Origin of the sequence: Asticcacaulis solisilvae, assembly GCF_017875235.1 — a bacterium.
GTDB lineage: Bacteria > Pseudomonadota > Alphaproteobacteria > Caulobacterales > Caulobacteraceae > Asticcacaulis > Asticcacaulis solisilvae_A.
Genome location: NZ_JAGGMI010000006.1, coordinates 230,687 through 321,921, shown reverse-complemented (window position 1 = coordinate 321,921; position 91,235 = coordinate 230,687). Strand labels below are relative to the sequence as shown.

Genomic DNA, 91,235 nt, shown 5'->3' with positions numbered 1-91,235 from the left:
CTGATCGACGAGAATACGCCGGTCGTGGTCATCGCACCCGACGACGAGCTGTTCGAAAAGACGGCGTCCAATGTCCAGGAAGTCGCGGCGCGCGGTGGTCGCGTCGTCATGATCACCGATGCGCCGGACAAGGTCCCGGCCCTGTCCGGGGATGCCGCTAAAGCGTTGAAGGTCATCCGCAATCCGGCCTGCGATCCCTTTATCGCCCCGCTGATCTATTCGGTGCCGATCCAGCTTCTGGCCTACCACACTGCCGTCCATAAGGGCACCGACGTCGACCAGCCGCGCAATCTGGCCAAGTCGGTGACGGTGGAATAGGCTTTAAAGCCAGCGCCGGACCGCGCGGCAATAGTCCCCGTACGCTTCGCCGAACACCCTTTGCATCGCCTGTTCCTCAAAGCGGATATACCAACGATCCGCGACAACCACGAACAGCACCGCCAGGATCAGCGGAACCAGTGCGCCGGTGCCGATCGCGATACCTGTCAGGAACAGCGCAAAGCCGAGATACATCGGGTTACGGCTTATCTTGAACCAGCCGTCGGTCACCAGCACGTCCGGGTCGGAAAACGGGTTAAGATTTGTATGGGCATGACGGAACTGGCTGGCCGCTGACAGGGTGATGTAGAGACCGCCGAAAATCCCGAGAAGGCCGACATTGACCCATGGCGGTCCAAACAGGACGACGCCAGGGAACCAGACCCGGCTGGCGATCATGGCGACGGCGAGTATGCCAACAAGCACGGGCGGCAGCAGTTTCATATCAGGTGCGAATCTCATTGGCGAACATCGCGACAGCATATGCGGTTCGCCTGCTATTTCATAGCGGCACATTTTAGCAACTTTTTAGTTGCCAAAATTACCCTTGTAAAACATCATGCAACTCGGAGGTTGCCATGACTGATACACCTGATGCAATTATCAAAACCATACAGCTCAAGGCTTCGCAGGATCGCGTCTGGTGCGCTATCACGGATTCTTCGGAGTTCGGCCAGTGGTTCGGCTGCCGTTTCGACGGTCCTTTTATTGCAGGCCAGGCGATGGCCGGCAGGATGACACCGACCGTCGTCAATGACGAAATCGCCGAAATGCAGAAGCCTTATGACGGGCACCCGTTCAACATCGTTATCGACCGGATCGAACCGCAGACCGTCTTCGCGTTTCGCTGGCATCCTTATGCCGTTGACGAAGGCAAGGATTATTCGGGCGAGGCAGAGACCCTCGTTACATTTTTACTGATGCCGGCCGATGGCGGCACGCATCTGACGATCACCGAGTCCGGATTCCACCAACTGCCGCCGGAACGCCGCGCCCAGGCCTTTGCCTCCAACGAAGGCGGCTGGGAGGCTCAGATCCATATGGTGGAGGCCTGGCTTGCCCGCTGAACCCGCCGAAGTCTTCGCCGCACTTGGGGATGAGACAAGGCTGGCGCTGATTGCGCGCCTGATCGCCGAAGGTCCGTCGCCCGTGGTGCGCCTGAGCACGGGCACGGCCATGACACGCCAGGCCGTGACCAAGCACCTTCACGTCCTGGAAAAGGCAGGCCTGGCCAGGCGCCAGCGCATCGGCCGGTCGACGGTATGGCAATTGGAAGCGTCCGCTATCGATCGCGCCCGGCGCAGCCTCGACGCCCTGTCGCGCCACTGGGACGCCCGGTTGGCGCGGTTGCGCGACCATGTCGAAGGCTGACGGGCAAGATTTAGCAATTTTTACCGATTGACGCAAAAATTTCCGAAAAAAATAAATTTCACGGGATGACAAACGACAAAACATAGGCAATATGGCGGCAACTCCTGTTTTGTTCATCATTTCCAGACAGCCATCCCATGCGCGACTTCTACCGTATCCGCCGCCTGCCCCCGTACGTTTTCGAGGAGGTCAACAAGGTCAAGGCGCGCCTGCGTGGCGAAGGCGTCGACGTCATCGACTTCGGCATGGGCAATCCGGACATGGCGACGGCGCCGCACATCGTCGACAAGCTGATCGAGACGGTCAAAAAGCCCAAGACCCACGGCTATTCGGTCTCAAAGGGCGTCCAGGGCCTGCGCAAGGCCATGGCCGGCTATTACGACCGCCGCTATGGCGTGAAGCTCAACCCCGACACCGAAGTCGTCGCCACGCTTGGCTCGAAGGAAGGCTTTGCCAACCTGGCCATGGCGATCACCGCGCCCGGCGATACGGTCATCTGCCCCAATCCGGCCTATCCGATCCATGCCTTCGGCTTCCTGATGGCCGGCGGGGTCATCCGCCACGTCCCGGCCCTGTCACCGGAACAGTACCTGTCGGGCATCGACAAGGCTGTGAAGCACTCGGTGCCGACGCCGTCGATCATGATCGTCTCCTATCCGTCGAACCCGACGGCGCAGTGGGTCGATCTCGACTTCTACAAGGAGGTCATCAAGCTGGCGAAGAAGCACGATCTTCTTGTGCTCTCCGACATCGCCTATTCGGAAATCTATTTCGACGACAACCCGCCGCCGTCCCTGCTACAGGTCGAAGGCGCCATCGAACGCTCGGTCGAGATCAATTCCCTGTCCAAGACCTACGCCATGGCCGGCTGGCGCATCGGCATGGTTGTCGGCAATGCCCAGATCTGCGCTGCCCTGGCGCGGGTGAAGTCCTATCTCGACTATGGTGGTTTCGCGCCGATCCAGGTGGCGGCCGCCGCTGCGCTCAACGGCCCGCAGGACAATGTCGACGAAATCCGCGCGACCTACAAGGCGCGCCGCGACGTCCTCATCGAATCGATGAGGCGCGCCGGCTGGGATATCCCGCCACCACCGGCGTCGATGTTCGCCTGGGCCAGAATCCCGCCAAAGTTCGAGCATATGGGCTCGATCGAATTCGCCAAGCTGCTGATTGAAGAGGCGCACGTCGCTGTCGCACCGGGTCTCGGTTTCGGCGAATATGGCGAAGGTTATGTCCGTATCGGCCTCGTAGAGAACGAGCATCGTATCCGCCAGGCGGCCCGCAACATCAAAAAGCTGTTACAGCCGGACGCCAAAATCGAACCCAAAAGTCCGGTAAAGGTCGCCTAGATCGCATCGACTGGCGCGATTCGGCTGTGGCACGCGGACTAAGGGCCTGTTTCATAATGGCTAAAAAAGTTCCCGCCGTTACGAAACTGTGGATGATTTTTGCTTTTTTGCGACTATCACGTCACACCCGTCCAGATGGAATCTTAGAAAATCGTTTAATGTTTTGACTCGCGCCCGCATTTGCGCTTCACTTCTTATGGTGCAGTGCACACTTTTGTCGAAACTTGACATTATTGACGCGGGCTTCACATCGACCGCGAGGGCTATCGGGCCTTAAGGTCGCTGGGAAATTAAGAGGTGTAGCGTGGTCAGTGTAGAATTCAACGTAAACTCGGCGTCGGAGCAGGAAGCTTTTTTCGGCGCTTTCTTTAAATTCGTTGAAGCCGCTGCGTTAAGCGAAGCCGACGCCATCTCCGTTCGCGCCGATACGCGCGGCGCCGATCAGGTCAAGGTCGTGACATTCGAGAACGACATCCAGGCCGACCGTTTCCAGTCCTATTGGACGCAGCGCCGCAAGTGGCTGGGGCTCTGAGGCTGGAATCTTTCGGCTATTACTATAGGTTCGGCATAAACTGACCCGGACCCCGCATGAGCCTCAGGCGACTTCCCCTTCGCATCCGATTGCCCCTCATCCACGGCGCCCTTGAGCGCCTGGCCAGATGGCGCAGCCGATCATGGATCAGGGCAGGCGACGCGTCCCTCAAGCCGGGCGATTTCATTGTCTCCGGCTTTCTCAACGAAAACCTGGGTATAGGGCGCGCCGGACGTCTGTCCGCCGCCGCGCTGAAGGCCGCCGGCTATACGTTCACTGAACACGACCTTCGACCTGCGTTCAAACGCTTTGTCCAGGGCGGCACGACGCTCCCGGGTCAGGGCGGCGTCTGGTATATTCACGCCAATCCCGCCGAAGCCCTTGTCGCCTTCCTGGCGCATGATCCGAAAAGCTGGGCCGACCGCTACCGCATCGGCTTTTGGGCCTGGGAAACGCCGAAAGCACCGAAAAGCTGGGTGTTCGCGGCCAATTACCTCCACGAAATCTGGGTGCCCAGCCGTTTCGTCCACGATGCCGTGGCCCGGACCTTCGCCAACGCCGGGCGCAATGACCTGATCCCGCGCCTGCGCGTCATGCCGCATCCCGTGCCGCTACCCGCACCACACGGCCACGCCGAAATCAACGCCATCCGCCAGACCTTCGGCCTCCAGCCCGAACTGTGCGAGGTGTTGAGCCTGTTCGACGTCAAATCCTCGAACGTGCGCAAGAACCCGTGGGGCAGCATCGACGCCTGGACGCGTGCTTTTCCGATCCCGGCTGAAACGGCGCGTCTGACGCTGAAGGTCAGCGACCTGAACATGGATCGCGCCACCGAACAGCGGTTGAACGCCGTCCTGTCCGAACGGGCAGATATCCAGCTGATCAGTGAAGCGCTGAATGACGCCGACATGGACACCTTCATTGCTTCGTTCGACGCCGTCCTGTCCCTGCACCGTTCGGAGGGTTTCGGCCTGCCGCTGGCTGAAGCCATGGCCGCCGGCGTGCCGGTCATCGCCACCGGATGGTCCGGCAATATCGATTTCATGACCAGGGACAATGCCTGGCTGGTCCCCGTCGCAATGATCCGGATCGATGACCGCGAAGGCCCTTATACAGGTCTGGAAAACGATCCCGAACAGATCTGGGCCGAGCCCGATCTCGACGCCGCGGCGGCGTCCATCCGCGAGGTGGTCGAGACCCGCGCCACCCGCCGCCACATGAGCGAGGCCGGCCGGCGCGCCATAGCGGCCCTGCACGCACCCTGGCAGGCCCTAGCCGCGCTTCCCTTCAATCAGTGGCTTTAAGAGGCGCGTCAGGAAGCGATCCGGCCCTGAATGGAATTTCGCCAGGTACGGCACGGCGCGGTCGCGCACCAGGTCGACGATGTCCCGCCGCAGTGGCGACGCGCCGTCGAGCGCCTCATAAGGCAGCATGTCGAGGCGATTGGCCTCCGCGACATCGTCAAGAAGCTGGCTTAGCCGTTGCGACGTGCCGTCCCGGAACGATGGCATGACGCCTGTGTAATTGCCCGGTTCGTGACCAATATTGATGAAGCAGGCGGTCCCGTACATGCTTTTCTGGATGTGCACATAGGTCTGCGCCGCCAGGGTCCGCCGTATCCAGACATCGCCTCGCCCGGCCTTCTCACGGACATAGTCCAGCGGCTTGAGCACGTCATCGATTTCGTTGACCAGCAGACGCAGGCTGCGTTTCCGCACCTCTGGCAGGACAAGGGCAGCGGCGGCCTCTTCGGACGTTGAGGTCATTTGTGCGGTCTCCGGGGAGGGAAAACGACGGTGTATTGTCACTGTTGCATCCCCTGATGGCGAACCGATGACCATTTCGACGGAAATGCACCGGTGTTTACGGTAAGATCAGCGGAAACAGGGCTAAGCCGGCGGCAGTGTCTCAGTTTGAATTAAGGGGTGGTTGACATTTTCACCGCCGACCTCATTTCGTGCTATGCTTAGCGAATAGCATGGGAGGTTTTATGGCGAACGCATTGTGGATTGGGCGCAACAATATATTGCCGGAATAGACAAGCGATTACCTTGGCTTGAAAGCCGTACAATCACGATGTCGGAGATGCGGGACGGAAATCGTGTGGATACCACTCAGGAACAAATAGAAGAATTGCGTCGACAGAAGGCTGAACTTATGGGGCTTATCGAGTTGCACGAGAATTCTAATGCCTAAAGGTCCTAACGGACAAAAGCTCCCCGCCGATGCAAACCAGCTTGCCGCCCATATCATCGGCATTGCTACCGGTGAAGTTTCAGACACACCACCGGACGACGGAAAAGACCCTAACGCCAAAGCGCTAGGGTCTAAAGGTGGTGCGTCTACGGCCGCAAAGATGACGCCGGAACAGCGCTCCGAGATCGCCAGGAAGGCGGCGGCGAAGCGTTGGGCTAAATAGCTACTTTTCCCGGCGAGCCGTCAAAGGCAATTCGATTGTCTCACCGAATCTAGGATAAACGCGGTCTAGGCTCCGCTTGAACGCATCCCAGTTATCTGCGGCGCGCAGTAAGGCAATGACACCGGCTAGGTGTTCTTTCAACTTCGGGTGGCCTCGGTCGGTGTTGAACCACTGGTGATGCTTGTGCGACCGGCGTCCAGATTCGGCGATTGGATTTTTTGCACGCAGCTCCTCGGTGATGCCCGGAGCCAACCTATCGTACACAAAATCATCAGTCCAAGCGGCGATCACGCTTGGCCGCTTTGTGTTCCACGGCTCAAACTTCCAACCACGGAGTCGATATATTTCTTTATAAAATTCAATGGGAAAAGTTTTTGTCCACTTCTGGCGTTCGTTGGCAAGAAATTCTGTAAATATCTTGGCGAGAGCATCCTTCGCCCGAACGTCCTGGTACCCCGTCGCTTCATCAACCAGAGCAATGATTCCAGTATGCGCCAAAGCACGCATGAGAAGCTTCGCCTTAGCGGCAATTTTTTTCTGACGTGGCCCCAAAGTCGTCGCCTCGTCGGCATCCAACCATACATCGCATATTTTAGGGATAATCTCGGCCTTAATGCCGCGCGCGATATTGCCGCGACGCGTGCGATAATCGACAGTGATAGACTGCAGGTCTCCCAAATGCTTGTCCACAAAGGGTTTCAGCGTCTTAAACGCCAAAAATTGCGGTGTATCTGCAGCAACGTCCTCGTCTGAGCGATTCTTTGAAATCCAACCGCTGTAGTACATGTGCATGGCTTCCATGAAATCGGTCTGCGTAATGACCCGTGTGCCATCGGACAGAACGTCGCATTCCAAAGTCATGTCACCGATCGTGAGTTGCCCCGGGTGCTCTGACTGCAGGACATCCCTTGATTTGTCCCACCTTGCTGCAGCGGCCCTGCGTCCAATCTCCGCCCGCTGCTCCGGGGTCAAGGCAACCGCACGCGCCTTAGCTGCAGCCACCTTCTTTTCGTCTTTCGCGTACACTTGAAACTCCATGCTTGCGACTCGATATGCAAGCATATTGTGCTAGCACAAATAATTTGCAAGCATAAAACGTTCGCTTACATCGCAACCTTGAACTAAGCTAAAGGCCCCGACGACAAATCGAGGCCTTTTTCGCTTCGTGCAATTAATTGCGTGCCGACAAATTCAAACTGAGACACTGCCAAGCCGGCTTAAGGCTTGACTCTTGAGCCCGTTTGGCGCATTGCACCCGCCACATCCGCGCAAGCCTTTTGCGCCCTTGTTACAAACCCTTCGCGATCACGACCCTGCACATAGCTGCAATGAGGATCGGAAGGCTCCCCGACAGCGCGTGGCGCCCTCGGGGATTTTCTGTTTGCGGCAATGGCGCCATCGGCCAGAGGAATAACGAGCATGTTTGACAGTTTGAACGAGCGCCTGTCCGGTCTATTCGACCGCCTGTCGGGTCGCGGCGTCCTTTCGGAAAAGGACGTCGACGAAGCCCTGCGCGAAGTCCGCGTCGCCCTGCTCGAAGCCGACGTCGCCCTGCCGGTCGTGCGCCAGTTCATGACGCGTGCCCGCGAACTGGCCACCGGCGAAGAGATCATCAAGGCCGTCCGCCCCGCCGACCAGGTCGTCAAGATCGTCTATGACGGCCTGATCGAAATGCTGGGCGGCGAAGAGGCCGAACCGCTCAACCTGAACGCCGTGCCGCCGGTCGTCATCCTGATGGCGGGCCTGCAAGGTTCGGGCAAGACGACCACGACCGCCAAGCTAGCCCTGCGCCTGTCCAAGTTCGACCGCAAGAAGGTCATGCTGGCCTCGCTCGACACCCGCCGTCCGGCCGCCATGGAGCAGCTGAAGATCCTGGCCGAACAGGTCGGCGTCGACTTCCTGCCGATCGTTGCGGGCCAGAGCGCACTCGACATTACCCGCCGCGCGCTTCAGGCTGCCAAGATCCAGGGCTTCGACGTCCTGATCCTCGACACCGCCGGCCGCACGACGCTCGACGAAGCGCTGATGACCGAAGCGGCGGATATCGCCAGGATTTCCAACCCGACCGAGACTTTCCTGGTCGCCGACAGCCTGACCGGTCAGGACGCCGTGCGCACGGCCGCGGCCTTCCATGAGCGGCTGCCGCTGACCGGCCTGATCCTGACGCGCGCCGATGGTGACGCCCGTGGCGGCGCCATGCTGTCGATGCGTGCCACAACCGGCCTGCCGATCAAGTTTCTGGGCGCCGGCGAAAAGATCGACGCGCTTGATGTCTTCGACGCCCGCCGGATCGCCGGCCGTATCCTGGGCCAGGGCGACGTCGTGGCCCTGGTCGAAAAGGCGGCGCAGGAGCTCGACGCCGCCAAGGCTGCCGCCGCCGCCAAGAAGATGGCCAAGGGCCAGTTCGACCTCGACGACCTGGCGACCCAGCTGCAGCAGATGAAGCGCATGGGCGGCCTCGGCGGCATCATGGGGCTTCTGCCGGGCGTGCAGAAGGTCAAGAAGCAGATCGAAGAATCGAACATTACGGACAAGACCTTCGACCGCCAAGTGGCGATCATCTCGTCCATGACCAAGATCGAGCGCAAGAAGCCGGACCTGCTGAACGCGTCGCGTAAGCGACGTATCGCCGCCGGCGCCGGTGTCGAGGTGCAGGAAATCAACCGCCTGCTGAAACAGCACCGCCAGATGGCCGACACGTTCAAGGCGATGGCGCGTTCCAACGGCCGTGGCATGATGGGCCAGATGGCCAAGATGTTCGGCATGGGCGCCGGCGGACAGCCCCCCAATGTCGAAGAGATGGCCAAGCAACTGGGCATGGACCCCAACGCTCTGGGCGGGCCCGGTGGGCCTGATCTCGAACAACTGAAAAAGCTTGGGGCCGGTGGTTTGCCGGGCGGGCTTCCAGGCCAACTGCCGGGTCTCGGCGGTGGCAAACCTTCTTCGGGCCTGTTCGGTGGCCTGCCGGGTCTCCCCGGCGCAAAGCCGTTCGACCCAACCAAGAAATAGCAAGTTAGGAATATACAATGCTTAAGATTCGTCTGTCCCGCGGTGGCTCCAAGAAGCGCCCTTACTACACGATCGTCATCGCTGACGCCGGCGCTCCGCGCGACGGCAAGTTCATCGAGAAGGTCGGCACCTACAACCCGATGCTGCCGAAGGACGCCCAGCGCGTCACGCTGAAGGTCGAGCGCATCCAGGAATGGCTCAAGAAGGGCGCCCAGCCGACCGACCGCGTCGCGCGCTTCCTGTCGCAAGAAGGCCTGGTGAAGTGGGAACACGGCAACAACCCGCAAAAGGGTACGCCGGGCAAGAAGGCTCAGGAACGTGCTGCCGAGCGCGCCCAGCGCGAGCAGGACCGTCTGGACGCCGAAGCCGCCGCCAAGGCCGAAGCCGAAGAAGCCAAGAACGCTCCGGCCGCCGAAGAGGCGCCCGCCGCTGAAGAGACTCCGGCTGAAGAAGCCTAAGGCTTTCAGGATCGATTATGAAAAGGCCGGAGCATGTGCTCCGGCCTCAGGCTGCTGACAAAGTCTGTGGACAATTTTCATGCGGTATATTGCCACCTGATTCACGGAACGTCTCGGAATCAAGCGGTGAACATATCGGAATCAAATTGTGGCAATTGGCCCTTCTCAAAAAAGATAGGGGGTTTGTCAGTAGCCTGAGGCCGGAGCATGTGCTCCGGCCTTTTTGTTTTAGCCGCCGTAACTTGCTTTGCGCGCACCTTTTGATTATGCGCAGGCCATGAGCACTTCCCAATTCATCTTTGTCGCGCAGGTCGGCGCCGCCCATGGTGTCCAGGGCGAATTCAAGCTGATCAGCCATATGGACGATCCGGCGAGCATCCTGGAATACGATCCGCTGCTGAACGAAAAGGGCGAGCCGGTCCTGTCGATCACGGCGGCGCGCGAGCATAAGGGCGCACTTCTGGTTCGTGCCAAGGAAGCGCCGGACCGCACGGCCGTGGAAAAGCTCAAAGGGTTGAAGCTCTATATCGATCGTGCCGATTTCCCGGAGCCTGAGGAAGACGAGTACTACGTCACCGACCTGATTGGCATGAGCGTGGTCGATACGGCCGGTCAACCGGTCGGCAAGGTCGCCAATGTCGACAATTTCGGGGCCGGCGACCTGCTGGATATCAAGCCGCTCGAAGGCGCGAACTTCTACCTGCTGTTCTCGCTCGACAACGTGCCGGAAGTGCGTCTGGCGGAGCGGGTGATCGTGGTCGATCTCAGCGGAATCTGACAAGAGTTTGGAGGGAGGTCCACAACCCCACAAATCTTGCCTTTTCATTGAAGGGTAAAGGCTTGGGGCCACAGGCCCCAAACCCCGAAACTGTACCAGGTGCTACACGTGAATGCCGCCCGCGACCTCGATCCTCTGGCCGTTCAGCCATCCGGCCTCGTCCGACAGCAGGACCGAGACAATCCCACCGATATCGTCCGGCAGGCCAACACGGCCCAGCGGCGTGCGGCTGGCGAGCATGGCGTTAAGATCGGCATTGTCGCGCACACGTCCGCCGCCAAAGTCCGTCTCGACAGCGCCCGGCGCGACTGAATTCACCCGGATACGGCGCGGACCCAGTTCCAGCGCCAGATAGCGCGTCAGCACATCGACTGCCCCCTTCATTGATCCGTAAGCGGACGATCCCGGATAGCTGAAGCGCGCCAGGCCCGACGACAGATTCAAAATGGCCCCGCCGTCATTCATCATCGGCAAAAGAGTCTGGGTCAGGAAGAACACACCCTTGAAGTGGATGTTGACCATGTCATCCAGCTGCGCCTCGGTCGTTTCCATAAACGGCGCATAGAGCCCCGTTCCGGCATTGTTGATCAGGAAATCAAAGCGTTCGGAATTCCATGTCGCTTTCAGCGCCGTCCTGACCTGCTCGGCAAAAGCGGCGAACGTCGAAACCTTGCCCGTATCAAGCTGCAAAGCCACCGCCTTGCGGTTCATCTGGCTCAGTTCGGCGACCAGGCTTTCCGCCTGCTCGCGGTTGGAATGGTAGGTAAAAATAATATCGACGCCTTTGGCGGCCAGATGATGCGCCATGTTGCGGCCCAGGCCGCGGCTGCCGCCGGTGATCAGTGCAATGGTCATGAGACCCTCCTGTCAGTTAATGCGCCGACATTTACATGATCGCATATTCTGGATAAATTTTGCAAAAGTGACCTCACTGTTCGGAATTTTAGTACAATGAATCAGCTCGATGCCATCACTGCCTTTGTCCGCGTTGCCGAGCTGTCAAGTTTTACGCAAGCCGCCCTTTCGCTTGGCTTGCCGAAATCGAGCATATCGGCGGCCGTGCTCCAGCTCGAAACCCACCTCCGCGTCCAGCTCCTTTACCGCACCACCCGCCGCGTCCAGTTGACCCACGACGGCCAGGCTTACCTCGACCGGGCGCGCGACATGCTGGCTGACCTTGAAGACATGGACAGCATGTTCCTGCACGCACCGGGGGAACTGACCGGGACTCTGCGCGTTGACATGCCGGTGGCTATGGCGCGCAACCACATCATCCCCAAGCTGCCGCAGTTTCTCGATCGCCATCCCGGCCTCGAGATCGAATTGAGCTGCACGGACCGAAGGGTCGATGTCGTGGCCGAAGGCTTCGATTGCGTGATCCGCGCCGGCGCCATGGGTGATTCCGGCCTGATGGCGCGACAGTTGGGCGCCATGCCGATGCTGAATGTCGCCAGCCCTGGCTATATCGCGAAATATGGTATGCCAATGACACTCGATGACCTCGACCACCATCGGCTAGTCCACTACGTCATGCAGCTGGGCAGCAAACCGTTCGGCTTTGAATACTGGGACGGTCAGGCCTACCAGAGCCGGCCAGTCAGGGGCGTGGTCAGCGTCAACAATACGGTTGCCTATAACAGTGCCGCCCTGGCCGGCCTCGGCATCACCCAGGCGCCGAAGGCAGGCGTCAAGGACAGCCTGGCGGATGGTTCGCTGGTCGAAGTTCTGCCCCAGTATCGCGCCGAGCCGCTACCGATTGCCATTGTCTACCCACGCCGCCGCCATCAGGCCCGACGAGTCCGCGCCTTCATGGACTGGGTGGCCGAGGTCATAGCGCCCTACCTTGATTGAGGACAATTGGCCCCACCACCACGCCAGCAAGCTAGCGCGGTGGTGGGGGCCAATCGACCTCTCCCTTGAGCCCCCGAACAGATCATGTCATGCTCAATTGAATAACAACAAAGATGCCATGAAGCGCCCCACCTCCTTCGACATCGCAGCCCTGGCCGGCGTCTCACAGGCGACGGTATCGCGCGCCCTGTCGAACACCTATCCGGTCAGCGAAGACGTCCGCCGGCGCGTCTATGAAGCCGCTGCCAAGCTCAATTACACGGTCGATATCAACGCCCGCAAACTACGCTCGAAGAAGATCAACACCATTGCTGTCCTGGTCTCCGAAGACCTCGACAGCGAAGACAGCCGCATCAATCCGTTCTTCCTGCCGCTGATCGGTTCGATCCTCGACTATGCCGGCGACAAGGGCGTCGACGTGCTGGTGAGCTTGCAGAAGCAGAGTGCCAACTGGGGCGCCGACTACGGTTTTGCGCGCCGTGCCGACGGCATCATCTTCCTCGGATATCGCGACTTCGAGACCTACAAGCAAAAGGTCGATGTGCTGCGTGAGATCGGCGAGCCTTGGGTCGTCTTTGGCCCGGTCATGCAGGGCGAACCCGACCTGTTCGTCGGCTCGGATAACGAAACCGGCGCTTACGAAGCCGTCGCACACCTGATCCGGCTGGGCCGCAAGCGGATCGTGTTTCTCGGCGAAGCCTCCGAGCGCCATTCCGAGTTTTTCGAGCGCTTCAAAGGTTATCAGCGCGCCCATGCCGAAGCTGGCCTGAGCGTCAATCCGGCGCTGGCCATCGACTGTTTTATCTCACGCGAAGAAGGCGCGGCGGCGATCCAGCGCCTGCTCGATCAGGGCACAGGATTCGACGGCGTCTTTGCGGTGACGGACCTGCTGGCCATCGGCGCCATCCAGACCCTGCAGAAACGCGGCCTGAACGTTCCGAAGGACGTATCGGTCATGGGCTTCGACGATCTGTGGGTGTGCACCTGCATCAATCCGGAGCTGTCGACCGTGCGCCAGGACACGACAACCGCTGCCCGTGTGCTGGTCGACACCCTGGCCAAGCTGATCGATGGCGAAAAAGTCAACATGACCCGTATCCCGACTCGGCTGGTTATCCGCGAGTCGTGCGGCGGCTAATCCCTACTTCCACGCCTTGTTGACCGTCTTGGTCCATTCGCGCGCCATCAGACCGTGGCCAGCATAGGTCGGGTGGACGCCATCCCACGACCAGTGTTCCGCCGGCGCCCGCTTCATCGCTTCGTCGAAGGCGCGCTGATACGCGACCAGAGGCAGCTTGTACTTGGCCGCCAACTTGCGCGCTATGGCCTGGCGCGGGGCGAGCGCGGCACGTTTGGCTTCGTAATCGGCCTTGTAGCCACCGGAAGGCAGCAGGAACGACTCCCCCAGGACGATCTTCACATTGGGCAGCGCCTTCAACGTCTCGGCAATCAACGTGTCGTAGGTCTGTTCATAGGTCTCGAGCGACTGGCCGTTCGCGTAGAAGGTGTCGTTGACGCCAACCATGATGCTCAGCACGTCGGGCTTGAGCGCGATCGTATCGGCCTGCCAGCGGGCGGCAAGATCGACGACCGTGTTGCCGCTGACACCGCGATTAACGAAGAGCAGCCGGCGTTCGGGATAGTCGAGGCCGATCTGCGCCGCGACGATATAGGCATAGTCCTGGCCCATAATGTGGTTCTGGTCGTCACCGGCCCAGCGCCCGCCTTCGGTGATGGAATCGCCCTGGAACAGGATGGTCGCGCCGGGCGTCAGGGCCTTCAGCGCCGGTTTGGCGTAGGCCGGTATGGCCATGGCGGCCAGCATCAGAACAATCCCGAACAGTTTGCGCATTTTCGTCCCCGCGTTGCTACCCGGTATTTGACCGGATGTGGCTGGACGGTCAATCGCTCTCTTTAAACGATCGGTGTTTGGGGCCTGCGGCCCCAAGACCTTCAATTAAAAAAGAAAAGCCTGGCCTTTAGGGGGCCAGGCTTTTCTTTTTTAATCAAAGGCTTTGTGGGGTCACGGACCCCACGCCCCGATATTTTACAGGATCGACTGGCCCGTCTTCGCCCAGTCCGCCATGAAGGTTTCCAGGCCCTTGTCCGTCAGCGGGTGCTTGACCATGTCCTTGAACAGCGACGGCGGCAGGGTCGCGCAGTCGGCGCCAGCCAGGGCAGCCTGTTCGACGTGCTTGGTGTTGCGCAAGCTCGCCGCCAGGATTTCGGTATCGAAGTCGTAGTTGTCGTACAGCGCGCGGATGTCGTGGATCAGTTGCATGCCATCGGCGCCCTGGTCGTCCAGACGGCCGACGAACGGCGACACGAAGGTCGCGCCGGCCTTGGCGGCCAGCAGCGCCTGGTTGACCGAGAAGCACAGGGTCACATTGGTCATCAGACCCTGCGACGAAAACTCGCGCGTCGCCTTCAGGCCGTCGATCGTCAGCGGTACCTTGATGACCACGTTCGACGCGATCTGGGCCAGCTTTTCGCCTTCCTTGATCATGGTCGCGGCATCGACGGCAGCAACTTCCGCCGAGATCGGACCTTCGATCAGTTCGCAGATTTCCTTGATGACTTCGGCGATATTGCGGCCCGACTTGGCGATGATGGTCGGGTTGGTGGTCACGCCGTCGACCAGACCGGCTTCGTTGAGCTCGGCCAGGATGGCAGTGTCGGCGGTGTCGGCGAAAAGTAGCATTTGAAACCCTCTTGGATCTGGCAGCCGGAAGGTTCCTGACTATCTAGGTCGGGAATTGGCTTTCAACCGGCGGGAATTTTCGGTATTGGGGGCCATAAAGACTGTTCCCCAGACAAACTCAAGTACTTTTTTGTAATGAATGATACCGCTAACATTGCCGCGCCCAAGGTGGGCTTCGTGTCGCTGGGCTGCCCCAAGGCCCTGGTCGATTCCGAACGTATCCTGACCCGTCTGCGCGGCGAAGGCTATAGCACCGCGGCCGATTACGACGGCGCCGATGTCGTTGTCGTCAACACCTGCGGTTTCCTTGACTCGGCCAAGGAAGAGAGCCTGAACGCCATCGGCGAGGCCATGGCCAAGAACGGCAAGGTCGTTGTCACCGGCTGCATGGGCGGCGAGGAAGAGCTGATCCGTTCGCGCTTTCCGAACGTCGCCGCCGTTACCGGCGCGCACCAGTACGAAGCCGTCATGGACGCGGTCCACAACATTGTCCCGCCCAAGCCCGATCCTTTCCGCTCGCTGGTTCCCGAAGAGGGCCCCGGCGTCCGCCTGACACCAAAACACTACGCCTATCTCAAGATTTCCGAAGGCTGCGACCACCGCTGCTCCTTCTGTATCATCCCGTCCCTGCGCGGCGACCTGGCTTCGCGCCCGATCGCCGAAGTCCTGCGCGAGGCCGAAACCCTGGCCAAGTCCGGCGTCAAGGAGCTGCTGGTCGTCAGCCAGGATACCTCGGCCTATGGGCTCGACATCAAGTACGCTCAAAGCGAATGGCGCGGCCAGAACTGGGATGCCTCGTTCGAGGACCTGGCGCGTGGCCTGGGCGAACTGGGTGTGTGGGCGCGGATGCACTATGTCTATCCGTATCCGCACGTGAACGCGGTCATCCCCCTGATGGCCGAAGGTAAGATCCTGCCGTACCTGGACATTCCGTTCCAGCATGCCAGCCCGAAAATCCTCAAACTGATGAAGCGGCCCGGCAACCAGGACAAGACGCTGCAACGCATTGAGAGCTGGCGCGAAGTCTGTCCGGATCTGACCTTGCGCTCGACCTTCGTCGTCGGTTTCCCGGGCGAGACCGAGGCCGATTTCAACCTGCTGCTTGACTGGCTGGAAGCGGCGCAGATCGATCGCGTCGGCGCCTTTGCCTACGAAAATGTCGAAGGCGCGGCGGCCAAGCTGCTGCCCGATCATGTACCGGAAGAGGTCAAACAGGACCGCCTGGCGCGCTTCATGGCCGTCGCTTCGCGCATTTCGGCGCAGAAGCTGGCCAACAAGGTCGGCCGCATCGAAGACGCCATCGTCGATGACATCCGCAATGACGGCACCGCCATCGCCCGCACCAAGGGGGACGCGCCGGAAATCGACGGCCATATCTTCCTGAAGGGCTTTACGGGTCTCAAGGCCGGCGACATCGTCAAGGCCAAGGTGACCAAGGCCGATGCCTACGACCTGTGGGGCGAGCCGGAAGGCTTGATCAAGCTCAACCGCGTGCCAGGTGCGGTGACCAACCGCCGGATGCACAATCTGATTTCGCGGCGTTAGTCGAAAGACAGCAAGAGGCCCCACCACCACGCCGTTTCACGGCGTGGTCCCCCTCCCCATCGCTTCGCGACAGGGAGGAGATACAGAGCGCGATCACTCCTCCCTGTCGCGAAGCGATGGGGAGGGGGACCGCACGAGTGAGACATTGCGTAAGCAATCGCGAATGAGATGTGGTGGTGGGGTTTCTTACTTAAGCGATCACCACCAACTTGCCATCAGTATAGCCGTAGCTGACCGTCTCACCCGCCTTCAACGCGATATCCAGCGCCTGTTCCCCATGAACCAACCGCGTCTTGATAGCTGATTTGGCACGTAAGGTCAGCCGCTCGGGCGCGCCATCGCGCCACGCTAGATCGACCCCCACACCCCCACGCGCTTTCAATCCCTTGACCGCACCCTTCGGCCAGGCCTTCGGCAAGGCCGGCAGGATCAGGATCTCGTCATTATAGGACTGCAACACCATCTCGGTCATGCCCGACGTCCCACCGAAATTGCCGTCGATCTGGAACGGCGGGTGGGCGTCAAACATGTTGGGATAGGTCCGGTCCGGCCCCAATAATAACTTCAGAATGCTGTGCGCGCGATCGCCTTCACCGAGACGCGCCCACAGGTTGATCCGCCAGGCGATCGCCCAGCCGGTCGACAGGTCGCCGCGCATGTCCAAGGACTTTTTTGCCGCATTGGCCAGGTCCGGCGTGTGCCGGGCGGTGATCTGCGACGATGGAAAGGCGCCATAGAGGTGTGAGACGTGGCGGTGGTGCATATCATGCGCCTCCATGTCCCAATCGTCCTTCCATTCCTGAAGCTGGCCGGCCTTGCCGATTTGGTTCGGCACCAGCTGATCGCGCAGGGCCATAACCTCCTTGCGGAAAGTCTTGTCGGTTTTCAGAATCTCGGCGGCCTTGAGCGTATTGTTGAACAGGTCGCGGATGATCTGCATGTCCATTGTCGGGCCGGCGCAGATCGAGGTGCCGAACTTGTGGCGGTTTTCCGGTGAAATCGACGGCGCCGTGACCATGTAGCCGGACACCGGGTCCTTCACCAGCGCATCAACAAAGAACTGCGACGCGCCTTTCAGCAGCGGATAGATATCTTTCAGATAGGCGGTATCTCGGCCGTAGTCGTAACGGTCCCACAGGTGCAGGCACAGCCAGGCGCCGCCCGTCGGCCAGGTGCCGTAAAAGGCCGCGTCGATCGGGCCGGTGGCGCGCCACAGGTCGGTATTGTGGTGGGTCACCCAGCCGCGCGCGCCATACATAATCTTCGCCGTCTCAGAACCGGTGATGGCTATGTCCTTCACCATGGCGACCAAAGGGTCGACGCATTCGGCCAGGTCGGTCGGTTCCGCCGGCCAGTAGTTCATTTCGGTATTGATGTTGATCGTGTACTTGCCGCCCCAGGGCGCGTTCAGCTTTTCATTCCACAGTCCCTGCAGGTTGGCCGGTTGCGTGCCCGGCCGCGAACAGCAGATCAGCAGGTAGCGGCCGTACTGGAAATAGAGGGCCGCCAGTGCCGGATCATCCTGGGTCTGCGACTTGGCGATGCGTTCATTGGTGGCCAGGTCGGCAAAGGCCGTGCGGCCGAAATCGACCGACACGCGGTTGAACAGACGTTGGTGCTCGGCCAGATGAACAGCATAGAGCTGATCCCAGCTCTTGCTGGCCGCCTTATCGATCTGCGCCTTGGTGATCGCTGTCGGATCGCCCGAAACATCACGGAAGGATTTGTAGTTGGTGGCGGCCGCCATGAAGATCATGACGCTGTCGGCAGTCTTGACGACCAGTTCGTCGGTGCCCGAGGTCTGCACGCCGCCTTCAGCCACCACACGGACGCGGCTTTCAAAGCGCAGCGCGCCGTCCTTGCCGGCATGCGGACCATTGCGGCCGGAAAGCACGATATCTCGCACGCCATCGATGACGACATTGCCGACCTGTGGCGTTTCAAAGCCGAGCTGAAAGTCGATGCTACCGGGTGTGTCAGCGGTCAGGCGCATGACCAGCACCTGGTCTACCGGCGAAATGAAGGTCTCGCGTTTGAAATTCACACCGTTCTGACGATAGGTCACGGTCGACAGGGCGCGCGTCAGGTCCAGCTCGCGGCGATATCCCGAAGCATTGGACGATACGCCAAAGGTCAGCCACATCTCGCCGATCGTCTGGTACGACACCTGGCGGATCGGATCGGCCATCATCTGCGCCTGGATCAGTTCCTGGGCTTCGAGATACTTGCCGGCGAAGATCAGCTTGCGCACTTCCGGCAGCGCCGTCAGCGCCGTCGGATTGGCGGGCTGATAGGGCGCGCCGGCATAGAGGGTGTCTTCATTCAGTTGCAGGCGTTCGCGCGCCACGCCGCCGAAAACCATGGCGCCCAGCCGGCCATTGCCGAGCGGCAGGGCGTCGGTCCATTCGATGGCAGGTCCCTTGTACCACAGCGTCAGGTCATTTAGCGTGGACACCGGTGTCACAGCTAGGCCGATATTGGGCACAAAAGCCAGTCCACTCAAGGCGGCGGCAGAGGTCATCGCCGTACGGCGTGTAATTCGCGGAGCCTTCATTATCGTCATCCCTGCTTTATCTAGCATTTGCGCCAGTTTCTGATTGTTGGTTAGCCCGGCACCTCACAGGCTACCACGTCATGGCTTTTCGGCAATAAAATTATTTTCAAATATAGCAATCGCTCCCGCTAATGGCAGCGGGAGCGATCTCGTTTTAGCGATTGCCGAAACGGCGTTGCAAACTGGCCTTGATACGGGCATGTGCCGCTTCCGAAACCGGCCGGACGAAATCGTAGCCGATGTCGCGCCAGTCGGGATGGTCAGCTTCAAAGCCCAGCCGTCCTAGCATGGCCTGCGAACTGACGAAGAAGTGGTGGCGGTACGGCAGCAGCACACCGCCATTGGCGGAATGAAAATGCCCGCGCCTCCTCGTAGTTGTTGAACCACGGATTGAGGCTATCTCTAAAAGACGGACCGGCGAAGAACTCGGAAAAATCGAGACCCGACTGCGCCTGCTTCAGCTCGGTCCAGCTGTCGAAACCTGCCTCATCGGCCACGACGGCCAGGGCGTGCTTCAGTTGCAGGGTCTCAGGCGGACTGCGCAGGGATGTAAAGCGTTTGAGCGCGGCGTCATCACCGGCACGGGCCTGTTTCAGCAGGCGCGCGGCATCGCGTTTCAGGGAATCGATGGAAAGGGTTGCCTGTTCAGGCATGGGGAAACTCCTTTGCTACCGGCCTTTTCCCCATCCCGTGAAGACCGCAAAAGAGCAGATTGTCGTATTGGATATCATCCGTCAGGAGGGCACGCGCCTTTCGTGGGGCCGGGCCGTCCTGAGCGGCCCGATGGCGCGTCATAGCCACAGTGCCCGCGAAAAGCAAGTCGGGGTTCGCCGCGCGCTTCGATCATGCATTTTTTACGCGCAAAATGAGGGAATTGCTGTAAAGAATCATCAATCAGGGTTAACTTTTCCCCAATCAGGTGGCCTCTTGCTCAGTCTGAAACCGTCTTCGCACCGTCAACCGGATCATGAGGCGGGTGAAATGCACCATTCCGATCGCGGTCTCTTGTTGCGGAAGCCGCCGGCCTATCAGGACCGGTGGTGGTCGACCGATGATGGTTTAAGGCTCTATGCGCGCGACTATCCGGCCAGCCCCGGCCGCGTGCGTCTCCCGGTCATCTGCCTGCATGGCCTGACGCGCAACTCCGCCGATTTCGAAGACGTCGCGCCTTATATCGCCGCGCTTGACCGCCGCGTCATCGTGCCGGACATCCGCGGCCGCGGCCTGTCGGAAAAAGATCAGGACCCGATGAACTACCACATCTGGACCTACGCCCGCGACATCCTGGATCTGTGCGACAGCATGGGCATCGGCCAGGCGATCTTTGTCGGCACGTCGATGGGCGGACTGATCACCATGGTGCTGTCGACCCTGCGTCCGACCCTGATCAAGGCCGCCGTGCTCAATGATGTCGGCCCGGTCCTGTCGTCCAAGGGGCTGGCGCGCATCTCTTCCTACGCCTCGCAGGCGCATCAGGTTTTCAAGAACTGGCACGACGCCGCCGTCTATATCGCCGAAGCCAACCGCGTCGCCTTCCCCAACTATTCGCCGTCGGACTGGCAGAAGTTCGCCAAGCGCGTCTTCATCAAGGGCCGCGATGGCTTGCTGCGCCTGGCGTATGATCCGCGCATCACCGAGGCCTTCAAGAGCGTGACCGTGACGTCCAGCACTTATGACATGGCGCCGTGCTATATGAGCCTGGCGACCGGCCGCCGTATCCTGCTGGTCCGTGGCGCCCTGTCGGACCTGCTGGAAGACACCGAAGCCCAGGCGATGGAGGCCATGTCGAGCGACTTCAGCCGCGTCGATATCGACTATGTCGGTCACGCCCCCATGCTGACCGAACCGACGGCGCGGGCGGCGATTACCGACTTCCTGGAGAGCCAAGGCTAACCTTATGTCTCGCACAGTCGTCTTCGACAGCCCGTTCCTACTCGGCTTCGACGACATGCGCCTGATGATCGAGCGCGTCGGCCGCAGCCACGACAACTACCCGCCCTACAATGTCGAGCAGGTCACCAGCGACCATATCCGTATCAGCATCGCGGTGGCGGGCTTTACGCAGGACCAGCTGCGCGTCGAGGTCAAGGGCCGCCAGCTAATGGTCGTTGCCACCCGGGAACGCGCCGGCGAACCCGAGGCGCGGGAGTTCCTGCATCGTGGCATTGGCCTGCGCGCCTTCAATCGCGGCTTCGTGCTCAGTGATGGTTTCGAGGTGAAGGGGGCGGAGCTGGCCTATGGCCTGCTGCACATCGACCTGATTCGGCCGGAACTGCCCGATGAGTTCCAGATCATACCGATCAGCGTGATCTGACTTACGGTTGTTGTCCACAGATTGCACAGCTTAGATCGGTATGATTTTAAGTGGAAACATCATACCGATCTAAGTTTTTGTTTTGTCGCGATATTTAAGGCGAAAACCCCAAAAAACGCATCTTGGCACTTTTCGCCATATCGCTCTAGCACAGCTGATCCGTGCGTGGGGAAGCTGAGGCGCGCGATACTTTAATGAAATGAAGGCGCTTTGCGCCGTCGGGATCAGATTTGATAAGACACAGGCCGCCCACCTGCACGGATCATCCGTGCTAATCTGTGCAATCTGTGGACAAACCTACATCAGCAATTCAGCGCTAAGCCGCGTTGGAATCCGCGATATCCGTCAGCAGCGCATAGATCGCATCGTTGCTCTCGACGGCCCGCAGCTGATCGCGCAGGTCCTTCTGACGCAGCACGCGCGACACCTTGGCCAGGGCGCGCAGGTGCTCGGTGCCGGCGTCTTCCGGCGCCAGCAGCGCGAAGATCAGGTCCACGGGACGATCATCAATGGCTTCGTAATCGACGGCGGCTTCGAGGCGCAGGAATACGCCGTGCATCCGGTTCAAGCCCGCCAGCGCCGCGTGGGGAACGGCAACACCCATGCCAACACCGGTCGAACCCAGCTTCTCACGCTCCAGAAGGGCGTGGTGGATCGTCGCGGAATCGAGGCCGAGCTGTCGCGCAGCTATATCTGCGATGACCTGAAGGGCCTGGCGCTTCGAATTCACGCTGACATTGCCATTGATACCGTGGCGATCCAGCAAACTCGTCAAAAACATAACAAATCCAGTATGCGCGGCGTTATTGTGCTTCAGCCCCCCGGCTTGCCGGGCAGGCATTAGCCGGGCGCGCTGTCCGCGTCAACCCGCCCGGCCGTGAAGTCTTTATTACATGACCGCCGCGGACTGCGCCGGCGCGGACGTGTCGGCCTTGCCATTGGCCTTGCCGTGACTCTTGCCGTTGACGGTGCGCTCGGGGTCGATCCAGCCGATATTGCCATCGGGGCGGCGATACAGCACCGACAGACCGCCGTGAGCGGCGTTACGGAACATGATGAGCGGATAGTTGGACAGTTCCAGCTCCGCCACCGCCGCCGGCACCGACATGGTGCGCAGCGCCTGTTCGGTTTCGGCAATGATCATGGCCTGAGGCGGGGACTCGTGGTCCATGCCGTCGTCCAGCTCCTCCTCGGCTTCGATATCGGCGGGGGCGCTGCGCAGGACGGTGACATTGGCCACTTCTTCCTTCACGGGCGTGCCATGATGGTGCTGCTTCAGGCGGTTCTTATAGCGGCGGACGCGCTTTTCCATGTGGTCCAGCGTGCCGGTGAAGGCGGAATGGGCGTCACCGCCGAACGCATGCGAAACAAGTACCTGGCCGGACGCGAGGCGGACGAAACAGTCCGCTCTGAACATATATCCTTCCTTGGAAATGGTGACTTCCGCCGTGGTGCCGCCACGGTCAAAATACTTGGCGATGCCGGCATTCAGTTCGTCCTGAATGCGCTGGGTGAGGGCTTCGCCGACTTCACACTGTTTTCCACTGACTTGAATTTGCATAGCGTGACACGCTCCGTTCTTCATAAGAACCGCGGCCTGCAACCGGAGAAGTCCGGTTCCTGCATGGATAAGCAGGCCGCCCTGAACCCCCGGGGAAGTGCCCGAAGGCCCTTTTACTCTACGCCGTTCTGACCATTTAAAAAGGGCCGAGTGCTGAACATCACTCGTTTGTGTTCATGTAAAAACGGCGACATAAAGATGCCATGCCGAAAGCGCTTTGTTTTTATTATTCAGTCGCTTGCGAGGCGGTATCAGCGAGTCTGGCGCTTGCGTTCGACGGACGACGGAATGCGCAAGGCCTCGCGATATTTTGCCACGGTGCGGCGCGCGATATCGACGCCAGCCTCTTTCAGGATCTCGACGATGCGGTCGTCGCTGAGGACTTCGCCCGTCGCCTTTTCGCCGTCGATCAGGCTCTTGATCTTGTGACGGACGCTTTCGGCCGAGTGCGCCGCCGTGCCGTCCGAAGAGGCGATCGATGAGGTGAAGAAGAACTTCAGTTCAAACACGCCGCGCGGCGTCGAGATGTATTTGTTCGAGGTGACGCGGCTGATGGTCGATTCGTGCATGCCGACCGCCTCGGCAACCGTCTTTAGGTTCAGCGGGCGCAGATATTCGACGCCGTGGACAAAGAAGCTGTCCTGCTGGCGGACGATTTCCGCCGACACCTTGAGGATGGTGCGCGCGCGCTGGTCCAGGCTCTTGATCAGCCAATTGGCCTGGCTCAGGCATTCGTTGAGATAGCTCTTGTCCGCATCGCTGCGGGCCGCCGAAGACACCTTGGCCTGGTACTTCTGGTCGATCAGGATGCGCGGCAGAGTGTCGGAGTTGAGATCGATGCGCCAGCCGCCGGCGGCGTCCGAACGGACGAAGACATCGGGCACGACGGCGTGCGACGGCTCGGTGTCGAACTGGGCGCCGGGACGCGGATTGAGCGATTTCAGTTCCGAAATCATCTCGGCCAGGTCTTCGTCATCGACGCCGCACGCCTTACGCAGGGCGCTGAGGTCGCGGCGCGCCAGCATTTCGAGGTTGTCGAGCAGGACCGCCATGGCCGGATCGAAGCGGTTGCGTTCGACCAGTTGCAGCTTCAGGCATTCCGGTACCGAAGTCGCCATGATGCCCGTCGGCTCGAAGCCCTGGCAGGCGGTCAGGACCTTCTGGACCAGTTCAAGCTCACAGCCCAGGCGGTCGGCGATTTCCTCCAGCGAGGCGCGCATATAGCCGGCCTCGTCGACGGCATCGATCAGTATCTGGGCAATGGCCATTTCGGGCGCCGAGAAATGGGCGATCAGCGCCTGGTCGGTCAGGTGTTCGTTGAGGGTCTTTTCACGCGTCAGCGAGCGTTCCAGGCTGTCGTCGTCGCCATCGAAGCCTCCGCCGCCCTTGCCCGTCTTGGACCAGTCGACCATGGGGCCTTCGCTGGTGTCGGCGGCCGCGGATTCGCGTTCGCGCACCGGCGGTTCGTCGTCGCCATAGACGTCGGACGCCGAGGCGTCGATGTCGTTATTGGCGATGGCTGTGTCGCGGTCGGACAGTTCCAGTTCGCGCGACTCGTAGTCCTTGTCGCTGTCGGCGGGGGCGTCGATTTCGTGGGTGGTATCGACCGGCCCGTCGCCGTCCTCGCGCTGCAGCAGCGGGTTGCGCTCCAGCTCGGCCTCGATGACGGCCTCGAGTTCAAGATTCGACAATTGCAGCAGCTTGATCGCCTGCTGCAGCTGGGGCGTGATAACCAGCCCCTGTCCCTGCCTGATTTCGAGCCTTTGTCCGAGCGCCATTCCGTAATCCCGATCAATTGCCGGCACTATGACCGAAATTAATCACTAAAGTCTTGCCGGTAGCCAAGTTTTGGCACGTTGCGGCAAAGGGATGAACACCGGGTAAATATGGTTAACGAAGCTGGGGATGATATGCGGGTGGAGGGTAATTGCCCCCACCACCGCATCTCGCTCGCCAGAGGCTCGCTCGTGCGGTCCCCTCCCCATGAGCGGCGCAGGCGTTGCCACGCAAAGGTGCGAGTGGGGAGGGGGACCGCACGAAGCGGAGCTGAGATGCGGTGGTGGGGGCCGATAACCCTGATTTAGTGGAACGACTCGCCGAGATAAACGCGGCGGACTTCCGGGTCGTGCGTGATGGCATCCGCCGAGCCTTCGAACAGCACTTCGCCCGAATGGATGATCGAGGCGCGATCGACGATTTCCAGCGTCTCGCGAACATTGTGGTCGGTGATCAGGATACCGATGCCCCGGCTCTTCAGGTAGCCGATGACGTCGCGGATATCGCTGATGGCCAGCGGGTCGATACCGGCGAAGGGCTCGTCGAGCAGCATGAAGGACGGCTTGCCGGCCAGCGCCCGGGCGATTTCGACACGGCGGCGTTCACCGCCCGACAGGGCCGAGGCCGGTGAGTTGCGGATATGGGTGATGTGCAGGTCTTCGAGCAGGCGGACGCAGTCTTCCTTGACCTTGGCCGGGTTCTTCTCGCGCAGCTCCAGAACGGCGGTGATGTTCTGCTCGACATTCATGCCGCGGAAGATCGACGCTTCCTGCGGCAGGTAGCCGATGCCGAGGCGCGCGCGCTGATACATCGGCTGGTGCGTGATGTCCTGGCCGTCGAGCGTGATCGAACCATAGTCGGCCTCTACCAGGCCGGTGATCATGTAGAAGCAGGTCGTCTTGCCGGCGCCGTTGGGACCCAGAAGACCCACGACTTCGCCGCGGCCAAGCTTGAGCGACACGCTCTTGACGACAGCGCGGTCCTTGTAGGTCTTGCCGATGCCTTCGACCACGATGCCATCGCCCGTGGCGATCCGGTCAGCCGTGGCCTTCGAAGAGGCTGAAAATGCGTCCGCGCTCACTTGGATATGTCTCCGCTTACTGCGCGGGCCTGTTGTTGTTGGGATAAAGGACACTGCGCACCCGGCCCTTGGTCTGGCCGCCGGGATTGGCGGTGAAGGTCGTGATGCCCTTCGACACCTGCGACACCAGCCGGTTGCCGGTCGAGACGTTCTGGCCTTGCTGCAGGATGACGTTGCCGGTCACCACCATGGTGTCGTCCGCCTTGGTGTAGACGGCGTTGTCACCCTTCATGATGGTCTGCTGGCCCTGGGCATCAACCGTGACGTAGAAGATGTTCCCGGTCGCCTCAATACGATTGATGTCGCCACCCGGTTCGGCGTAGGTAATCGTCGCGTGATCGGTACGCAGACGTGCCTTATCCTGCAAAATCTCGACACGACCATCCAAGTACATGGCGTTGGCTTGCTGCTCGATACGCTGGGAATCCGCGCCGATCTGAACCGGTCCGCCTTGCCCCGACACCTGTGCCGTCGCCCCGCCCGCTGTCAAAGCCAGAACCGTCAGAGCCGCTCCAATGCGAATATTCATCGTCCGTCCGTTTCTCATGCCTTACGCGCCTATTTCCTGTTGAGCGTCGTCCAGACCTTGCTGTCGCCCCGTCCCCGGAAAACGACGTCGGCGCCGTTTTTCGAAATCATGAAGGACTCGCCCACAATATGGCCCATGCTTCCGGTTCCTTCAATGCGTTTGTCGCCGGAGATCGTCAAGTCCTTAAGGTTAATCACGGCCGCCTCGGTGCGGAAGGTCATGTCCGAGCCGCCCGAGCGCATGACGACATTGCCCGTAAGATGGAACAGGCCCCGATTGGCGTCATAGACGCCGTTGGCCGACGAAATGTGGGTTGATTTGTCGCCTTCGCCCTTGAAGTCGATGGCCGGCCCCTTGAGATTAACCCGCGTCAGGTCGTTGCCCTGCTGGATCGCCTCGAGCCCGCTGATGGTGAACGGCGAGCCCGAGCCGCTCAAACCCGAATAGCGCGGATTGATGGCGCGAATTTCCCGGCCTTGCGGAACAAAGGGATTGAGCGAACCCAGGATACCCGTCACGGCGATCCAGCCGACATTCAGAAGCGCGATGCCGATGATCAATGCCGGCAGAACCGTGCGCAGCGTCTTGATGCGGCGCGACCGGCGGCGGACCGCGGCGACCTGCTGCGCCAGGTGCGTCCGGCGCTGGGCGGCCTCGGTCTCGGCATCGACGGCCGGCTCGAAGCGCGCAGTAATATCCGTCAGTGGCGTGGCCATGAAAATTGCGTTCCTACCAGGCGCCTATGCCCAGCTATGCGCGAAAATATCGCAATCTTCCCATCCTGCCAAATCCAGTTTGACGCGGTGCGGCAAAAAGTCAAAGCAGCCCTGGGCCAGCTCCACCCGCCCTTCCCGCGCCAGCATGGTGTTGAGGCGGTCGCGCAGTGCGTGCAAGTGCAGCACATCCGATGCCGCATAGGCCAATTGTTCGGGGCTCAGCGTCTCATTGCCCCAGTCCGAGCTTTGCTGCTGCTTGGACATATCGACATTCAGCAGTTCGCGCACCAGGTCCTTGAGGCCGTGACGGTCGGTGTAGGTGCGCGCCAGTTTCGACGCGATCTTGGTGCAGTAGACCGGCGCCGTGACGACATCGAGGTGCAGCATGAACATGCCGATATCGAAGCGCCCGTAATGGAATAGCTTCAGGACATTGCCGTCCGTGAGCAGGCGCTTCAGGTTCGGGCAGTGATAGGTCTGGCGGTCGAGGCGCACGACATGGGCATTGCCGTCACCGCCCGACAGCTGGACGACGCACAGGCCATCGCGGCGGAACCGCAGGCCCATGGTCTCGGAGTCGATGGCAACGATGGCGCCAAGGTCGAGGCCGTCGGGCAAGTCGCCTTCGTGGTAGAATACGGTCAAGGAGTACGCCCTTTACGGAGGTCTGAAGAAGCGTAACGGCCTAAGCCCAAATGGTTAAAAGGTCAATGACGCGAGGTTAGACGTGCGTTTTCAGGAACCGGATCGTCCGCTGCCACGCAGCTTCGGCGGCTTCGGCGTCATAGACTTCCGGACGGGTCTTGTTGAAGAAGGCATGGTCGGCCTCATAGGAATAGAATTCCGGCGGATTGCCCGCAGCCTTCATGGCTGCTTCCATGTCGGCGACGACGGCGGGTGTCACCCAATCGTCCTTGCTGCCGAAATGGCCCTGGAGCGGAATGACGATATCCTTGGGGTCGGCAAAGGACTTCGGCGGCACGCCATAGAAACAGACCCCGGCGGACAACCCTTTCAGGCGCGCGGCCGAAGCAATGGCCAGTGCTCCACCCATGCAGAAGCCCATCACCGCGACCGACGCCGAGCGTTCACGCAACCAGTCTTTCGCGGCGGCGATGTCCTCGTGCACCGCACCCGGAAAGTCGAGCCCGTTCATCATGTGCGACGCTTCGTTGGCGTCCTTGGTGACGCGGCCCTGGAACAGGTCAGGCGCCAGGGCATTGAACCCCTCGCCCTCGAAACGGTCGGCTATCGCCTTGATATGGTCGTTGAGCCCCCACCACTCCTGTAGGACAATGACACCCGGCCGCGCCGGATCTTCACCAGCGGAATAGGCAGCGATCTGGCCGCCGTCCGGACGTGTAAGCGTAATCATCTGGCTCATGGGATCCTCCGTTGTGGCGCCTTATATGGGCGGTTTCACAGCCCCGGCAACCCGCCGGACGCCCAAAGCGTGAGTTCATCGCGGATATTGCGCTGGGCGGCCGCTTCACGCGGCGCGAAGACCTCCGTCAGGAAGACGCGCCGGTTCTGCACGGGTTTGAGAAACATCTCGCAGCGCCCTGCCTTATAGGCTTCGGCGCCATAGACCGGCAGGTATTCACGCGCCACATTCTCGGCATAGCGCAGATAGTCCTGCCACGGCGCGGCCAGGATCGCCATGTCGATATCGACGACCAGCGCGGCATCGGGTGTGCTGGCCTCGTGCTTTTTCGTGGCAAGGATATGCGCGCAGGCGCGATCGGCTGTTTCACTCGTCAACAGGTCACGTACCGCTTCGGCGCTGCGCTCTTCGTTGTCGGAACGCGCCGGGTCATAGACGATGTCGTGGAAGAACAGGGCCAGGAGCGCCGCATCGGTATCATCAAACCGGTCCTGCATCGGCAGAAAGTCCGCTACCACGGCGGCGATATGATCGAGCGTATGATAGCGCCGCTGCGGTTCGCTGTAGGCCGCTACGATCCTGGGCCAGACTTCCGGCCCAAGCCCCAGCCTTTCCGCCAGCTCATCCCATACACGTTCCAGCTCTTGTGCGGTCATCGCGAAGGCCACTCCCAGGGCGGCGGGTCATTATCAGCGATCTCGGTTTCGCCGAGCACCTTTTCAAGCACGATACGGTTCGTGGCCTTCGCCGCCGTCAGGGCGTCGACCAGTTCGTGGGAATGCGACACGACCAGTATCTGGCTGCGCTCCGAAGCTTTCGCGATCAACCGCCCCAGCGCCGGCAAAAGATCCGGATGCAGGCTCATTTCAGGTTCGTTCAGCACCATGAAAGCCGGCGGGCGGGGCGACAGCAAGGCCGCCATCAGCAGCAGATAACGCAAGGTGCCATCGGACAGTTCGGCCGCCTTCAGCGGCCGCAGCAATCCCTTTTGCTGCATCTCCAGCTCGAAGTAACCGCTGTCGCCCGTCACGAAGATTTTCGATCCAGGAAAAGCATCGTCGACGGCGCTGGACAGATCTTCGACAAAGCCGATTTCGATAATGGTCTGGATGGCCGCGGCCAGGTCGCTGCCGTCGCTGGCCAGGACGGGCGTATAGGTGCCTATCTGCAGATGACGCGCCGGCGCGTCGCGATCAGTCCGGAAGTGGTCATAGAACCGCCAGTTGCGCATCATTTCGCGCAGGCGCAGCAATTCGACCGCCTTGCCCGGATCGGCGGCGTGGGTCATCATGCTGTCGAACGGCGACAGGTCGGTAAAGGTCTGCGACCAAGCGCCGTCCTCACCACGAATGCGAACCCCCGGACCCTTGCGGCTGGCGATCTCGTTGCGGGCACGCAAAACCTGGCCAACCCAAAGGCTTTCGACCTTGATCTGGGGGTCGGCGTTAAACATTGAACCATCGGGCACCGGCCGCCCCAGGTCGATGGCATAACCATACGCGTCAGTCGAAAAACCAAGCTTGAGGGAAATCGGCTTCTTACGCACCAGACCCTGCACACGTTGAGTGCCGGCCTTCATTTCGCGCGAGAACTGTTCCGGCCCTGCCCACAGGGTAAAGACCAGACCGCCTTCGCTCGCCAATGCCCGGATGATACGGCCCTGGGCGATATCGGCCAAAAGGCGCAGGGCGCGATACAGGCTCGATTTGCCGGCGCCGTTGGCGCCGGTCACCACATTCAACGGCTCCAGCGCGACCCGAACGTCACGCAATGAACGGTAGCCGGAAATAGCGAGGGTGGTGATCATCCCTCAGGTGTAACCCGTGTTAGCGCAGCAGGGAATGATATTCCTTGTGGCGGCGCAGCCAGGCGGCGGCATAGCCGCAAATCGGCACGATGCGCCAGCCATTGTCCTTGGCAATCCGCGCCACGCCGTCCATCAGGCGGCCGGCGGCCCCGGTGCCGCGCAGTTCCGGCGGTGCTTCGACATAGTGGATGTGCAGGGTATCGCCGTTCAAGCTATAGTCGGCGAAAACGGTCTTGCCATCGACAACCAGCTCATAGCGCTTTTCGTCGACATTGTCGGTGATGGGATCAGTCATAGTGTCAGGCATGGGGTACGCTCCTTGGACAGGAGAGATAGGCCCTCACGCATAAAATCGGAATGCCTTTGTCCGGGCGAAAGGCTTAGCCGGCCGCGATCTGGTCGACGGAAACCGGGCGCGCGGCAAAGCGCGGACGCGGCGCTAGGGTCGCGCTGCGGGCCTGATACGGCACATAAATCGCGGGAGACACGGAACGGGCCGCGGAAATCCAGTTCAAACCGTCTACTTTTTTCATCACCATCACCATGGCTACCGTTAAGTCTGCTCACCCAACGGCGGCAGATCGTTTCTAGAGGCACATCATATCAAGATTCGATAAGGAATGTGTGAATCCCCGACCGGAAAAATAACGGTGTTGCCTGGACGCATCGGCGGATCGACAAACCGGGGAAAAATGCCACATGAAAAAAAAGCGGAAAATCTTTGAAAAAGAGCTTGCGCGGCGTGCGGCCTTGAAATAGTAGTCGCCGCCTCGGACGGGGGCACCCTGATCCGGCCATCGAGAAGATGGGGCTTTAGCTCAGTTGGTAGAGCGCTTCAATGGCATTGAAGAGGTCAGCGGTTCGACTCCGCTAAGCTCCACCATTTCTAAATTTTCTCCGAAATCTGAGAATTTTCTGCTTGGCGCGCAGCCTGCGCTCCCGCTTGGTCGCTAGTCGCTCCGCTTGGTTTTTTGTCTGGCGCTCAGGGCCAAAGGGCCCTTGGCGGCGCGCAGCCTGCGCTCCCGCTTGGTCGCTAGTCGCTCCGCTCTAAATCCTATTGGGCTGTGGTTTTCGAGAGCGGCGTATTCGACACTGGCATGGCCAGGGTGATGTCACCGGCCTTCTCAAAGGTGAGCTTCACCTTGACCGTCGATCCATCCTGCGGACGGACCTTCAGGCCCAGTAGCATGATGTGATTGCCACCGGGCTTCAGCACCAGGGTTTCACCAGGCGCGACGACAAAGCCGTCCTTCATCTCGGCCATGTCCATGACGCCATCCTTGGTCGTCATGCTGTGCAGTTCCGTCGATGCCGCGCATTCACACGATGCCGAGATTAGCCGGTCGGCTTCCGTTCCCGTGTTACGGACCGTCACATAGGCCGCCGTGTTCGGATTGTTGCCCAGCGCGGCGCGCATCGCGTAGTCGGTCATCGAAATCGTGCTGGAGGTAACGACGCCGTTGATGTTGCTCGACTTCGAAACGGTTGTGGTGGACTTGCCGTCACAGGCTGCGAGCGCCAGGGCGGCGAGAGTAAGAGCGGCAAGGTGCTTCATGGACGGCTCCGGGTGTAAGTGTTCGCAGGGGTCACAGACCCTGCACCCCAATACGCGGTAGTGATTACGTGCTCTATAATAAAAGCCGGATCTTCAGGCCCGGCTTTTATTATAGAAATATCTAAACACCGTCGAGTATCGGGGTGCAGGGGGCCTGTCCCCTGCAAGCCTCATCCCCAAAGCCCCACGATCCGTTTGGTCTCCTCAACCACCGGCGCCGACACCTCCCGTGCCCGCTCCGCACCAAGCTTCAGGACGCGATCAATCTCACCCGTATCGTTCAGCAGGCGCCGCAGGGTTTCGGAAATCGGCGCCATTTTGCCGACCACGACGTCCGCTAGGGCCGGCTTGAACGCACCGAACCCTTTGCCGCCAAACTCGTTGAGCACGTCCTGCGCCGAGATCCCGGCCAGCGCTGCATAGATGCCGACCAGGTTCTTGGCCTCCGGACGTTCCGCCAGGCCGTCTTCGGCCTCCGGCAGGACGTCGGCGTCCGACTTGGCCTTCTTGACCTTGGAGGCGATCGTGTCGGCATCGTCCGTCAGGTTGATGCGCGAATTGTCGGAAGGATCGGACTTCGACATCTTGGCCAGGCCGTCACGCAAGCTCATGATCCGCGCGCCCGGTCCCTGATAAAGCGTCTCCGGTAGCGGGAAGAAGTCGGTGCCATAGTCGTGGTTGAACTTCTTGGCGACGTCGCGCGTCAGCTCCAGGTGCTGGCGTTGATCCTCGCCGACCGGCACGTGGGTCGCCTTGTAGATCAGGATGTCGGCGGCCTGCAGCACCGGATAGGTGTAAAGCCCGATCGAGGCGCGTTCCTTGTCCTTGCCGGCCTTGTCCTTGAACTGCGTCATGCGGTCGAGCCAGCCCAGGCGCGCCACGCAGTTGAACAGCCACGCCATCTCAGTATGCGCCGGCACGGCCGATTGCGGGAAGATCGCCGACTTGTCCGGATCTACTCCGGCCGCCAGGTAACAGGCAGCGATTTCGCGCGTCTGCGACAGAAGCTTGCCCGGGTCCTGCCACACCGTGATCGCGTGCAGGTCGGCGATCATGTAGAAGCGCTCGGCCTCAAGCGATTGCATGTCGGCGAACTTCTTGAGCGCGCCGAGATAGTTGCCGAGATGAAGCGAGCCGGATGCCTGGATGCCGGACAGGATGCGCATAGGTTTTGTCATTGTTTACCCGCGCCGAAGCGCCGCCTTCAGTTCTGCCGGACGCACGGCGCCGGTCACAAAGAGACAGGCGATATAAAGGAACAGGCCGGCAAAACAAACCCCCACTACGGCGATTTCCTTGACGCCGCCGGCCAGGATGGCGGCAATCGGCGCTTCCACCACTGGCCGGTAGAAGGAGCAGGCCGCCAGAAACGCGCCCATAACACCGCCGCACAAAACTATCTTGGCCAGGGCCGCACCGCTGCGGTTCGACAGGTGCCACAGCTTGCGCCGATAAAGGGCAATGACCATCAGTGTGACATTGGCCCATGCGCCTGCGGACGTGCCGATCGCCAGGCCCGGCACGCCGATCAGGTGAAACATGCTGACGCCGACGATCAGGTTGACGACGACATTCACCAGGGCAAAGCGCATCGGCCCCCAGGTGTCCTTGCGGGCATAGAAGGCCGGGCTCAATATCCGCGTCAGCACGAAGGCCGGCACACCCCAGCCATAGTGCAGGAGAGCCGAGGCCGTCTGTTGAGCGTCATAGATATGGAAGGCTCCGCGGGTGAACAGGCCGTCGATCAGGAAGAAGGGAATGGCCACCAGGGCGGCGGCCGCCGGCAGGGTGAAGACCATTGAATAGATCAGCGCATTATCAAGCGTCTTTTGCGCGCCGTCATGGTCGCCCGCCTGCACGGCGCGCGACAGGGCGGGCAGCAGGGCAACACCGATGGCGACACCGACCATGCCAAGCGGCAATTGATAAAGCCGGTCAGCGACCTGAAGCCAGGACACGGCGCCATCGACGGCCGAAGCGAAGAAGCCCGAGACCAGCACATTGATTTGAGTGGCTGAGGCGGCGAGGGCGCCCGGTATGGCCAGCCAGAGAAGTTTCCGCACCTCAGGCGAAAAGCGTGGGATAACACTGAGCCCGATGCGCGCGCCGACGCGGCGCACGCCCCAGACCAGCAGGGCCGCCTGGCCGATGCCGGCCACCAGAATACCGGCCGCGCCCCACCAGGCGCCCGAGATCGGGTCCCGCTGCGGCCAGACCATGATCAGCATGACTATGTTGAGGATAGTAGGCACGGCAGCAGAAACGATAAAGCGGCCGCGTGCGTTCAGCACCCCCGACAGAAGCGCGACTATGGCCATGCACGGCAGATAGGGCATAGCGATCTGGGTGAGCACGACAGTCAGCTTGAACTTGTCCGGCGTGTCCACAAAGCCTGGACGAATGATATACTGCATCAGCCACGGCATGGTCAGCTGGGCCAGGACCGTGACAACCAGGGTCATGCAGCACAGGGTCGCCAGGGCATCGCGCGCCAGCTTGTCGGCCGCTTCGGGCCCTTCCTGCTCCAGCACCGCCGAATAGGACGGCACGAAGGCAGCCGTAAACGCGCCTTCGGCGAAGATGCGACGGAAGACATTGGGGAAGCTGAGGGCCGTATTGTAGGCGTCGGCAGCGATGTTGCCGGACGCCCCAAGCACCGCGGTAATGACCAGGTCCCGGCCCATGCCCAGAAAGCGGCTGATGAGCGTAAAGCCGCTGTTGATCAGCGAATTCTTGATGAGACCCGAAGACTTTTTGGGCACTGGAGCGGGTTCAGGGCCGGACGCCGGAGGCTGTGACACGTAATGCTGCCTATCGAAGGAGGGACATTGTTTAGGCGTCCCTCACTTCGCGCACAAGAGCCTGCTACTTATTTTGCTTCTTGAGCTCGGCCAGGATGCCGGCCAGCAGCTCTTCCTGGCTGGGGGTATTGGCGGGCGGCGGCGGAGGGGGTGGTGGCATCAGCTTGTTGATCGCCTTGACGACCATGAAAATCGCCGTGCCGATGATCAGGAACTGGATCAGGGTGTTGATGAAGATGCCATAGGAGATGGCGGCTTCCGCGGTCTTGGTCACCGGATCGGCCGGCACCAGAACGAACTTCAGGTCGGAGAAATCGACCCCGCCGGTAATCACGCCGATCGGCGGCATGATGATGTTTTCGACCAGCGACGTAACGATCTTGCCGAACGCGCCGCCGATGACAACACCGACCGCCAGGTCGATGACGTTGCCACGCATCAGGAAGGTCTTGAATTCGGACACAATGCTCATGGACGGTTCCTTCCGGCCGGAGATAAATCAGAAGACGATTCATCAAGAATCGTCATCGATCTAACCATTGTTCGCTGGATTATTTAAGAGAAAAGGTTGCGCGTTTTCAGCCCATGCCCGGCTGCGCCTTGCGCAAACTTAATCGGCGGCGTTGTCGTCGCCGCTGAGGTTCAGGCGTTCGCGCAATTCCTTGCCGCTCTTGAAAAAGGGCACATGCTTGGCCGGTACCTTGACCGATTCACCGGTGCGCGGATTGCGGCCGGCGCGCGCGGGCCTGGAGCGGACCGACAAGGCGCCAAAACCCCGCAATTCGACGCGACCACCTTTTTCCAGCGTGCCGATCATCGATTCAAAAATAAGGTTTACAGCGCGCTCGACGTCTTTTTGCGTCAGGTGCGGATACTCAGATGCCAGGCGTTCGATCAGTTCAGATTTCAGCATTGCTGTGTCCCCCAACAAGTGAATCTCCAGACGGAGCGACATTGATCGAAAAATGAATAGGGATCAAGGGGTTGGATAAAAATTAAAGCGTGATAACGATATCACGTTTAAAAAACGCACGGATAACGGCGTGCGGCGCACAATAAACCTCCGACAGGACAAGGCTTTGACGCAAAAGTCTTTCCCGCCGGAGGGAATTGAAGCCCCTGTTTTTATAGGGCCGCACCGCATGAACAACCCTGGGTAAGGCTTACTTCGCCTTGGCGGGCTCGTTGACGCCCCACATGACGCCGTAAGGGTCGCGCAGCGTGCCGAACCGGTCACCCCAGAATTCGACCTTCAGTTCGGAAATGACTTCGCAGCCCGCGGCGACAGCGCGTTCCCACCACGGATCAGCCTCTTCGACGACCAGCATCATGGTAAAGCTGTGCGAGGGCTGATGGTCATAACCCCATTCCGGGAAGACATCCGACAGCATGAGTGATCCGTCGTGGATCTTGAGATGGCAATGCATCAGCCGCTTACCATCGTCCGCCGGCATACGGGTGATTTCTTCTGCGGCAAACGCCTTCTTATAGAAGTCAGCGGCTTCGGCGGCGCCGATGACGTTGAGATAGGGAATGACGCCCCGGTAAAGATCATCGCTCATGTCTTGCTCCTCTCTTGCTTTTGGCCGGACGGGCCGGCTTCTCCCTAGCGGATTGAAAACATCTTTCTGTCAGCAGCGCATGACAGTCATGACACACGCTGATCGGGAATGAAGGCCATCATCGGCCGCACCTCGAAACAGCCGGCGGACCCCGACGCCCCTGCCAACTCACGAGCGATATCGACGGCCTCGTCGAGCGTGTCGCATTCTACCGTGTAAAACCCGAGAAGCTGCTCCTTGGTTTCGGCGAACGGACCGTCGATAACGGTCGTGTCGCGGCCCTTGCGCAGGGTGACGGCCGCGGTCGTCGGCATCAGGCGCGCCACCGGGCCCATCTTGCCTTCGCCGCTCAGGCGCGCGTTCACCAGGCCAAGATTGCGCATGACTTCGGCATCCTTTTCCTCGGACCAGGCGCTGATGACGTCTTCGGAGTCGTAGCAAAGAATGGCGTAGTGCATGGCGAAATCCCCTTCATGCTGGATCAACGAATGGCGGCGGCCGGAATCGACAACGCTCGTGAACCATTACATGAAAAATATCCTTGGTCCGCTTTCTTTTAGTCCCCTCTCCCCGCTTGCTGGGAGAGGTTTAGGGTGAGGCAGTTGGAAAAATAATGTGCGAAGATACAGTTTCTGCCCTCATCCGGTCGAGCAAGCTCGACCACCTTCTCCCCGCACGCGGAGAGAAGAGAATAGCGAAACCTGTCGTTAGGACAACTTTGTTATCGGTGGGAAACCGGAACAAGGGGGAACCAATGCTCAGCAAGCTGCGTCTGGCCATTCGCAACGACCTCGAAGCCGAAGCCGAACAGCGGACATTCGGATCGGGCTGGCTGAGCGGCGTGCTGGCCCTTGTTCTTGGCGGGTCGGCGCTGTTGATGCTGCTGGCCCATCATTATCCCGCATGGTTCTCGGTCGAGGACCTCAAGCGCGTCCACGACAGCCCATTCTATATGGTTGGCGTCCAGGCCATGGCTTTTGTCGCGTTCGGCCTGGCCTGCCTCAACCTGACTTTACGCCGCAACAAGATCCTGGGCTTCAGCGCCATTGCTCTGGTGTTGTTGACGATGACGCTTGGCGCCATCGGCGCGCAGACCATCCCCGGCGAAGGCATCGGGTTCGGCGTCGACTGGTTCGTGCTGAACCTGCTGATGAAGGGCCTGCTCTTCGTGCCGCTCGAAAAGCTGTTCAGCGGGAATAAGCCCCAGCCCCTGTTTCGCTATGAATGGCGCGAGGACCTGCTCTATTTCCTGATCTCGAGCCTGCTGATCCAGATCATGGCCTTCATTTCGCTGGCGCCATCGCTGGCCGTGCTGGAACACGCCGCCCTGTGGCAGCCCTTACGCGACGCGGTGGCGTCCCAGCCCTATGTCGTGCAGTTCATCGAGCTGATGCTGATCGCCGACCTGATGCAGTACGGCTTTCACCGCCTGTTCCACAGCGTGCCCTTTCTTTGGCGCTTCCACGCCGTCCACCATTCGGCCCAGGCCATGGACTGGATGGCCGGGTCACGCATGCACCTGTTTGAAATCCTGGCCCTGCGCGGTGTCACCATTATCCCGCTCTATGCGCTGGGCTTCGAAGAAAACGCGCTCTACGGCTATATCTTCTTCATCTATCTCGTGTCGGCCTTCGTCCACGCCAATATCCGCTTCGACGACCGCTGGATCGCACCGTTTATCGTCACGCCGCGCTTCCACCACTGGCACCACGGCATCGAGAAGGAAGCGATCGATGTCAATTTCGCCGTCCACTTCCCGTGGATCGACCGCCTGTTCGGTACGTATTACTTGCCTGACGACAAATGGCCGTCGGGCTACGGCATCGGCGGCCACCCGGTGCCCAAGGGCTGGCTGGAGCAGTTCGCCTACCCTTTCCGTCGCGGCAAGCCGAACCCTCCCGCTTCGTAACAACAAAAAAGCCGGCGCTGTCGCCAGCGCCGGCTTCTTTTCACTCCAACCTTAAACCGCTACGCGCGCCTAAACACCGTAGCGAATCCGGGTTAAGGGTCCTTCGGACCCTTATTCCTTGACCTTGTCGCGCAGGGCGGCGCCGAGGATGTCGCCCAGCGAAGCGCCGGAGTCCTGCGAGCCGTACTGTTCGATGGCCTGCTTTTCGTCAGCCATTTCCAGGGCCTTGATCGAGACGGAGACCTTGCGGGCCGCCTTGTCGACATTGGTGACCTGGGCGTCGATACGATCGCCGACGGCGAAGCGCTCAACGCGCTGCTCGTTGCGGTCGCGCGACAGGTCCGACTTGCGGATAAAGGCCGACATCGGTGCGTCGTCTTCGCCGAACTTGACTTCGATACCACCCGAAGTGACTTCGGTGACGGTTACGGTGACGGTCTGGCCCTTCTTGAAGGTGTCGCCGGTCATCGGATCGTTGCCGAGCTGCTTGATGCCCAGCGAGATGCGTTCCTTGTCGACGTCGACATCCAGGACCTTGGTCTTGACGGCGTCGCCCTTCTTGTAGCGGCCGATGGCTTCTTCGCCCGGAACGTTCCAGTCGAGGTCCGACAGGTGAACCATGCCGTCGATGTCGTTTTCGAAGCCGACGAACAGGCCGAACTCGGTGGCGTTCTTGACTTCGCCTTCGATGGTCGAACCGATCGGGTGGTTACGCAGGAACTGATCCCACGGATTTTCCTGAGCCTGCTTCAGGCCCAGCGAAACGCGGCGCTTCGAAGCATCGACTTCGAGCACGACGACGTCGACTTCCTGCGAAGTCGAAACGATCTTGCCCGGGTGGACGTTCTTCTTGGTCCAGGACATTTCCGAAACGTGGACCAGGCCTTCGACGCCCGATTCCAGCTCGACGAAAGCGCCGTAGTCCGTGATGTTGGTGATGCGACCGGTGAACTTGCCACCGACCGGATACTTGACGTCGACGTTTTCCCACGGGTCGGACTGAAGCTGCTTCATGCCGAGCGAGATGCGTTGCGTGTCCGGATTGATCTTGATGATCTGGACGCGGACCTGGTCGCCGACATTGAGGACCTGCGACGGGTGCGAGACGCGCTTCCAGGACATGTCGGTGACGTGCAGCAGGCCGTCGATGCCGCCGAGGTCAACGAACGCACCGTAGTCGGTGATGTTCTTGACGACGCCGTCACGGATTTCGCCTTCGGCCAGCTGGCCAACCAGCTCGGTGCGCTGTTCGGCGCGGGCCTCCTCAAGGATGGCGCGACGCGACACGACGATGTTGCCGCGCGGACGGTCCATCTTGAGGATGGCGAAGGGCTGTTCCTTGCCCATGAGCGGAGCGATGTCGCGGACCGGACGGATGTCGACTTGCGAACCCGGCAGGAAGCCCGAGGCACCGTCCATATCGACGGTGAAGCCACCCTTGACGCGGCCGACGATGGTGCCCATGACCGGTTCGCCGCGGTTGAAGACGGCTTCCAGACGGGTCCAGGCTTCCTCGCGGCGGGCCTTCTCGCGGCTGATGACGGCTTCGCCCATCGCGTTCTCGACGCGCTCCAGGTACACCTCAACGGTGTCGCCCTTCTTCAGGTTCGGGCCGTCCGAGCCGAATTCCTTCAGCGGGATGCGGCCTTCGGTCTTCAGGCCGACGTCGACCGTGACGCTGTCCTTGTCGACGGCGACGACGAGGCCGTGGATGACCTGGCCTTCGAGCATGTCGCGGCCGTGCAGGCTTTCGTCGAGAAGCGCTGCGAAATCGTCGCGCGAGGGATTGTAATCGCTCATATAGTCTCTTTAGGTTTGTGGGCGCATGTCCTTTGGTGCAAGTCCTTACGTCATGTCTGAGGGAACACGACGACAGGCCACGCGCAGGGGGTGCGGCTTTGGATTTTGAGATGTTTGGCTTGATGCCGGATGGCCGCAGACAGTTCATGTCCCATGGCGACCATTGTGAGCCTCAGGAACCGGACTTGGGATTTGACGCTGTTAAGCGCCGGACCGGTCTTTCACAAGGGATCGCGCAGCTGTGATGGCGGCTTCTATACCCAAGTCGGACGTATCAAGCAAGAGCGCATCTTTGGCCATTTCCAGCGGCGCACTGCTGCGGCCGGAATCGCGGGCGTCGCGGACGCGAATATCTTCCAGGACGTCTTCCAGTTTCAGCTCTGGATCGATCTTGCTGAGCTGCAGCCAGCGACGGTGGGCGCGGACCTCGGGACGGGCCGTGACGAAGACCTTCACATGCGCATCCGGGGCGATGACCGTGCCAATGTCGCGGCCGTCGAGCACGGCGCCGGAGGGCTGGTTGGCAAAGTCGATCTGGTATTGCTTGAGCGCCGCGCGGACCTCAGGGATGGCGGCGACCTGGGAAGCGCGCTCACCGGCTTCACGGCCGCGCAAGCCTTCCTCGGCCAGCAGATCAGCATCGATCTCCTTGGCCAGCGCCGCCAGGACATCAACTTCGGTATGCGGCACGTCGTGCTGAAAGGCGAGGTGACCGATGGCGCGGTAGAGCAGGCCGGTGTCGAGAAACGGCAAGCCGTAATCGGCGGCGATGCGTGATGCCAGGGTGCCTTTGCCCGACGCGGCCGGACCGTCGAATGCGATGATAAGTGGGTGAGTCATGATGCTTCGCTATAGGTCCGTTGCGGCCAAGCGCCAATACATTCTTTGCATGCCCGTCGGCAAAACCGATTTCAAACCCTGGCGCAAAAGCCTATCGCCACCGCCGGCGGGCTGGCATCTGCCGGAGGTTCACATGAACCACAATATTCAAGACAACAAGTCCATCTATCGACGCTTCTGCGAGCAGGCCTTCAACCGTCACGACTATAGCGTGGTCGATGAACTGGTCTCGCCCGATGTCGTTTCACACGATCCGCTGCCGGGTCAGCCTGCGGGCGCTGAGGGTCTCAAACAGACGCTGCAGGTGTTTCACACGGCCTTTCCCGATCTTCACGCCGATATCGAGGACCTGATCGCCGAGGACGACAAGGTGATGGCGCGGGTCCGCGTGACGGGCACGCACAAGGGTGAATTCATGGGACAGAAGGCGACGGGCCACGCGCTTGCCTATCCGGAAGTCGTTACGGTGCGTATCCGCGATGGCCGCATCGTCGAACATTGGTCCGTCGCTGATACGGCGCCACTCCGCGAAGCGGTCGGGCTGGTTCCGGCCGGCTGACTATTCGAAGGTCATGGCGACGCCAACGCTTGCCAGGTCGCGCCAGTAGCCGGGATAGGTCTTGGCCGTGCAGCCAGGATCAAGGATGCGCAGGCCGTCGATGACCAAGGCCGCCATGGCAAAGGCCATGGCGATGCGGTGATCGTGATAGGTCTCGATGCTGGCCTCGACCGTCCTGCCGATCAGCGTCCGGTCGGGCGTGACCAACAGGTCGTCGCCGATCTCTTCGGCCAGGCCTGGCTGAATGCGGTTGAGCTCGGTAGCGACGGCGTTGATGCGGTCACATTCCTTGACGCGCAGGTTGGCGATGCCGACAAAGCGGACCGGATGATTGTTGAAGGCGGCCAGGACGGCAATGGTCGGAATGGCGTCCTGCATCTGGCTGCCGTCGATCACCGCCGGCAGGTTCGGGAACTGGCTGATGACCTCGTAGGCCTTGGCGTCGGGCTGCATCATGGCGTCAGGCGCGATGCCTATATCGATGTTTGCGCCGATGAGCGCGTTGATGCCCCAGACATAGGTGGCGGCGCTGGCGTCCGGCTCGACCCAGTAGTCGCGCGCTTCATAAGGCGTGTTGGCGATTTCCCAGGCCAGCGGACCGGTCTGCGTGACCTGGGCGCCGAAGGCGCGCATGCAGGCCAGCGTAATGTCGATATAGCCCAAAGCGCCGATATCGCCGTCCTTGACGCGCAGGCGCAACGGCGCGTCGCCTTTGGTTCCGGCCATCAAAAGCGCCGAGACATATTGACTGGACAGGCTGGCATCGACGTCGATCGCACGGTTGGTGAAACCGCCCGTGCCCGCAACAATGACAGGCGGACAGCCTGTCAGCGCCGTGGCGGTGACGCCGGCATCGTTCAGCGCCTGAACCAGCGGCGCGATCGGGCGCTTCTGCATGTGTTCGTCGCCGGTCAGGATCGTCGTGCCGTCGATATTGGCCGCCGCCGCCGTCAGGAAACGCACAGCCGTACCGGCGTTGCCGAGGAACAGCGGCTCTGGTGACGGCGTCAGCGTGCCCGTGCTTTCGACCAGAAACTCCGTGTCGCCCGTGTCCGTGACCGCCACGCCCAGTTGGCCCAAGGCCCGCGCCATATATTTGGTATCGTCGCTTTTGAGCGCGCCGCTGACCTGGCTCCGGCCTTGCGCCAGCGCCGCGATCAGCAGCACCCGGTTGGTAATCGACTTCGATCCGGGAAGGGCAATCCGACCGGCGATCTTGGTCTGGGGCGGGATCAGTTTAACGGCGGTAGCTTGGCTGGGGTTCATGGACGCGTCGATAAATGGGGCCTTGTTTGCCGCTGCAAAAAAATGCGCGCAAAAAAAATTGAGGCCGGGCGGGATTTAAGCTTTTGACAGGAGGCCTATCTAGTGGCAAGGGGGCCAATCGCAAACGCATTTTTTCTATTCCGATTGATAAGGACCACCCGTGGCTGATCCCGCCTTAGGCACCAAGCAGGTTTGCCCCAACTGCACGGCCAAGTTCTACGACCTGAACAACCGCCCGGCGCATTGCCCGAAATGCGCGTTCGAATTCGACCAGGAAGAAGTGATCCGCACGCGCCGTACGCGCGTACGGACCACCGCTCCGGACTATGAGGATACGGACGAGGAAGCCGAAGATCAGGTGAAGGGCAAGACCCAGGGCGACGACGAGGACGAAGAGCCCGAAGTCGTGACGCCTGAAATCGACGAAGTGGTCGTGGATGATGCGCTCATCGTCGATGAAGACGAGGACCTCGATCCCGCTGATCCGGCCCGCGTGGGCGGCGGCGGCGACTCGGTCGACATGGATATCGAAGACGCCGACCTGGGCGACGACGATGCCGACGACGTCCCCTTCCTGGAAGACGACGAAGACGCCGACTTCGACGAAGAGATCGATGGCCTGCCCGGCGAAGACGAGGAAGACCGCTAAGACAAAATTCAAGAAGCCGCCGGAAACCCCGGCGGCTTTCTTATTTAGAGCGATATGGCGAAAAGTGCCAAGAAGCGTCTTTGGGGTTTTCGCCTTAAATATCGCGACAAAACCAAAACTTAGATCGGTATGATGGTTCCACTTAAAATCATACCGATTTAGAGGGTTTCGGCGATGAACTCTTTCAGGGTGTCGAGAGTCACAGTCAGCGCTTCGGCGTCGTAGCGCATGAGGCGGGTACGATCGATGCCCTCTTCATCGAAGGCATGGGTAGCATTGACCGTGGTTGTGGTCGCATCGACCCCCTGTTTGCGCAAGCTGACGATCAGCCTCAGATAGTGTTTATAAGCCGCCAGGTGGTCCGAGAGGGTCAGGATGGCGAGGGTCCTCGGCTTGTGCCGCCACGGCCGCGTCACCGATCGCGCCAGGAAATTGATATAGGGGTAAACGAGAAACAGCCCCTTGACCCCGTCGAGCCAGTGCGGCGCCGGATCGCTAAGGCGCGCGTCACCCGCCTTGTCGAGCTTTTGCGTCATCAGGTCCATGATCGCCCAGGCGCCGTGGCTGAAGCCCGCCAGCACCAGCCGATCCGCATCGACATCGGGCCTTTGGCTTATGCCTGCGACCGCGGCCAGCACATCACCCGAGCGTTCATAGCCGCGCAGTTTCAGCCCCTTGCACACCCAGGCGGCGGCGTGCTTGCGCGTCCAGTTGCGTGGCGTGAAGCTGTCGACGATAAAGGTGCGCATGCCGCTGGCCACGGCGGCCTGTGCATAGAGGGCAAGGTTCGACGCGATACCGCCGCAACCATGAAAGATGATCAAGGCCGGCCTGGGCACGCCGTCGTCAGGCCCGAAGACCTGGACGTGCGGCATCAACAGGTCGCACCGCTGCTGCAGCGTATCGAGTGCCATGTCGTCCCCGCCCCCAGCCCGTTGAAAGAACCCCTCAGGCTCGCCGCCCGACTATATCCAGTTAGCCACCCGCCGCAACCGCGTTCGCCTCCGGCGCCTCTTCCGGCAGCGGAACCGTCTCGCGGAGAAACTTCAGCATGGCCAGGATCGACATCTGCATGGCTTCGGCGTCGTAGGCCATGACCATGCCCTTGTTGTCTTCCTCATCGAAGGCATGGCTGGCGGCCATCGGCAGGACTTCGACCGCTGCCCCCGCCGCCGTGACATTGGCGAAGATCTTTTTCGCGTGCTTCAGTGGCGTCAGGTGATCCTTTTCCGCCAGCACGGCAAAGGTCTTCGGATGACGCACCCACGGCTTCGAATTGCTGCGCGCCGGGAAGCTGATGTACGGATAGACCAGGAACAGGCCCTTGACCCGGTCGGCCAGGGCCGCGTCCGGATCAGCCAGCTTGGCTTCGCCCTTTACCGTCAAAGCCTGGGTCATCAGGTCCATGATCGACCAGCCGCCGTGGCTGAATCCGGCGAGCACGACATTGTCCATATCGACGCGGCCCGACTGTTTCAGGCCCCACAGGACGCTCAGCACGTCGCCCGAGCGCTCATAGCCCTGCATGAAGGCGCCGGTGCAGATCAAAGATACGGCGAAGTTGCGGTCCCAGCCGCGCGGTGCGAAACTGTCGACCACATAGGCGCGTATGCCAAGTGACGCCGCGGCCTTGGCATAGGCATGGATGTGCGGGCGCATGCCGCCACAGCCGTGAAACAGCACGATCGCCGGCAGGACGCGCGTGTCCGTCGGCCCATAGATCGTGATGTATTTTTCCAGCAGCGCGTAGCGCTCAGCCATGGTCTGCATGTGATCCCCCTCTTATTGCCGCTCAAGCGCCGCTGGGCTCCTCGCCCATAGCGAAGTGCTAACGCTTCGCTCCTTGAGCACGATTTGCTCGGGCGCCCGGTCGGGCTTGCCAAAGCAAGCTTTGGAATTACCCCAGCGTCTCTGCCAGGAAGCGCACAAAAGCCTGCTCGGTCCGGTCGTGACATGCGGCATCATAGGACATGAATGAGCCGAAATGAATGCCGTCCTCGTCAAAACAATGTGTTGCGTCCAGATCGAGCGTCTCCACCGGCACGCCTTCGTCGCGCAGCCGTTTGAAGATGTTGGCGGCATGCGCATGGGCGGTCAGAAAATCACTGCGCGCCAGTACGGCCAGGGTCTGCGGCCTGTACTCCCAGTGGTGCGTATTGCTGCGCGCCGGGAAGTTTATGTACGGATAGACCAGGAACAGGCTTTTCACGCCCTTGAGCGCTTCGGGCGTCGGATTCTTCAAGCGTGCCGCACCCTCGCGGTCCAGGCGCTGCGTCATCAGGTCCATGATCGACCACGCGCCGTGGCTCCATCCCGCCAGGCACAGGCGCGAGGCATCGACATCCGGCCTTTGCGCGATGCCCCACACCGCCGCCAGCACATCGCCTGACCGTTCGTAACCATGCAGTGCCAGGCCAGAACAGACCAGGCTGACCGCTGCCGTCTGGTCCCAGCCGCGCGGCATGAAACTGTCGATGACAAAGGCGCGCACCCCCGCCCTTTCCGCCAGCCGGGCATAGGCATGGATATGCGGCCGGATGCCATTGCAGGCGTGGAAGAGCAGAACCGCCGGACGCGGTGTGCTGTCTCTCGGCCCATAGACGGTCAGATAGGGCGTCAAAAAATCAAAACGGCTTTGCAAAGAATCGAGCACGGGGCCTCTTGAACCAAATGTAACTGTTACTATTTTAGTTACTGATAGACGGTCATATCCCTGTGAACCAGAGTTCGGCCGCAAAAGCCAATCATATTAAAGGCACATACGATGAGCACTTCGTTCCGCAACCCGACCCACCCCATTGATCCGCAATTCCTGGAACGCTGGTCGCCGCGCGCCTTTGCCGATGCCCCCGTCACCGAAGATCAGGTCCTGAGCATGCTCGAAGCCGCACGCTGGTCGCCGTCGGCCTCGAACCTCCAGCCCTGGCGCTTTATCTACGCCCTGCGCGACACGCCGGAATTCGAAACGCTTCTGAGCCTTCTGGTGCCATTCAACGAAGGCTGGGCGAAGAACGCCGGCGCGTTGATCTTCGCTGCCTCGGTCACGACCTTCGACGGCGAGCGAGACATCCCGACCCACAGCTTTGACACCGGCGCGGCATCGTTCGCCCTGGCGCTGCAAGCGCATAAGCTGGGTCTCGTCGCCCACGGGATGGGCGGCCTTCATTATGATAAGGCGCCGCTGGTCCTGGGCCTGCCGGACAATGTGAAGCTCGAAGCCGCCTTTGCCATAGGCCGTAAGGGCGATCCGGATAGCCTGCCGGACTTTCTGAAGGCCCGCGAAACGCCATCAACCCGCCAGCCACTTTCGGCCATGGTGTTCAAGGGGAGGTTCAGTGGGGAAGTGACGAACCCAACAATTTAAGGGCCTCCGGCTGGCAGGGTCGGTCCCTGCACCCTAGACGGTCACTTGAGTGCCTAGCTCAACAACGCGACCCGGCGGAATGTGGAAGAAGTCCGTCGGGTTCGCCGCGTTGCGCATCAGGAAGATGTACAGCTTGTCCTGCCACAGCGGCATGCCTGAATTGGCCGAAGGCACGACATTGCGTTTTCCTAAGAAGAAGCTGGTCGCCATGATGTCGAACTTCAGGCCCAGCTTGCGGCAGACGCCAAGTGCGCGCGGCAGGTTCGGGCTTTCCATGAAGCCATAGCTAATCGTCAGCTTCTTGAAATCCTCATTGATGATCTCGATCGTCACGCGCTCGGCATCCGGCACGCGCGGCGTATTCGCCGTTCGGACCGTCAGGATGACATTCTTCTCATGCAGCACCTTGTTGTGCTTGAGATTGTGCATCAGGGCCACCGGCGCGATTTCCGCATCCGACGTCAGGAAGATCGCCGTACCGGCCACGCGGTGCGGCGGCCGCTTCTTCATCATTTCGACCAGGTCGGCCAACATGACACTATCACGCCGCGACTTGTCCATCAGGATCTGGCTGCCACGCACCCAGGTCGCCATGACCAGGAACAGCGACGCGCCGATCAGCACCGGCAGCCAGCCGCCCGACAGGAAGCGCAGGGCGTTGGCGCTCAAGAAGGACAGGTCGAGAATCATGAACGGAATAACGAAGGCCAAAACAGCCGGCCAGCTCCATTTCCACATCTGGCGCATCACGACCGTCGCCATCATGGTCGTCACCACCATAGTGCCGGTCACGGCCAGGCCGTAGGCATGCGCCAGGGCGGACGAGGTCTGGAAAGTCACCATGACCACGACAACGCCGACCAGCAGCATGTTGTTGAGCTGCGGCACATAGATCTGTCCCGACTGTGTTTCCGACGTCCGCGTCACGGTCAGGCGCGGCAACAAGCCCAGTTGGATCGCCTGCTGGGTCAGCGAAAATGCACCGGTGATCACGGCCTGCGACGCCACCACCGTCGCCATGCCGGCCAGGATGACCAGCGGCAGGCGATAGCTTTCCGGCGCCATTTCAAAGAACCAGTTCAGCTGATGGAAGGGCTGGCCGGCGGGGGTGCTTTCCAGTACCTTGAGCGCCAGAGCGCCCTGGCCCAGATAGTTCAGCGTCAGGCACGGCAGCACGAAGAACAGCCACGCTGCCTGGATCGGCCAACGGCCGAAATGGCCCATATCGGCTGTCAGGGCTTCGGCACCCGTCACCGTCAGGAAGACCGCGCCTAAGACGATAAAGCCCGACAGGCCGTGTTCGGCCAGGAATTTCACGGCATAGAAGGGATTGAAGGCCATGAGGATTTCGGGGCGGCCGACGAACTGCATCACGCCCAGCACGGCCATGACCGTGAACCAGATGGCGCAGATCGGGCCGAAAACGACACCGACCTTGGCGGTACCCTTGCTCTGGAACATGAACAGCCCCAGCAGCATGACGCCGGAAATGGCCAGCACCATCTCGGTCGAGATACTGTTTTCCATGCCCGGAATTGTGCGCAGGCCTTCGACGGCCGACAGCACCGACATGGCCGGCGTAATGACCGCGTCACCGTAGAACAGCGCCGCGCCGATGACGCCGAGAACGAAGACAATCTGGGTCCGCCGTCCCATCGCGCGCTGGGCCAGGGCCATCAGCGACAGCACCCCGCCTTCGCCATTATTGTCGGCGCGCATGATGAAGCCGACATACTTTACGGCGACGATCAGAATCATAGCCCACAGGGCCAGAGACACCACGCCCAGGATTTCCGGCCGCGTCACTCCGTCATGGGCGGCGGCGTGCAGGGCTTCCTTGAAGGCGTACAGCGGCGAGGTACCGATGTCGCCGAAAACGACACCGACCGAGCCAAGCGCCAGGGCGAAGAAGCCCGCATGGGCATGACCGTGGTGTGCGGGAGCTTCCGCGGTGGCATCCTTGGCTGATGTGGAAATGGTCGCCGCGCCAGCGGTCGGCGGCGCGTCGGCGGCGGTCGCCGGTGCCGGCTGGGAGCCCGGCGTTCCGGCAGGGGAGTCCCCTGTCATGTACACTCTCCTGAGGGCATGACACACACGGTCTTTTCAAGGACGCCCTCGCTTGAACGAGGCGCTCTTACGCCTATTTAAAAACACATTCAATGCCCATTTAGGGCGTTCATGACGGAGCTGTGACCTTGTGTACCCTAGGAACAGAGCCAAAACTGTTGTAATATCGAGATAATCATGTCCGATAGTCAAAGATTTCCCGTCGCAGCGCATACCCTGGCGTACCTCGCGCACCGCAACGCCTATTCGCGCGAGCAGGCGGTGTCGTCTTCCATCCTGGCCGCGAGCATACCGACCAATCCCGTCGTCATCCGCCGCATGACGACTCAGCTGGCCAAGGCCGGCCTTGTCGCGACGTGTTCGGGCGTGGCCGGCGGTGCGTGGCTGCTCAAGCGTCCGGAACAGATCCGTCTCGATGAAGTTTTGCGCGCCGTCAATGGCTGCGCGCATCTGGGCTCCGCCCCCGTTGGCGCCAAGGGTTGCCCGGTCAGCCAGGCCATTCCGCGCGCCGTCAACGACGCCATGCAACTCGCCAATGCCGCGGCCTCGACCAGCCTTTCGAGGATCACGGTCGCGGACCTGCTGAAGCACGTCGGCGAAACAAGTGAAGTGTGCCCCGCCGAGAAAATCCCGGCCTGAGGGTCAGGCTGGCCCCCACCACCGCATCTAGACAGCAAGCTGTCGTCGTGCGGTCCCCCTCCCCACTCGCATCTTAGTCGCGTTATCTGCCGTGGTGCTCATGGGGAGGAATAGCTATGACTTGCCGCGACCTGTAAAACCTATACCTCCCCGAGAGCGGCGCACGGGTTCAACGCAATGAAGCGAACGGGGAGGGGGACCGCACGACGCGCGATAGCGCTAGATGCGGTGGTGGGGGCATTCAGACCTCGGTAAACATTCCGCACTATCAATCCACTTGCATTTCCGGCAGGGGTCGTGTTCGATCCCTGTCTGATTTTTTAGGGGATTTAATCGTTGGCCCGCCGTCTTGTCCTGATTACCGGAGCGTCCGCAGGCATCGGCATGGCGTTCGCGCGCACCTATGCCTCGCACGGTTGGGACGTGGCGCTGACTGCCCGCCGCCAGGACCGGCTGGAAACCCTGGCCGAGGAAATCCGCCTGCGTTTCGGCGTCGAAGCCCACGCCTTGCCGGGTGACCTTTCCGATCCTGCCACCCCCGACGCCCTGCAGCAAAGCGTGCTGGCCCTGGGCCGCAGCGTCGATGGACTGGTCAACAACGCCGGCTATGGCCAGCCGGGCGGCTTCCTTGGCACCACCTTGGAACAGCACCGCGCCTTCATGCAGGTCATGTGGCTGGCGCCGATCGAGCTGACCCACCGCTTCCTGCCGGGCATGATCGAACGCAAGTTCGGCCGGATCATCAACGTCGCCTCGCTGGCCGGTTATCTGCCGGCCTCGCCCGGCGATACACTGTACGGCCCGGTCAAGACCGGCCTGACACGGTTTTCGCAAGGCCTGCACCTTGAGGTTCGCGACCACGGCGTCCACGTGACGTCGCTGTGCCCGGGTTGGACCTATTCCGAATTCCACGATGTCGTCGGTACGCGTTCAAAGCTGTCGAAGGCCATCCCCGAATGGTGGTGGATGGGCGCCGACGAGGTCGCGCGTGAGGGCTTTGTCGCGGCCGAAGCCAATCGCGCCTGCTGCGTGCCGGGGGCACCGAACAAGACCGCGGCGGCGCTGCTGAAGGTCCTGCCCGATGACTGGGTGATGGAGCTGGCGTCGGGGCAGCTCCGGAAAATACACAGATAGACATCTAAACTTCGCCCTCCCCATAAAACAGGGAGGGCCAAGGTGCGCTTACTCTGGAACATGATATTCTACCGGCTGTGTCCGTTCTCATACGGATGCGCGGCGCTGGGCAATATGATGTCCTGTGTAATCGCGCCGATCGACGAGATGATGATCTGCACCGACAGGGCGCACAGAATAAGCCCCAGCACCCGCACGACGACGACCATCCCGACCCGGCCGAACACGCGCGAAATGCTGTTCGACAATAGTAACGACACCAGAATCGCCACCGCCGTCGTCAGTATGGCCAGCACGCCAACCACCATGCCCAGCGGCCCCAGGCTGTGCGCGACACCAGCCTGGATGACAACCGTCGAAATCGTCCCAGGCCCGACCATCAACGGAAAAGCAAACGGCACGACCAGCTTCTCGAAGCTTTTCTTGGCCGTTTCGCGGTGACCCAGCGGTTGGACGCCCGTGGTCGGATCGCCGCCGCTTTTGACGTCTTCGGCATGGGCGAAGGTTTCCATGAAGTTGCCGCGCGCCATCTCAAGCCCCATCAGGAACAGCAGCATGCCGCCGGCGATGCGGAAGGCATCCATGGAGATCCCGAAGAACTTCAGGATGCTTAAGCCCGCGAAGAAGAAGATCGACAGGATGACGGCGGTGAAGGCGGAAATGTAGAAGCTCAGCCACCGCCGCGCCTTGGACGACTGCGTCTGGGTCGCGGCCGCATAGATGGGTACATTGCCGATCGGGTCGATCAGCGCGAACAGGGTGATGAAGAAGTTGATATAGAACGGCAGCAGCTTCGTCAGGTTGAGATCATCGAACATGTCCGCATACCCCGTGATTCGCGGGATGATGACTGACTTGTGCAGGGATGGCAAATCGCGTAAGCGCCCTGCACCGCATACAAGGACAATAGCTATGACCGAGCTTTACAAGGCCGACGACCGCATGATCCTGGCTCTGGACGAGCCCGATCTCGACAGCGCCCGCGCCCTGGTCAAGACGCTCGGTGACAGCGTCTCCTATTACAAGATCGGCCTGACGCTCCTGGCTCAGGGCGGGCTGGACCTGGCGCGCGAACTGAAGGACCAGGGCAAGCTGATCTTTCAGGACTGGAAGCTGCACGATATCGGCGCCCAGGTCGAAGGCGCGGCCAAAGCCGCCTGTTCCGGCGCCTGCGACCTGCTGACCGTCCACGCCGAACCCCAGGTCATGCGCGCAGCTGTAAAAGGCCGGGGCAATGGCTCGACCAAGATCATCGGCGTGACCGTGATGACCTCGCTGAGCCAGGCCGATCTCGACGAGATGGGTTACGGCACGGCCCTGGCGGAACTGGTCATGCTGCGCGTCGATCAGGCGGTCGAATGCGGTCTCGATGGCGTGGTCGCCAGCCCACACGAAGCCGCCATGATCCGGGCCCGCGTGCCGGAAGATTTCCTGATCGTGACGCCGGGCGTGCGGCCGGAAGGTTCCGACGTCAATGACCAGCAACGCATCGCGACGCCACAGGATGCCTTCCTGAACGGTGCGTCACACGTGGTGGTCGGACGTCCGATTACGCGTGTTGCCGATCCGGTGGCTGCGGCACAGAGCATTCTCGCCGCGATTCATAACGTTTAAAGTAAGAGACCCCACCACCACATCTCATTCGCCATCTGTCGATGGCTCACTCGTGCGGTCCCCCTCCCCGGCATAGCCAGGGAGGAGAAACGGAGCGCAGTCACTCCTCCCTGTGCGAAGCATGGGGAGGGGGACCATTTGCGGAGCAAATGGTGGTGGGGCCTCTTTTAAAAATCGACCGCGATGCCCTTGCGTTCCCAGTCGCCATAACGCGTGGGCTCTGGACCTTTCGGGCCGCCGTCTTCCTCGGCCATCTTCTGCGCCTCAGCCTCAGCCTTTGCACGGCGTTCGGCGGCTTCGGCCAAAGCGCGCTGGGCTTCTGGCGTCAGCACCTTCTGTGTGACCTGGCTCAGGTCAGCGGGCTTTTCGGTTTCAGATGACATTTTCGTAAGGCCCTTGGAGATACAGGGGTATTTTCCCATATCTAGTCCTCAACCTGTAACAACTCAAGGAACCGATATCATTATGAACCCGTTGAAGACCTGGATTTTGCTGGCTGGCCTGACCGCATTGTTCGGCGCCATCGGCTTTGCCCTGGCCGGCCCCACGGGTATGCTCATCGCACTGGGCCTCGGCATCGCGATGAACCTGTTCACGTACTGGAACTCGGACAAGATGGTGCTGCGTATGTATCGCGCCGAGCCCGTCGATCCGAACACCACGCACCCTTTGCTGCGAACCTATTACCGCGACATTGAGGACTTAAGCCAGCGCGCCCAGCTGCCGATGCCCGCCGTCTACATCATGCACAGCGACCAGCCGAACGCCTTTGCCACCGGACGTAATCCGCAGAATGCCGCCGTCTGTGCGACCACCGGCCTGCTGGAAATGCTCGATCGCAGCGAAATCCGCGGCGTCATGGCGCACGAACTGGCGCACGTCAAAAACCGCGACACCCTGGTCATGACGATCACTGCCTCGGTCGCCGGTGCCATCTCGTCGATCGCCAACTTCGCCATGTTCTTCGGCGGGTCGAACAATGACGAGGAGGGCAATAACAACATCTTCGCTTCGCTGGCTTTGATGATCCTGGCGCCGATTGCCGCCATGCTGGTCCAGATGGCCATCTCGCGGACGCGCGAATACGAAGCTGACCGCGTCGGTGGTGAAATCGCCGGCGATCCGGAAGCGCTTGCCCGCGCGCTGCACAAGATCGAAAGCTATGCGCGCGGCACCTATAACCACGGCGCCGAGCGCAATCCGGCGTCAGCGCACATGTTCATCATCAACCCGCTGAACGGGCGCAACATGGACAACCTGTTCTCGACCCATCCGAATACGGGCAACCGGATCGAGGCCCTGATGAAGCTGGCCACCGACCTGCGCCGCCGCCCGCAGCAAAAGGGATTTACGAGCGTCCCTGCGACAGATATGTAAGCGCCTTCTTCGCCTCCCCTCGCAAAAGGGGAGGCTCTTTTTTGAACGCACAGCACCTTAGAGACCCTATGACCCAGCCGCCCCGAACCCGCAAACCGTCGTCCCGTTCCGGTTACAAGCCGCCGAAGGTTCGCCCGGCGCCGAAGCCCAAGCCGCAGTTTAAGCCCGAACCCAAGGTCTTTGTCGAGGACGACGGCGATATCGGCATGCCGGCGCGTATCGCGGCCATGGAACTGATCGACGCAGCCCTGACCAAGCGTTCCGGTTTCGACGAAGCGCTGACCCGCACCTCCTTCACCTCTTTAAGCGACTCCGAACGCAGCTTTGCCCGCGCCCTGGCCATGCTGGTCCTGCGCCGCCTGGGCCAGCTCAACGAGGTCATCGAAAAGATTACCAAGAAGACGCCGTCCGACGCCGTCTGCGCTCTGCTGCGCATTGGTCTGGTCCAGATCGGCTTCATGAACGTGCCGGGCTTTGCCGCCGTCTCGACGACGGTCAAGCTGGCCGAGCGCGAAAGCCATACCCGTCCGTTCAAGGGCCTGATCAATGCCATCCTGCGCACCGTCATCCGCGAAGGGGGGCTGAAAGCGCCAAGTCCTTCACGGCTGGTACCCGATTGGCTGTTCCAACGCTGGAAGATGAATTTCGGCCAGGACAATGCCGAGGCTATGGCGCTGGTCCTTACCGAAGAACCCGCGACCGACCTCACCTTCAAGACGGCCGCCGACCGCGATCGCCTGTCCGAAGCGTTGGAAGGTCAGCCCCTGGGCGGCTTGTCGATCCGCAGCGGCCTGCGCGGCGATGTTCGCAAGTGGGCCGGCTATGAGGATGGTGTCTGGTGGGTCCAGGACGCGGCATCGGCCACGCCGGTCGCGCTGCTCGGCGACCTGACCGGCAAGACGGCCATCGACCTGTGCGCTGCCCCCGGTGGCAAGACCATGCAGCTGCTGGCCAAGGGCGCCAGTGTCGTCGCGCTCGACCGCTCCAAGAACCGCCTGAAGCGCGTCGAGGAAAACCTGGTTCGCACCGGCTACACGGCCGAACTGCACATGGCCGATGCCGAAGGCTTCGAAGACAAGCGTCAGTTCGATGTCGTGCTGCTCGACGCGCCGTGCAGCGCCACCGGCACCTATCGCCGCCAACCCGACGTGCTGTGGGCGACGCGTCCGGCCGACATCGCCAAGCTGGCCGACGTTCAGCACCGCCTGCTGGATTCGGGCGCGGCCCGCGTCGCGCCGGGCGGCGAACTGATCTACTGCACCTGTTCGCTGGAGCGCGAAGAGGGCGAGACGCAGGTTCTGGCCTTCCTGCGCCGCCATAAGGATTTTGCGCTTGAGGCCGCCAGCGCCGAGACGGCCGCCACGGCCGGATTGCCGCCGGAGTCGGTGGCCAAGGAAGGCTGGCTGCGCCTGTTACCGCATCAGCGCCCGGGTGGCCAGGACGGCTTTTTCATCGCGCGTCTCAAACGAAATTCGTGATCGCCAAAACGGTTGACGGCAAGGGCGCAAGCGCGCTTAAAGATGACCCCTCATACGCCTTATAAGTACACTGCCGAACACAAATGACCGCATCAACGCCCCTTATCTGCCCTTCGATTCTGGCTTCCGATTTCGCGCGCCTGGGCGATGAGGTGAAGGCAATTACGGCGGCGGGCGCCGACTTCGTCCATATCGATGTCATGGACGGCCATTTCGTCCCTAATCTGACGATTGGGCCCGACGTGGTGAAGGCCTTGCGCCCGCACACCCACCTGCCGTTCGACGTCCACCTGATGATCTCGCCGGTCGATCCATTCCTGGAAGCCTTCCGCAATGCGGGCGCCGACTATATCAGCCTGCACCCGGAAGCCGGACCGCACCTGCACCGTTCGCTGAAATATATCCGCCAGCTGGGCGCCAAGGCCGGCGTCGTGCTCAATCCGGCTACGCCGGTCGAGATTCTCGATTGGGTGATCGATGATGTCGACCTGGTCCTGATCATGAGCGTCAATCCGGGCTTTGGCGGCCAGTGCTTTATTGACACGCAGCTGCGCAAGATTGCCGTTGTGCGCAAAAAGCTTGATGATGCCGGCAGCCCTGCGCTGCTTCAGGTCGATGGCGGCGTCACGGCTAATAACGCCGCCGCCTGCGTGTCGGCCGGTGCGACGGCGCTGGTTGCCGGAACGGCCGTATTCAAGGGCGGCGAATCCGCCTATGCCGGCAACATCAAGGCCCTGAAAGGTCTCTAGAGTCGAAATGCAGGCTTACGAGTCGACCGCGATTCCGGAACTGAATGCCGTCCAGACTCCCTGGGCGCAGGTGATCCTTGCCTGGATCAAGAACCAGACCGGCGCGGAATTATTCGGCATGCCCGGCTACCGGTTGACGCTGAAAGGCGGCCTTCCCGAAGGGTTCATCACCGCCCCCCACGATGTCCGCCCGGTCAACAGCCAGCTCGGCAAGGCGATCCTGGCCGGACGCTTTACCCTGGCCGGAGCGCGCATGAGCGTCCAGGGCAGCGGCGACCCATGGAACCGCCCGTCGCCTTCGCGCGCTTTTGCCGTCGAACTGCACCGCTTCAGCTGGCTGCCGGCGCTGATGAGCCAGGGCGACAACGGCGCCAGGGAAGCCGGGCGGCTGTTTTCGTTGTGGCACAAGACCTTCTGCCGTTGGACGCCATTTTCGTGGAGCGAGGAAATTCTTCCTCGCCGGCTGATCAATCTCGCCATCTTCGCTAAGCGTCTGGTGCAGGTCTCGCCGCAATATACGGGTGAGATCGCCCAGTGTCTGAGCGAGCAGGGCCGGCACCTGTCGCGGCTCAACAACAATCCAGCCTGGCAAGGCGACAAGGCGGTTGCGCTAATCATCCTTGGCTGCGTGCTGTCCGGCAAGGCCGGCTACGGCTTCCTCAAGCAAGGCCAGAAACTGCTGCCCAAGGCGTTGAAACGGCTGGTTCTGAACGACGGCAGCCATGTCTCGCGCAGCCCGCAGCAGGGCCTGAACCTGCTCTATGACCTGCTGCTGATTGAAGACGCCATGAATCAGCGTGGCCTGGCGACGCCCGAGACGCTCGACACCCATGTCGACCAGTTGAGCCGCTTCGTTCGCGCCCTGTCGCATCCCGACGGCAGCCTGTGCGCCTTCCAGGGCGCGGAATCGTTGCAGCCTGAGGAAGTCCTGCCCGCCCTGGTGCGCAATGATGTCCGTCCCGCCGCGACCGAAACGCCTGTACAGCTTGACGACGGCCGCTTCCATCGCCTGAGCGGCCGCAGTCTGGTCGTCATCGCCGACGCTGGCGAGCCGCGGGCGGACGACTATGGCTATGCCGCCTGCGACCACCCGATGGCGTTCGAAGTGTCGGGCGGCCGCGACAAGCTGATGGTCCTGCCCGGCTGGTCGCCCAAGCAGACCGATCGCCAGGGTTTCCGCATCGTGCCGGCGGGCAATACGCTGACACTGGCCGACACCGGCATTTTGACGCCGATCACCGGCCGCTTCGGCGAGCTGCTGAACTTCGGCCTGCAGGGCCCACGCTACAAGATCCGCTCGCGCCGCGTCGAAGCCGAAGACGCTGGCAGCCTGCTCGAGATGGAACACGACGGCTGGAAGACGAAGTTCGGCCTGCGGCATGAACGCCGCCTATATATCGACGCCCAGCGCGACGAACTGCGCGGAGAGGACCGCCTGACGCCCCAGGAAGGCACCAAGCAGGACGTACCGATGGCCGCGTCCTTCACCATCCACTTCCTGCTCCACCCGGAGGTGCAGGCGTCGATGGCGCGCGACAAGAAAAGTGTGCTGCTGCGCGGGCCCGGCGGACGCGGCTGGTGGTTACGCCACGACGCCAAGGACGTCGTGATCGAGGACAGCCACGTGTTCGAGCACGACGTGCTGCGCAAGACCCTGCTGGTCTCATTGAAGGGCGTGGGCCGGCTGGATGCGCCGACGCGCGTGCGCTGGAAGTTATCGCCTGCTGAGGCCTGAACCTCGCCTATCTCACTGAAATTTTATCGCCGAGGGTCTAGCGTCCGTCTGAGAGCATTTCCTGACGAAATGGACACCGGTTCGCCGCAATGATGCGACAAGACAAACCTAGAGTGTTGTCCCGCTTCACCGGAAGCCGGTAATGCTCGAAAGGAGAACAACAATGTCCAGATTACTCAATGGCACAGTCGCCGCTGCCGTCGCCGGCAGCCTTGTCGCGGGTTCGCTCGTAATCCCCACGACCGCCGAAGCCTATACGCGCTACGTCTGCAAGTACGAGCAGAAGAAGCGGGAAAAGACCGGCACCGTCATCGGCGCGGTTACAGGCGCGGTCATCGGCAGCCAGATTTCCAAGAACGAACGCGGCCTCGGCGCTCTGGGTGGTGCGGTCGTTGGCGGCGCCATCGGCTCCAAGATGGGCCACGACAGTGGCAAGAAGGCCTGCACCAAGGGCAACGCTCACCGCGAGGAAGTCGTCTGGTCGCGCGACTCCAAGGGCCGCAAGGTCAAGACCGTCTATCGCTACGTCTACAGCTGATCTAGCTGATATCTTGAATTTAAAAACGTCAAAGGCCATCTGCGGGTGGCCTTTTTCGTGCGCGGAGCGATGTGCGGAAAAGAGTTGGCGGTTTTCCGCGTAACATCGCGACAAAACAATAACTTAGAGTGGAATGCATTCCGCTCTAAAACTTTTTTCGAAAAAAATGCACTCTGAACGAAGATGAATGTGGCGCTCAAATCCCGTTCAGGTTCGCTCCCCTATATTGGTCCTCATCAAGCCGAGAGGGAATAACCCCAAGGCAGACACGAAGGACCAAGACTATGACCAAGATTATCAAGACCACTATGGCCGCTGTTGTCACCACCGGCCTGATCCTGGGTTCCGCCATCGCTCCGACCATGGCTTCGGCCCGTCCGTACACCAAGACGGAAGCCTGCCAGGTCACCAAGCAGGACGCCAAGAATAAGGGCGCGATCATCGGCGCCATCGCCGGTGGCCTGCTGGGTACGCAGATTTCCAAGAACGAAAAGGGTCTGGGCGCGGTTGCCGGCGCCGGCGTCGGTTACGTCCTGGGCTCCAAGATCGGTAAGGACCAAGGCAAGTCGACCTGCAAGAAGATTCAGTCCCACCAGGAAGAAGCCCGTTACGAGCGCCGCGGCTACAAGCAATACCGCGACTACGGCTACAATGACCGTTACGACGATCGCCGCTGGTAAGGAGCGCACGCCTTAACCAACGGTCGTGAAGGACCCCGCCCCGCCTCCCGGGGGCGGGGTTTTTCTTTGGGCCAATACGCATGGACCAGGGGTAGGCAAACCAGATCGCCTCGTGTAAACGGCGCGGCATATTTTCCTCCCCACACGGATAAAGCTCCCATGCCCGCCGCTCCCGATTTTCCGCCCGCCCCCGATCTCGTCAAGCCGCAACGCGCCCTGATCTCGCTGTCCGACAAGACCGGCCTGATCGAAGCGGCCAAGGCCCTATCCGCGGCCGGCGTGGAACTGCTGTCGACCGGCGGCACCAAGGCGGCCATCGAGAAGGCCGGCATCGCGGTCAAGGACGTATCAGAGATTACCGGCTTCCCGGAAATGATGGACGGCCGCGTCAAGACGCTGCACCCCAAGGTCCACGGCGCGCTGCTGGCCTATCGCGATGCGCCCGAACACGCCAAGGCGCTGACCGATCACGACATCCAGCCGATCGACATCGTCTGGATCGATCTCTATCCGTTTGAATCGACCGTGGCCTCGGGCGGCGGTTTCGAAGCCGCCATCGAGAACATCGACATCGGCGGCCCGGCCATGATCCGCTCGTCGGCCAAGAACCATCCTTACGTCGCCATCTGCGTCGACAAACACAGCATGGACCAGGTCCTCGCCGCCATCGCCGAGAAAGGTACGACTGACCTGGCCTTACGCAAGTCCCTGGCCGCTCGCGCCTTTGCCCGCACCGCCGCCTATGACTCGTCGGTCTCGACCTGGTTCGCCGGTCAGCTAGGTGACGACTACTCTGAGCGCAAGACCATCGGCGGCGCGCGTCTCCAGACCATGCGTTACGGCGAAAACCCGCACCAGTCCGCCGCCTTTTACAAGACCGGCGAGAACCGCCCAGGCGTCGCCACCGCCAAGCAGCTGCAAGGCAAGGAACTGAGTTACAACAATGTCGCTGACACCGATGCGGCACTGGAACTGGTCGCCGAATTCGACCCGACTGAGCATGCTGCCTGCGTCATCGTCAAGCACGCCAATCCGTGCGGCGTCGCTGTCGGCGACGACCTGATCAGCGCCTATAAGCGCGCCCTGGAATGCGACCCGGTCTCGGCCTTCGGCGGCATCGTCGCCCTGAACCGCCGCCTCGACCGCGCCACAGCAGAAAAGATCGTCGAAATCTTCACCGAAGTCGTCGTCGCCCCCGAAGTCGATGAAGACGCCATAGCCGTCTTCGCCGCCAAGAAGAACCTGCGTCTTCTGACCACCGGCGCCCTGCCCGATCCGCTGGCCGGTGGCCAGGTCTTCCGTTCGGTGGCCGGCGGTATGCTGGTCCAATCGCGCGACACCGCCCGTATCAAGGCGTCGGACCTCAAGGTCGTCACCAAGCGCCAGCCGACCCCGACCGAAATCCAGGACATGCTGTTCGCCTTCACCGTCGCCAAGCATGTCAAGTCGAACGCCATCGTCTACGCCAAGGATGGCCGCACCTCAGGCATCGGCGCCGGCCAGATGAACCGTCGCGACAGCGCCCGCATCGCCCGTCTGCGCGCGCAAGAAGCCGCCGAGGGTCTGGGCCTGACGGAATCGCTGGCGCAAGGTTCGGCCTGTGCATCGGAAGCCTTCTTCCCCTTCCCCGACGGCTTGCTGGAAGCCGCGGCCGCCGGTGCCACGGCGATCATCCAGCCCGGCGGGTCGATGAACGATCAGGCCGTGATCGATGCGGCAGATGAAGCGGGGCTGGCCATGGTCTTTACGGGCGTGCGGGTGTTCAGGCACTAAGAAAGAAGCCCCGCCCACCGCCTTCGGCGGTCCCCCCTCCCCATAAATGGGGAGGGCGTGATTTTGAACCGGCACGACATTCAAACCATTCAATTTTTAGCAACTTCGCCCTCCCCATTTATGGGGAGGGGGGACCGTCTGCGGAGCAGATGGTGGGCGGGGCCTCTTCCCGCACCCAGTAGTTTCAATCACGCACGAAATCCTTGCTTGCCTTGGCGGGGCTTAGCCCTTAAAGCGCGCGTGAATTTTCACGTTAAGGTCTCGCCATGTCCGCCGAAAAGAAGTCCGTCAAGAAAGTCGTCCTCGCCTATTCCGGCGGTCTCGATACTTCGATCATCCTGAAGTGGCTGCAAACGGAATACAATGCCGAAGTCGTCACCTTCACGGCCGACCTGGGCCAGGGCGGCGAAATCGAACCGGCGCGCGCCAAGGCGCTGGCCGCCGGCGTCAAGGCGGAAAACATCTTCATCGAAGACGTCCGCGAAGAGTTCGTCCGCGACTACGTCTTCCCGATGTTCCGCGCCAACACGGTCTATGAAGGCCAGTATCTGCTTGGCACCTCGATCGCCCGTCCGCTGATCGCCAAGCGCCAGATCGAAATTGCCCGTAAAGTGGGCGCCGATGCCGTCAGCCACGGCGCCACCGGCAAGGGCAATGACCAGGTCCGCTTCGAGCTCGGCTATTATGGTCTGGAGCCCGACATCACCGTCATCGCCCCGTGGCGCGAATGGGATTTCAAGAGCCGCGAAGCCCTGCTCGACTTCGCTGAAAAGCACCAGATCCAGATCGCCAAGGACAAGCGTGGCGATGCACCGTTCTCGGTCGACGCCAACCTGCTGCACTCGTCGTCCGAAGGCAAGGTGCTGGAAGATCCGGCCGTCGAAGCACCCGAATTTGTCTATCAGCGCACCATTTCGCCCGAAGCCGCGCCGGACACGCCGACCGTCTTCACCATCGATTTCGAACGCGGCGATCCGGTCGCCATCAACGGCCAGGCCCTGTCGCCCGCAGAACTGCTGACCAAGCTGAACGAACTGGGCCACGACAACGGCGTTGGCCGTCTCGATCTCGTCGAAAACCGCTTTGTCGGCATGAAATCGCGTGGTGTGTACGAAACCCCCGGCGGCACCATCCTGCTCAGCGCCCACCGCGGCATCGAGTCGATCACGCTCGACCGCGGCGCCATGCACCTGAAGGACGAGCTGATGCCGAAGTATGCATCGCTGGTCTATAACGGCTTCTGGTTCTCGCCGGAGCGCCAGATGCTGCAGGCGGCGATCGACTATTCGCAGGAAAAGGTCACGGGCCAGGTCACGGTGAAGCTCTACAAGGGCAATGTCACGATCACCGGCCGCACCAGCCCTTACTCGCTGTACGACCAGGACCTGGTGACGTTCGAAGAAGGCAAGGTGGCCTACGACCACCGCGACGCGGCCGGCTTTATCAAGCTGAACGCCCTGCGCCTGCGCGTGGCGGCGAAGCGCGACCAGCGCGGTTAAACTAACGGGGCGTGGGGTCCGTGCCCCACATCTTCTGATACCAAGAAAAAGCCTGGCCTAAAGGTCGGGCTTTTCTCTTGGATCAGGTAAGGTTGTGGGGTCGCGGACCCCACAACCCTTAAGTTTTACCCCGCCCCAGCCACATTGAATCCTTGCAGCGCAAACGGCACCGAATGGGCCATGGGCGCGCAGAATTTCAACATCCTGATCAACGTCAAATCCGGCACCGTCCTCAATATGGGCGCTGAGGCCGTCGAAGCTGCCATAGAAGCCAGCGGCATACCCTTGGCCGAGTTGTGCATGTCCGAACCCGAAGACATGCAAGCCAATCTGGAGCGTCTGGCTGAGCGATCCGCCCCCCTGATCATCGGTGGCGGCGACGGCACCATTCGCGAAACCGCCAAGTACATGGCTGGCCGGAAGAATGCTTTCGGCGTCCTGCCATTCGGCACCATGAACCTCCTGGCCGCCGACCTTGGCTTTACCTCTCTGCAAGGTGCGCTTGACGCCTATGCCCGGGGCGCCCAAGCGATGGCCGTCGACGCCGGCTACGTCAACGGTGAAATCTTCCTGTGCTGCGCTTCGATCGGCACCATGCCCCAGGCCTCGATCTATCGCGAAAAGACGCGCGAACAGGGCAGCATGCTTCTGATTCCGCGCATGTTCATGTTCGTTCTGGAAAACCTCGACCGTAACAAGAGCCAGAAGGTGGTCATGGATATCGACGGCAAGATGCACAAGTTCCGCTCACCCGCCGTCGTCATTTCCGACAACCGCTTCGCCGACACCGATTTCACCGAGAACAATTTCAAACGCGTCTCGCTAACCGGCGGCGAACTGGCGGCCTATGTCGCTACGACCAAGACCCGCAGTTCGCACCTGCGTTTTCTCACCCGGCTGCTGCTCGGCCACTGGCTGCGCGACCCCGATGTTAAGGAAATGACCGGCCGGACCATTACGCTATGGACCAAGCGCAAGAAGGAACTGGTTTCGATTGACGGTGAAGTGGTGAAGCTGCCGACGCCGCTCGAGTTCACGCTCAAGCCGCAATCGATCAACCTGCTGGTGCCGGTGCCCGCATGAGCATGGCCGAAGACAGCAAGCCAGAAGCCAAAGCCTTCACACCCGACTGGCGTATCCTGGTCCTGCTGGGGCTCGCCCTCGCGGCGGCGGCCTTCGTGTTCGCCGACCTGCTTGAGGACATGATTGAGGATCCGCTGATCCCGCTGGACGCCCTCGTTTACAAGACAATGCAGGGCTTAAGGACACCCGCCTTGGACACGGTCATGATCGCGATCACCGAGCTGGGCGACACGGTCGTTGTCGTCTCCGTGGCCGCCATCGTCGCCTTCTGGCTTACCTGGCGGGGCGCATGGCGGACCCTGGTCTACTGGCTCACGGCCATCGCCGGTGCGTCCGCGATAAATACCGCCATCAAGGCCGCGCTGGAACGCCCGCGGCCGGTCGAGCTTTATCTCCAGGGCGCCAGCAACTGGTCCTTCCCCAGCGGCCACAGCACGGTGAATGCCGTGCTCTACGGCTGTTTCGCCATGATCATCGTGCGTGAGTGCCACCCATCGCTTCGCCTGCCGGTCATGGCCGCCGCTACTGTCCTGATCATCCTGATCGGCTTTTCACGGCTGTATCTCGGCGCGCACTGGGCATCCGACGTCTTTGGTGGCCTGGTCTTTGCCGCCATGTGGCTGGCCTTGCTCAGCCTGTTCTACATGTACCGCCAGGCCGAACCTGTCGACGCCAGAGGACTGATGATCGCTACGGCCAGCGCCTTGATTGTTGCCGGCGGAGCCAATATCGCCTTCAATCACGTTGAGGACACGGTGAAATACCGCGTCCGGACGGCCTGCGGACCTGCGGCGCTGGCTCCGCTCGCGCAGGCAGCGCTATGAGAGGTTGCGCATGAAGATCGCCCATATTTCCGACCTGCATTTCGGCTGCGAGATCGACTGGGTGCGCGACGAGTTGCGCCGCACGATCGAGGACGCCGGCGTCGACCTGGTCATCGCCAGCGGCGACATCACCCAATCGGCCACCGTTGAAGAGTTCCGCGCCGCGCGCGACTGGCTGCATGGCCTGACCGCGCCGGTCTTCGTCATTCCGGGCAATCACGACCTGCCCGGCATGGACCTGACGCGCTTCCTGACGCCGTGGAAACGGTACAAGGAATATCTGGGGCACGACCTCGAGCCGGAAATGACCTTCGACCTGGTCCACGTCAAAGGCATAAATACCGCGCGCCGTATCCTGCCGCACTGGAACTGGGCCAATGGCATGATCAGCCAGCGTCAGTGCCGCGAAGTCGGCCGCTCCTTCGAAGCCTCGAACGCCCCTTGGCGTATCTTCGTCATGCACCATCCGGTGATGAATTCGCGCGACTTTCCACTCGATGTCTCTCTGTTCAACGCCCATTGCATGCTGGGCGTGCTGGCGGAGCAGAAGGTCGACCTGGTCCTCGCCGGCCATCAGCATCACGCCTATATCGAGAACCGTGTGGTCAATGGCCATACGACACTGTTCCTGAATGCCTCGACCGCCATGTCGGCGCGCATCCGCCGTCAGCCCAATGGTTTCAACATGCTGACCTTCAACGACAAAAGCGTCCGCATTGACCGCATGGAGCTGTGTGACAAGGCTTTCAAGGTCTTTTCCGCCGAAACACACACCAAGGCTTGACGGCAACCGACGTTATATTTTGGCTGTTGTGGAAAAGTCCACATTCCGCCGCATTGACGGCGTTAACTATTGGTCCATAATGGCTTTCAATAAGCCACCGGTAAAACGCGTTTCGCGGGGGAGTGCCCATAATGAAAAAAGTTCTCGCTGCTGCCGTCGCCATCGCCGCGCTCAGCCTGCTGTCGGCCTGCGCTACGCCGACGCCCTATCAACCCGCGACCGGTACCGCCAAGTACCGTCCGGGTTATACCGATACCCGTATCGAAGCTGGCCGCTATCGCCTCAGCTTCTCGGGCAACGACCTGACCTCGCGCGAAACCGTTGAAAACTATATGCTCTTCCGCGCCGCCGAGTTGACCCTTGCCGAAGGCTACGACTGGTTCGAAATCATCGATCGCGATACGGACCAGAAGACGCGCACGGTTACCACCTGGGACAGGGATCCGTTCTACGGCAGCATGTCGTGGCGCTTCTATCGCGGCGGACGCTGGGGACGTTGGGGTTACTATGGCGCCTTCAACGATTGGGACCGCGAGACCTATCAGTTCACCCGTTACGAGGCGACGGCCGAAGTCCTGATGCACAAGGGCAACAAGCCCGACGGCCAGGCCAATGCATACGATGCACGCTCGGTCGTGGCCAATCTCGAAGGCAAGATTATCCGCCCTCAACCCGCGCAGTAATCAGCCCAAAAACACGAAAGAAGCCGGCGGCGCCATCAACACCGCCGGCTTTTTGTTGTCTTTCCGCGCTACCTTGCTGGTTTCGCCCGGATGATCTTGGGTGTTTTGAGCCGGCGGCGATTGACGTGACCGTCACTGACCACTTCGCCCTTGGCGTCGGGACGCTCGCCCTTGAAGTAGAACTTCTGCCACGCTTCCTTCATGGCCTCAGGATTGCGCGCCATCAGGCTGTCGTTGAAGTTCTGGCGCGTCTCGGCCCAGGCTTCGAACTGCTTCTTCAGCTCGGGATCACTTTCCAGTTGCTTGATGACCGGCTGGATCTCGTCCTGCGACTTGTTCTGCACCACCTGGACGAAGCAGAAGGGCTCGCCCTTCTTGAAACTGACCATGCCCGGCCGGGTCATGCGCCAGTTCATAGTGAAAGGAAACGGCAGCCAGTCGGTTTCGACCAGCCCCGATAGCGGCGCGATACCGTCCTTAACGATGTTCGGCGGACCCGACGCCATCACCGAATAGCCCGGCGGCGTACGGAACATATAACCGGTATGGAAGGTCACCACGCCATGGGTGAAGTGCGACTGGACAATATGTTCCAGATTATAGCCCGGGTCGGCGTCGCAGGTGATCTGCAGGTCGTTCTTGAGAATGCCGCCGTTCCACACGATGGTGATGTCGGTCGGACACAGGATTTCCCAACCTGTCGTGTTGGCCATGACCAGCGGCAGGCAGCGATAGGGAAAGCGCTGCATGAAATCGTCCATCCAGTCGCGATCCGGCCGCCCCGGAACCATTTCCGGCGGGAAGGGGGTCATGACAAAGCACTCAAGTTCCATCTTCAACCTGCTCCAATTTTCCAGCCGAGTGGCGGGACAAACGCTTGATCTGGCGGATGATTGCGGCCAGTTTGCGGTCTTATGACCGAACCGCTTTACACGCCTGAAAAACTGCTCGCAACCTTGGACGATTTGGGCCTGAAAACAAGCACCCTGCACCATGAAGCGGTCTTTCGCGTTGGTGAAGGCGAGGGCATCAAGGATCAATTGCCCGGCGCTCACACCAAGAACCTGTTCCTGAAGGACGACAAAGGCCAGCTGTGGCTGATCTCGGCCGAGCAGAAGGCGCAGATTAATTTAAAAGCACTTCCCAAACTGATCGGTTCCGGCCGCCTGTCGTTCGGCTCACCGGAACGCCTTTATGCGGCTTTGGGTGTCACGCCCGGATCGGTAACAGCCCTGGCCTTGATCAACGATCCTGAGCACAAGGTAAAATTCCTGCTCGACAAGACCCTGGCTGAGGCCGCAATCGTCAACTTCCATCCGCTGACCAATACAGCGACGACGGCCCTCACACAGTCGGACTTTCGGGCATTCCTAGCTTCGTTGGAGCGCGAACTGGTGGTGATCGATTTTACGGACATCGCGTAATTTGGGTCCACAGATTTCACAGATGCACACAGATTATTCGTGTTCGTTGCGCCCTTCGGAGGGAAACGGTGACCAACCAGAAAGACGCACAAACATACGCTATCATTGGGGCTGCGATGGAGGTTCATCGGACATTGGGCCACGGCTTCCTTGAAGCCGTTTATCATGAAGCCATGGTACTGGAACTTTCTCAGCTGAACGTTCCTTTTCTGCGCGAATGCGCATTTCCGATATCGTACAAGGGCATGGTGTTATCGTGTCAGTACCGTGCTGACTTGGTTTGCTTCGAAGCCGTCCTCGTCGAGTTAAAAGCGCTGACGCGCCTAACGGGTGACCACGAAGCGCAAACCCTGAATTACTTGAAAGCCTCCGGTTTAAAGAAGGCCTTGCTGATAAATTTCGGAGCAGCTAGCCTAGAATACCGCCGTTTCGTTGCTTAGCTCTAGGATGTCACGCGCTCGAATAATCTGTGTGCATCTGTGCAATCTGTGGACAATCCTTGCTTTCATAACACCTTGAACGCATTGCGCCGCTTACCCACTTAAGCTAAGCCAAATTCAGGCAATTACAGGTACGCATCATGGCTTCCGCAGACCCGAACATTATCGACGGCACCGACCAGACCTTCATGCAGGACGTCATCGAAGCATCGATGACCACACCGGTCATCGTCGATTTCTGGGCGACGTGGTGCGGGCCGTGCCGCCAGTTGGGTCCTGCGATCGAAAAGGTCGTCTCCGAAGCCAAGGGCAAGGTCAAGCTGGTCAAGATCGATGTCGACAAGAACCCTGGCGTCGCCGGACAATTACGCGTCCAGTCGATCCCCACCGTCTATGCCTTTGTCGGGGGCCGTCCGGTCGACGGCTTCATGGGCGCCAAGTCGGAAACCGAACTGCGCGCCTTCATCGAAAAGCTGGGTGTTGGAGACGGCGGCCCGACCGTCGAGGAAACCCTGGCCCTGGCGCAGCAATCGGCCGATGACGGCGACATCACCAGCGCGCTCGAAGCCTATAGCTATATCCTCGAGCAGGATGAAACGAATCTGAAAGCGATCGCCGGCATCGCGAAGCTTTACCTGAAGGCCGGCCAGGCCGAACAGGCCAAGGCCTTTCTTGATATGGCGCCGCCGCACACCACCGATGCCGACATTCTGGGCCTCAAGGCCGCGCTGGAACTGGCCGAAGACGCCCCGACCGATATCGCCGGTTTGCGCGCCCGTGTCGCACAGAACGATCGCGATTTTGACGCCCTTTACGATCTTGGCCGCGCACTCGCAGCGCAAGGCGACATGAAGGGCGCGATCGATACCCTGCTGGAAATCGTCAAGTACGATCCCGAATGGAACGACCAGGCTGCCCGCGCTTATCTGTTCAAGATCTTCTCGGCTGTCGGCAACAGCTCGGAACTGGTTCGCGCCGGTCGTCGTCGCCTGTCGTCCATGCTGTTCAGCTGAGGTAAAGATGTCCGATATCGAGCCCGTCCTGCCGGCCGACACCAAGTCCGACTTCGAAATCGATCCGCGCCTGCTGGAAGCGCTGGTCTGCCCGGTCACGCGCCGGCCGCTCAGCTATGATCGCGCCGCGCAGGAGCTGGTCAGCCCGACCGTGGGTCTGGCCTTCCCGATCCGCTCGGGCGTGCCGATCATGCTGGTCGACCAGGCCCGCAAATTCGATCCGGTAAAAGCCTAAATTTCCTGTCCGCGTAACAGCTTCGGCAGGTCGCCGGTCGCGGCACCAGCATCTTCCATGACGAACTGACGCAGGGCCGGGATGCGGTTGAACATCCCCATGCCGACGTCACGCACGGTCCGGAGCAGTGGATTGCCATTGGAAAACAGCCGCACGAATCCGTCCATGACCACCGAGGTCGAGACATTGTCGAAGCGCCGCCACTTGGCGTAGCGTTCCAGCACCAGGCCTGAGCCCAGGTCTTCGCCCAACCTAGCCGCATCGACCAGCACTTCAGCCAGGGCGGCCACGTCCTTCAGGCCGAGATTAAGCCCCTGTCCGGCGATCGGATGGATACCATGAGCGGCGTCGCCCAGCAGCGCCAGACGGCCTTTGTACATCTCTTCGGCGAGACCAAGACCCAGCGGATAGATGAATTTGGGCCCAACCAGCTCGACCTTGCCCAGGAAGTCGCCGAAGCGCGTCATCAGGTGGTCGTGGAACAGGCTTTCGCGCACATCCATCAGCGCTTTCGCCTTGGCGTGCGTTTCCGACCAGACGATGCAGGCGCGGTTTTCGGTCAAAGGCAGGATGGCGAACGGGCCCGATGGCAGGAAATGCTCATAGGCGACGTGGTTGTGCGGCCGCTCCATCTTCACGGTCGCGACAACGGCGCTCTGGTCGTACTCCCAGTTGATGTGTTTGATGCCCGCCTTGTCGCGTAAATTGCTGTTACGGCCTTCGGCGGAGACAACGAGGCTGGCGCGTAAGCGTTGTCCGGTGTTCAGCGTGACCTCGGCAAAGCCACCGGTCTCAGTCATCTCGACGACGCTGGCGGGAACAATCAGGTTGATGTGCCGTTCGCGGATAGCATCGTAGAGGGTCTGCCGCACCAGCCGGTTCTCGACCATATAGCCCAGGGGCTCATCGCCCGTGCGGTCAGAAATCTCTTCGGCCTTGAAATTAAGAAAGAAGGGCAAGGGCTTGCGGCTGGCCGGACCAGGCAGATGGCCGTCGGTGACCATGATCTCGTCCATGCGGCAGGCCGAGGCTTCGAGCGCATCGCCGACGCCCAGTACCTTCCATTGCCGGAAACAGGCATAGGCGATCGCCGAGGCGCGGCCATCAAAGCCGGTATCGAGCTGTTCGGCAAACGGCTGGCGCTCGATGAGCGCGACGTCGATTCCGCCCGATTTCAAGGCCAGGGCCAGCGTCATACCCGCCATGCCGCCACCGACAATGATCACGTCGAGATGTTCCATAACGAGTATCATAGAGCCGCACAGGCAAAGCGCAATGCGGCTTTGTGTCCCGGAACATTAAGCAAGAAGCCCCACCACCGCTGCGCTTCGCTGGCGGTCCCCCTCCCCATCGCTACGCGACAGGGAGGAGATACGGAGCACGGCCTCTCCTCCCAGTGTCGAAGGTTGCCTGCCGGCGAGGCTGGGGGGACCGGACGATTGAGCCATCGGTAGATGGCGAATGAGATGTGGTGGTGGGGTCTTCTTCTAACCGCCAACCTTCACAATTTCCCCCGGTAAAAAACGATAGGGTAAACCGCTATTAACCCTTTCCATGGCACTTGGAGCTTAGTTCCCACGCTTGCCCGGATCGCCATGTCCAGCCTGACTCTTGACCTTTGGAATATTTTTGAAAACCGGATGCGCGCCGTCTGGCAGTCGCCCCTGATGGCGCGGATGCGCGGCGCCTTTGTCGCGCTCGGCGGCCTGGCGACTCTTGTGGCGCTGGCGACCTATCACCCGGACGATTCCAGCCTGAACGCCGTCAGCCATGCGCCGGTGCGCAACGCGCTGGGGCGCTTCGGCGCCATAATATCCGACCTGTCGTGGCAATCGATCGGCCTGGCGGCATGGCCGGGCGCCGTCCTGATGGTCTATTTCGGCACGCTCCGCACCTTCCACCACGATCCGGACCAGACGCGCGGCGCCATCCGCCGCCACGCCCTGTTCGGCATTCTCTTCCTGCTGGCGCTCAGCGCCGCCTTCGGCCCGGTCCTGACCACCAAGGATCCGATCGTTGCCCAAAGCCTCGGCGGCTTCTGGGGCTCGGGCATGAATGACCTTCTCGCCTCGGTCTTTACCTTCATGCGTCTGCCGGCCGGCGCCATTATCGCCAGCGTCCTGTTCGCTATGGTGGCGCTCTATGGCTTCAACCAGACCCTGAACCTCAAGCTCCAGTCTTACCTCCGCTTCGCCCAGTTCCTGGGCGGTGGTCTCAGGGCCACGGGCCTTGGTGGTGTCGCCGGCGGACTGGCCGCGGGCCTGCGCGCCAATGTCGCGGCCAAGGCCAAGAACGTCCAGACGCCCAAGGCGAAGAAGCCCAAGGCCCAGCCGGTCGTCGCCGACGAGGATGACGACGGCTTCGAGACCGTCGCCGAGCTGCCGCCCGCCAAGGTCGCGGCACGCATCCAGCCGACCGTCGCGCCGACACGCCCCGCCCCGCAGCCCGAAATGGCCTTCGACGACGACGATGGTGACTTTGGCGACGACGGCATGGTGCCGATCCAGCCGCCGGTCACCCAATCCAAGGCGCCGGCCGCTCCCGCCGCCAAGCAGCCGGAATTCGACTTCCTGCGCCCCAGCAATTTCAAGCTTCCCGACCTGACGATTCTCGCCAAGCCCAAGGCGCGCAGCCAGGCCTATGATGAAGACAGCCTCCGCCAAAATGCCCGCATGCTGGAAAGCGTCCTGGCCGAATTCGGCGTCCGCGGCGTCATCGACCAGATTCGCCCGGGTCCCGTCGTCACCCTCTACGAACTGGCGCCCGCCGCCGGCGTCAAAGGCGCGCGCGTCGTGGCGCTGGCCGATGACATCGCCCGCAACATGTCCGCGCGTTCGTGCCGTGTGTCCGTCGTCCAGGGCCGCAACGCCATCGGTATCGAACTGCCGAACCAGACCCGCGAAACCGTCTTCTTCCGCGACCTTCTGGCGTCGAACGAATACGAGCGCTCGACCCACATCCTGCCGATGGCCTTGGGGGAAACGATCGGCGGCGAGCCCTACATCACCGACCTGGCCAAGATGCCCCACCTGCTCATCGCCGGCACCACCGGTTCGGGTAAGTCGGTTGGCGTCAACGCCATGATCCTGTCGATCCTGTACCGCCTCGATCCGGAACAGTGCAAATTCATCATGATCGACCCCAAGATGCTGGAACTCAGCGTCTATGACGGCATTCCGCACCTGCTGGCGCCCGTCGTCACCGACCCGAAGAAGGCCGTCGTGGCGCTGAAATGGACCGTCAAGGAGATGGAAGACCGCTATCGCCGCATGTCCAAGATCGGCGTCCGCAACATCGCGTCGTTCAACGAACGCGCCCGCGCCACCGCCGCCGAAGGCAAGAACTTCATCCGCAAGGTCCAGACCGGCTTCGACGAGACGGGCCAACCCGTCTACGAGTATGATGAAATGGTGCCCGAGCCGATGCCGTACCTGGTCGTCGTCGTCGACGAAGTCGCCGACCTGATGATGGTCGCCGGCAAGGACATCGAAGGCGCCGTTCAGCGCCTGGCCCAGATGGCCCGCGCCGCCGGCATCCACCTGATCATGGCGACACAACGTCCGTCGGTCGACGTCATCACCGGCACCATCAAGGCCAACTTCCCGACCCGGATTTCGTTCCAGGTTACCTCGAAAATCGACAGCCGCACCATTCTGGGTGAACAGGGCGCCGAACAGCTGCTGGGCCAGGGCGATATGCTCTACATGGCCGGCGGCGGCCGTATCACCCGTCTGCACGGTCCGTTCGTCTCGGACGGCGAAGTCGAAGCCGTGGCCCAGTTCCTGCGCGACCAGGGCCAGCCGAACTATCTCGATGACGTCACCTATGGCGGTGACGAAGAGGGCGGCTCCGGCGAAGGCGGCGGCATGGGCGAAGGTGGCGGCTCGGGCGACGACCTCTATGACAAGGCCGTCTATTTCGTCACCTTCGACCGCAAGGCCTCGACCTCCTACATCCAGCGAAAGCTGCAGATCGGCTACAACCGCGCCGCCTCGCTCATGGAAAAGATGGAACAGGAAGGCGTGGTCGGTCCGGCCAACCATGTCGGCAAGCGCGACATCCTGGTAGGGCCACCTCCGATCTAACCAGGGTCCGAAGGACCCTGGACCCGGAATCACTACAGTGGTTACGCGCACAAATAAAAAGCCGCCGGAGACAATCCGGCGGCTTTTTTGTTTGGCTTTAAAACACTTAGTTGGTGTTCGACAGGCGCAGTTCGCGGGCGCGGGTCAGAATGGCGTTTTCGATATCCAGCTGGGTTTGCTGGGCTACCGGCGCATCGACCCACTGGCCGCCCGTCTGGACCTGCTTGTAGACCGAGACGTTCAGCGCGTCAGCGCGCAGGCGGGCGTCCAGGATGTAAATCGTCGCCTTGAAACGCTCATCAGGCTTTTGCGGGTTGGCGTACCAGTCCGAGATGATGACGCCGCCCCACGGATCGGCCGAGTTCAGCGGCATGAAGGAAATGGTATCAAGCGACGCCCGCCACAGATAGGCGTTTACGCCGATGCCGGCCTGCTCATTATAGGAGGGCGCGGTCGACTTCTTGCCACCGAACAGACCCAGGAACTTGCTGTCTTCCGCAGGCACCGTCGTCGTCGCGGACGGAGCGGGCTTGCCGGCGCAGGCGCTTAAGGTGAGGCAGGCGGCCAGTGCACCCAGAACCAGGGCCGGGCTAAGCTTCGTCGTCATCAAAAATTCACTCCGCATCGTTGTTGCGCCACATTTTGTTGCAATGGGTCCGCAAGCTCTTGCAAAGGCCCCCATAGGCCACCTGGTGGTTATCGCCGGTTGTCGCCTCTTGATCCAATCCCCTCTATAGCATGCGCGCAAGGGGGTGTGACAAGAGTTCGTTTACATCAAACCCAACAGTCCGGCAAATTTAAGTCCAACAAACCGTAAACGTGTGGCCTTTGATACGCTCAGTTTCAACCGCGACACAATCTGTCCCATCTTATTGAATTATCAGCCTGTTTACCTTGATTAACGCCGTTTGGCACCGAATCCGTGACCAATAAAACACATCTGTCCGGGGAATCTGCTCTGAACGGGTTTTCACTGCTGACGGAAATTGACCACAGTGACGAATTCGGCTTAATCGGTTTTTGACATATAAGTGCCAATAACAGTGTGTAGTTCTGACATGATGGACAGCTAGTTTCGGGATGGGCTGTTTCTCTTTGAAGGATATCGCAGGATATCATTCGGGGCGAACGTTTTTCCACGACAACAGCTTACCGTAGTGCCGTTCAACAGACGCAGTTCGAGTAAGACCTATGAAACCCGTTGCCGCCTTCGCTGTGACCCTTGCACTTCTGGCCTCCGCCGGAATGGGCCAGGCCGCGTCGGCGCAAAGCAAGAAGCAGACGGAAATCGCCGGTCTCGCTCCGGTTCAGGTCAGCGACAGCTATATCAGCGAGCAGACCACCACCCTGTCCAAGCCCGAACAGAAGTCCAATATCTTTCAGTTCGACCTGAAGGGCAAATGGGGCCTCAAGTTCGATGTCAACCAGGCTGAAAGCCGTCCGTCGGGTTTCAACGACGTCGATGCCGGCGCCTTCTACAAACTGACCCCATCCTTACGTGTCGGTGGCACCGTCGGTTTCGGCGAAAAGACCGAAGCTTTCAAGCCGGAAGCGACCGGCCGCAATCAGAACGCCAAGACGCAGCCGCGCGTCCGTCTGGAAACGACGTTTAAGTTCTAATCCTTCAAACTGAATGCATCGACCGCCGCGACGCCAAACAGGCCTGTGTCGCGCAATTGCGGAATTGTGTCGCAGCTGATGCCGCCCAAGCCGTAGACCGGAACGGGCGAAGCATCAACGAAGCCGCGAATGCCTTTGACGCCCAGGGTAGTGGCTTCTGTTGCCGAGGCGCTGCGGCTGGCGAAAACCGGCGAGGCGAAGACCGCGTCCAGCGCGTCGATTTCCGGCCGGTGCAGGGTCTCCAGGCTGTGACAGGCGGCGGTGAGGATGAAATCCGGAAATTCCGCCGCCAGTCCTGGCGCCTTGTCGAGATTGCGTTCGGGCAGGTGCACGCCATGGGCGCCCACTTCGAAAGCCAGATCCGCGTCATCGCCGATCAGCAGGGTCAGGTTGCGCAGGCGTGCGATTCGGCTGAGGAGCTGTGCGCGTTGCAGAGCATGGGCCTCGCCGAAATGGCGATAAATGATGCCGCATCCTTGCGGCAGATGTTCGGCGATATCCTCGGGATGGGCGATGCGCGCCGGATCGGTCACGAAGAAAAGTACCGGCAGGGGTGAGCCCACAGGGTTCAAAGCCGTCCGCGCCTGCGCTATGACGGTCGCCTTGTCGAGCAGATACTGGAAGCGGGTTGCATATGTCATCGTCGAATACCGAAGACTATCAGCGGATTATAGACCGAATGGCGCAAGCTTTAAAGGCCTCTGGCCGTGCGGCTGACAGTGTCATTCTGACGGCCGTGTCCAAAACCCAGCCCTGGGAGCGGATTGAACCCGTACTGGCGGCCGGCCAGCGCCGTTTTGGTGAGAACCGCGTGCAGGAAGCGATGGAGCGCTGGGAGGGCCAGCGCGAAGCTTGGCCGGGCCTGGAACTGCGGCTGATCGGGCCACTGCAAAGCAACAAGGCGGCGGATGCGGTCAGCTTTTTCGACGTGATCGAAACGATCGACCGCGACAAGATCGCCCGCGCCATCGCTGATGAGGTCCAGAAGCAGGGCCGCTCACCGGAACTGCTGGTCCAGGTTAATATCGGCGAAGAAGAGCAAAAAGCGGGTATTTTACCTTTGGACGCCGATGCTTTCATCGGCTCTGTGCGAAAGGACTATGGTTTGACCGTGTCCGGACTGATGTGCATCCCGCCGTTGGATGGTCCGCGGGGCCCCTACTTCGCCCTGCTGAAAAAAATCGCCGAACGCAACGGCATTCGCCAGCTCAGCATGGGCATGAGCGACGACTTCGAAACCGCCATTGCCTTTGGCTCAACGGAAATCCGCGTCGGCTCCGCCATTTTCGGCGCGAGATAAGCGTTTTGCTTATCGCGATGTTTAAGCTGAAAACCGCTGCGCACTTTTGGCTGCGCCGAACGTTGTTTCAACACATTGCTTGAGGTTCCAAGGTCTTCGAACCTTGGCCGCCGGAGGCTACTTTGGAAAATGCTCTATGTGTGTCTCGCCCGTCCGCCCGTAATAGACGGCGCGCCGCCCAGCCAGCGATACGACATAGGCGACACACCCTGCCTGCAGGATGCGCCTGCAGAACTCTATGTATTTAATGTCTCCGGCTTGGATGGCGCGGACAGCGGCATCGACACTAGGAGCGTCAAATATAGCGGCAGGAACCTCGTCTATTGTGTGAGCCGGCGCCAGATGCGACGTCCCATCCGGCAGGTAATAGATTTTCTCTGAGCGCTGCAGGTCGGTGTGATAGCGCTCTATGCCTGCGGCCATGAGCTTTTCGACGACTTCGGGAAAGGTCAGGCGCTCCTGATCGGAACCGCTTGTGCACTCGTCCAGAACGGCAATGATGTCGGGATGCATGGGCTACTCCGTGGGGATGGTTTTGAGGTCGTGCTGACGCACCAGGATTTTCAGAATGCGCTCAAGATCGGTGCGATCCTGGGGATCCAGGGCGCCGAAAAAATGCTGGTCGTTCTCGTCGGCAAGTTCGGCCAGATCGGGCACCAGGGCGCGGCCGGCGGCAGTGATCTGCAGGGTTTGCCAGCGCCGGTCGTCGGCATTGACGGCGCGGACGACAAAACCCTTGGCCATCAGGCGGTCGGCCAATTTGGTGATGGCGCCGCGCGTCATGCCCAGGTGGTCGGCCATGCGGCTGGGCGAGACATCACCCAGTTGCAGCAATTCGCGCAGGATGACCCATTCGGCGACGGTGACGCCGTGCGCTTCGACCTTGCGGGCAAAGCTGTGCGAGACGTGATTGGAGACATATCTCAACCAGTAGCCGATATGCTCATAAAGCGGACTTGGAGGTTTTTGCGACATAGCCATTCCATCAGTTGACTAGGAAACTACGCCTTTAGAGTTTCCTGGTCAACAATATCGCGATGAGAACTTATTCGCGGATTTCCACTACGCTGCCCGGCTCAGCCTCTTTTAGAAGCTCCAGCAGATCGTCACTGGCCAAGGCCACACACCCTTCCGTGCCGGCATAATTGTCACGCGCCAGGTGCATGAAGATGGCCGACCCCATACCGGCCACAGGCGGGTCATCATTATGCCCCAGGACGACGATAAGGTCATAGACATGGTCGTCGCGCCACAGCTTTTCGTGGCCGGCTTCGAACGGCAGCTTGACCCGGCGGTTATAGTCGGGGTGTTTCGGATCGTCGCACCAGCCGTCGTCCGGCGACAGGGCAACGACCGGCAAAGCCGTTTCGGGCTTTGCCACGCGATCCGGACGATAGAAGACGTACCGGATCGGCCATTCACCCAAGGGCGACTTGCCATCGCCCTCCCTTTTGTCTCTAGCTAAGGCCACGCCCCCTTTTCCCAACGCCGCCCGCACACTATGTAGGTTTAGACCTAGCCGTCCGTCGCTATATGCGGTAAATTTCTTGACCATTCGGGGTGATTTGCGGCTAACAATTATAAGAAACTCAAAGATACAGGATCATGGTGCAACAAAAAACCCTCCTTGTCGTCGATGATGATGATGAACTGCGCGAAGCTTTGGCTGAGCAGCTGGAACTTCACGAAGAATTCAAGGTCGTTCAGGCGTCCAATGGCGCCGAAGGCCTCCGCCTCGGCAAGAGCATAAATGCGGACCTTATCCTGCTGGACGTTGACCTGCCGGACATGGACGGACGCGAAGCCTGTCGCCTGCTGCGCAAGGGCGGGCTGACAACGCCGGTCATCATGCTCACGGGCCAGACCTCGGATTCGGACACGATCCTCGGCCTCGACGCCGGCGCCAATGACTATGTCACCAAGCCGTTCCGCTTTGCCGTGCTGTTGGCGCGCATCCGCGCCCAGGTTCGCAGCCATGAAACGTCGGAAGATGCCACCTTCCGTATCGGGCCATATGAGTTCAAACCAGCGCTGAAGGTGCTGGTCGATCAGACGCAAAAGAAGACGCGCTTGACCGAGAAGGAAACCAATATCCTCAAGTACCTCTACCGCGCTGGCGGCAAGCCGATCACGCGTGAAGAGCTGCTGACCGAGGTTTGGGGCTATAATGCCGGCGTGACGACGCATACGCTGGAAACCCACGTTTACCGCCTGCGCCAGAAGATCGAACCCGATCCCGCCAATGCCCGCCTGCTGATGACGGATGCAGGTGGGTACAGGTTGCAGTTTTAAGAGATGAGCAGGGACCGAGAGGTCTCTGCTTTCGTTTTGGGGGAAAGATGCTCAGGAAATTGTCGGCCTTCTTCTTGTTGGCTGTCGTCGGTAGTAGCACTGCCTTTGCTCAAGCGCCGATTACCTTTGACGACAAGTCCAGCACTGAAGTGACTGTCCATGGCGCCATTTGGGATGCTGACGAAGCAGACCGAATGGTCATCGCCAACCTGAAGGCTCAGGGGTCTGACGTATCCCAGCCGACAAACGTTATTTTTTATTTTGTAATGCCGTCCAAAACTTCGGCGAACGCAGCGGTCAAAGACATCTCTGTCCTGGGATTCGACTGTAAAACCGCGAAACATAAGAAGCTTTGGATCATCGCCGCCAATAAAACGATGGTTCCAGCCGAGGATAGCATTTTATCTATGAGCCGGTTGTTCACAACCATCGCAGAGAAGCATTCCGGCTCCTATGACGGTTGGGAAGCAGCCCTGGTTCTTAAACCTCAAAACTAAATTAAGCAGGTGCGCGACCCGATGGTCGTTCGGACCATCGACTTCTATCTTCAGCCGTCTGCTTCCACATACCAGGCAAACCACAGAGCGTCTTCCAGCTTGCCGCCGCTGGCCAGAAGGTCCGCTACCGGCTCAGGAAAGGCGTCGCGCAGTTCCTGCAGGAAGTCGAATTCGGCCTGAATCTCAGCCAGATCCCGCAAGGAAAAGTCCGCCGCCATACGGACGCGGACCTCCCATGGCAGGTCTTCCGGCACGTTCTGGCAAGGATCAACGGCGACCCAGTAGACCTCGCCTATGGCATCCGCCGTCCGCAGCTGCAATTGACCGCCGAGGTTGAGCAGGTTGAGCGCCTTCGCCGCCGCGATAACCTCTGGCAGGTCCACGACCCGCCAGGCATATTCATTGTGGCGGAGATCAGCCTTGGCCAGGATTTCGGCCGGCAATTTGTTTTCAACGAGTTCTGACATCTAAAGCTCGAAACTGACCTGGATAGGCGCGTGGTCCGACGGCCGGTCCCATTCGCGCACCGTGTCGTGGATTTTCGCTTCGATCGGGCCGTTGACCATATGCATCAGGCCCGGATTGAGCAGTACGTGGTCAAGCCTGAGCCCGCGATTGCTCTTGCGGAAGTCGGCGGCGCGATAGCTCCACCAGGTGAAGATCTTCTGCGGGTTGGGATAGGCGACGCGGAAAGGATCGTGCAATTGCCCGGCGTCCATAAAGGCGCCAAACGCCTCAATCTCAGCCGGCGTGTGGCTGACGACGCGCAGCATCTGGCGATGACTCCAGACGTCGAATTCGCCGGGCGCGATGTTGAGGTCGCCACAGATCAGCAACGGATGGTCCTTGGCGCGCTTGAACAGGTGCTCGCTCATCCGCTCATAGAATTCGAGCTTGTGGTCGAACTTGTCGTTGCTCAGGCGGTCAGGCACATCGCCACCGGCCGGAATGTAGAAGTTCCAGATTTCGACGCCATGGACACGGACGGCCTGAGCGCGTGCTTCGCCGCGGCGGCAGAAGGGCGGCGATCCGATCGTCTCGAACGGCACTTTTGAGGCCAGGGCCACGCCGTGCCAGCCCTTTTGCCCCGTCACAAGGATATGGGGATATCCCGCCGCAACAAACGCTTCATAGGGGAACTCGGACTCCTGGCACTTGATTTCCTGCAGGCAGATCATGTCCGGAGAGGCGAATGCCAGGAATTGAGCGACCTGCTCCATACGCAGGCGCACGGAGTTGATGTTCCAGGTAACGAGAGAAAAGCGCATGATGTCCGGAAATTTGGGGCTTCAGCGTTTAAACCACTGAAAGCCAAACAAAAAAGACCCGGTCCGAGGGCGCGGACCGGGCCAGATTTTGGCACATAACACGAAGAGAAAAAAGGGAAAACGCACGTCCAGAAAGTCTACCGCCGTAGTCCTTCTATGTGTGAATAATGACACCATTTCCAAAAAAGCGCAATGGTAAATGTCAAATTGGCATTATTTTTTTAACTGAGGCTTGTTGAGCACAAACAATTCCGGCTTCAGCGGCGAATCAGCCGTCAGACTGACCAGACGCACCGTCGTCGAACGGCCTTGGGCATCGACAATGACCCAGTCTTTGAGCGTCAGTGCGCCGTTTGCACTTTGCGCAAAGTTTAGCGTGATCGAGCCTTCGACCTGCTTACGGCGATCACGCGCCTTCAGCGTGAAGCCCGAGGGGCTTGACGACACGGCAGTCACGACCACGCCCTGGTCGAACCGGATCTGCTTCGACAGAAACAGCGACAGCGGCGTTTCATCAAGCGGATAGGCGTCGAAGGATTTCAGGCGCGGGTCCCACATCTTCACGTGCCTGCCGTCCGACACGATCAGCAGCGACGACGGCGCGTCATATTCGAAGCGGATCTTGCCCGGGCGCGCCAGATACCAGGCACCTTGCGTCTTGCGGCCACGAAAATCGCTCTGTTCGAAACGGCCCTGAGCGGTGCGCAAGCCTTGCAGGTAGCTGGTCGCCTTGGTGATACGCGCCTGGTCGGCGGCATTGAATTTCGGTGGCGTAATATAGGTGCTGAAGTTGTTCTTGCCCGACTGGGCCAGGGCCGGCGATGTCACGGTCACGCAGGCGGCAGCAAGTGTCGACAGAAGCAGGCGGCGGGTCAGCATAGTCTTTCCTTCGTGTTCTTGTGTTCATAGATCACTAAAGCCCCTCCCCGGCAATTCAAGGGCGCGAAAAAGACGTAAAATTCCGGTTTGTGGCCGCAGCATTAAGCGTGGATGAACACAGCGGATACCTTTTGCCGCAGGGGGCTTGAAGGACCTTTCACATGGGCGGATATAGAGGTGAGGAGATGCCTTATGGACGACCTGCACCCTATCGTTCCGCCTGCTCATCCGGTCCACAGGAAGCCGCTGCCCAGCTGGCAGTGGATACCGCAGTTTTTCGTCAATCCGCTGACCATCTATTCGGAAGACTCCTTCCGGCTGACGTTTGGACGAGCACGGGCGCTGGGCGTCGATACGGTCGCCGTGGCGGATCCTGAGGGCATAAACCACGTCCTGAAGACCAATATGGACAACTACCTGCGCCCCATCGTCCAGGCGCGGCTGTTCCGGCCAGTCATGGGCAATGGGCTCTTCCTGTCCGAAGGCCAGGTGTGGCGGCGGCAGCGGCGCATGCTGGCGCCGATCTTCAGTCCTACCGCCATCAATGACCTGATTCCGCATTTCCAATCGGCGGGCGAGCAGATGATCCGGCGCCTCGAAAACCTGCCGCGCGTCCGTTTCAGTGAGGTCTTTCACCGCGCCGCGCTCGATGCCGTATTGAAGGCGCTGTTTTCGCTGCCGGCCGACGACAATCGCGCCCGTATTCCGCAACTGGCCCGCCAGTATCTCGAAGGCGCGGGGCGGCCGACCGTGCTCGACGCCATTGCCCCGACCGAGGAACATTTCGGCTGGGCGTCGGGCAATCGCCGCAAATTCCAGCGCGAATGGCGCGCCCTGGTCGATGAGGTCATTGCCGCGCGCAAAGCGGCTGGCTCCGACGATCAGCATAAGCGCGGCGACTTGCTCGATCTCCTGCTGTCCGCGCGCGACCCGCAAACCGGCGCAGCCATTGACGACGCCGAAATCCGCGACCAGTGCGCGACGCTTCTGGCGGCCGGCTTCGAAACGACCTCGCGCCTTTTGTTCTGGGCGACCTATCTCCTCAGTCTCGACCAAATCGAGCAGGCGCGCATCCGCGACGAGGTCCGCGCCTTTCCGGTCGAACGCGTCGCCACCATGGAAGACATCAAACACTGGCCGCGCCTTAGAAACGCCCTGCTGGAAGCGCTCAGGCTCTACCCGCCGGTCGCCTATGTCGTGCGCAAAGCCATCAATGACGACGTCATCATGGGTAACGCCATCACGGCCGGCACCGATGTCTGGATCAGCCCGTGGATCATCCACCGCCACCGCAAGCACTGGGACGATCCGACCGCCTTCAAGCCATCGCGCTTTGACGGCATCCCGTCGCCGTGGACCAGCATGGATACCTACCTGCCTTTCGGTGGAGGGCCTCGCATCTGTATCGGCGCCGGCTTTGCCATGGTCGAGGCGCAGATCATTCTGGCCAGCCTTTTAGCGCGTTACCGCATCGTGCCCGAGGACAAACGGCCTGTCCTGCCGGTTTTCCGTCTGGCGACCGTGCCTAACCGCGACCCGTGGTTCGGCCTGCAAACCCCTTAAGTTCCGTGCGCATATTTCTATAGCGCCGCTCCACACACCACCTTATAAGCAGGCCACATTTTCCCTTAAGTTTGCAGAGTCATGGCCCGCTACAATCCCAAAGAGACCGAACCGAAACAGCGTCAGCGCTGGGACGACGCCCAGGTCTTCCTGACCCAGACCGATCCGTCCAAGCCGAAATACTATGTGCTTGAGATGTTCCCCTATCCGTCAGGGCGCATCCACATGGGCCATGTGCGCAACTACGCCATGGGTGACCTGGTGGCGCGGTTCAAGCGCGCGCGCGGCTTCAACGTCCTGCATCCTATGGGCTGGGACGCTTTTGGCATGCCGGCGGAAAACGCCGCCATGGAACGCAAGATCCACCCCAAGGGCTGGACCTACGACAATATCGCCAATATGCGCGGCGAGCTGAAGCGCCTGGGCCTGTCGATCGACTGGACGCGCGAATTCGCCACCTGCGACCCGGCCTACTACGGCAAGCAACAGAAATGGTTCCTCGACCTGCTGAAGAATGACCTGGTCTATCGCCGCGAAAGCCAGGTCAACTGGGATCCGGTGGACATGACCGTCCTGGCCAACGAGCAGGTTATCGAAGGCCGCGGCTGGCGGTCGGGCGCTCTGGTTGAAAAGAAAAAGCTGACCCAGTGGTTCATGCGCATCACGCGCTTTGCCGACGACCTGATCGAAGGCCTGACGACGCTGGAGCGCTGGCCGGACAAGGTGCGGCTGATGCAGTCGAACTGGATCGGCAAGTCGCGCGGCCTGCAAATGACCTTCCCGTTCGCGGATCGTGACGGTGGCGTCGAGGTCTATACGACGCGCCCCGACACCCTGTTCGGCGCGGCCTTTATCGCCATCGCCGCCGACCATCCGCTGGCCCAGACGGCGGCCGCCGCCAATCCCGAGCTGGCTGCCTTTATCAAGTCGATCAGCAAAGGCGGCGTCTCCCAGGCCGATATCGACACGGCCGAAAAGCAGGGCTTCAACACCGGCATCAAGGTCAAGCATCCGTTCAAGCCGGGCGAGACACTCGATGTCTGGGTCGCCAACTTCGTACTGATGGACTACGGCACCGGCGCCATCTTCGGCTGCCCGGCGCACGACCAGCGCGACCTCGATTTCGCCCGCAAATACGATCTCAAGGTCACCGAAGTCGTCCTGCCGCAAGGCGCCGATCCGGAAAGCTTTGCGGTCGCCAATGAGGCCTATACCGGCCCGGGCACGCTCTTCCACTCGTCCTTCCTGGACGGCATGGACATCGAAGCCGCCAAGGACGCCGCCATCGAGAAGATCGAAAACATGGGCCTGGGCCAGGGCGCGACGGTGTTCCGCCTGCGCGACTGGGGTGTCTCGCGCCAGCGCTACTGGGGCTGCCCGATCCCGATCATTCATTGCGATGACTGCGGCGTCGTGCCCGTGCCCGACGACCAGCTGCCGGTCGTCCTGCCCGAAGACGTCACCTTCGACGTGCCGGGCAACCCGCTGGAGCGCCATCCGACCTGGAAGCACGTCAAGTGCCCGCACTGCGCCAAGGATGCACGCCGCGAGACCGATACGCTCGACACTTTCGTTGACTCGTCGTGGTACTTCGCCCGCTTCGCCGATCCGAACGCCGACGCGCCGGTCAACAAGGACGCCGCCGACTACTGGCTGGCGGTTGATCAGTATATCGGCGGCATCGAACACGCTGTCCTGCACCTGCTCTACGCTCGCTTCATTACGCGCGCGCTGAACCACTGCGGCTATCTGGAGGTCAAGGAACCGTTCGCCGGCCTGTTCACACAGGGCATGTTGACGCACGAGACCTATAAGACCGCCGGCGGCGAATGGGTCGAGCCAGCTGATGTCGAGGTCGCGGCCGAAGGTGGACAGCGCATCGCCAAGCGCGTGTCGACCGGCGAGACGCTCAACATCGGCGATAGCGAAAAGATGTCGAAGTCGAAGAAGAATACTGTCGCCCCGGGTGATATCTTCGATACCTACGGCGTCGACTCCGCGCGCCTGTTCGTCCTGTCTGACTCGCCGCCGGAACGCGACGTACAATGGTCGACCTCGGGCGTCGAAGGCTCATGGCGCTTTACGCATCGCGTCTGGGACCTGTTCGACGGCCTGAGCGACGAAAATATTCCGTGTACGGATGAAAAATCCGCCGCTGAGCTGCTCAAGGCCACGCACAAGACGGTCAAGACGGTTACCGAGGGCTTCGAAAGCTTCCGTTTCAACGCCGCCATCGCCAAGCTGTATGAACTGGTCACCGTGATCCGTACCAGCGATGTCGCCCTGACCGGCTCATCAGCTCGGCGTGAAGCCCTGACCCTGCTGGCCGGGCTAATCGCGCCGGTTACACCGCACCTGGCCGAAGAATGCTGGGCGCGACTCGGTAAGGACGGCATGATCGCCCAGGCCGAATGGCCCAAGTTCGATCCCGCCCTGGCCCAGGACGACGTCTACATCCTGCCCGTACAGGTCAACGGCAAGAAGCGCGGCGAGATCAGCATTCCCAATGGCGCGTCCGAGGCCGAGATTCGTGAAACCGCGCTTGCGGACGAAGACGTTAAGCGGCATCTTGCGGGCGTCGAAATCCGCAAGGTCATTATCGTGCCGAACCGGATCCTCAACTTCGTGGTGGGATAGATGAAGGTTCTCAAGCTTCTGACCCTGTGTAGCCTCGCGGCCCTGCCCGTGTCGCTGACGGCGTGCGGCTTTACGCCGATGTACGCCCAGACCGGCGTCACCGCCAACCTGTCACAGGTGGCGGTCGAGACGCCTCAAACGCGGACCGGCTATTTCCTGGGTCAGCAGTTGCGCAACGGCCTGGCGTCGGATGCGGACAAGAGCCCGATCTACACCCTGGCGATCAAGCTGGATGAGCGCCACTATCAGGTCGGTTATCGCGTCGACGATACCTCGACGCGTTCCGAACTGACGTCGAGCGTGGCCTATACCCTGACCGATAACCGCACACGCAAAGTGGTTCTGAAGGATGCCTTTACCGAGACGGTGACCTATTCGACTTCGTCATCGCCCTTTACCGGCATCGTGTCGCAGCAGGACGCCCAGGAGCGGCTGGCCACCAGTGCGGCGCAGAAGATCCAGACGGCGGTCGCCCTGCATTTTCACGGCAAGTAAGCGTCAGATTAAACGATGAAGCTGTCCAAAAAGGCCGAGATCGACGCCTTTTTTAACAAGCCGCCGGCCAATGTCGTCGGCGCCTTGATCTATGGCAAGGACCGCAGCCAGGTGCTGGAGCGATCGACCGTCCTGGCCAGGAAGACGGTGCCGGACATCACCGATCCGTTCAATGTGTCGCTGCTGACGGAAACCGATATCGACGGCGACATTGGCAAACTGGAAGGCGAGCTGCAGGCCCTGTCGATGATGGGCGGCCGGCGGTTGATCCGGCTGAAGTTCTTCACCGAAAAATCGGCGCTGGATAAGGCCGTTGCGGCCATCGTGAAGGCTCATGCCGCCGGTGAATACAATCCCGAAGCCTTTATCGTGATTGAATCCGGCAATCTGGGCGGCGATTCCGCGCTTCGGAAATTGGCCGATACCGAGAAGAACCTCGTTAGTATCGCCTGCTATGACGATGAAACCGGCGACATCATCCGCATGGCGCGTGAAACGCTGCAGGAAAACGGTGTGGCGCTGAACACGGCCGCCATGGACATCTTTGCGCAGCGCTTGCCTAAGGAACGAGGCATTGCGCGCCAGGAGATCGAGCGGCTGGTGCTGTTTATCGGGCCGGGCTCGAATAAGACGCTAACGGAAGGCGAATTGCAGGACTTTCTCGGTGTCGAACCCGAGGCCTCTTTGTTCAAGGCGGCGCAGGACGCATTTGGCGGTCGCATGAAGGCCGCTCAAGCGGGCTTGCGTCGGGCGTTTGCCGAGGGCGAAAGCGGGCCAGACGCGATGCGGGCGTTGAGCCTGCACTACAACAAGGTCAAGGTTCTGAAAGGTAACCTGCTGAAGGGTCTCGATCCCAAGACGGCAGCCCGGAATTCAGGGATATTCTGGAAGGACGAAGACGATATGCTGCGCCAGGCCAAGTCGTGGAACATCGATATCCTGGACGGATTGGCGCGCGATATCATCGATACTGACAAGATGTGCAAGTCGACGGGCATGCCGGACCTGCTGATCGCCGAGCGGCTGTATATGCAGGTGGCGGGCAAGGCGACGCGGGCAGGGTTATGAAAACATATGGGGTGAAGGGGCCCGAGGCCCCTTCGTCTTCTTCTTTTAAATAAAAAGAGCGGCCCTCTTAAGGGACCGCTCTTTTTATTTATCAGGAACAGGCGAGGGGTCGCGGACCCCTCGACCCCATTAGTTTTTCATCAGCCGGCGGCAGACTTCATCCAGCTGTTCCAGTGTCGCGTAGGATAAGCGAATCTCGCCCTTCCCGCCCTTGTCGTCCAGCTTCACCTTAAGACCCAGGGCTTCCTGAAGATCCTGCTCCAGTGACTGCGTGTCCGCATTGCCGGCAACGCGCGGACGAGGTGCCGTATTGCGCACCGGCGCCATCTCATCGCGCACCAGGGCCTCGGTCTGGCGCACTGACAGACCTGCGGCGATCACCTTTTCCGCCAGGCCTTCGGCGTCCTGAGCCGTCACCAAGGCGCGAGCGTGGCCGACGCTCAGGCGGCCTTGCAGCACATGGTCCTGAACAGCCTCCGGCAGCGCCAGCAAGCGCAGCATGTTGGCGATATGGCTGCGCGATTTGCCGACGACCTGTGCCAGGGCGTCCTGGGTGCGGCCAAAGCGTTCCATCAGCACCTTATAGGCGCGTGCCTCTTCGATACCGTTCAGATCGGCGCGCTGGACGTTTTCGATAATGCCGATTTCCAGCACTTCGAGATCATCCAGTTCACGGACAATCACCGGCACTGAATGCAGGCCAGCCTTTTGCGAGGCGCGCCAGCGGCGTTCGCCGGCGATAATCTGGTATTTGCCGGGCTGGCCCGGCGCCGGACGCACCAATATCGGCTGTAAGACACCCTTCTCACGGATTGAAGCGGCCAGATCATCGATATCGGCTTCGGTAAAGATGCGCCGCGGCTGGTCCGGATTGCGAACCAGCAGATCTATCGGCTGTTCGGGTGCGCGAAAAGGCTCGGACGGCTGATCAGGCACAGGCGTGGCAACCGCGGCCGTCGCTGCCGAATCTCCCAGAAGCGCTGACAGACCGCGGCCCAAACCTCTTTGTTTTTCAGACATTTACTCTATTTCCCTTCCGATCAGGCCGGCTGCTTGACCCCTTGCGCGCGCCGCAATTTCTCACGCGCGACAAGTTCCTTGGCCAGCTTGATATAGGCCTGGCTGCCCGAACATTTCATATCGTAGATCAGGGCCGGCTTGCCGAAGGACGGCGCTTCCGACACACGCACATTGCGCGGTATGACCGTGTCATACACCAACTGGCCGAAGTGTGACCGGACGTCGCGTTCGACGTGGCCAGACAGCGCATTGCGTTTGTCGAACATCGTCAGAACGATGCCCTGCAGACTGAGGCGCGGGTTCAGTGAACCACGCACCAGGTCGATCGTCCGCATCAGCTGGCTCAAACCTTCCAGCGCGAAGAACTCACACTGCAGAGGCACCATCACGGCATCGGCCGCGCTCATGGCATTGACCGTCAGCAAATTCAAAGATGGGGGGCAATCGATCAGGATATAGTCGTAGGGCGGCTTATCTTGATCGAGACTATCCAAAGCATCACGCAGACGGTAGGAGCGGCGCTCGGCCTGGCCCAGTTCGATTTCGACACCCGACAGATCAGGGTCCGACGGCAAAAGCCACAGGCCCGGCACCGACGTCTTCAAGGCCGTGTCGCCGATCGGCGCCTGGTCGACAATGACGTCGTATAGCGAACTGACGCGATCGGCCTTGGGAACACCCAGTCCGGTCGAAGCATTGCCCTGCGGATCGAGGTCGATCAGCAGGACGCGTTGACCGATGGCGGCCAGGGCCGTGCCAAGATTAATGGCGGTCGTGGTCTTGCCTACCCCACCCTTCTGGTTGGCGATCGCCAGGACGCGAACGGGATGTTTTTCCTGTTCCAGGGCGCTATCTGCCACGTGTCAGCCTCCGGATATGTACGACGCGACCACGTGGATCGCTAAGGGACTCGTATTGTTCTACTTCGAATCGCCACTGTTTGCCAGCCTCAGCCAGTTCACTTTCCACGTTTTCCCCCTTTAAAAACCAGCCTTCGGCGCCGTTTCGGAAGAATTTTTCGGCAAAAGTAAACAGGCGTGGGAACGGAGCGAAAGCGCGTGCCGTGACGACATCGACCTTAAGGTTAAGGTTCTCTGCCCGGTCATTAACGACCTCTGCCGGCAATTTCAGCTGATTGACGAGCTCCTGCAGGAAGCGGCAACGCTTGGTCAGTGAGTCGATGAGGTAGACCTTTGGTGGGGGGCCGTCACTATGCTTGAGCAGAATGGCCAGAACCAGGCCCGGAAAGCCGGCGCCGGCGCCAAGATCCGCCCAGATGCGGGCGTCTGGCCTGCGGTTCAGCAATTGCGCACTGTCCAGAACATGCCGCGACCAATAGTGCGGCACGGTTGCCGGCCCCACCAGGTTCATGACCTCGTTTTTTTCGGCAAGGTATTCGCGAAAGATTTCGAGGTCGGCGATGGCCTCGTGTTTCACGTGAAACACCAGCTTCGCCGCCATCTCCTGCGGCGTCATGGGCGTGTCTGTCATCAGGCCGACTTCTTGACGCGATTGCGCACAAAGAACAGCAAGGTCGTCAACGCGCCCTGTGTCATGCCTTCGATACGACCCGCCTGCCCCAGGGTCTGAGGCCGGATACGCGACAGCTTTTCACGGGCTTCGTTCGACAAACCCGGCACCGTGGCATAATCGATATCTTCCGGCAGGGCCAGGTTCTCATCCTTGCGGAAGGACTCGATCTCTGCCTTCTGGCGCGACATATAGCCGGCATAGAGCGCGTCGATCTCGACCTGCTCATAGAGGACTTCCGGCCATGCGGCGATCTCCGGCCACAGTGCTTCCAGCTTGCTGCGCGAACAGCTGTCGTAAGCCATCAACTGCACAACATTGCGACGCTGGCCGTCGCCATTCACCTGAATATCCTGCGACAAGGCTTCGCGCGGCGTGGCCGTCAGCTCAGATGCGCGTTGGCGAATGGCCGCCAGGGCATCGCGTTTTGCCCTCCAGGCTGCGGCGCGATAACGACCAACGACACGGTTGGCCATGCCCTTGTCCGTCAGGCGCTGATCGGCGTTGTCGGCCCGCAGGGACAGGCGGAATTCAGCCCGACTGGTGAACATGCGATAGGGTTCTGTGACGCCACGCGTCACCAGGTCATCGATCATGACACCAATATAGGCTTCGTCGCGGCCGAGGATCACAGGGCTATAGCCACCGGCTTGAGCGGCAGCATTCATACCAGCCATAAGTCCCTGCGCGCCGGCTTCTTCGTAACCCGTCGTGCCGTTAATCTGACCCGCCAGGAACAGGCCCGGCAACTGCTTTAGCTCCAACGTCGGATGCAGTTCGCGAGGATCGACATAGTCGTATTCGATGGCGTAGGCGTAGCGCTTAATGACCACATCTTCGAGGCCAACGATCGTCCGCAGGAAGGCTTCCTGCGTCGCTTCGGACACGCTGGTCGAAATGCCGTTCGGATAGACGGTGTCGTCATCGTAGCCTTCCGGCTCAAGGAAGATCTGGTGGCTGGTCTTGTCGGCGAACTTGACGACCTTGTCCTCGATCGAGGGGCAATAGCGCGGCCCACGGCCCGATAGATGCCCGCCGTAAACTGCGGATTCCTTGATGCGATCAGCGATGATCGCGTGGGTCTTTTCATTGGTATAAGTGATGCCGCACGCAATCTGTGGTCGGTCGATCGACGCCGTCAGATAGGAAAATGGCTCGATCGGATCGTCGCCAATCTGCTGCTCCAAACGATCCCAATGGATCGTCTTGCCGTCGAGACGCGCCGGTGTGCCGGTCTTTAAACGACCCATATCGAGCTTCAGATCGTAGAGACGCTGTCCCAAACCATTGGCCGGCTGATCACCCCAGCGGCCAGCAGACATACGCTTTTCCCCGATATGGATGACGCCGTGCAGGAAGGTACCGGTTGTCAGGACAACGGCACGCGCCTTATAGCCTTGGCCATTGGCGTCGGTGACACCAACAACGCGGCCGTTATCGAGCACCAGGTCTTCGACAGCCGCTTCGGCGATGTCGAGATTTTCCGTCTGCGCCAGCTCGGTCTGCATGGCTTCGCGGTACAGTTTACGGTCGATCTGGGCGCGTGGGCCACGCACGGCCGGGCCCTTGGACTTGTTGAGGACCTTATATTGGATGCCGCCGATATCGGCCATGCGGCCCATGACACCATCCAACGCATCGATTTCGCGGACCAGATGCCCCTTCCCCAGGCCACCGATGGCGGGGTTGCACGACATCTCGCCTAGCGTTTCTTTGCGGTGGGTCAGCAGCAAGGTCTTGGCGCCCATGCGCGCGGAAGCCGTCGCGGCCTCGCAGCCGGCATGGCCGCCGCCAACGACGATCACGTCCCATAACGTGTTCGAGTAGTCCGTCATCAATGTCCTCAGGAGATGGACGGTGCCTATAGCAGACAATGGTAGAAGGGTCGACTCAGCATTTGTGTTTCACGTGAAACACCGGATCACTTTCCGATGCAGAACGATGAGAAAACCTCATCCAGAACCTGCTCGACGTCATAGCGACCGAACAGTGCTTCAAAGCTGTTGATTGCCATGCGGATATCTTCGGCTGTCAGTTCGGGCACATGCAGGCAGGAATTCAGCGCGTGTAGAACATGGCCATGCGCTTCAGCCAGTCGCGCCCGGTGACGATCGCGCGTTGCCGCCGGAAAGGTTTGAAGCGACAGAGCGTTTTCGATATGGGCTTCAAGCGCCTTTATGAATGCATCTAAGCCGGCGCCGGTCACGGTGCTGACACCAAACTGCGGTGTTTCACGTGAAACACTGCCGCTATCCATCTTGTTGTAAACGACAAAATCATCCGGCGTTAACAGATCGGGTACCGGCTCGGAGGGGTTCTGGCTGTCGATCACCCAGATACGCAGATCGGCGTCGGTCGCAAGTTGGCGGGCACGGCGGATGCCCTCACGTTCCACAACCTCTTCCGTTTCACGTAGCCCGGCCGTGTCATAGAGCAAAACCGAATAAGGTCCGATCCGCAGTTGCGCTTCGAGGATATCCCGCGTCGTTCCCGCGACCGGCGTGACGATCGCCGTTTCGGCTTTGAGCAAGACGTTGAACAGGCTCGACTTGCCGGCGTTCGGCTCGCCAAGAATAACGATACGATAGCCTTCACGGATCTGCCGGCCACGCTTTTCATCGGCCAGGGCCTCACGCAATGACGATTCAAGACTGCCGATTCGCTTAAGGATCGACTGGCTGAGGTCGTCCGGCAGGTCTTCATCCGGGAAGTCGATATAGACTTCGAGCCGCGCCAACAGGTCGATCAGTTCCGACCGCCAGCCTTCATAGCGCGCCCGTAGGCCTCCCCCTAACTGGGTTAGGGCCTGACGGCGTTGTGCTTCGGATTCGGCGTCAACCAGATCGGCAATCGC

Annotated in this window: 99 protein-coding genes and 1 tRNA gene (1 of these 100 cut by a window edge); 48 read left to right on the top strand and 52 right to left on the bottom strand. The window is 60.8% G+C overall.

Features of this window, described 5'->3' with window-relative positions; translation table 11 throughout:
• Positions 1–318, top strand: a 318-nt coding sequence (locus tag J2X24_RS12755; RefSeq protein WP_209721984.1) for an SIS domain-containing protein, incomplete at its 5' end; no start/stop codon positions are given.
• A 3-nt stretch (positions 319–321) separates the two neighbouring features.
• Here J2X24_RS12755 and J2X24_RS12750 read toward each other — a convergent pair.
• Entirely contained in the window at positions 322–762 is a 441-nt protein-coding gene (locus tag J2X24_RS12750) for a methyltransferase family protein (protein WP_209721981.1), read from the bottom strand.
• Between the two features lie 134 nt (positions 763–896).
• On the opposite strand from J2X24_RS12750, the gene J2X24_RS12745 reads away from it, so the two are divergent.
• From J2X24_RS12745 to J2X24_RS12725, 5 genes are all read left to right on the top strand, one after another.
• Positions 897–1,385 (top strand): SRPBCC family protein, encoded by a 489-nt coding sequence (locus J2X24_RS12745; protein ID WP_209721980.1) that lies wholly within the window; start codon positions 897–899, stop codon positions 1,383–1,385.
• The gene (locus J2X24_RS12740) at positions 1,375–1,689 is read left to right on the top strand and encodes an ArsR/SmtB family transcription factor (protein WP_209721979.1); all 315 of its coding nucleotides are present in this window, start codon (positions 1,375–1,377) and stop codon (positions 1,687–1,689) included. The genes J2X24_RS12745 and J2X24_RS12740 overlap by 11 nt, the downstream gene beginning before the upstream one ends.
• 137 nt (positions 1,690–1,826) lie before the next feature.
• On the top strand, positions 1,827–3,038 hold the full coding sequence (locus J2X24_RS12735; protein ID WP_209721978.1) for an LL-diaminopimelate aminotransferase: 1,212 nt from the start codon (positions 1,827–1,829) through the stop codon (positions 3,036–3,038).
• 304 nt (positions 3,039–3,342) lie between these two features.
• Positions 3,343–3,570, top strand: a complete 228-nt coding sequence (locus J2X24_RS12730) for a hypothetical protein (protein ID WP_209721976.1) — start codon at positions 3,343–3,345, stop codon at positions 3,568–3,570.
• A gap of 56 nt (positions 3,571–3,626) precedes the next feature.
• Positions 3,627–4,874, top strand: coding sequence for a glycosyltransferase (locus J2X24_RS12725; protein ID WP_209721975.1), 1,248 nt, complete (start codon positions 3,627–3,629; stop codon positions 4,872–4,874).
• Here J2X24_RS12725 and J2X24_RS12720 read toward each other — a convergent pair.
• Complete coding sequence (locus J2X24_RS12720) at positions 4,842–5,336, bottom strand: hypothetical protein (protein ID WP_209721974.1); 495 nt, start codon at positions 5,334–5,336, stop codon at positions 4,842–4,844. The genes J2X24_RS12725 and J2X24_RS12720 overlap by 33 nt on opposite strands.
• A 422-nt stretch (positions 5,337–5,758) precedes the next feature.
• On the opposite strand from J2X24_RS12720, the gene J2X24_RS12715 reads away from it, so the two are divergent.
• Positions 5,759–5,989 carry a hypothetical protein gene (locus J2X24_RS12715; RefSeq protein WP_209721967.1) on the top strand — a complete coding sequence of 77 codons (231 nt, stop codon included), beginning with the start codon at positions 5,759–5,761 and terminating at the stop codon, positions 5,987–5,989.
• Here J2X24_RS12715 and J2X24_RS22850 read toward each other — a convergent pair whose 3' ends face one another.
• Complete coding sequence (locus J2X24_RS22850) at positions 5,990–7,015, bottom strand: P63C domain-containing protein (RefSeq protein ID WP_209721963.1); 1,026 nt, start codon at positions 7,013–7,015, stop codon at positions 5,990–5,992.
• Positions 7,016–7,408: 393 nt separating this feature from the next.
• On the opposite strand from J2X24_RS22850, the gene ffh reads away from it, so the two are divergent.
• From ffh to rimM, 3 genes are all read left to right on the top strand, one after another.
• Positions 7,409–8,998, top strand: coding sequence for a signal recognition particle protein (gene ffh, locus J2X24_RS12705; protein ID WP_209721961.1), 1,590 nt, complete (start codon positions 7,409–7,411; stop codon positions 8,996–8,998).
• A gap of 17 nt (positions 8,999–9,015) precedes the next feature.
• Positions 9,016–9,456, top strand: a complete 441-nt coding sequence (gene rpsP, locus J2X24_RS12700) for a 30S ribosomal protein S16 (RefSeq protein WP_192620580.1) — start codon at positions 9,016–9,018, stop codon at positions 9,454–9,456.
• Between the two features lie 277 nt (positions 9,457–9,733).
• Positions 9,734–10,234 (top strand): ribosome maturation factor RimM, encoded by a 501-nt coding sequence (gene rimM, locus J2X24_RS12695; RefSeq protein ID WP_209721958.1) that lies wholly within the window; start codon positions 9,734–9,736, stop codon positions 10,232–10,234.
• Positions 10,235–10,336: 102 nt separating this feature from the next.
• On the opposite strand, the gene J2X24_RS12690 is transcribed toward rimM, so the two are convergent.
• Complete coding sequence (locus tag J2X24_RS12690; RefSeq protein ID WP_209721955.1) at positions 10,337–11,089, bottom strand: SDR family NAD(P)-dependent oxidoreductase; 753 nt, start codon at positions 11,087–11,089, stop codon at positions 10,337–10,339.
• Positions 11,090–11,185: 96 nt separating this feature from the next.
• Between J2X24_RS12690 and J2X24_RS12685 the strand changes: the two genes are divergently transcribed.
• Together J2X24_RS12685 and J2X24_RS12680 are read left to right on the top strand one after the other, a co-directional pair.
• Positions 11,186–12,085 carry a LysR family transcriptional regulator gene (locus J2X24_RS12685; RefSeq protein WP_209721952.1) on the top strand — a complete coding sequence of 300 codons (900 nt, stop codon included), beginning with the start codon at positions 11,186–11,188 and terminating at the stop codon, positions 12,083–12,085.
• A 118-nt stretch (positions 12,086–12,203) separates the two neighbouring features.
• Positions 12,204–13,223 (top strand): LacI family DNA-binding transcriptional regulator, encoded by a 1,020-nt coding sequence (locus tag J2X24_RS12680; protein ID WP_209721951.1) that lies wholly within the window; start codon positions 12,204–12,206, stop codon positions 13,221–13,223.
• A 3-nt stretch (positions 13,224–13,226) separates the two neighbouring features.
• Here the strand turns inward: J2X24_RS12680 and J2X24_RS12675 are convergent, their stop codons facing one another.
• Together J2X24_RS12675 and fsa are read right to left on the bottom strand one after the other, a co-directional pair.
• Complete coding sequence (locus J2X24_RS12675) at positions 13,227–13,937, bottom strand: SGNH/GDSL hydrolase family protein (RefSeq protein ID WP_209721949.1); 711 nt, start codon at positions 13,935–13,937, stop codon at positions 13,227–13,229.
• A 195-nt stretch (positions 13,938–14,132) separates the two neighbouring features.
• Positions 14,133–14,786 (bottom strand): fructose-6-phosphate aldolase, encoded by a 654-nt coding sequence (gene fsa / locus J2X24_RS12670; protein ID WP_209721948.1) that lies wholly within the window; start codon positions 14,784–14,786, stop codon positions 14,133–14,135.
• A 135-nt stretch (positions 14,787–14,921) separates the two neighbouring features.
• Here fsa and rimO point away from each other — a divergent pair, with 135 nt between their 5' ends.
• Complete coding sequence (gene rimO / locus J2X24_RS12665; RefSeq protein WP_209721947.1) at positions 14,922–16,331, top strand: 30S ribosomal protein S12 methylthiotransferase RimO; 1,410 nt, start codon at positions 14,922–14,924, stop codon at positions 16,329–16,331.
• A gap of 190 nt (positions 16,332–16,521) precedes the next feature.
• Here the strand turns inward: rimO and J2X24_RS12660 are convergent, their stop codons facing one another.
• From J2X24_RS12660 to J2X24_RS12655, 3 genes are all read right to left on the bottom strand, one after another.
• Complete coding sequence (locus J2X24_RS12660) at positions 16,522–18,885, bottom strand: glycoside hydrolase family 95 protein (protein ID WP_209721946.1); 2,364 nt, start codon at positions 18,883–18,885, stop codon at positions 16,522–16,524.
• Between the two features lie 154 nt (positions 18,886–19,039).
• Positions 19,040–19,174, bottom strand: coding sequence for a hypothetical protein (locus J2X24_RS22755; protein WP_281064953.1), 135 nt, complete (start codon positions 19,172–19,174; stop codon positions 19,040–19,042).
• Positions 19,152–19,538, bottom strand: coding sequence for a hypothetical protein (locus tag J2X24_RS12655; protein ID WP_245344656.1), 387 nt, complete (start codon positions 19,536–19,538; stop codon positions 19,152–19,154). The genes J2X24_RS22755 and J2X24_RS12655 overlap by 23 nt, the downstream gene beginning before the upstream one ends.
• A gap of 328 nt (positions 19,539–19,866) precedes the next feature.
• Here J2X24_RS12655 and J2X24_RS12650 point away from each other — a divergent pair, with 328 nt between their 5' ends.
• On the top strand, positions 19,867–20,778 hold the full coding sequence (locus J2X24_RS12650) for an alpha/beta fold hydrolase (RefSeq protein ID WP_209721945.1): 912 nt from the start codon (positions 19,867–19,869) through the stop codon (positions 20,776–20,778).
• Positions 20,779–20,782: 4 nt separating this feature from the next.
• Complete coding sequence (locus J2X24_RS12645) at positions 20,783–21,199, top strand: Hsp20 family protein (RefSeq protein WP_209721943.1); 417 nt, start codon at positions 20,783–20,785, stop codon at positions 21,197–21,199.
• A gap of 316 nt (positions 21,200–21,515) precedes the next feature.
• Here the strand turns inward: J2X24_RS12645 and ptsN are convergent, their stop codons facing one another.
• The 12 genes from ptsN to J2X24_RS12585 all read right to left on the bottom strand — a co-directional run bounded on the left by ptsN (position 21,516) and on the right by J2X24_RS12585 (position 30,598).
• Positions 21,516–21,980, bottom strand: coding sequence for a PTS IIA-like nitrogen regulatory protein PtsN (gene ptsN / locus J2X24_RS12640; protein WP_209721941.1), 465 nt, complete (start codon positions 21,978–21,980; stop codon positions 21,516–21,518).
• Between the two features lie 108 nt (positions 21,981–22,088).
• Complete coding sequence (gene hpf, locus J2X24_RS12635) at positions 22,089–22,760, bottom strand: ribosome hibernation-promoting factor, HPF/YfiA family (RefSeq protein WP_209721940.1); 672 nt, start codon at positions 22,758–22,760, stop codon at positions 22,089–22,091.
• A gap of 251 nt (positions 22,761–23,011) precedes the next feature.
• Entirely contained in the window at positions 23,012–24,538 is a 1,527-nt protein-coding gene (gene rpoN / locus J2X24_RS12630; RefSeq protein WP_209721937.1) for an RNA polymerase factor sigma-54, read from the bottom strand.
• Positions 24,539–24,840: 302 nt separating this feature from the next.
• Positions 24,841–25,569, bottom strand: a complete 729-nt coding sequence (gene lptB / locus J2X24_RS12625; protein WP_209722080.1) for an LPS export ABC transporter ATP-binding protein — start codon at positions 25,567–25,569, stop codon at positions 24,841–24,843.
• 64 nt (positions 25,570–25,633) lie between these two features.
• A complete protein-coding gene (gene lptA / locus J2X24_RS12620) occupies positions 25,634–26,146 on the bottom strand; it encodes a lipopolysaccharide transport periplasmic protein LptA (protein WP_209721934.1) in 513 nt (170 codons plus the stop codon).
• A 29-nt stretch (positions 26,147–26,175) separates the two neighbouring features.
• Positions 26,176–26,862 (bottom strand): LPS export ABC transporter periplasmic protein LptC, encoded by a 687-nt coding sequence (gene lptC, locus J2X24_RS12615; protein WP_209721931.1) that lies wholly within the window; start codon positions 26,860–26,862, stop codon positions 26,176–26,178.
• Between the two features lie 24 nt (positions 26,863–26,886).
• Positions 26,887–27,507 carry a ribonuclease D gene (locus J2X24_RS12610; protein WP_209721928.1) on the bottom strand — a complete coding sequence of 207 codons (621 nt, stop codon included), beginning with the start codon at positions 27,505–27,507 and terminating at the stop codon, positions 26,887–26,889.
• A 76-nt stretch (positions 27,508–27,583) separates the two neighbouring features.
• Positions 27,584–28,246 carry a dienelactone hydrolase family protein gene (locus J2X24_RS12605; RefSeq protein ID WP_209721926.1) on the bottom strand — a complete coding sequence of 221 codons (663 nt, stop codon included), beginning with the start codon at positions 28,244–28,246 and terminating at the stop codon, positions 27,584–27,586.
• Positions 28,247–28,281: 35 nt separating this feature from the next.
• A complete protein-coding gene (locus J2X24_RS12600; protein ID WP_245344655.1) occupies positions 28,282–28,902 on the bottom strand; it encodes an HD domain-containing protein in 621 nt (206 codons plus the stop codon).
• Entirely contained in the window at positions 28,899–30,053 is a 1,155-nt protein-coding gene (locus J2X24_RS12595; RefSeq protein ID WP_209721923.1) for an AAA family ATPase, read from the bottom strand. Before J2X24_RS12595 ends, J2X24_RS12600 begins: the two co-directional genes overlap by 4 nt.
• Positions 30,054–30,072: 19 nt before the next feature.
• Positions 30,073–30,360, bottom strand: coding sequence for a GNAT family N-acetyltransferase (locus tag J2X24_RS12590; RefSeq protein ID WP_404977825.1), 288 nt, complete (start codon positions 30,358–30,360; stop codon positions 30,073–30,075).
• A 73-nt stretch (positions 30,361–30,433) separates the two neighbouring features.
• On the bottom strand, positions 30,434–30,598 hold the full coding sequence (locus J2X24_RS12585; RefSeq protein WP_209721919.1) for a hypothetical protein: 165 nt from the start codon (positions 30,596–30,598) through the stop codon (positions 30,434–30,436).
• A 262-nt stretch (positions 30,599–30,860) separates the two neighbouring features.
• Here J2X24_RS12585 and J2X24_RS12580 point away from each other — a divergent pair.
• Positions 30,861–30,936: transfer RNA gene (locus J2X24_RS12580), tRNA-Ala, on the top strand.
• A gap of 171 nt (positions 30,937–31,107) precedes the next feature.
• On the opposite strand, the gene J2X24_RS12575 is transcribed toward J2X24_RS12580, so the two are convergent.
• From J2X24_RS12575 to J2X24_RS12545, 7 genes are all read right to left on the bottom strand, one after another.
• Positions 31,108–31,608 carry a copper chaperone PCu(A)C gene (locus J2X24_RS12575; RefSeq protein ID WP_209721917.1) on the bottom strand — a complete coding sequence of 167 codons (501 nt, stop codon included), beginning with the start codon at positions 31,606–31,608 and terminating at the stop codon, positions 31,108–31,110.
• A gap of 170 nt (positions 31,609–31,778) precedes the next feature.
• Positions 31,779–32,786: a tryptophan--tRNA ligase gene (gene trpS / locus J2X24_RS12570; RefSeq protein ID WP_245344654.1), complete on the bottom strand. Its 1,008-nt coding sequence runs from the start codon at positions 32,784–32,786 to the stop codon at positions 31,779–31,781.
• Positions 32,787–32,789: 3 nt separating this feature from the next.
• Positions 32,790–34,409, bottom strand: a complete 1,620-nt coding sequence (gene murJ / locus J2X24_RS12565; RefSeq protein ID WP_209721914.1) for a murein biosynthesis integral membrane protein MurJ — start codon at positions 34,407–34,409, stop codon at positions 32,790–32,792.
• Between the two features lie 64 nt (positions 34,410–34,473).
• The gene (gene mscL / locus J2X24_RS12560; RefSeq protein ID WP_245344653.1) at positions 34,474–34,881 is read right to left on the bottom strand and encodes a large-conductance mechanosensitive channel protein MscL; all 408 of its coding nucleotides are present in this window, start codon (positions 34,879–34,881) and stop codon (positions 34,474–34,476) included.
• Positions 34,882–35,019: 138 nt separating this feature from the next.
• Positions 35,020–35,322 (bottom strand): integration host factor subunit beta, encoded by a 303-nt coding sequence (locus tag J2X24_RS12555; protein WP_209721911.1) that lies wholly within the window; start codon positions 35,320–35,322, stop codon positions 35,020–35,022.
• 250 nt (positions 35,323–35,572) lie between these two features.
• A complete protein-coding gene (locus J2X24_RS12550; protein WP_209721908.1) occupies positions 35,573–35,971 on the bottom strand; it encodes a VOC family protein in 399 nt (132 codons plus the stop codon).
• Between the two features lie 86 nt (positions 35,972–36,057).
• A complete protein-coding gene (locus tag J2X24_RS12545) occupies positions 36,058–36,429 on the bottom strand; it encodes a YciI family protein (RefSeq protein WP_209721906.1) in 372 nt (123 codons plus the stop codon).
• A 296-nt stretch (positions 36,430–36,725) separates the two neighbouring features.
• On the opposite strand from J2X24_RS12545, the gene J2X24_RS12540 reads away from it, so the two are divergent.
• On the top strand, positions 36,726–37,880 hold the full coding sequence (locus J2X24_RS12540) for a sterol desaturase family protein (RefSeq protein ID WP_209721903.1): 1,155 nt from the start codon (positions 36,726–36,728) through the stop codon (positions 37,878–37,880).
• Positions 37,881–37,991: 111 nt separating this feature from the next.
• Here J2X24_RS12540 and rpsA read toward each other — a convergent pair whose 3' ends face one another.
• Both rpsA and cmk read right to left on the bottom strand, forming a co-directional pair.
• Positions 37,992–39,680, bottom strand: coding sequence for a 30S ribosomal protein S1 (gene rpsA / locus J2X24_RS12535; RefSeq protein WP_209721900.1), 1,689 nt, complete (start codon positions 39,678–39,680; stop codon positions 37,992–37,994).
• 201 nt (positions 39,681–39,881) lie between these two features.
• Positions 39,882–40,520: a (d)CMP kinase gene (cmk, locus tag J2X24_RS12530; RefSeq protein ID WP_209721896.1), complete on the bottom strand. Its 639-nt coding sequence runs from the start codon at positions 40,518–40,520 to the stop codon at positions 39,882–39,884.
• Between the two features lie 133 nt (positions 40,521–40,653).
• Here cmk and J2X24_RS12525 point away from each other — a divergent pair, with 133 nt between their 5' ends.
• Complete coding sequence (locus J2X24_RS12525; RefSeq protein ID WP_209721893.1) at positions 40,654–41,079, top strand: ester cyclase; 426 nt, start codon at positions 40,654–40,656, stop codon at positions 41,077–41,079.
• Here J2X24_RS12525 and aroA read toward each other — a convergent pair whose 3' ends face one another.
• Entirely contained in the window at positions 41,080–42,345 is a 1,266-nt protein-coding gene (aroA, locus tag J2X24_RS12520) for a 3-phosphoshikimate 1-carboxyvinyltransferase (protein ID WP_209721890.1), read from the bottom strand. It lies immediately after the preceding gene.
• Positions 42,346–42,505: 160 nt separating this feature from the next.
• Here aroA and J2X24_RS12515 point away from each other — a divergent pair, with 160 nt between their 5' ends.
• Complete coding sequence (locus tag J2X24_RS12515) at positions 42,506–42,994, top strand: TIGR02300 family protein (RefSeq protein WP_209721888.1); 489 nt, start codon at positions 42,506–42,508, stop codon at positions 42,992–42,994.
• A gap of 158 nt (positions 42,995–43,152) precedes the next feature.
• On the opposite strand, the gene J2X24_RS12510 is transcribed toward J2X24_RS12515, so the two are convergent.
• The 3 genes from J2X24_RS12510 to J2X24_RS12500 all read right to left on the bottom strand — a co-directional run bounded on the left by J2X24_RS12510 (position 43,153) and on the right by J2X24_RS12500 (position 45,647).
• Positions 43,153–43,908 (bottom strand): dienelactone hydrolase family protein, encoded by a 756-nt coding sequence (locus tag J2X24_RS12510; RefSeq protein WP_209721885.1) that lies wholly within the window; start codon positions 43,906–43,908, stop codon positions 43,153–43,155.
• Between the two features lie 61 nt (positions 43,909–43,969).
• Positions 43,970–44,764, bottom strand: a complete 795-nt coding sequence (locus tag J2X24_RS12505; protein ID WP_209721882.1) for a dienelactone hydrolase family protein — start codon at positions 44,762–44,764, stop codon at positions 43,970–43,972.
• 127 nt (positions 44,765–44,891) lie between these two features.
• Positions 44,892–45,647, bottom strand: coding sequence for a dienelactone hydrolase family protein (locus J2X24_RS12500; RefSeq protein ID WP_209721879.1), 756 nt, complete (start codon positions 45,645–45,647; stop codon positions 44,892–44,894).
• 111 nt (positions 45,648–45,758) lie between these two features.
• On the opposite strand from J2X24_RS12500, the gene J2X24_RS12495 reads away from it, so the two are divergent.
• On the top strand, positions 45,759–46,358 hold the full coding sequence (locus tag J2X24_RS12495) for a nitroreductase family protein (RefSeq protein WP_209721876.1): 600 nt from the start codon (positions 45,759–45,761) through the stop codon (positions 46,356–46,358).
• 33 nt (positions 46,359–46,391) lie between these two features.
• On the opposite strand, the gene J2X24_RS12490 is transcribed toward J2X24_RS12495, so the two are convergent.
• On the bottom strand, positions 46,392–48,425 hold the full coding sequence (locus tag J2X24_RS12490; protein ID WP_209721873.1) for a potassium transporter Kup: 2,034 nt from the start codon (positions 48,423–48,425) through the stop codon (positions 46,392–46,394).
• Between the two features lie 177 nt (positions 48,426–48,602).
• On the opposite strand from J2X24_RS12490, the gene J2X24_RS12485 reads away from it, so the two are divergent.
• A complete protein-coding gene (locus tag J2X24_RS12485) occupies positions 48,603–49,064 on the top strand; it encodes an Rrf2 family transcriptional regulator (RefSeq protein ID WP_209721870.1) in 462 nt (153 codons plus the stop codon).
• A 336-nt stretch (positions 49,065–49,400) separates the two neighbouring features.
• Positions 49,401–50,198 (top strand): SDR family NAD(P)-dependent oxidoreductase, encoded by a 798-nt coding sequence (locus J2X24_RS12480; RefSeq protein WP_209721867.1) that lies wholly within the window; start codon positions 49,401–49,403, stop codon positions 50,196–50,198.
• 68 nt (positions 50,199–50,266) lie between these two features.
• Here J2X24_RS12480 and J2X24_RS12475 read toward each other — a convergent pair whose 3' ends face one another.
• Positions 50,267–51,016: a MarC family protein gene (locus J2X24_RS12475; protein WP_209721865.1), complete on the bottom strand. Its 750-nt coding sequence runs from the start codon at positions 51,014–51,016 to the stop codon at positions 50,267–50,269.
• A gap of 94 nt (positions 51,017–51,110) precedes the next feature.
• On the opposite strand from J2X24_RS12475, the gene pyrF reads away from it, so the two are divergent.
• Entirely contained in the window at positions 51,111–51,812 is a 702-nt protein-coding gene (gene pyrF / locus J2X24_RS12470; protein ID WP_209721862.1) for an orotidine-5'-phosphate decarboxylase, read from the top strand.
• Between the two features lie 167 nt (positions 51,813–51,979).
• Here pyrF and J2X24_RS12465 read toward each other — a convergent pair whose 3' ends face one another.
• The gene (locus tag J2X24_RS12465) at positions 51,980–52,195 is read right to left on the bottom strand and encodes a DUF1674 domain-containing protein (protein ID WP_209721859.1); all 216 of its coding nucleotides are present in this window, start codon (positions 52,193–52,195) and stop codon (positions 51,980–51,982) included.
• An 82-nt stretch (positions 52,196–52,277) separates the two neighbouring features.
• Here J2X24_RS12465 and htpX point away from each other — a divergent pair, with 82 nt between their 5' ends.
• The 12 genes from htpX (at position 52,278) to J2X24_RS12405 (ending at position 65,015) form a co-directional block, all read left to right on the top strand.
• Positions 52,278–53,189 (top strand): zinc metalloprotease HtpX, encoded by a 912-nt coding sequence (gene htpX, locus J2X24_RS12460; protein WP_209721856.1) that lies wholly within the window; start codon positions 52,278–52,280, stop codon positions 53,187–53,189.
• A 68-nt stretch (positions 53,190–53,257) separates the two neighbouring features.
• The gene (locus tag J2X24_RS12455; protein WP_209721853.1) at positions 53,258–54,667 is read left to right on the top strand and encodes an RsmB/NOP family class I SAM-dependent RNA methyltransferase; all 1,410 of its coding nucleotides are present in this window, start codon (positions 53,258–53,260) and stop codon (positions 54,665–54,667) included.
• Positions 54,668–54,750: 83 nt separating this feature from the next.
• The gene (gene rpe, locus J2X24_RS12450) at positions 54,751–55,416 is read left to right on the top strand and encodes a ribulose-phosphate 3-epimerase (RefSeq protein ID WP_209721851.1); all 666 of its coding nucleotides are present in this window, start codon (positions 54,751–54,753) and stop codon (positions 55,414–55,416) included.
• Positions 55,417–55,423: 7 nt separating this feature from the next.
• Positions 55,424–57,151: a heparinase II/III family protein gene (locus J2X24_RS12445; RefSeq protein WP_209721848.1), complete on the top strand. Its 1,728-nt coding sequence runs from the start codon at positions 55,424–55,426 to the stop codon at positions 57,149–57,151.
• Positions 57,152–57,314: 163 nt separating this feature from the next.
• Positions 57,315–57,689, top strand: coding sequence for a glycine zipper 2TM domain-containing protein (locus J2X24_RS12440; protein WP_209721845.1), 375 nt, complete (start codon positions 57,315–57,317; stop codon positions 57,687–57,689).
• A 284-nt stretch (positions 57,690–57,973) separates the two neighbouring features.
• Positions 57,974–58,369, top strand: coding sequence for a glycine zipper 2TM domain-containing protein (locus J2X24_RS12435; RefSeq protein WP_245344652.1), 396 nt, complete (start codon positions 57,974–57,976; stop codon positions 58,367–58,369).
• Between the two features lie 159 nt (positions 58,370–58,528).
• On the top strand, positions 58,529–60,142 hold the full coding sequence (gene purH, locus J2X24_RS12430; RefSeq protein WP_209721842.1) for a bifunctional phosphoribosylaminoimidazolecarboxamide formyltransferase/IMP cyclohydrolase: 1,614 nt from the start codon (positions 58,529–58,531) through the stop codon (positions 60,140–60,142).
• A gap of 266 nt (positions 60,143–60,408) precedes the next feature.
• Entirely contained in the window at positions 60,409–61,641 is a 1,233-nt protein-coding gene (locus J2X24_RS12425; protein WP_209721839.1) for an argininosuccinate synthase, read from the top strand.
• Positions 61,642–61,821: 180 nt separating this feature from the next.
• Positions 61,822–62,724 carry a diacylglycerol/lipid kinase family protein gene (locus J2X24_RS12420; RefSeq protein ID WP_209721836.1) on the top strand — a complete coding sequence of 301 codons (903 nt, stop codon included), beginning with the start codon at positions 61,822–61,824 and terminating at the stop codon, positions 62,722–62,724.
• On the top strand, positions 62,721–63,548 hold the full coding sequence (locus J2X24_RS12415; RefSeq protein ID WP_209721833.1) for a phosphatase PAP2 family protein: 828 nt from the start codon (positions 62,721–62,723) through the stop codon (positions 63,546–63,548). Before J2X24_RS12420 ends, J2X24_RS12415 begins: the two co-directional genes overlap by 4 nt.
• A 10-nt stretch (positions 63,549–63,558) precedes the next feature.
• Positions 63,559–64,332 (top strand): metallophosphoesterase family protein, encoded by a 774-nt coding sequence (locus tag J2X24_RS12410; protein ID WP_209721830.1) that lies wholly within the window; start codon positions 63,559–63,561, stop codon positions 64,330–64,332.
• Positions 64,333–64,463: 131 nt separating this feature from the next.
• Positions 64,464–65,015 (top strand): CC0125/CC1285 family lipoprotein, encoded by a 552-nt coding sequence (locus tag J2X24_RS12405; RefSeq protein ID WP_209721827.1) that lies wholly within the window; start codon positions 64,464–64,466, stop codon positions 65,013–65,015.
• Positions 65,016–65,083: 68 nt separating this feature from the next.
• Here the strand turns inward: J2X24_RS12405 and J2X24_RS12400 are convergent, their stop codons facing one another.
• On the bottom strand, positions 65,084–65,848 hold the full coding sequence (locus tag J2X24_RS12400; RefSeq protein WP_209721824.1) for a DUF6065 family protein: 765 nt from the start codon (positions 65,846–65,848) through the stop codon (positions 65,084–65,086).
• A gap of 81 nt (positions 65,849–65,929) precedes the next feature.
• Between J2X24_RS12400 and J2X24_RS12395 the strand changes: the two genes are divergently transcribed.
• The 4 genes from J2X24_RS12395 to J2X24_RS12380 all read left to right on the top strand — a co-directional run bounded on the left by J2X24_RS12395 (position 65,930) and on the right by J2X24_RS12380 (position 68,127).
• Complete coding sequence (locus tag J2X24_RS12395) at positions 65,930–66,439, top strand: prolyl-tRNA synthetase associated domain-containing protein (RefSeq protein ID WP_209721820.1); 510 nt, start codon at positions 65,930–65,932, stop codon at positions 66,437–66,439.
• A gap of 68 nt (positions 66,440–66,507) precedes the next feature.
• Entirely contained in the window at positions 66,508–66,879 is a 372-nt protein-coding gene (locus J2X24_RS12390; protein WP_310003622.1) for a GxxExxY protein, read from the top strand.
• Between the two features lie 140 nt (positions 66,880–67,019).
• Positions 67,020–67,892 carry a thioredoxin gene (trxA, locus tag J2X24_RS12385; protein ID WP_209721817.1) on the top strand — a complete coding sequence of 291 codons (873 nt, stop codon included), beginning with the start codon at positions 67,020–67,022 and terminating at the stop codon, positions 67,890–67,892.
• Between the two features lie 7 nt (positions 67,893–67,899).
• On the top strand, positions 67,900–68,127 hold the full coding sequence (locus J2X24_RS12380) for a Trm112 family protein (RefSeq protein WP_209721815.1): 228 nt from the start codon (positions 67,900–67,902) through the stop codon (positions 68,125–68,127).
• On the opposite strand, the gene J2X24_RS12375 is transcribed toward J2X24_RS12380, so the two are convergent.
• Positions 68,124–69,368: a UbiH/UbiF/VisC/COQ6 family ubiquinone biosynthesis hydroxylase gene (locus tag J2X24_RS12375; protein WP_245344651.1), complete on the bottom strand. Its 1,245-nt coding sequence runs from the start codon at positions 69,366–69,368 to the stop codon at positions 68,124–68,126. The genes J2X24_RS12380 and J2X24_RS12375 overlap by 4 nt on opposite strands.
• Before the next feature lie 354 nt (positions 69,369–69,722).
• Between J2X24_RS12375 and J2X24_RS12370 the strand changes: the two genes are divergently transcribed.
• On the top strand, positions 69,723–72,212 hold the full coding sequence (locus tag J2X24_RS12370) for a DNA translocase FtsK (RefSeq protein ID WP_209721808.1): 2,490 nt from the start codon (positions 69,723–69,725) through the stop codon (positions 72,210–72,212).
• 106 nt (positions 72,213–72,318) lie between these two features.
• On the opposite strand, the gene J2X24_RS12365 is transcribed toward J2X24_RS12370, so the two are convergent.
• Entirely contained in the window at positions 72,319–72,819 is a 501-nt protein-coding gene (locus J2X24_RS12365) for a DUF3576 domain-containing protein (RefSeq protein WP_209721805.1), read from the bottom strand.
• 584 nt (positions 72,820–73,403) lie between these two features.
• On the opposite strand from J2X24_RS12365, the gene J2X24_RS12360 reads away from it, so the two are divergent.
• Positions 73,404–73,832 (top strand): NtrZ family periplasmic regulatory protein, encoded by a 429-nt coding sequence (locus tag J2X24_RS12360; protein ID WP_209721802.1) that lies wholly within the window; start codon positions 73,404–73,406, stop codon positions 73,830–73,832.
• Here J2X24_RS12360 and J2X24_RS12355 read toward each other — a convergent pair.
• Entirely contained in the window at positions 73,829–74,473 is a 645-nt protein-coding gene (locus J2X24_RS12355; RefSeq protein WP_209721799.1) for a thiamine phosphate synthase, read from the bottom strand. The two genes, J2X24_RS12360 and J2X24_RS12355, sit on opposite strands and share 4 nt — an antisense overlap.
• On the opposite strand from J2X24_RS12355, the gene J2X24_RS12350 reads away from it, so the two are divergent.
• On the top strand, positions 74,467–75,132 hold the full coding sequence (locus tag J2X24_RS12350; RefSeq protein ID WP_209721796.1) for a YggS family pyridoxal phosphate-dependent enzyme: 666 nt from the start codon (positions 74,467–74,469) through the stop codon (positions 75,130–75,132). The genes J2X24_RS12355 and J2X24_RS12350 overlap by 7 nt on opposite strands.
• A gap of 117 nt (positions 75,133–75,249) precedes the next feature.
• Here J2X24_RS12350 and J2X24_RS12345 read toward each other — a convergent pair whose 3' ends face one another.
• From J2X24_RS12345 to J2X24_RS12335, 3 genes are all read right to left on the bottom strand, one after another.
• Positions 75,250–75,645 (bottom strand): DUF1398 domain-containing protein, encoded by a 396-nt coding sequence (locus J2X24_RS12345; RefSeq protein ID WP_209721793.1) that lies wholly within the window; start codon positions 75,643–75,645, stop codon positions 75,250–75,252.
• Positions 75,646–75,648: 3 nt separating this feature from the next.
• Positions 75,649–76,107: a MarR family winged helix-turn-helix transcriptional regulator gene (locus J2X24_RS12340; RefSeq protein WP_209721790.1), complete on the bottom strand. Its 459-nt coding sequence runs from the start codon at positions 76,105–76,107 to the stop codon at positions 75,649–75,651.
• Positions 76,108–76,177: 70 nt separating this feature from the next.
• Entirely contained in the window at positions 76,178–76,711 is a 534-nt protein-coding gene (locus J2X24_RS12335; RefSeq protein ID WP_310003673.1) for a L,D-transpeptidase family protein, read from the bottom strand.
• A 26-nt stretch (positions 76,712–76,737) separates the two neighbouring features.
• On the opposite strand from J2X24_RS12335, the gene J2X24_RS12330 reads away from it, so the two are divergent.
• On the top strand, positions 76,738–77,424 hold the full coding sequence (locus J2X24_RS12330) for a response regulator transcription factor (RefSeq protein WP_192620460.1): 687 nt from the start codon (positions 76,738–76,740) through the stop codon (positions 77,422–77,424).
• 47 nt (positions 77,425–77,471) lie between these two features.
• On the top strand, positions 77,472–77,921 hold the full coding sequence (locus J2X24_RS12325) for a ribonuclease E inhibitor RraB (RefSeq protein ID WP_209721782.1): 450 nt from the start codon (positions 77,472–77,474) through the stop codon (positions 77,919–77,921).
• A 50-nt stretch (positions 77,922–77,971) separates the two neighbouring features.
• On the opposite strand, the gene J2X24_RS12320 is transcribed toward J2X24_RS12325, so the two are convergent.
• The 3 genes from J2X24_RS12320 to J2X24_RS12310 all read right to left on the bottom strand — a co-directional run bounded on the left by J2X24_RS12320 (position 77,972) and on the right by J2X24_RS12310 (position 80,068).
• Entirely contained in the window at positions 77,972–78,388 is a 417-nt protein-coding gene (locus J2X24_RS12320; RefSeq protein ID WP_209721780.1) for a hypothetical protein, read from the bottom strand.
• Positions 78,389–79,189, bottom strand: coding sequence for an exodeoxyribonuclease III (gene xth, locus J2X24_RS12315; protein WP_209721777.1), 801 nt, complete (start codon positions 79,187–79,189; stop codon positions 78,389–78,391).
• A 213-nt stretch (positions 79,190–79,402) separates the two neighbouring features.
• Positions 79,403–80,068 (bottom strand): LolA family protein, encoded by a 666-nt coding sequence (locus J2X24_RS12310; protein WP_209721774.1) that lies wholly within the window; start codon positions 80,066–80,068, stop codon positions 79,403–79,405.
• Between the two features lie 192 nt (positions 80,069–80,260).
• Here J2X24_RS12310 and J2X24_RS12305 point away from each other — a divergent pair, with 192 nt between their 5' ends.
• The 4 genes from J2X24_RS12305 to holA all read left to right on the top strand — a co-directional run bounded on the left by J2X24_RS12305 (position 80,261) and on the right by holA (position 85,831).
• A complete protein-coding gene (locus J2X24_RS12305; protein ID WP_209721771.1) occupies positions 80,261–81,631 on the top strand; it encodes a cytochrome P450 in 1,371 nt (456 codons plus the stop codon).
• Between the two features lie 81 nt (positions 81,632–81,712).
• On the top strand, positions 81,713–84,268 hold the full coding sequence (leuS, locus tag J2X24_RS12300) for a leucine--tRNA ligase (RefSeq protein WP_209721768.1): 2,556 nt from the start codon (positions 81,713–81,715) through the stop codon (positions 84,266–84,268).
• Entirely contained in the window at positions 84,269–84,763 is a 495-nt protein-coding gene (gene lptE, locus J2X24_RS12295; RefSeq protein WP_209721764.1) for an LPS assembly lipoprotein LptE, read from the top strand.
• 15 nt (positions 84,764–84,778) lie between these two features.
• Complete coding sequence (holA, locus tag J2X24_RS12290) at positions 84,779–85,831, top strand: DNA polymerase III subunit delta (protein WP_209721761.1); 1,053 nt, start codon at positions 84,779–84,781, stop codon at positions 85,829–85,831.
• 129 nt (positions 85,832–85,960) lie between these two features.
• On the opposite strand, the gene J2X24_RS12285 is transcribed toward holA, so the two are convergent.
• From J2X24_RS12285 to mnmE, 5 genes are all read right to left on the bottom strand, one after another.
• Positions 85,961–86,851, bottom strand: a complete 891-nt coding sequence (locus tag J2X24_RS12285; protein ID WP_209721758.1) for a ParB/RepB/Spo0J family partition protein — start codon at positions 86,849–86,851, stop codon at positions 85,961–85,963.
• Positions 86,852–86,871: 20 nt separating this feature from the next.
• The gene (locus J2X24_RS12280; RefSeq protein WP_209722060.1) at positions 86,872–87,696 is read right to left on the bottom strand and encodes a ParA family protein; all 825 of its coding nucleotides are present in this window, start codon (positions 87,694–87,696) and stop codon (positions 86,872–86,874) included.
• Positions 87,697–87,700: 4 nt separating this feature from the next.
• Positions 87,701–88,327, bottom strand: coding sequence for a 16S rRNA (guanine(527)-N(7))-methyltransferase RsmG (rsmG, locus tag J2X24_RS12275; RefSeq protein WP_209722057.1), 627 nt, complete (start codon positions 88,325–88,327; stop codon positions 87,701–87,703).
• Positions 88,328–88,341: 14 nt separating this feature from the next.
• Entirely contained in the window at positions 88,342–90,216 is a 1,875-nt protein-coding gene (mnmG, locus tag J2X24_RS12270) for a tRNA uridine-5-carboxymethylaminomethyl(34) synthesis enzyme MnmG (RefSeq protein WP_209721756.1), read from the bottom strand.
• An 86-nt stretch (positions 90,217–90,302) separates the two neighbouring features.
• Positions 90,303–91,235: the 3' portion of a tRNA uridine-5-carboxymethylaminomethyl(34) synthesis GTPase MnmE gene (gene mnmE, locus J2X24_RS12265; RefSeq protein ID WP_310003604.1), read on the bottom strand. Its footprint extends 369 nt past the window's final position; only the last 933 of its 1,302 coding nucleotides appear in the window; its start codon lies beyond the right edge, outside the window; it ends in the stop codon at positions 90,303–90,305.

Excerpts from the sequence above, each read along its gene's own strand:
- J2X24_RS12595 (WP_209721923.1), bottom strand. The coding sequence starts at position 30,053 with ATGATCACCACCCTCGCTATTTCCGGCTACCGTTCATTGCGTGACGTT.
- J2X24_RS12735 (WP_209721978.1), top strand. The coding sequence starts at position 1,827 with ATGCGCGACTTCTACCGTATCCGCCGCCTGCCCCCGTACGTTTTCGAG.
- rsmG (WP_209722057.1), bottom strand. The coding sequence starts at position 88,327 with ATGACGCCGCAGGAGATGGCGGCGAAGCTGGTGTTTCACGTGAAACAC.
- J2X24_RS12540 (WP_209721903.1), top strand. The coding sequence starts at position 36,726 with ATGCTCAGCAAGCTGCGTCTGGCCATTCGCAACGACCTCGAAGCCGAA.
- J2X24_RS12605 (WP_209721926.1), bottom strand. The coding sequence starts at position 28,246 with ATGAGCCAGATGATTACGCTTACACGTCCGGACGGCGGCCAGATCGCT.
- J2X24_RS12745 (WP_209721980.1), top strand. The coding sequence starts at position 897 with ATGACTGATACACCTGATGCAATTATCAAAACCATACAGCTCAAGGCT.
- J2X24_RS12575 (WP_209721917.1), bottom strand. The coding sequence starts at position 31,608 with ATGAAGCACCTTGCCGCTCTTACTCTCGCCGCCCTGGCGCTCGCAGCC.
- J2X24_RS12650 (WP_209721945.1), top strand. The coding sequence starts at position 19,867 with ATGCACCATTCCGATCGCGGTCTCTTGTTGCGGAAGCCGCCGGCCTAT.
- ffh (WP_209721961.1), top strand. The coding sequence starts at position 7,409 with ATGTTTGACAGTTTGAACGAGCGCCTGTCCGGTCTATTCGACCGCCTG.
- cmk (WP_209721896.1), bottom strand. The coding sequence starts at position 40,520 with ATGACTCACCCACTTATCATCGCATTCGACGGTCCGGCCGCGTCGGGC.
- lptC (WP_209721931.1), bottom strand. The coding sequence starts at position 26,862 with ATGGCCACGCCACTGACGGATATTACTGCGCGCTTCGAGCCGGCCGTC.
- rpsP (WP_192620580.1), top strand. The coding sequence starts at position 9,016 with ATGCTTAAGATTCGTCTGTCCCGCGGTGGCTCCAAGAAGCGCCCTTAC.
- rpe (WP_209721851.1), top strand. The coding sequence starts at position 54,751 with ATGACCGCATCAACGCCCCTTATCTGCCCTTCGATTCTGGCTTCCGAT.
- aroA (WP_209721890.1), bottom strand. The coding sequence starts at position 42,345 with ATGAACCCCAGCCAAGCTACCGCCGTTAAACTGATCCCGCCCCAGACC.
- J2X24_RS12675 (WP_209721949.1), bottom strand. The coding sequence starts at position 13,937 with ATGCGCAAACTGTTCGGGATTGTTCTGATGCTGGCCGCCATGGCCATA.
- trxA (WP_209721817.1), top strand. The coding sequence starts at position 67,020 with ATGGCTTCCGCAGACCCGAACATTATCGACGGCACCGACCAGACCTTC.
- J2X24_RS12585 (WP_209721919.1), bottom strand. The coding sequence starts at position 30,598 with ATGGTGATGGTGATGAAAAAAGTAGACGGTTTGAACTGGATTTCCGCG.
- J2X24_RS12310 (WP_209721774.1), bottom strand. The coding sequence starts at position 80,068 with ATGCTGACCCGCCGCCTGCTTCTGTCGACACTTGCTGCCGCCTGCGTG.
- ptsN (WP_209721941.1), bottom strand. The coding sequence starts at position 21,980 with ATGTTTTTGACGAGTTTGCTGGATCGCCACGGTATCAATGGCAATGTC.
- J2X24_RS12510 (WP_209721885.1), bottom strand. The coding sequence starts at position 43,908 with ATGGCACTCGATACGCTGCAGCAGCGGTGCGACCTGTTGATGCCGCAC.
- J2X24_RS12330 (WP_192620460.1), top strand. The coding sequence starts at position 76,738 with ATGGTGCAACAAAAAACCCTCCTTGTCGTCGATGATGATGATGAACTG.
- J2X24_RS12440 (WP_209721845.1), top strand. The coding sequence starts at position 57,315 with ATGTCCAGATTACTCAATGGCACAGTCGCCGCTGCCGTCGCCGGCAGC.
- holA (WP_209721761.1), top strand. The coding sequence starts at position 84,779 with ATGAAGCTGTCCAAAAAGGCCGAGATCGACGCCTTTTTTAACAAGCCG.
- mscL (WP_245344653.1), bottom strand. The coding sequence starts at position 34,881 with ATGAGCATTGTGTCCGAATTCAAGACCTTCCTGATGCGTGGCAACGTC.
- J2X24_RS12600 (WP_245344655.1), bottom strand. The coding sequence starts at position 28,902 with ATGACCGCACAAGAGCTGGAACGTGTATGGGATGAGCTGGCGGAAAGG.
- hpf (WP_209721940.1), bottom strand. The coding sequence starts at position 22,760 with ATGCAAATTCAAGTCAGTGGAAAACAGTGTGAAGTCGGCGAAGCCCTC.
- J2X24_RS12370 (WP_209721808.1), top strand. The coding sequence starts at position 69,723 with ATGTCCAGCCTGACTCTTGACCTTTGGAATATTTTTGAAAACCGGATG.
- J2X24_RS12410 (WP_209721830.1), top strand. The coding sequence starts at position 63,559 with ATGAAGATCGCCCATATTTCCGACCTGCATTTCGGCTGCGAGATCGAC.
- leuS (WP_209721768.1), top strand. The coding sequence starts at position 81,713 with ATGGCCCGCTACAATCCCAAAGAGACCGAACCGAAACAGCGTCAGCGC.
- rimO (WP_209721947.1), top strand. The coding sequence starts at position 14,922 with ATGAATGATACCGCTAACATTGCCGCGCCCAAGGTGGGCTTCGTGTCG.
- xth (WP_209721777.1), bottom strand. The coding sequence starts at position 79,189 with ATGCGCTTTTCTCTCGTTACCTGGAACATCAACTCCGTGCGCCTGCGT.
- J2X24_RS12550 (WP_209721908.1), bottom strand. The coding sequence starts at position 35,971 with ATGAGCGATGATCTTTACCGGGGCGTCATTCCCTATCTCAACGTCATC.
- J2X24_RS12545 (WP_209721906.1), bottom strand. The coding sequence starts at position 36,429 with ATGCACTACGCCATTCTTTGCTACGACTCCGAAGACGTCATCAGCGCC.
- J2X24_RS12340 (WP_209721790.1), bottom strand. The coding sequence starts at position 76,107 with ATGTCGCAAAAACCTCCAAGTCCGCTTTATGAGCATATCGGCTACTGG.
- J2X24_RS12325 (WP_209721782.1), top strand. The coding sequence starts at position 77,472 with ATGCTCAGGAAATTGTCGGCCTTCTTCTTGTTGGCTGTCGTCGGTAGT.
- purH (WP_209721842.1), top strand. The coding sequence starts at position 58,529 with ATGCCCGCCGCTCCCGATTTTCCGCCCGCCCCCGATCTCGTCAAGCCG.
- J2X24_RS12720 (WP_209721974.1), bottom strand. The coding sequence starts at position 5,336 with ATGACCTCAACGTCCGAAGAGGCCGCCGCTGCCCTTGTCCTGCCAGAG.
- J2X24_RS12285 (WP_209721758.1), bottom strand. The coding sequence starts at position 86,851 with ATGTCTGAAAAACAAAGAGGTTTGGGCCGCGGTCTGTCAGCGCTTCTG.
- lptE (WP_209721764.1), top strand. The coding sequence starts at position 84,269 with ATGAAGGTTCTCAAGCTTCTGACCCTGTGTAGCCTCGCGGCCCTGCCC.
- rimM (WP_209721958.1), top strand. The coding sequence starts at position 9,734 with ATGAGCACTTCCCAATTCATCTTTGTCGCGCAGGTCGGCGCCGCCCAT.
- J2X24_RS12525 (WP_209721893.1), top strand. The coding sequence starts at position 40,654 with ATGAACCACAATATTCAAGACAACAAGTCCATCTATCGACGCTTCTGC.
- J2X24_RS12375 (WP_245344651.1), bottom strand. The coding sequence starts at position 69,368 with ATGGAACATCTCGACGTGATCATTGTCGGTGGCGGCATGGCGGGTATG.
- J2X24_RS12405 (WP_209721827.1), top strand. The coding sequence starts at position 64,464 with ATGAAAAAAGTTCTCGCTGCTGCCGTCGCCATCGCCGCGCTCAGCCTG.
- J2X24_RS12465 (WP_209721859.1), bottom strand. The coding sequence starts at position 52,195 with ATGTCATCTGAAACCGAAAAGCCCGCTGACCTGAGCCAGGTCACACAG.
- J2X24_RS12750 (WP_209721981.1), bottom strand. The coding sequence starts at position 762 with ATGAAACTGCTGCCGCCCGTGCTTGTTGGCATACTCGCCGTCGCCATG.
- J2X24_RS12725 (WP_209721975.1), top strand. The coding sequence starts at position 3,627 with ATGAGCCTCAGGCGACTTCCCCTTCGCATCCGATTGCCCCTCATCCAC.
- J2X24_RS22755 (WP_281064953.1), bottom strand. The coding sequence starts at position 19,174 with ATGCTAGGACGGCTGGGCTTTGAAGCTGACCATCCCGACTGGCGCGAC.
- J2X24_RS12360 (WP_209721802.1), top strand. The coding sequence starts at position 73,404 with ATGAAACCCGTTGCCGCCTTCGCTGTGACCCTTGCACTTCTGGCCTCC.
- htpX (WP_209721856.1), top strand. The coding sequence starts at position 52,278 with ATGAACCCGTTGAAGACCTGGATTTTGCTGGCTGGCCTGACCGCATTG.
- J2X24_RS12355 (WP_209721799.1), bottom strand. The coding sequence starts at position 74,473 with ATGACATATGCAACCCGCTTCCAGTATCTGCTCGACAAGGCGACCGTC.
- J2X24_RS12350 (WP_209721796.1), top strand. The coding sequence starts at position 74,467 with ATGTCATCGTCGAATACCGAAGACTATCAGCGGATTATAGACCGAATG.
- J2X24_RS12345 (WP_209721793.1), bottom strand. The coding sequence starts at position 75,645 with ATGCATCCCGACATCATTGCCGTTCTGGACGAGTGCACAAGCGGTTCC.
- mnmG (WP_209721756.1), bottom strand. The coding sequence starts at position 90,216 with ATGACGGACTACTCGAACACGTTATGGGACGTGATCGTCGTTGGCGGC.
- J2X24_RS12425 (WP_209721839.1), top strand. The coding sequence starts at position 60,409 with ATGTCCGCCGAAAAGAAGTCCGTCAAGAAAGTCGTCCTCGCCTATTCC.
- rpsA (WP_209721900.1), bottom strand. The coding sequence starts at position 39,680 with ATGAGCGATTACAATCCCTCGCGCGACGATTTCGCAGCGCTTCTCGAC.
- J2X24_RS12555 (WP_209721911.1), bottom strand. The coding sequence starts at position 35,322 with ATGCTGAAATCTGAACTGATCGAACGCCTGGCATCTGAGTATCCGCAC.
- J2X24_RS12715 (WP_209721967.1), top strand. The coding sequence starts at position 5,759 with ATGCCTAAAGGTCCTAACGGACAAAAGCTCCCCGCCGATGCAAACCAG.
- J2X24_RS12485 (WP_209721870.1), top strand. The coding sequence starts at position 48,603 with ATGTCCGATAGTCAAAGATTTCCCGTCGCAGCGCATACCCTGGCGTAC.
- trpS (WP_245344654.1), bottom strand. The coding sequence starts at position 32,786 with ATGACAAAACCTATGCGCATCCTGTCCGGCATCCAGGCATCCGGCTCG.
- J2X24_RS12475 (WP_209721865.1), bottom strand. The coding sequence starts at position 51,016 with ATGTTCGATGATCTCAACCTGACGAAGCTGCTGCCGTTCTATATCAAC.
- J2X24_RS12445 (WP_209721848.1), top strand. The coding sequence starts at position 55,424 with ATGCAGGCTTACGAGTCGACCGCGATTCCGGAACTGAATGCCGTCCAG.
- J2X24_RS12305 (WP_209721771.1), top strand. The coding sequence starts at position 80,261 with ATGGACGACCTGCACCCTATCGTTCCGCCTGCTCATCCGGTCCACAGG.
- J2X24_RS12380 (WP_209721815.1), top strand. The coding sequence starts at position 67,900 with ATGTCCGATATCGAGCCCGTCCTGCCGGCCGACACCAAGTCCGACTTC.
- pyrF (WP_209721862.1), top strand. The coding sequence starts at position 51,111 with ATGACCGAGCTTTACAAGGCCGACGACCGCATGATCCTGGCTCTGGAC.
- J2X24_RS12455 (WP_209721853.1), top strand. The coding sequence starts at position 53,258 with ATGACCCAGCCGCCCCGAACCCGCAAACCGTCGTCCCGTTCCGGTTAC.
- rpoN (WP_209721937.1), bottom strand. The coding sequence starts at position 24,538 with ATGGCGCTCGGACAAAGGCTCGAAATCAGGCAGGGACAGGGGCTGGTT.
- J2X24_RS12505 (WP_209721882.1), bottom strand. The coding sequence starts at position 44,764 with ATGCAGACCATGGCTGAGCGCTACGCGCTGCTGGAAAAATACATCACG.
- J2X24_RS12495 (WP_209721876.1), top strand. The coding sequence starts at position 45,759 with ATGAGCACTTCGTTCCGCAACCCGACCCACCCCATTGATCCGCAATTC.
- J2X24_RS12320 (WP_209721780.1), bottom strand. The coding sequence starts at position 78,388 with ATGTCAGAACTCGTTGAAAACAAATTGCCGGCCGAAATCCTGGCCAAG.
- J2X24_RS12655 (WP_245344656.1), bottom strand. The coding sequence starts at position 19,538 with ATGCCTGAACAGGCAACCCTTTCCATCGATTCCCTGAAACGCGATGCC.
- J2X24_RS12365 (WP_209721805.1), bottom strand. The coding sequence starts at position 72,819 with ATGACGACGAAGCTTAGCCCGGCCCTGGTTCTGGGTGCACTGGCCGCC.
- J2X24_RS12645 (WP_209721943.1), top strand. The coding sequence starts at position 20,783 with ATGTCTCGCACAGTCGTCTTCGACAGCCCGTTCCTACTCGGCTTCGAC.
- J2X24_RS12590 (WP_404977825.1), bottom strand. The coding sequence starts at position 30,360 with ATGCCTGACACTATGACTGATCCCATCACCGACAATGTCGACGAAAAG.
- J2X24_RS12490 (WP_209721873.1), bottom strand. The coding sequence starts at position 48,425 with ATGACAGGGGACTCCCCTGCCGGAACGCCGGGCTCCCAGCCGGCACCG.
- J2X24_RS12685 (WP_209721952.1), top strand. The coding sequence starts at position 11,186 with ATGAATCAGCTCGATGCCATCACTGCCTTTGTCCGCGTTGCCGAGCTG.
- J2X24_RS12660 (WP_209721946.1), bottom strand. The coding sequence starts at position 18,885 with ATGAAGGCTCCGCGAATTACACGCCGTACGGCGATGACCTCTGCCGCC.
- J2X24_RS12690 (WP_209721955.1), bottom strand. The coding sequence starts at position 11,089 with ATGACCATTGCACTGATCACCGGCGGCAGCCGCGGCCTGGGCCGCAAC.
- J2X24_RS12680 (WP_209721951.1), top strand. The coding sequence starts at position 12,204 with ATGAAGCGCCCCACCTCCTTCGACATCGCAGCCCTGGCCGGCGTCTCA.
- lptA (WP_209721934.1), bottom strand. The coding sequence starts at position 26,146 with ATGAATATTCGCATTGGAGCGGCTCTGACGGTTCTGGCTTTGACAGCG.
- J2X24_RS12420 (WP_209721836.1), top strand. The coding sequence starts at position 61,822 with ATGGGCGCGCAGAATTTCAACATCCTGATCAACGTCAAATCCGGCACC.
- J2X24_RS12435 (WP_245344652.1), top strand. The coding sequence starts at position 57,974 with ATGACCAAGATTATCAAGACCACTATGGCCGCTGTTGTCACCACCGGC.
- J2X24_RS12395 (WP_209721820.1), top strand. The coding sequence starts at position 65,930 with ATGACCGAACCGCTTTACACGCCTGAAAAACTGCTCGCAACCTTGGAC.
- J2X24_RS12415 (WP_209721833.1), top strand. The coding sequence starts at position 62,721 with ATGAGCATGGCCGAAGACAGCAAGCCAGAAGCCAAAGCCTTCACACCC.
- fsa (WP_209721948.1), bottom strand. The coding sequence starts at position 14,786 with ATGCTACTTTTCGCCGACACCGCCGACACTGCCATCCTGGCCGAGCTC.
- J2X24_RS12400 (WP_209721824.1), bottom strand. The coding sequence starts at position 65,848 with ATGGAACTTGAGTGCTTTGTCATGACCCCCTTCCCGCCGGAAATGGTT.